86 protein-coding genes and 2 tRNA genes (2 of these 88 cut by a window edge) are annotated in these 115343 nt (G+C 34.2%); 57 read left to right on the forward strand and 31 right to left on the reverse strand.

Annotation, left to right across the window (positions count from 1 at the left end):
- From rpoC to M9897_13485, 13 genes are all read left to right on the forward strand, one after another.
- A protein-coding gene (rpoC, locus tag M9897_13425; protein ID MCO5269883.1) for a DNA-directed RNA polymerase subunit beta' crosses the window boundary here: on the forward strand, nucleotides 1-3653 show its 3' portion. The gene continues 619 nt to the left of window position 1, outside the view; only the last 3653 of its 4272 coding nucleotides appear in the window; the start codon falls outside the window, past its left edge; its stop codon occupies nucleotides 3651-3653.
- A gap of 83 nt (nucleotides 3654-3736) precedes the next feature.
- On the forward strand, nucleotides 3737-4051 hold the full coding sequence (locus tag M9897_13430; GenBank protein ID MCO5269884.1) for a DUF3467 domain-containing protein: 315 nt from the start codon (nucleotides 3737-3739) through the stop codon (nucleotides 4049-4051).
- Nucleotides 4052-4081: 30 nt separating this feature from the next.
- Nucleotides 4082-5485: a dihydrolipoyl dehydrogenase gene (gene lpdA, locus M9897_13435; protein ID MCO5269885.1), complete on the forward strand. Its 1404-nt coding sequence runs from the start codon at nucleotides 4082-4084 to the stop codon at nucleotides 5483-5485.
- Nucleotides 5486-5691: 206 nt separating this feature from the next.
- The gene (locus tag M9897_13440) at nucleotides 5692-9126 is read left to right on the forward strand and encodes a hypothetical protein (GenBank protein MCO5269886.1); all 3435 of its coding nucleotides are present in this window, start codon (nucleotides 5692-5694) and stop codon (nucleotides 9124-9126) included.
- A 238-nt stretch (nucleotides 9127-9364) separates the two neighbouring features.
- A complete protein-coding gene (locus M9897_13445) occupies nucleotides 9365-15787 on the forward strand; it encodes a gliding motility-associated C-terminal domain-containing protein (protein ID MCO5269887.1) in 6423 nt (2140 codons plus the stop codon).
- A 35-nt stretch (nucleotides 15788-15822) separates the two neighbouring features.
- A complete protein-coding gene (locus M9897_13450) occupies nucleotides 15823-23637 on the forward strand; it encodes an FG-GAP-like repeat-containing protein (protein MCO5269888.1) in 7815 nt (2604 codons plus the stop codon).
- A 38-nt stretch (nucleotides 23638-23675) separates the two neighbouring features.
- A complete protein-coding gene (locus M9897_13455; protein MCO5269889.1) occupies nucleotides 23676-25883 on the forward strand; it encodes a gliding motility-associated C-terminal domain-containing protein in 2208 nt (735 codons plus the stop codon).
- Nucleotides 25876-27276 carry a PorP/SprF family type IX secretion system membrane protein gene (locus M9897_13460; GenBank protein ID MCO5269890.1) on the forward strand — a complete coding sequence of 467 codons (1401 nt, stop codon included), beginning with the start codon at nucleotides 25876-25878 and terminating at the stop codon, nucleotides 27274-27276. The genes M9897_13455 and M9897_13460 overlap by 8 nt, the downstream gene beginning before the upstream one ends.
- A gap of 31 nt (nucleotides 27277-27307) precedes the next feature.
- A complete protein-coding gene (locus M9897_13465; GenBank protein ID MCO5269891.1) occupies nucleotides 27308-29548 on the forward strand; it encodes a T9SS type A sorting domain-containing protein in 2241 nt (746 codons plus the stop codon).
- A 242-nt stretch (nucleotides 29549-29790) separates the two neighbouring features.
- Nucleotides 29791-30378, forward strand: coding sequence for a plastocyanin/azurin family copper-binding protein (locus tag M9897_13470; protein ID MCO5269892.1), 588 nt, complete (start codon nucleotides 29791-29793; stop codon nucleotides 30376-30378).
- Between the two features lie 15 nt (nucleotides 30379-30393).
- Nucleotides 30394-31860 carry a cbb3-type cytochrome c oxidase subunit I gene (locus M9897_13475; GenBank protein ID MCO5269893.1) on the forward strand — a complete coding sequence of 489 codons (1467 nt, stop codon included), beginning with the start codon at nucleotides 30394-30396 and terminating at the stop codon, nucleotides 31858-31860.
- Nucleotides 31861-31890: 30 nt separating this feature from the next.
- Nucleotides 31891-32529 (forward strand): SCO family protein, encoded by a 639-nt coding sequence (locus tag M9897_13480; protein ID MCO5269894.1) that lies wholly within the window; start codon nucleotides 31891-31893, stop codon nucleotides 32527-32529.
- A gap of 8 nt (nucleotides 32530-32537) precedes the next feature.
- Nucleotides 32538-33098: a hypothetical protein gene (locus M9897_13485; GenBank protein MCO5269895.1), complete on the forward strand. Its 561-nt coding sequence runs from the start codon at nucleotides 32538-32540 to the stop codon at nucleotides 33096-33098.
- A gap of 16 nt (nucleotides 33099-33114) precedes the next feature.
- Here the strand turns inward: M9897_13485 and paaZ are convergent, their stop codons facing one another.
- Entirely contained in the window at nucleotides 33115-35178 is a 2064-nt protein-coding gene (paaZ, locus tag M9897_13490) for a phenylacetic acid degradation bifunctional protein PaaZ (GenBank protein ID MCO5269896.1), read from the reverse strand.
- Between the two features lie 310 nt (nucleotides 35179-35488).
- On the opposite strand from paaZ, the gene M9897_13495 reads away from it, so the two are divergent.
- From M9897_13495 to M9897_13585, 19 genes are all read left to right on the forward strand, one after another.
- Complete coding sequence (locus tag M9897_13495) at nucleotides 35489-36508, forward strand: glycoside hydrolase family 16 protein (protein ID MCO5269897.1); 1020 nt, start codon at nucleotides 35489-35491, stop codon at nucleotides 36506-36508.
- 10 nt (nucleotides 36509-36518) lie between these two features.
- Nucleotides 36519-36908: a hypothetical protein gene (locus M9897_13500; GenBank protein MCO5269898.1), complete on the forward strand. Its 390-nt coding sequence runs from the start codon at nucleotides 36519-36521 to the stop codon at nucleotides 36906-36908.
- A gap of 207 nt (nucleotides 36909-37115) precedes the next feature.
- Nucleotides 37116-37874: a tail fiber domain-containing protein gene (locus tag M9897_13505; protein ID MCO5269899.1), complete on the forward strand. Its 759-nt coding sequence runs from the start codon at nucleotides 37116-37118 to the stop codon at nucleotides 37872-37874.
- Nucleotides 37875-38015: 141 nt separating this feature from the next.
- Nucleotides 38016-39146 carry a hypothetical protein gene (locus M9897_13510; protein MCO5269900.1) on the forward strand — a complete coding sequence of 377 codons (1131 nt, stop codon included), beginning with the start codon at nucleotides 38016-38018 and terminating at the stop codon, nucleotides 39144-39146.
- Between the two features lie 10 nt (nucleotides 39147-39156).
- A complete protein-coding gene (locus tag M9897_13515; protein ID MCO5269901.1) occupies nucleotides 39157-42237 on the forward strand; it encodes a T9SS type A sorting domain-containing protein in 3081 nt (1026 codons plus the stop codon).
- Entirely contained in the window at nucleotides 42207-42911 is a 705-nt protein-coding gene (locus M9897_13520) for a hypothetical protein (protein MCO5269902.1), read from the forward strand. Before M9897_13515 ends, M9897_13520 begins: the two co-directional genes overlap by 31 nt.
- On the forward strand, nucleotides 42886-43626 hold the full coding sequence (locus M9897_13525; GenBank protein MCO5269903.1) for an Ig-like domain-containing protein: 741 nt from the start codon (nucleotides 42886-42888) through the stop codon (nucleotides 43624-43626). Before M9897_13520 ends, M9897_13525 begins: the two co-directional genes overlap by 26 nt.
- A gap of 217 nt (nucleotides 43627-43843) precedes the next feature.
- Nucleotides 43844-43917: transfer RNA gene (locus M9897_13530), tRNA-Asn, on the forward strand.
- Between the two features lie 407 nt (nucleotides 43918-44324).
- Nucleotides 44325-45401 (forward strand): glycoside hydrolase family 16 protein, encoded by a 1077-nt coding sequence (locus tag M9897_13535; GenBank protein MCO5269904.1) that lies wholly within the window; start codon nucleotides 44325-44327, stop codon nucleotides 45399-45401.
- A gap of 11 nt (nucleotides 45402-45412) precedes the next feature.
- Nucleotides 45413-45820, forward strand: a complete 408-nt coding sequence (locus tag M9897_13540) for a hypothetical protein (GenBank protein MCO5269905.1) — start codon at nucleotides 45413-45415, stop codon at nucleotides 45818-45820.
- 209 nt (nucleotides 45821-46029) lie between these two features.
- Complete coding sequence (locus M9897_13545; protein ID MCO5269906.1) at nucleotides 46030-46332, forward strand: tail fiber domain-containing protein; 303 nt, start codon at nucleotides 46030-46032, stop codon at nucleotides 46330-46332.
- 32 nt (nucleotides 46333-46364) lie between these two features.
- Nucleotides 46365-46787 carry a T9SS type A sorting domain-containing protein gene (locus tag M9897_13550; GenBank protein ID MCO5269907.1) on the forward strand — a complete coding sequence of 141 codons (423 nt, stop codon included), beginning with the start codon at nucleotides 46365-46367 and terminating at the stop codon, nucleotides 46785-46787.
- Nucleotides 46788-47020: 233 nt separating this feature from the next.
- Nucleotides 47021-47182: a T9SS type A sorting domain-containing protein gene (locus tag M9897_13555; protein MCO5269908.1), complete on the forward strand. Its 162-nt coding sequence runs from the start codon at nucleotides 47021-47023 to the stop codon at nucleotides 47180-47182.
- Nucleotides 47152-47601, forward strand: coding sequence for an Ig-like domain-containing protein (locus tag M9897_13560; protein MCO5269909.1), 450 nt, complete (start codon nucleotides 47152-47154; stop codon nucleotides 47599-47601). Before M9897_13555 ends, M9897_13560 begins: the two co-directional genes overlap by 31 nt.
- A 41-nt stretch (nucleotides 47602-47642) precedes the next feature.
- Nucleotides 47643-47855 (forward strand): hypothetical protein, encoded by a 213-nt coding sequence (locus tag M9897_13565; GenBank protein ID MCO5269910.1) that lies wholly within the window; start codon nucleotides 47643-47645, stop codon nucleotides 47853-47855.
- Between the two features lie 217 nt (nucleotides 47856-48072).
- Nucleotides 48073-48146 (forward strand) — tRNA-Asn (locus M9897_13570).
- Nucleotides 48147-48263: 117 nt separating this feature from the next.
- Nucleotides 48264-48971: a transposase gene (locus M9897_13575; protein MCO5269911.1), complete on the forward strand. Its 708-nt coding sequence runs from the start codon at nucleotides 48264-48266 to the stop codon at nucleotides 48969-48971.
- Nucleotides 48968-49480: a transposase gene (locus tag M9897_13580; protein MCO5269912.1), complete on the forward strand. Its 513-nt coding sequence runs from the start codon at nucleotides 48968-48970 to the stop codon at nucleotides 49478-49480. Before M9897_13575 ends, M9897_13580 begins: the two co-directional genes overlap by 4 nt.
- The gene (locus M9897_13585; protein ID MCO5269913.1) at nucleotides 49408-49914 is read left to right on the forward strand and encodes a transposase; all 507 of its coding nucleotides are present in this window, start codon (nucleotides 49408-49410) and stop codon (nucleotides 49912-49914) included. Before M9897_13580 ends, M9897_13585 begins: the two co-directional genes overlap by 73 nt.
- Nucleotides 49915-49994: 80 nt before the next feature.
- Here the strand turns inward: M9897_13585 and M9897_13590 are convergent, their stop codons facing one another.
- The 3 genes from M9897_13590 to M9897_13600 all read right to left on the reverse strand — a co-directional run bounded on the left by M9897_13590 (nucleotide 49995) and on the right by M9897_13600 (nucleotide 51765).
- On the reverse strand, nucleotides 49995-50243 hold the full coding sequence (locus tag M9897_13590; GenBank protein ID MCO5269914.1) for a NifU family protein: 249 nt from the start codon (nucleotides 50241-50243) through the stop codon (nucleotides 49995-49997).
- A 4-nt stretch (nucleotides 50244-50247) separates the two neighbouring features.
- Nucleotides 50248-51312 (reverse strand): Mrp/NBP35 family ATP-binding protein, encoded by a 1065-nt coding sequence (locus M9897_13595; GenBank protein MCO5269915.1) that lies wholly within the window; start codon nucleotides 51310-51312, stop codon nucleotides 50248-50250.
- Between the two features lie 108 nt (nucleotides 51313-51420).
- Nucleotides 51421-51765: a hypothetical protein gene (locus M9897_13600; protein MCO5269916.1), complete on the reverse strand. Its 345-nt coding sequence runs from the start codon at nucleotides 51763-51765 to the stop codon at nucleotides 51421-51423.
- 77 nt (nucleotides 51766-51842) lie between these two features.
- On the opposite strand from M9897_13600, the gene M9897_13605 reads away from it, so the two are divergent.
- The gene (locus tag M9897_13605; protein MCO5269917.1) at nucleotides 51843-52586 is read left to right on the forward strand and encodes a DUF2249 domain-containing protein; all 744 of its coding nucleotides are present in this window, start codon (nucleotides 51843-51845) and stop codon (nucleotides 52584-52586) included.
- 58 nt (nucleotides 52587-52644) lie between these two features.
- Here M9897_13605 and M9897_13610 read toward each other — a convergent pair whose 3' ends face one another.
- The 7 genes from M9897_13610 to M9897_13640 all read right to left on the reverse strand — a co-directional run bounded on the left by M9897_13610 (nucleotide 52645) and on the right by M9897_13640 (nucleotide 61968).
- Complete coding sequence (locus M9897_13610) at nucleotides 52645-54795, reverse strand: S46 family peptidase (protein MCO5269918.1); 2151 nt, start codon at nucleotides 54793-54795, stop codon at nucleotides 52645-52647.
- A gap of 119 nt (nucleotides 54796-54914) precedes the next feature.
- On the reverse strand, nucleotides 54915-56513 hold the full coding sequence (locus M9897_13615) for an MFS transporter (protein MCO5269919.1): 1599 nt from the start codon (nucleotides 56511-56513) through the stop codon (nucleotides 54915-54917).
- 30 nt (nucleotides 56514-56543) lie between these two features.
- Nucleotides 56544-58019, reverse strand: coding sequence for an MFS transporter (locus tag M9897_13620; GenBank protein ID MCO5269920.1), 1476 nt, complete (start codon nucleotides 58017-58019; stop codon nucleotides 56544-56546).
- A 186-nt stretch (nucleotides 58020-58205) separates the two neighbouring features.
- On the reverse strand, nucleotides 58206-58766 hold the full coding sequence (locus tag M9897_13625; GenBank protein MCO5269921.1) for a hypothetical protein: 561 nt from the start codon (nucleotides 58764-58766) through the stop codon (nucleotides 58206-58208).
- Nucleotides 58767-58772: 6 nt separating this feature from the next.
- On the reverse strand, nucleotides 58773-59831 hold the full coding sequence (locus tag M9897_13630; GenBank protein ID MCO5269922.1) for a tellurite resistance/C4-dicarboxylate transporter family protein: 1059 nt from the start codon (nucleotides 59829-59831) through the stop codon (nucleotides 58773-58775).
- 69 nt (nucleotides 59832-59900) lie between these two features.
- The gene (locus tag M9897_13635; GenBank protein ID MCO5269923.1) at nucleotides 59901-61268 is read right to left on the reverse strand and encodes a HAMP domain-containing histidine kinase; all 1368 of its coding nucleotides are present in this window, start codon (nucleotides 61266-61268) and stop codon (nucleotides 59901-59903) included.
- Nucleotide 61269: 1 nt separating this feature from the next.
- Nucleotides 61270-61968, reverse strand: a complete 699-nt coding sequence (locus M9897_13640; GenBank protein ID MCO5269924.1) for a response regulator transcription factor — start codon at nucleotides 61966-61968, stop codon at nucleotides 61270-61272.
- Between the two features lie 169 nt (nucleotides 61969-62137).
- Here M9897_13640 and M9897_13645 point away from each other — a divergent pair, with 169 nt between their 5' ends.
- From M9897_13645 to narI, 5 genes are read left to right on the forward strand one after another with little or no spacing between them, the layout of a single operon-like run.
- Nucleotides 62138-62752, forward strand: a complete 615-nt coding sequence (locus M9897_13645; GenBank protein ID MCO5269925.1) for a cytochrome c — start codon at nucleotides 62138-62140, stop codon at nucleotides 62750-62752.
- A gap of 24 nt (nucleotides 62753-62776) precedes the next feature.
- Nucleotides 62777-66421 (forward strand): nitrate reductase subunit alpha, encoded by a 3645-nt coding sequence (locus tag M9897_13650; protein MCO5269926.1) that lies wholly within the window; start codon nucleotides 62777-62779, stop codon nucleotides 66419-66421.
- A 35-nt stretch (nucleotides 66422-66456) separates the two neighbouring features.
- The gene (gene narH / locus M9897_13655; GenBank protein ID MCO5269927.1) at nucleotides 66457-67950 is read left to right on the forward strand and encodes a nitrate reductase subunit beta; all 1494 of its coding nucleotides are present in this window, start codon (nucleotides 66457-66459) and stop codon (nucleotides 67948-67950) included.
- A gap of 10 nt (nucleotides 67951-67960) precedes the next feature.
- Complete coding sequence (locus tag M9897_13660) at nucleotides 67961-68650, forward strand: hypothetical protein (protein ID MCO5269928.1); 690 nt, start codon at nucleotides 67961-67963, stop codon at nucleotides 68648-68650.
- A 4-nt stretch (nucleotides 68651-68654) separates the two neighbouring features.
- Entirely contained in the window at nucleotides 68655-70055 is a 1401-nt protein-coding gene (gene narI, locus M9897_13665; protein MCO5269929.1) for a respiratory nitrate reductase subunit gamma, read from the forward strand.
- Between the two features lie 327 nt (nucleotides 70056-70382).
- On the opposite strand, the gene M9897_13670 is transcribed toward narI, so the two are convergent.
- Nucleotides 70383-71876 carry a T9SS type A sorting domain-containing protein gene (locus M9897_13670; protein ID MCO5269930.1) on the reverse strand — a complete coding sequence of 498 codons (1494 nt, stop codon included), beginning with the start codon at nucleotides 71874-71876 and terminating at the stop codon, nucleotides 70383-70385.
- Nucleotides 71877-71878: 2 nt separating this feature from the next.
- Nucleotides 71879-73804 (reverse strand): S8 family serine peptidase, encoded by a 1926-nt coding sequence (locus tag M9897_13675; protein ID MCO5269931.1) that lies wholly within the window; start codon nucleotides 73802-73804, stop codon nucleotides 71879-71881.
- A gap of 726 nt (nucleotides 73805-74530) precedes the next feature.
- Here M9897_13675 and M9897_13680 point away from each other — a divergent pair.
- The 3 genes from M9897_13680 (at nucleotide 74531) to M9897_13690 (ending at nucleotide 76984) form a co-directional block, all read left to right on the forward strand.
- Nucleotides 74531-75241, forward strand: coding sequence for a Plug domain-containing protein (locus M9897_13680; GenBank protein MCO5269932.1), 711 nt, complete (start codon nucleotides 74531-74533; stop codon nucleotides 75239-75241).
- A 72-nt stretch (nucleotides 75242-75313) separates the two neighbouring features.
- The gene (locus M9897_13685) at nucleotides 75314-76489 is read left to right on the forward strand and encodes a putative sulfate/molybdate transporter (protein MCO5269933.1); all 1176 of its coding nucleotides are present in this window, start codon (nucleotides 75314-75316) and stop codon (nucleotides 76487-76489) included.
- A 54-nt stretch (nucleotides 76490-76543) separates the two neighbouring features.
- On the forward strand, nucleotides 76544-76984 hold the full coding sequence (locus M9897_13690) for a hypothetical protein (GenBank protein ID MCO5269934.1): 441 nt from the start codon (nucleotides 76544-76546) through the stop codon (nucleotides 76982-76984).
- Nucleotides 76985-76994: 10 nt separating this feature from the next.
- On the opposite strand, the gene M9897_13695 is transcribed toward M9897_13690, so the two are convergent.
- The 8 genes from M9897_13695 to M9897_13730 all read right to left on the reverse strand — a co-directional run bounded on the left by M9897_13695 (nucleotide 76995) and on the right by M9897_13730 (nucleotide 82397).
- Nucleotides 76995-77375, reverse strand: coding sequence for a hypothetical protein (locus tag M9897_13695; protein MCO5269935.1), 381 nt, complete (start codon nucleotides 77373-77375; stop codon nucleotides 76995-76997).
- A 2-nt stretch (nucleotides 77376-77377) separates the two neighbouring features.
- Nucleotides 77378-78292: a bifunctional molybdenum cofactor biosynthesis protein MoaC/MoaB gene (moaCB, locus tag M9897_13700; GenBank protein MCO5269936.1), complete on the reverse strand. Its 915-nt coding sequence runs from the start codon at nucleotides 78290-78292 to the stop codon at nucleotides 77378-77380.
- Between the two features lie 148 nt (nucleotides 78293-78440).
- Nucleotides 78441-78881, reverse strand: a complete 441-nt coding sequence (locus M9897_13705) for a molybdenum cofactor biosynthesis protein MoaE (protein ID MCO5269937.1) — start codon at nucleotides 78879-78881, stop codon at nucleotides 78441-78443.
- Complete coding sequence (locus M9897_13710; protein MCO5269938.1) at nucleotides 78866-79957, reverse strand: HesA/MoeB/ThiF family protein; 1092 nt, start codon at nucleotides 79955-79957, stop codon at nucleotides 78866-78868. The genes M9897_13705 and M9897_13710 overlap by 16 nt, the downstream gene beginning before the upstream one ends.
- A 3-nt stretch (nucleotides 79958-79960) precedes the next feature.
- Nucleotides 79961-80167: a hypothetical protein gene (locus M9897_13715; GenBank protein MCO5269939.1), complete on the reverse strand. Its 207-nt coding sequence runs from the start codon at nucleotides 80165-80167 to the stop codon at nucleotides 79961-79963.
- Nucleotides 80168-80177: 10 nt separating this feature from the next.
- Nucleotides 80178-80771, reverse strand: coding sequence for a molybdenum cofactor guanylyltransferase (locus M9897_13720; protein MCO5269940.1), 594 nt, complete (start codon nucleotides 80769-80771; stop codon nucleotides 80178-80180).
- Entirely contained in the window at nucleotides 80768-81112 is a 345-nt protein-coding gene (locus M9897_13725; GenBank protein MCO5269941.1) for a LysR family transcriptional regulator, read from the reverse strand. The genes M9897_13720 and M9897_13725 overlap by 4 nt, the downstream gene beginning before the upstream one ends.
- A 106-nt stretch (nucleotides 81113-81218) precedes the next feature.
- Nucleotides 81219-82397, reverse strand: coding sequence for a molybdopterin molybdotransferase MoeA (locus M9897_13730; GenBank protein ID MCO5269942.1), 1179 nt, complete (start codon nucleotides 82395-82397; stop codon nucleotides 81219-81221).
- Nucleotides 82398-82523: 126 nt separating this feature from the next.
- Between M9897_13730 and M9897_13735 the strand changes: the two genes are divergently transcribed.
- Entirely contained in the window at nucleotides 82524-83228 is a 705-nt protein-coding gene (locus M9897_13735; GenBank protein ID MCO5269943.1) for a Crp/Fnr family transcriptional regulator, read from the forward strand.
- Nucleotides 83229-83240: 12 nt separating this feature from the next.
- On the opposite strand, the gene M9897_13740 is transcribed toward M9897_13735, so the two are convergent.
- The 3 genes from M9897_13740 to M9897_13750 all read right to left on the reverse strand — a co-directional run bounded on the left by M9897_13740 (nucleotide 83241) and on the right by M9897_13750 (nucleotide 85695).
- Entirely contained in the window at nucleotides 83241-83888 is a 648-nt protein-coding gene (locus M9897_13740) for a Crp/Fnr family transcriptional regulator (GenBank protein ID MCO5269944.1), read from the reverse strand.
- A gap of 78 nt (nucleotides 83889-83966) precedes the next feature.
- On the reverse strand, nucleotides 83967-84965 hold the full coding sequence (gene moaA / locus M9897_13745; protein MCO5269945.1) for a GTP 3',8-cyclase MoaA: 999 nt from the start codon (nucleotides 84963-84965) through the stop codon (nucleotides 83967-83969).
- A complete protein-coding gene (locus M9897_13750) occupies nucleotides 84958-85695 on the reverse strand; it encodes a hemerythrin domain-containing protein (protein MCO5269946.1) in 738 nt (245 codons plus the stop codon). Before M9897_13750 ends, moaA begins: the two co-directional genes overlap by 8 nt.
- Before the next feature lie 354 nt (nucleotides 85696-86049).
- On the opposite strand from M9897_13750, the gene M9897_13755 reads away from it, so the two are divergent.
- The 4 genes from M9897_13755 (at nucleotide 86050) to accD (ending at nucleotide 91320) form a co-directional block, all read left to right on the forward strand.
- On the forward strand, nucleotides 86050-86670 hold the full coding sequence (locus tag M9897_13755) for a T9SS type A sorting domain-containing protein (GenBank protein MCO5269947.1): 621 nt from the start codon (nucleotides 86050-86052) through the stop codon (nucleotides 86668-86670).
- A 142-nt stretch (nucleotides 86671-86812) separates the two neighbouring features.
- Nucleotides 86813-89266 (forward strand): TonB-dependent receptor, encoded by a 2454-nt coding sequence (locus tag M9897_13760; protein ID MCO5269948.1) that lies wholly within the window; start codon nucleotides 86813-86815, stop codon nucleotides 89264-89266.
- Between the two features lie 101 nt (nucleotides 89267-89367).
- Nucleotides 89368-90438, forward strand: a complete 1071-nt coding sequence (gene fbaA / locus M9897_13765; GenBank protein MCO5269949.1) for a class II fructose-bisphosphate aldolase — start codon at nucleotides 89368-89370, stop codon at nucleotides 90436-90438.
- Nucleotides 90439-90474: 36 nt separating this feature from the next.
- On the forward strand, nucleotides 90475-91320 hold the full coding sequence (accD, locus tag M9897_13770) for an acetyl-CoA carboxylase, carboxyltransferase subunit beta (GenBank protein ID MCO5269950.1): 846 nt from the start codon (nucleotides 90475-90477) through the stop codon (nucleotides 91318-91320).
- A 66-nt stretch (nucleotides 91321-91386) separates the two neighbouring features.
- On the opposite strand, the gene M9897_13775 is transcribed toward accD, so the two are convergent.
- Genes M9897_13775 through gatC form a run of 4 tightly spaced genes read right to left on the reverse strand, consistent with a single transcriptional unit; the run spans nucleotide 91387 to nucleotide 94414 of the window.
- A complete protein-coding gene (locus M9897_13775; protein ID MCO5269951.1) occupies nucleotides 91387-91899 on the reverse strand; it encodes a DinB family protein in 513 nt (170 codons plus the stop codon).
- 33 nt (nucleotides 91900-91932) lie between these two features.
- On the reverse strand, nucleotides 91933-93810 hold the full coding sequence (locus M9897_13780; protein MCO5269952.1) for a sulfatase-like hydrolase/transferase: 1878 nt from the start codon (nucleotides 93808-93810) through the stop codon (nucleotides 91933-91935).
- Nucleotides 93811-93829: 19 nt separating this feature from the next.
- Entirely contained in the window at nucleotides 93830-94114 is a 285-nt protein-coding gene (locus M9897_13785; GenBank protein MCO5269953.1) for a hypothetical protein, read from the reverse strand.
- 3 nt (nucleotides 94115-94117) lie between these two features.
- Nucleotides 94118-94414: an Asp-tRNA(Asn)/Glu-tRNA(Gln) amidotransferase subunit GatC gene (gene gatC, locus M9897_13790; GenBank protein ID MCO5269954.1), complete on the reverse strand. Its 297-nt coding sequence runs from the start codon at nucleotides 94412-94414 to the stop codon at nucleotides 94118-94120.
- A 131-nt stretch (nucleotides 94415-94545) separates the two neighbouring features.
- On the opposite strand from gatC, the gene trpS reads away from it, so the two are divergent.
- Nucleotides 94546-95517, forward strand: coding sequence for a tryptophan--tRNA ligase (gene trpS / locus M9897_13795; GenBank protein ID MCO5269955.1), 972 nt, complete (start codon nucleotides 94546-94548; stop codon nucleotides 95515-95517).
- Nucleotides 95518-95690: 173 nt separating this feature from the next.
- On the opposite strand, the gene M9897_13800 is transcribed toward trpS, so the two are convergent.
- On the reverse strand, nucleotides 95691-97679 hold the full coding sequence (locus M9897_13800) for a tetratricopeptide repeat protein (GenBank protein MCO5269956.1): 1989 nt from the start codon (nucleotides 97677-97679) through the stop codon (nucleotides 95691-95693).
- 99 nt (nucleotides 97680-97778) lie between these two features.
- On the opposite strand from M9897_13800, the gene M9897_13805 reads away from it, so the two are divergent.
- Complete coding sequence (locus M9897_13805; protein MCO5269957.1) at nucleotides 97779-100166, forward strand: T9SS type A sorting domain-containing protein; 2388 nt, start codon at nucleotides 97779-97781, stop codon at nucleotides 100164-100166.
- Between the two features lie 77 nt (nucleotides 100167-100243).
- Nucleotides 100244-106228, forward strand: a complete 5985-nt coding sequence (locus tag M9897_13810; protein ID MCO5269958.1) for an MG2 domain-containing protein — start codon at nucleotides 100244-100246, stop codon at nucleotides 106226-106228.
- Between the two features lie 3 nt (nucleotides 106229-106231).
- Here the strand turns inward: M9897_13810 and M9897_13815 are convergent, their stop codons facing one another.
- Nucleotides 106232-107122, reverse strand: a complete 891-nt coding sequence (locus M9897_13815; protein ID MCO5269959.1) for an alpha/beta hydrolase-fold protein — start codon at nucleotides 107120-107122, stop codon at nucleotides 106232-106234.
- Between the two features lie 106 nt (nucleotides 107123-107228).
- Between M9897_13815 and M9897_13820 the strand changes: the two genes are divergently transcribed.
- The 6 genes from M9897_13820 to M9897_13845 all read left to right on the forward strand — a co-directional run bounded on the left by M9897_13820 (nucleotide 107229) and on the right by M9897_13845 (nucleotide 111268).
- A complete protein-coding gene (locus M9897_13820) occupies nucleotides 107229-107858 on the forward strand; it encodes a Crp/Fnr family transcriptional regulator (protein MCO5269960.1) in 630 nt (209 codons plus the stop codon).
- A 71-nt stretch (nucleotides 107859-107929) separates the two neighbouring features.
- Nucleotides 107930-108724, forward strand: a complete 795-nt coding sequence (locus tag M9897_13825; protein ID MCO5269961.1) for a sulfite exporter TauE/SafE family protein — start codon at nucleotides 107930-107932, stop codon at nucleotides 108722-108724.
- A gap of 84 nt (nucleotides 108725-108808) precedes the next feature.
- Nucleotides 108809-110227: an MBL fold metallo-hydrolase gene (locus M9897_13830; protein MCO5269962.1), complete on the forward strand. Its 1419-nt coding sequence runs from the start codon at nucleotides 108809-108811 to the stop codon at nucleotides 110225-110227.
- A gap of 3 nt (nucleotides 110228-110230) precedes the next feature.
- Entirely contained in the window at nucleotides 110231-110569 is a 339-nt protein-coding gene (locus M9897_13835; protein ID MCO5269963.1) for a rhodanese-like domain-containing protein, read from the forward strand.
- Nucleotides 110570-110592: 23 nt separating this feature from the next.
- Nucleotides 110593-110886 (forward strand): thioredoxin, encoded by a 294-nt coding sequence (trxA, locus tag M9897_13840; GenBank protein ID MCO5269964.1) that lies wholly within the window; start codon nucleotides 110593-110595, stop codon nucleotides 110884-110886.
- A gap of 1 nt (nucleotide 110887) precedes the next feature.
- Nucleotides 110888-111268: a rhodanese-like domain-containing protein gene (locus tag M9897_13845; protein ID MCO5269965.1), complete on the forward strand. Its 381-nt coding sequence runs from the start codon at nucleotides 110888-110890 to the stop codon at nucleotides 111266-111268.
- Between the two features lie 48 nt (nucleotides 111269-111316).
- On the opposite strand, the gene M9897_13850 is transcribed toward M9897_13845, so the two are convergent.
- On the reverse strand, nucleotides 111317-113176 hold the full coding sequence (locus M9897_13850; protein MCO5269966.1) for a T9SS type A sorting domain-containing protein: 1860 nt from the start codon (nucleotides 113174-113176) through the stop codon (nucleotides 111317-111319).
- Between the two features lie 137 nt (nucleotides 113177-113313).
- On the opposite strand from M9897_13850, the gene M9897_13855 reads away from it, so the two are divergent.
- Both M9897_13855 and M9897_13860 read left to right on the forward strand, forming a co-directional pair.
- On the forward strand, nucleotides 113314-114210 hold the full coding sequence (locus M9897_13855) for a T9SS type A sorting domain-containing protein (GenBank protein MCO5269967.1): 897 nt from the start codon (nucleotides 113314-113316) through the stop codon (nucleotides 114208-114210).
- Nucleotides 114207-115343: the start of a hypothetical protein gene (locus M9897_13860; GenBank protein ID MCO5269968.1), read on the forward strand. It continues 1683 nt past the right edge of the window; only the first 1137 of its 2820 coding nucleotides appear in the window; the start codon lies at nucleotides 114207-114209; the stop codon falls past the right edge of the window. The genes M9897_13855 and M9897_13860 overlap by 4 nt, the downstream gene beginning before the upstream one ends.

The following is a 115343-nucleotide window of genomic DNA, read 5'->3' on the forward strand; positions in this document are numbered from 1 at the left end:
ACCTGAATGAACTTTCTTACGATTTAAGACATAAAGCTAATAATGAGACTTCTGTTCAGCGTAAGAATGAAGCATTAAAGCGTCTTCAAGTGGTTGAAGCTATGCGTGATTCTCAAGAGAAAATTGAGAATAAACCTGAATGGATGGTAGTAAAAGTGGTGCCAGTTATTCCACCAGATTTACGCCCGCTTGTTCCATTAGATGGAGGACGTTTTGCGACTTCAGATTTGAACGATTTATACAGACGAGTAATTATTAGAAATAATCGTTTGAAACGATTGATTGAGATTAAAGCTCCTGAAGTAATCTTACGAAATGAAAAACGTATGCTTCAAGAGGCGGTTGATTCACTATTTGATAACTCTAGAAAATCAAGCGCTGTTAAAACAGATTCTAATAGACCTTTAAAATCCCTTTCTGATTCATTAAAAGGAAAACAAGGTCGTTTCCGTCAAAACTTACTTGGTAAACGTGTTGACTATTCAGCTCGTTCTGTAATTGTTGTGGGTCCAGATTTGAAAATGCATGAATGTGGTCTTCCTAAAGATATGGCAGCAGAGCTTTACAAACCATTTATCATTCGTAAGTTGATTGAGAGAGGAATTGTGAAGACTGTTAAGTCAGCTAAGAAAATTGTAGATAGAAAAGAAGCAGTAGTTTGGGATATCTTGGAAAATGTGATTAAATCACACCCTGTATTACTAAACCGTGCTCCAACTCTTCACCGACTAGGTATTCAGGCATTTCAGCCTAAATTAATTGAAGGAAAAGCAATTCGATTACATCCACTTGTGTGTACGGCTTTTAACGCTGACTTTGATGGTGACCAGATGGCAGTTCACTTACCATTAGGTAATGCTGCTATTTTAGAAGCGCAATTGCTCATGTTGGCATCTCATAATATCTTAAATCCTGCTAACGGTGCTCCAATTACAGTGCCTTCTCAGGATATGATTTTGGGATTATACTACATGACTAAAGGAAGAAAATCTACTGAAGATCATCCAATGAGAGGTGAAGGTATGACTTTCTATTCTCCTGAGGAAGTGGAAATCGCTTTAAATGAGAGACAAATTGATATTCATTCACACATCAAAGTAAGAGAAAATCTTCCAACTCCTACAGGTGGTTTTGAAGATAAAATCATTGAAACTACTGTGGGTAGAGTGCTCTTCAATGAAATGGTTCCGAAGAAAGCAAGATTCATTAATGAAGTTATAACTAAGAAATCCTTGAGAGGTATTATTGGTCATATCTTGAAAGTTTGCGGAACTTCTCAAACAGTTCAATTCCTAGATGATATTAAATCAAAAGGATATGAAATGGCATTCAAAGGCGGTTTGTCATTTAACTTAGATGATATTATCATCCCTAAAGAGAAAGATACATTAGTAGCAAAAGCAAATGAGAGCGTTGCAGAAGTAATGGAGAACTATAACATGGGTCTTATTACAAACAATGAGCGCTACAATCAAATTATTGATATTTGGACACGTACAAATACACGTCTTACAAATACTTTGATGGAACAATTGAAGAATGATGATCAAGGATTCAACTCTATCTATATGATGTTTGACTCTGGAGCGAGAGGTTCTAAAGAGCAGATTCGTCAGCTTTCAGGAATGAGAGGTTTGATGGCTAAGCCTCAAAAATCTGGTGCAACTTCACATGAAATTATTGAAAATCCAATTCTTTCAAACTTTAAGGAAGGTCTTTCAATTTTAGAGTATTTCATTTCAACTCACGGTGCTCGTAAAGGTCTTGCCGATACAGCCTTAAAAACTGCGGATGCTGGTTACTTAACTAGAAGATTAGTTGATGTTGCGCAAGACGTAGTTATTAATGAATATGATTGTGGTACACTAAGAGGTGTTATGGCGACTCCAATTAAGAAAAATGATGAGATTGTAGAGCCGTTACATGAAAGAATCGTAGGTAGAACAAGTGTTCACGATATCTATGACGATAATGAAAATATTCTTGTTGAATCAGGTGAGATGATAACTGAAGATATCGCTCAAGCAATTGAAGATGCTGGTATTGATGAAGTTGAAATTCGCTCTGTGTTAACGTGTGAATTGAGAAGAGGGGTTTGTGCAAAATGTTATGGTAGAAACTTAGCTACAAATCGTCCAGCCCAAATAGGGGATGCTGTCGGTGTAGTTGCTGCTCAGTCTATTGGTGAACCTGGTACTCAGTTGACATTGAGAACATTCCACGTCGGAGGTACTGCTTCCAATATTGCAGACGAAAGTGAGTTAAAAGCAAAAGCTTCTGGTCTAATCGAAATTGAAGAATTGAGATCAATTGTGAGAGTTGATAAAGATGGTACAAAACGAGAAATCGTTGTAGGCCGTTCTGGAGAACTTAAGATTTTAGATAAGAAAACTGGATTAGCTGCTATGACAGTTAATATTCCTTATGGTTCCGAAATCTTTGTTAAAAATGGAGACTCAATTGAGAAAGGAGCTATAATTTGTTCTTGGGACCCTTATAATGCAGTAATAATTTCTGAAACAGATGGTATTGTTGAATTTGATAGCATCCAGGATGGTATAACATATCGTGAAGAAGTGGATGAGCAGACTGGATTTACAGAGAAGGTTATTATTGAGAGCAGAAATAAGAAAATGAACCCTGCTATCTTAATCAAAAATAAGAAGGGAGAAATTATAAAATCATATTCTGTTCCTGTTAATGCCCATATTTCTGTTAAAGAAGGAGAGCAAATTTCACAAGGTCAAAGTATTGTTAAGATACCTAGAATTGGAGGTAAAGGAGGGGATATCACTGGAGGTCTTCCTCGTATTACCGAGCTTTTCGAAGCGAGAAATCCTTCAAACCCAGCTGTAGTTTCTGAGATTGATGGTATCGCAATGTATGGCAAAATCAAAAGAGGTAACAGAGAGGTTATCATTGAAGCAAAAACAGGTGAGGAGAAGAAATATTTAGTACCTCTTTCTAAACATATTTTGGTTCAAGAAAATGATTTTGTTCGTGCAGGGCAGCCATTATCTGATGGAGCAATAACACCAAGCGATATTCTAGATATTCAAGGTTCTACGGCAGTTCAAGAATATTTAGTGAATGAAGTGCAGGAAGTGTATAGATTACAAGGTGTAAAGATTAATGATAAGCACTTTGAAGTAATCGTTCACCAAATGATGTTGAAAGTTGAAATTGAAGAAGCTGGAGATACAAGATTCCTAGAAAAGCAAGTAGTTCACCGAGCTGATTTCTTAGAAGAAAATGACAGAATATATGGTATGAAATATATCGAAGAGGTTGGTGATTCTAAAAATCTAAAGCAAGGGCAAATTGTTTCTGCAAGGAAATTACGTGATGAGAATACAATGCTGAAGAGAGAGGATGCTAAATTAGTGATAGCACGTGATGCTGTTCCAGCAACCTCTAGACCTTTACTTCAGGGTATTACGAGAGCTTCGCTTCAAACTCAATCATTTATCTCAGCAGCTTCTTTCCAAGAAACTACTAAAGTATTGAATGAGGCAGCTATTTCCGGAAAAACTGATTATTTATTAGGATTGAAAGAAAACGTAATTGTAGGACATAAGATTCCTGCAGGAACTGGTGTTAGAGAATTTCAGAAGATAAATGTGAACTCTGATGCTTCTTACGATGAATATTAAGAAAAGTGAAATAATGTCATTATAAATATGATTTATAGGCTATCAATGATATATTGATAGCCTTTTTTTATTACCTTTATTTTATGGAAAATAATAACAATAACGAACACAAAATTAATATTGAATTACCAGAACAAATTGCAGAAGGGGTATATTCAAATTTAGCAGTCATCACTCATTCGCCAAGTGAATTTGTATGCGATTTTATTCAAATTATGCCTGGGGCACCTAAGGCTAAAGTGCGCTCTAGAGTTATTATGACTCCAGAGAATGCTAAGAGATTCTTGAATGCATTGATGGATAATATTCAGAAATATGAGGAGAATTTAGGGAGAATAAATGTAGGGAAAGACGAATTACCTCCTATTAATTTTGGTTTTCCACCAACAGAAGCTTAATTATTTGATTACAATTTTAATATTTTTATTATGAGTAAATACGACGTAGCAATTATCGGATCAGGCCCTGGAGGATATGTGGCAGCAATCAGATGCGCACAATTAGGAATGAAAACTGCTATTATTGAGAAATATGACACCTTGGGTGGAACTTGCTTAAATGTGGGTTGCATTCCTTCTAAAGCTTTATTGGATTCAAGTGAACATTTTTATGCAGCTTCAACTGACTTTGAAGAGCATGGAATTAAATTGAAAGATTTAAAATCTGACTTTAAACAAATGGTCGCCCGAAAAAATAATGTGGTAGAACAGACATGTGGGGGAATAAAATTCTTAATGGATAAGAATAAAGTTGATGTATTACATGGTTTAGGTTCATTTGTTGATAAGAATACTGTGAAAGTAACTGACAAAAAAGGAAAGTCAATTGAAATCACAAGCGATAAATTTATTATAGCAACTGGTTCAAAACCTAATTTCTTCAAAGGAATGGAACCAGATAAAAAACGTATTATAACATCTACCGAAGCACTTTCTTTAAGCGAAGTACCTAAAAAAATGATTGTTATTGGAGGTGGGGTAATTGGTCTGGAATTAGGCTCCGTTTATGCTCGATTAGGAACTGCTGTTGAGGTTGTTGAGTTTGCGGATTCTATTATCCCTACTATGGATGAAACAATGGGGAAAGAATTGACCAAAGTGCTTAAGAAGTTGGGCATGAAATTCTACATGCAACATCGCGTACAAAAAGTTGAAAATAAAGGCAAAAATGTTAAAGTAATAGCCTTGGATAAGAATGAGAAGGAAGTTGTTTTGGATGCTGATTACTGCCTAGTAGCTGTCGGTAGAAAGCCATATACTGACGGATTAGGTTTGGAAAATATTGGATTAAAACCAAATGAAAGAGGCCAGATTGATGTAAATGAAAATCTTCAAACTGCCATACCAAATATTTATGCCATTGGAGATGTAATTAAAGGTGCTATGCTTGCTCATAAGGCAGAAGAAGAAGCAGTGTTTGTTGCAGAGAAGATGGCTGGTCAGATTCCTCATATTAATTATGATTTGATTCCAGGTGTTGTTTATACTTGGCCAGAAGTTGCTTCTGTTGGAAAAACTGAGCAGGAACTAAAGAAAGCTGGCGTAAATTATAAGGTGGGTTCCTTCCCAATGAAAGCCTTAGGTAGAGCAAGAGCTAGTATGGATATTATGGGATTAGTAAAGATTATTACAAATAAAGAAACAGACGAAATCTTAGGTGTTCACATGATTGGAGCAAGAGCAGCAGATTTAATTATGGAAGGAGTAGTAGCTATGGAATTTAGAGCATCTGCTGAGGATCTTGCTAGAATTTGCCATCCTCACCCAACCTATGCTGAAGCAATACATGAAGCTGCCCTAGATGCAACTGGTGATAGAGCTCTGCATATATAATTTAAGTGATAACTCTTCATTCTTCATAGTTTCTTAAAATATGAATTGAATAAAGATTTTTTGCTGGATTTGAGTATTGGGAATTATCAAAACAAAATAATTATAAGTGATGAAAATTCTGTTAGTAATAACAGAATTTTTTATTTTGTATAATTTCTTATTTGAGTTATAATATCAAAAAGGAATATTCTACGTTATAATATTGCATGAGTACACCATTAAGAATACTAATACTCCTTCTATCTTTTATGATGATTAGTCTTTCATCTATGAGTCAATCTAATCTAAGATGGAAGAAAGTATATGTACAAAATGACACAATTCAATTAGATTCTTTAACTATTTTTCAAAATAGTTTACGTGTATTCTGTGGAGAATCTCTTCTAACTCAAAACGATTATTATTTTAATGGAAATACACGAAGTTTTTACCTTAAATATCCATGTGGAGATACACTCCAATTTAGATATCGGGTATTCGATATAGATTTTCAGAAGCCTGTCCAACGCATAGATACGACCATTATATATAAGAATGATGGAAATATAACAGATTTCTATTATCGCGATGAAGATGATCGTTTTGACTTTTTTGGAGAAGATGAAATTAAAAAATCTGGAAGTATTTCAAGAGGAATTAGTTTTGGAAATGCACAAGATCTATCAGTTAATTCATCTTTGAATCTTCAACTCTCAGGGAAGATTGCTGATAATGTAAATATATTGGCCACGGTTACGGATAATAATTTGCCTATACAGCCAGATGGGAATACGAGCCAACTTCAAGAGTTTGACCAGGTGTTTATTCAATTATATGGAGAAGAATACAAAGTGATAGTTGGGGATTATTGGTTAAAGAAGCCAAAAGGATATTTTCTGAATTATAACAAGAGAGCTCAAGGGATATTTGGGCAATATGTTATGGGGAAAGAGAGTGAGAAGTGGATGATTCAAGGAGGAGGCGCTCTTTCAAAAGGAAAATTTTCTCGGAATACAATTCAAGGAGTTGAAGGTAACCAAGGACCTTATAAATTAAGAGGGAAAGAGAATGAACCATATATAATTGTTCTATCTGGTACTGAAAATGTTTACTTAGATGGAAAGCTTATGCAGCGAGGACAGGAGTTTGATTATGTAATTGACTATAATACAGCTGAGCTTACATTTACCCCCAGACATATTATAACCAAAGATATCCGTATAGTTGTTGAGTTTCAGTATTCAGATCAAAATTATGCAAGATCTGTTTTTGTTGCAAATACAGAATACCAAGGTGAAAAACTAGATTTTTGGCTTAATATATTTTCAGAACAAGATGCTAAAAATCAGTCATTACAACAGAAACTAAGTTCAAAAGAAAAATTATTTTTAAGTAAATTAGGAGATAGCATACAATATGCTTTGTCAAATTCTATTGATAGTATTGGTTTTATGGATAATCAAGTGACCTATAAAATGGTTGATTCTTTAGGTATTGACTCTATTTTGGTATATTCTGTAAATCCAGATTCAGCTTATTATAGAGCATCTTTTATGAATGTGGGTACAGGAAAAGGGAACTATGTTTTTGATCGATATACAGCAGTTGGGAAGGTATATAAGTGGGTTGCACCTATAGGAGGGCAACCTCAAGGTGATTTTGAACCTTCTCGATTGATAATAACACCTAAACGAAATACAATGATTTCTTCTGGAATCGAATACCGATTTAATGATAAATGGAAGGCTAGAACTGAAATAAGTACATCTTATCGTGATCAAAATACATTTTCTAAAATTCACAAAGATGATAATCGAGGATATTCAAATAAGACATATATTGAAGGAATTCATAAACTTGGTAAAGATTCCTTAACCACTTGGAAATTTAAGACTGTTGTCGACTTTGAATATACTTCCAAATATTTCCAAGAAGTTGAACGATATAGAAGTATTGAATTTGACAGAGACTGGAATGTGAGAGGGAAAAATTATACTGGGGATCAGTATGTGTCTTTACTATCCTTTCAATTTTTGAATATTAAATATGGAAGTATTGAACTACAAGCACAAAATTTAGCTTTTGGTAAAGATTATTTAGGAAATAAAGGAAGATTGTTGGGTGAATGGAATCAAAAAGGATTACATGCCAGTGTGGATGCGAGTTATCTAGATAGTAAGTCAGATCTTCAAAATAGTTATGTCAGACATAAATCAGATATAAATCAAACAATTGGGCCAATTAAGATAGGATTTGAAGATGATCATGAAAGAAATGTATTTAAAGAAAATACCTTATTGCGTTTAGATTCTTACCAATGGTACGATTGGAAAGTGTATTTTGGTAGTTCAGATTCACTTATTAATCAATTTCAGCTATTTTATAGTGAAAGATACGATTGGAGAAGTGATTCAACTAGGCTAGAAGAAGCAGCTATTGCCCGAACAATTGGGGCAAATTTTGATTGGTTATCCAGTCAAAACTCCATTTTGAAAACAATGGTCAGCTATCGTAAACTTGATATTAAAACTCCTACTTTGATCAATCAACAACCTGAAAACACCTTTTTAGGAAGAGTTGATTATAGTTTAAATCTCTGGAAAAAAGCACTCAATTTTACATTGTTTTATGAGATAGGATCAGGTTTAGAATTAAGGAAGGAATTTTTATATATAGAAGTAGCTGCTGGACAAGGAGTTTATACATGGATTGATTATAATAATGATGGAATTAAAGATCTGAATGAATTTGAAATCGCACAATACCCTGACCAGGCAAAATATGTGAGAGTTTTTACACCAAGTGATGAATATGTAAGAACTTATTCAAATGAATTAAACCAATCTTTGTTTTGGAGGCCAGAAAGAATCTGGAGTAATAAACAAGGAATCCTGAGATTTTTAGCTAGAATTTCAGATCAAGTAAGATTTAGAGTGTATAAAAAGGTGTCGGATGCAAATTGGGAAATGTATAATCCAATTAGTAGAAGCATTGCAGATACAAGTTTACTTAGTTTAAATTCTTCTATAAAAAATACATTTTTCTTTAATAGAACAAGCCCTATTGCAGGAGGTGATTATACATATTCTCAAACGAATTCAAAATATATGATAGCAAGTGGCTTTGATGGTAAATCCCAAGAGTACCATTCAGTTTCTTTGAGATGGAATCTGGTTAAAGTCCTTACAATTAAAACAAGTGGTGAATTAGGTGAAAAAAGAGCAATAGTAGATTATACTGTAGGGAGAAATTATTCTATAAACTATCATAACATAAAACCAGAAATCATTTATCAACCGAATACTATTTTTAGAATTTCTCTGGAAGGGCGATATGAAGAAAAGAGAAATCAAGCAAGCTTTGGAGGGGAAAGAGCATTTTTAAGTGATATTGGAGTTTCCATTAAATGGAACCAACTGGATAAAGGAAGTTTGAATGGAGAGTTTAAATTTATTAATATTGTTTATAATGGCTCCCAAAATAATTCTGTTTCATACGAATTATTAGAATCTTTAAAATCAGGAAAAAACTTCACTTGGGGTATAGGTTATCAAAGAAATATTGTTAAAAATCTACAGGTCAATATTCAATATAATGGTAGAAAATCAGAAAATAATCGTGTCATACATACTGGAGGTGTTGAAGTTAGGGCCTTTTTCTAATTTTAAATAGAAGTTTTTAGAATGCTAAATATTTTTTTATTTGTAACAAAACAAAGATAAATACGTAAGACTAAAATTTATTTTGTATAATTGTCAGAATAAATTTTTAGAATTTAATCTAACTGCTGTTTAGTATGCAAATATTTTTGAAATATTTTAAAATAGGCAACTATTATATGATAGTTATCGTTTTAATTTTACTAACTAAGATTATATCATTAACAAACACTATTTCGTTATGCGCGATTTTTTAAAAAATATTATTCTAATTATTATAGTAATAATTGGAATGTTTAGTTTTAGCAATACAGCTAATGCCTCACACGTGGCTGGAGGATATATTCAATTCGATTGTACTGGTACGCCTGGTGTTTATAAAATCAGATTGGTATTGTATCGAGACTGTTCTGGTATTTCTATGTCAACGAGTAATCAGACTATTAAACTAACAAATACATGTGGAATAGCTAACCCCAAAACGGTTACTGTGTCATATAAATCTATGCAGGAAGTATCTCAGGTGTGTGCAACCGATCAAAATAAAACTACTTGTAAGGGAGGAACAATTCCAGGATTCCAAGAATATATCTTTGAAGGAACAGTTAACTTAGGGAATTGTAATTCATGGACAGCTAGTTATGCGCTATGCTGCCGAAATAATGTAAATAATGTTTCAGGTGCAAGTAGTACTGATTTCTATGTAAAAACTCAAATCTTTACGGGTACTGATAATTGCAACGATAGTCCAGCGGTTACCGCACAGCCAGAACCTTATGTTTGTAAGGGACAGCCTGTATCGTATAATTTAGGGGCTTATGAACCAGATGGTGATGTTATTGTGTATTCATTAGTTAGCGCTCTGAATAGCAATGGTAATCCATTAAATTACACAGGAGGTAATAGCGGACCAAGCCCTGTCCCTGGGGTAAATATCGACCCTAATACGGGAACAGTTACCTGGTTGCCAACTACAAATGGAACCTATATCTTTGTTATCCAAATGACAGAGTATGATAGTAATGGTAATGTTGTTACGGTTACAAATTATGAATACCAAACAACGGTTATTACTTGTAGTAACCAACTACCGGTAACTCCCGCTCAATCTGGGGGTATAAGTAACATTACAGGAAGTATTGTGCAAAATGGACCAAACAGTTTAACTTTATGTAAAGGATTTCAGGGTTGTTTCTCTATGGTCTTTAGTGACCCTGATGCAGCCAATATTCTAACAGTTACTTCTAATTTAGCATTAGTATTACCAGGAGCCACTATCACTCAAACTGGAAATAACCCAGTTACTATCACTGTGTGTTGGCAACCCACAACTGCCCTAGGTGTAGTAGGATTAAATTTCCTAGTAGAGGATAATGCCTGCCCGTTAACTGGACAAAATAACTATGCAGCGACTATTAATGTGGTGGATCCTGGTGTCCCAAGTGTTGTTGCTACTCCAGAATTATGCGGTGGAACAAATCAAGGTCAAGCAACTATAACTATGTCAGGCGGAGCTCCTCCATTTACATATAGTATTTCAGGACCTGTTAACCAGAATAATAGTACGGGAGTATTTACAAATCTACCTCCGGGTACATATTCATATACGGTAAATACCTCACAAGGATGCCCTCTTATTGGTAACTTTACGTTAGCTCCTGGCCCAAATTTACCTGTATCAACTACCAAAATAGATGTAAATTGTAACGGGCAAAATAACGGTTCAGCTACCGTAACCCCTGGAGGAGGTACTGCACCATATATTTATGTGTGGAGCCAAGGTGGAACTCCGATTGGTCAAAATACACAAACTGCTTCTAATTTAACAGCTGGTACATACGATGTTTCTGTAACAGACAATAATGGATGTGCTAATACCGCTACTGTGACTATTGCTCAACCAAACGTTTTAACAGGGACATTAAACCCAACACCTACCTTGTGTAATGGGGCTTCTAATGGACAAATATCTGTGACAGGCGTAACAGGTGGAACTGCACCATATACTTATAGTATTGACGGAGGAGCATATCAAGCAGGAACTACATTTACAGGTCTGGCAGCAGGAAATCATCAAGTAACTATTAAAGATAATAAAGGTTGTACTTTAGTTTTAACTATTAATATTACTCAACCTCCCGTTTTAACGTTGACACTGAATAGTACACAACCAGCAACTTGCGGAAACAACTCTGGTTCTGCTTCTGTGACCGCTGCTGGTGGTACAGCTGCATATACATATTCTATTGGCGGAACAAGTAATGGTACTGGAAACTTCACCAATCTAGCACCAGGATCGCATACTATTAATGTTACGGATGCCAATGGTTGTACTGCTTCCGTTGTTGCTAATATTACAACTATAGTTGCCCCTACTGTTTCTATTGATAATTTAAAGCAGGTTAGTTGTTTTGGTGGTAATGATGGTAAAGCTGTAATTGCAGTGAGTGGTGCAGCTGCTCCTGTTTCATATTCATTGAATGGAGGGGCAGGACAAGCTTCTAATACTTTTAATAATTTATCAGCTGGAAGTTACACTGTAACTATCACAGATGCAAATGGATGTACTGCAACAACTACTTTCACAATTACACAACCACCAGTTCTTAATTTTACATCTTCTATTACCCCTTCAACATGTAGTGGAGATTGTAATGGCCAAATCGTTGTAACTGCTATGGGTGGTACATCTCCTTATACATATTCAAGTAACAACGGTATGTCTTTTGGACCTTCAGGTACATTAACAGGTCTATGTGCAGGAAATATTAATGTGGTTGTTAAAGATGCGATGGGATGTTTGGTGAACTCTCTAGAAGTTATGACACAGCCTTCTTCTTTGACAGCTACCTACGTAAATACAGATCCTATTTGTCACAACGGATCTGATGGTATGATTCAGGTAAATGCAGCAGGTGGTACTCCTGCTTACACTTATAGTGTAGATGGTGGCGCATTCCAATCTGGAAGCACACTTACTGGATTAGCATCAGGTAATCATAATGTGATTATTAAGGACGCAAATGGTTGTCAGATTAATGCAACACAAACACTTGGTAACCCTCCAGGTATTTTAATTGATACATTATATATGACTCCTTCTAACTGTGGTTTTAATGATGGTCAGATTGCATTTACTGCAGCAGGTTCTAATCCTCCATTTACATATACATGGAATGGATCTACAAATGCTACAGGAGTGTTTACCAATCAATTGGCTGGTGCACACTTAGCTTACGTAACAGATGCTTTAGGCTGTAAAGATTCTATCTTCTTCGGTATTAATGACATACAAATGGGAGGTCAACTTATTAGTTTGACTAACCTTACTTGTTTTGAAGATTATTCTGGTGATGTTTCAGTTATTAATACGAAGGGTTCTGCTCCTATTACTTTTGAATTAGATAATAGCGGAACAACTCAAACAAATGGTAATTTTGCTGGGTTAGATGCTGGTTCACATATTATAACGATTTATGATAATGGATTCTGTATCTTTACAATTCCATTTACATTAACTCAACCTGACCCTGTTGAATTTGCTGGAACTACCGTAGATGTATCTTGTAATGGTGGTTCTACTGGTCAGATTAATGTAACTAACCCTACTGGAGGTGATGGGAATTATCAATATAGTATAGATGGATTTGTTTATCAGGCTGGCACAAATTTTAGCGGTCTTTCTCAAGGAGATTATACAATCTATGCAGAGGACGGTAATGGTTGCCCAGGATCTACAGATTTCCATATTGATGAAGCACCACTTATTACATTTGTTACAAACTTATTTGATTTAATGTGTTATGGAGATAATACGGGTGCAATTGAAATAGTTGCAACAGGCGGTACTGGAACCTATACATATAGTAACGATAATGGTTCTACTTTCCAATCTTCATATGCTTTCCCAGGTTTAGCTGCAGGTACTTATAATTTAGTTGTTAAGGATGCTGTTAATTGTCAAGTTTCTGGAACGGCAACTATCAATCAACCAACGCCTTTGACTGCTACGTATGCGCCTCTAGCAAATACTTGCTTTAATGCATGTGATGGTCAATTAACAATTACTGCAAATGGTGGAACTTCGCCATATCAATATAGTATAGACAATGGTGTTACAATGACCACCAATAGCAATATAACTGGAATTTGTGAAGGTACATATACTGTTTTAGTTAGCGATAATCATAATTGTCAAATTACAGCCTCTCAAACTATTACACAACCAACACAGGTAACCTTTACATCGGTAGAGACTCCTTCAACATGTAGTGACCCTAATGGAGTTATTACCATTACAGCATCTGGCGGTACACCAGGTTATACTTATAGTAATGATAATGGAGGGACATTTGTGGTAGGTAATGTATTTAATGGTTTGGCTCAAGGTACATATAACCTTGCCGTTAAAGATGCTAATGGTTGTCCGGCTACTGGTACCCAAATTGTGACAGATATGCCTTCTCCTTCTATAACTATGCTTCAGGGAACAGATCCTCTATGTAATGGTGATGCTAATGGTATTATTAATGTGACTGCAACTGGTGGAACAGGAACTCTTACATATTCTGTTGATGGAGGAGCATTTCAAGCAAGTAGTACATTAAATGGTTTATCAGCTGGTTCACATATTGTTACAATTCAAGATGCTAATGGATGTACAGATACAGATAATATTACTTTAGTAGATCCTCCAGTACTAACATTTACTACAGTGCCTACGGCATTGACTTGCTTCCAAAACTCTACAGGTAAGATTGTGGTTACTCCAAATGGAGGTACACCAACATATACATATTCTTTTGACAATGGAACAACTTTTGGAGCTTCCCCAGTAAATAACTTTATTGCAGCAGGAACTTATAATATTGTAGTAAAAGATTTTAATAATTGTACAGCGACTGGTACTGAAACGGTTACAGAACCAACACAATTAGTATTCAATAATATTACTTCAACAGATGCTTTATGCTTTGGTTCTTGTGATGGAACAATAACTTTATCTGTAGGTGGAGGTACAGCGCCATACACTTATCAATGGCCTACCGGAATTAGTAGCCCAACTAGTGATCAAGCAAATGGTTTGTGTGCAGGTGATTATTCTTTTATAGTGAATGATGCAAATAACTGTTTGATTAATGATCTTGTAACGATTAATCAACCAGATTCTGTACAAATCACTAGTATTGATAAAACAAATGTGACTTGTTTTGGATTCTGTGATGGAACTATACAGATTAACTCTCCAACTGGAGTTCAATTCTCTATTGATAATGGAGCAAACTTCCAAGCAGGAAATAGTTTTACAAATCTTTGTGCCAATGATTACAATATTGTTGTTAAAGATGCAAATGGATGTTTGGTAAATGGCTTTAAAAATATTTGGCAAGCAGAACAAATTACTTTAGCAATATCTAATGACACAACTGTTTGTTATGGATTTAATGCGAAAGTCGTTGCATCTGCAACAGGAGGTATTCAACCATATGATTTTCAGTGGAGCGTTCCAAACCCTACAGGTTGGGATACATTGGAAGTTGTAGCAACAAGTACACAAACTTATACGGTAGATGTGTTTGATTTTAATGGATGTACACCTGCACAAGAAAGTATGACTTTAACAGTAATTCCATTAGTAGATATTGTGGTATTGCAAGATACAACTATATGTCCTGGAGGTACAGCAACCTTAACAGCACAAGGAATAAATGGATTACCTGGTTATTCTTATATGTGGAGTAATGGAGAAACTACTCCAACCATTAATGTGAAGCCAAGTTCAACAACTACATATACCGCGACAGTCACTGACCAATGTGGAGATGATGCTTCGGCTGATGCTGTTGTGGATATTCATAGTTTACCTACTGTTCAATTTGAAGCTGATTCACTAATTGGTTGTACTCCGTTAACTGTTAATTTCACAAATTTGACAGATCCAAATCAGATGAATGGAAATTGTGTATGGAAAATTAATGGAGAAACTATTACAGGTTGTGGACCTATCCAATATACCTTTACAGATATCCATTGTTATGATGTAACGCTTCAAGTAGAGTCTAATTTCGGATGTAAAACGGATACTATTTATACAAATTATATTTGTGTAGAAGGATATCCAATTGCAGATTTTGATTTTAATCCGTCTAGTCCATCTATATTAAATAACACTATCAATTTTATGAATATGTCTATTGGAGGTCAATCATATAATTGGACATTTGATGGTAATGGTTCTTCAAGTGAAGTAAATCCTAGTGTTACCTATGATAATTTAAAGGCTGCCACAACTGTTATGGCATGCTTGGAAGTGACTTCACAATATGGATGTAAGGATGATATTTGTAAGAAGATAGATATTAAGGAAGAGTTTAACATCTACGTACCAAATACATTTACACCTGATCATGATGACTATAATGAGGTGTTTAAACCTGTATTCCCACCTAATATGGAAATGAGAGAATATCACATGATGATTTTCAATAGATGGGGAGAAATTTTATTTGAATCATATAACCCAGATGCTGGATGGAGAGGAACATATGGAATTGATTCAGATAGAATTGTAAAAGATGGAACCTATATTTGGAAGATTGAATTCTTCCAAGGTGACAGAAAAGAAAAAGAAGAGATGGTTGGACACGTTAATGTGATTAAATAAAGACTTAACATAGAATTATAACAAATAACCTTACTATGAATTCTAGAATATTTAGTGGAATTGTGCTGATCTTAGGATTAGCACAATTTCCTTTTTCTCAAACTACATGTTTTAGTACAGATAATAGTTTCATTTTCGATGGTGCTAATAATGCTAAATCTATTGCAAAAGGAGATTTTAATAATGATGGTCTTCTGGATATTATTATGGGGAAAAACCTTGGTGCAGCCGCAGATCCAAATCTAAAATATGCTATCTATATTGAAAATAATGGAAATAGGTCATTCAATGCACCGGTAGAGATTATGAGTGGTTCTAGGGTTCAAGATGTTGCTGCTGCTGATATTAATAATGATGGGAACCTTGATATACTTGTAGTTAATTTTAACATGAATAGATTAGCTATTATTTACGGAAATGGTGATGGTACGTTCCAAACGCCTATTGGATATACAACTAGTTTTGGCCCCAATTCAATTGCTGTTGGTGATTTTAATAATGATGGCTTACCTGATGTTGCGGTTGCTGGTAATGGAAATAATATAGATTTCTTTTTCAATAACATAAGTTTGCCAGGTACATTAACTTCCATAGCTCCTTTTGTTCTGCCTGGAGGAGTAAATCCTTCCGACATTATTGCGATGGATTTGGATTTGGATGGGAATATGGATGTGGCTACCTCAAATAGTGGAGGTGCTAGCGTTTCAGTAATCTTTGGAGATGGTGTTGGCGGATTTTCACTTGGAGGAACTTATGCTGCAGATCTTGGGACTTCAGGGATATCATCAGGTTTTTTTAATAATGACATATATCCAGATATTGCGGTAACAAATGAAAATGCAAATACGATAACTGTGTTTATTAATGATGGAACTGGTAGTTTATCTACAGGTATTTCATACTCGGCAGGGGCTAAGCCTTTATCTATAGATATTTTAGACTTCAATAATGATGGTAAGATTGATTTGGCAGCCATAAATGCAGATGATAATACCATATCTTTATATGAAGGTAATAGCGATGGTACTTTTCAGAATCAAAAGATAATATATGCTAAGAATTATCCAACAGATATAGTAACAGGAGATTTTGATACAGATGGGAATGATGATATAATTCATTCATGTCTTATTGGAGCAGTAATGCCTGCTTATTTCGGTGATGGCTCGGGAGATTTCGATTTAGGAAATATGGTTAATACAGGTAATAGTCCTAAAGATATTTCTGTGAATGATTTTGATGGTGATGGAAAGGAGGATTATGTTGTAGTAAATTATGATGATAATACGGCATCAATCTATTTAAATGATGGTGCGGGAAATTATACTTTCTCTCAAAGTTTAACTACAGGGAGTCACCCTATATCCGTTGCATCAGGCAATATTTTTGGATCTGGTAAAAATGATATAGTCGTTGCAAATTATAGTGATGGAACTGCCACTTTGTTTCAAAACTTGGGTGGTGGAAGTTTTGCTTCTTCAACTTTGAGTGTCAATGCCAATCCATTAAAAGTTCGTATTGGAAATTTTAATGGAGATACAGATTTAGACTTATTTGTGCTTAATGAAGCAAGTCAAATAACTGTTCTGCCGGGAATTGGTTCTGGTAGTTTCGGAGCGCAAATTATAAAAACTTCTTCATTGCTACAACCGAAAGATATTACCATAGGAGATATAAATGGGGATGGATATGATGATTTCGCTGTTCCTTTTTATGGTTCTAATAAGGTGAGTATATACAAGAGTAATGGTGTTAATGATTTTGTAAATGTTGATAAAAATACTGCAGCTAAACCTATAGCAGCTACTTTTGTGAATTTAAATAGTGATGGAAAACCTGAATTAGTTGTGGTTAATAATACAGCAAATTCTATTTCTTTATTTGCGAATAATGGTGCTGGAGTATTTGCTAATGCAACAAATATTCCAGCGACTGAAACGGAGCCATTAAGTGTAATTGCTGGTGATTTTAATGGGGATGGATTTAATGATATAGCAGTGACATTTCATGTATCTACCGGTTCAACAGGTAGTTTACGTATTTTTAAAGGTAATGGAACTAATTCAGGTGCAGGTGCGCTTACTTATGATGCCACTTACTTAGTAGGAATGAATCCCGTGAGTTCTTTCACAAAAGATATTAATGGTGATGGAGGTTTAGATATATTGGTAGTAAATGAATTGCATAATTATGTTTCGGTAATGCTAAGTATTGGAGGTATTGCAACTATAACCCCTAGTGGATCCACAACTATTTGTTCGAACGAAACATTGACTCTTACATCTTCACCAGCACAACAATATTTATGGTCAAATGGAGCTACAACACAATCAATTAATGTAACTACTTCAGGCTCTTACTTTGTAACAACTTCCGCTATTGGAGGTGGATGTTCATCTACTTCCAATGATATAAATGTAACTGTTTTGCCAGCTCCTACGATAAATTATTCAGGTAATACTGAGATCTGCGAAAATGCTTCTACAACCATAACAGTATCGGGTGCGAATACTTATCAATGGTCTGATGGATTAGGAGTAGGTAATTCAAAAACATTAAATCCAAGTGCTGATAAAACATATACAGTTATTGGTGAAGGAACGAATGGATGTAAGGATACATTAGAGATTGAGATTGTTGTAACCCCACTTCCCGACGCAACTTTTAATACGTTAAACAGTGAGTATTGTGAGATGGGAAGCCCAGTAAACCTTGTGCCAAATCAAGCAGGGGGAACTTTCTCGGGACCTGGTGTTTCAGGTTCCACTTTTGAACCTAATCAAGCAGGTGTAGGAATACATACAATTTCATATTCTATTTCTGATAATGGATGTGTGAATTCTTCATCTCAGATTGTCGAAGTTAGTCAAGGTGGTGCAGATGCTTCTTTTACAATCTTAAATTCTAATTATTGTCAAGATGCTTCTGATATAACTCTTGTCCCTATCATTTCAGGAGGTTCATTCTCTGGACCTGGTGTTTCAGGTAACATATTTAGTCCAGGCTCAGCAAATATTGGTCTAAACACAATTACTTATACAGTTACAGATGACGGTTGTGTTGGAATATCTAATCAGACAGTGATAATCGATGAAAAATTAAGTGCAGACTTTTCAGGTTTACAAGCAACCTATTGCTTAAATGACAGCCCCGTAACACTTATCCCAGATAATGTTGGAGGAAATTTTACTGGAAATGGAATATCAGGAGATCAATTTACTCCAAACTCTGGTGGTGTTGGAACATATAATATTACATATACGCTTACGAATGGTTCTTGTACAAGTTCTATATCTAAACCTGTACAAGTAGAATCTTTACCAAATGCTAATTTCTCAGGACTAGCATCTTCTTATTGTGTTACTGCAGGAACAGTTACTCTAACTCCAAGTGTTGGGGGAGGATCTTTCTCTGGACCTGGTGTTTCAAGCAACACATTCTCCCCAAGTGTTGCTGGAGTTGGAACACATTCAGTTACTTATCAAATTATAGGAGGGAACGGTTGTACGAATTCGGTAACTAAATCAGTGGAAATTAATGGAAGTCCAGATGCCAGTTTTACAGGATTAGGACTCTCTTATTGCTTAAATGAGAATGCAGTTACCTTAACTCCGAGCGTTGGCGGTGGAATTTTCTCGGGAAGTGGAATGAATGGGAATATTTTTGATCCAGCCTCTGCTGGGCAAGGTAATCATACAATTTCTTATTTTGTTAATACGGGCGGATGTAGCAGTTTTTCTTCACAAACTGTTGATGTTCACCCTCTTCCAAACCCTAGTTTTACTGGGTTAAACCCTACATATTGTGTGAACGACCCTTCTGTTATCTTATCTCCAATTCAAAACGGCGGAAGCTTTACAGGGCCAGGCGTTAGTGGTAATACATTTAAACCAATTAATGCAGGAGTCGGTGTACACACTATAAAGTACAAGATTACTAATGTTTTCGGTTGTATTGATTCTTCTCTTGTGATAGTGGAAGTATTACCTTTGCCAGATGCTAATTTTACAGGATTAGCAACTCTTTATTGCCTAAATTCTGATCCCGTTACACTAACTCCAGATCAAAGTGGTGGAACTTTCTCAGGACCAGGTATAATCAATGGAAATACGTTTGACCCTTCTATAGCAGGAACGGGAAACCATACTATAGAATATGAGATTATAAATGGAGGTTGTCAGAGTCAATTTTCACAACTAGTGGAGGTTATAAACTCACCAGATGCTACTTTCTCTGGGTTAGCTCTTGAATATTGTAAGAACAATCCGGTGATTACGTTATCTCCTCTTCAGGGAGGGGGAACCTTCTCAGGAGATGGAATTGATGGAAGCACATTTGATCCAAATATAGCAGGGATAGGCCCTCATACGATTACATATACCATTAATGCAGGAAATGGTTGCTCTGATGTAACATCTCAAACTGTTACTATCAATCCAATTCCTGATGCATCATTTACGGGATTACAAGGAATTATTTGTGTTAATTCTTCCCCATCAACTATGGTTCCAACTTTCCCTGGAGGAACTTTCTCAGGACCTGGAATTTCGGGGAATTCATTTGATCCGTCTATTGCAGGAAACGGAAGTCATACTATTTCATATACAGTGATAGATATCAATGGTTGTAGTAATTCTTCTTCTCAGATTACAATAGTACAAGCCTTGCCAGACGCATCATTTAGTGGATTAGATCCTGAATATTGTGTAGATGCATCTTCAGTTACTCTTATTCCTGCAATCAATGGAGGAAGTTTTTCAGGAGATGGTGTATTTGGGTCTACGTTTTCACCGGGAACAGCTGGTGTAGGTCCTCATAGTGTTACCTATACAGTAACAGATGGTTTTGGATGCGTCAATAATTCTTCAGAAAATGTTATAATAAACGGATTGCCAGATGCTTCATTTACCGGGCTTGCTAGTGATTATTGTGTGAATACTGCTGCAGTTACTTTAGTTCCAGTTATAGGTGGGGGTAATTTTTCTGGTGATGGAATCAATATAAATTCATTTGATCCGTCTATTGCAGGAGAAGGAATACACAACATCACTTATACGGTAATAGATGGAAATAATTGTTCAAACACTTCAAGTCAAAGTGTTACTATCAATGGATTACCAGATGCAACTTTCTCTGGATTGCCTGCTACTATGTGTATCAATGCTCCTGATGTAACTTTAGTACCTACAGTTTCTGGGGGGATTTTTAGTGGAAATGGAGTGTTAAGCTCTACTTTTAGCCCTACAAATGCTGGGTTAGGAATACATAGCGTACAATATAGTTTAACAGATGCAAATGGTTGTTCAAATGATTATTCTCAATCTGTAGAAGTGATTGCCTTACCAGATGCTACTTTCTCTGGATTAAACACAGCATATTGTTCCAATGATGCTGCTGTTAATTTGTTACCAACACAGGGAGGTGGTATTTTTTCTGGAGATGGAATTATAGGGAATTCATTTGATCCTTATATGGCCGGTACTGGTACGCATATTATAACATATACTATTAATGGAGGAAATGGATGTATTGATGTTACTACTCAAACTGTTCAAGTGAATGGATTGCCAGATGCTTCATTTGTAGGACTTGCTAGCATGTATTGTATTGATGCCAGTGCTGTGACTATGATTCCTACACAAGTAGGAGGTGCATTTTCTGGTAATGGTGTTTCAGGGAATCTATTCAATCCTGCTAGCGCAGGTATTGGACAGCATTCGATTGTCTATTCTATCATAGATGGGAATGGATGTTCGTCCACAAGCTCTTTTTTAGTAACAGTAGATAATACGTATCCTGACGCAAACTTTACAGGACTTGATGCTACTTATTGCGTAAATGGAACATACTCTAATCTGACTCCCAATGAAAACGGAGGAACCTTTATAGGAAGTGGTATGACAGGAAATATTTTTGACCCACAAGTTTCTGGAGAAGGTACTTTCACCATTACTTATACTATAACAGGAGGGAACACCTGCTCTTCTACATCTTCTCAGACAATTGAAGTGTATGGAATTCCAGATGCTAACTTTAGTGGTCTAAATCCAGCATATTGTTTAAATGCTTCATCTACTACTTTATCTCCTATTACGGGTGGAGGAACATTTAGTGGAGATGGAGTTATAAGTCAAACTTTTGATCCTTCAATGGCTGGTCAAGGTACGCATCAGATAAGTTATACAATTACTGATGCTAATCTTTGTACAAACTCGACAACTCAAACAGTAGTTGTAAATTCATTACCAGATGCGACATTTAGTGGATTTTATCCTATTTATTGTCTATATGGTACGCCTGCAACTTTTATACCTACAATTGCTGGCGGAACATTTAGTGGAGATGGAATGTCAGGAGATATATTCACACCAAACAATGCTGGATTAGGAATCCATTTAATCACTTATACTGTTACAAGCGTTGATGGATGTACTGATTCTCACTCTGAATCAATTGAGGTTACAACTTCTCCCAATCCAAATTTCAGTGGTCTAGGAACAGAATATTGTGCAAGTGCACCTGCTGTTACCTTAACACCAATACAAGGCGGAGGTGTGTTTTCTGGAAATGGAATAGTTGGTAATACATTTGATCCATCTATTGCGGGACCTGGAACACATATAATTACATATGATATTTCTGATGGAAGTGGATGTGATGCTACAGCTACAGAAACAGTTATTGTAGATCCGCTTCCGGATTCAGGTTTTACTACACTACCCGCACAATATTGCCTTGACGCTCCTGCTATTGATCTTATTCCAAATCAAATGGGTGGAGCTTTCTCGGGACCAGGTATTTTTGGTGGTAAATTTTATCCATCCATTGTTGGAGTAGGAACATACACTATTAGCTATTCAATAATTGATGGAAATAGTTGTGCGGGATCTTCTTCACAAACGATTCAAATAGTTCCTAACCCAGATGCTACTTTCTCAGGATTATCAGCAACTTATTGTGAGTTGGATGATGAAGTGATAATGACCCCATTGGAAAATGGAGGTATATTTACTGGTAATGGAGTAAATGGAAATATCTTTGATCCACAATTGGCTGGACCTGGAAATCATATGATTGTATATACAATAGATAATGGGGTAGGGTGCTCAAATACATATTCTGTAGTAGTTAAAGTGTATGCTATGCCGGATGCTCATTTTATTGGCTTAGCTGATGTGTATTGTTCTGGAGATGCGCCTTCAACTTTAGTGCCTGTTACCTATGGAGGGGTATATACATCCTCTTCAAGCGGCGTTTCAGGAAATAGTTTTTATCCATCTATAGCAGGCATAGGTGTAAATGTTGTTACATATACTGTTACAACAATAAACGGGTGTGTAAACTCATTTAGTGACACAACTGTAGTTAAAACTTCTCCTAGCACTGTGATTACTGTAAATGGTTCTAACTTAATAGCTAATGAAAATGGCACTGGCGTTACCTACCAATGGTGGGATTGCCAAAATCAGACAATTGTTACTGGAGCTACAGATCGTGTTTTTCATGTATTAGCTACCGGAAGTTATGCAGTAATTGTCGATAATGGAGCGTGTGCTGACACTTCTATTTGTGTGAATGTGAACGTTACGGGATTAGATGAGGAAATTGTTAATAGTAATAATATTATTGTTTATCCAAATCCAAATAATGGTAAATTCACTATTAAGGCCGATTTTGAGGGAAGTATTTCTATTTATAATTCTCTTGGTAAGATAATTTATCAAGGTGATCATGCTACAGGCGAACAATTGATTAATTTAAATGAAGAAATAGAATCAGGTATGTATATTTTACGTTTTCAAGATACATCGTATAATTTTGTTTATAAAAACTTGATAATTAGAAATTAATCTCGTATATTATTGATTAAATTCGCACAAACTTCTCTATGGTTCGATATGTCATTTATATATTATTATTACTTATAGCAGTAAATTCACATGCTACTGATGCTAAACTTTCTACACAATTTAGTCCAAGTTCAGGATGTAATTTGACGGTTACGCAAAATATTGGAGTAGTTATTCTTAATGTTGATGTATCTCCTAAAATTTATCCTCCTGCAATTACAGTGAAATACCAGATTAACGGAGGAGCAATAGTTTCTGAAGGTGTAAATACACCCATAGACCAAGGTACTACCTTTAATTTTACATTTGCACAGAAAGCTAATTTATCTGCATGTGATACAGATTTTAATATCGTTGTTTGGCTTGAATTTGTTGGAGATACAGATCATTCGAATGATACACTTAAATGGACGGTTAGAAATGATTGTACTGTGATTCCTGGACAAGCTTTAAGTGATCAAACTGTTTGCGAGGGAATTAATAATGGCACAGTAAATTTAACAGGTAATTCTCACGGAACTGTAACTAGTTGGATTTATTCTACAAATAATGGTGCTACATGGAGTAGCCTTTCTAATACTAGTAACCCATATAATTTTTCTGGTTTAACAACTACAACTTTATATGCTGTAGCCATAAATGGAGGTTATTGCCCGAATGACACATCCACTTATACAACAATAACTGTTGATCCGACACCCATTGGAGGAACATTGAATGGGCCAACTAATTTGTGTATTAGTTCTTCTTCGGGGACTATAACATTAAATGGTAGTTCAGGAGCTATCTCTAATTGGGAATCAAGTACGGATAATGGAAGTACATGGTCAAATATTGCGAATACCACAACCAATGAAAGCTTTACGTCTCTTTCTCAGACCACTTGGTATAGAGTCCAAATAGATGGAGGTGCTTGTCCAAATGTATATTCAAATGTCTTGCAAATACAGGTGGATCCACTTACAGTCATAGGTACTTTAACTCCTGATACTTCTGTGTGTGCTAATGAATCTGTTAACTTGAAGTTAAGTTCTACTATAGGAGATATTACCCAATGGGAATCTTCTTCAGATGGTATTACTTGGACTCCGATTGCAAGTACAAATAATCCATATAATACAGGAACATTATCTTCTTCAATATATTATAGAGTAGTAGCTCAAAGTGGTATTTGCCCATCTCAAACATCTAATCAGATATTTGTTAATGTGACTACAGGAGTTACTCCAGGGAATATAGCGGGAGCAGATTCTTTGTGTGAATCTAATGCTAATGGAATCTTGACAGTTTCTGGAAATTCTGAAAATGTGCTAAATTGGGAAAGTTCAGTGGATAATGGTACAACTTGGACTACTATTACCAATCCAACAACAACGGAAAACTATACTGGATTAACTCAGACTACTTGGTATAGGGCATTAATTGATGGTAATGGTTGCTTAAATGTATATACAGATACAGCTATAATAGCTGTCACTTCTATGTCTCAGGCTGGCACTTTAACTCCAGATACTTCGGTTTGTGTTGGAGACGCATTTAATTTAAAGGTCAATGGAAGCATTGGCGACACATATACTTGGCAGGTTTCTCCTGATGGAATTACATGGGTTGATATCAGTAATCTTGTGGCGCCTTCAATAGTCATATCTCCTGTTACATCTCCAAATTATTATCGTTTGATAGTTAAAAATGGGATTTGTGGAACAGATGTTTCAAATATCGTATTGGTAGATACTTTAGGTTTACCTAGTGTAAATGCTGGTCCTGATGTTACAATTATCAAAGGAGACACTACCCAATTAAACGGGAGTGGTGGTTTATTTGGAATATGGACTCCAGGAGGAACATTAAGCGATTCACTTATCTATATGCCAAATGCATTCCCTGTGAATACTACAACATATATTCTTGGAGTGATTGGAGCTAACGGCTGTTTTAATTTTGATGAGGTAAAGGTTATCGTGAGATCAATGACTTTTGATGTGAAGAATGTTATCACTTTAAATGATGACTCTTATAATGATACCTGGATTATTGAAGGTATAGAAGACTTTCCAAATACAACTGTTGAGGTGTATAATATATATGGACAACAGGTATTTAAGGAGGATAACTATAAGAACGACTGGAAAGGTACCTATAAAGGAAAATCGTTGCCGAATGGTACATACTTGTATATAGCGAAACCTAGTGGAAAAGATGATGGTGCAGTAAAAGGGACCTTAACAATAATGGGACATGAATAATATGTATAAAATAGCAATATTATTTGTTTGTATCTTTTCATGGAGTGTAAAGGCACAGCAGGTTCCATTCTATAATCAATTCTTGATTAATCCAGTAGTATATAACCCTGCTTCTGCTGGAATGAGTGGAGATGTGAATGCATACGTCACTCGTGGACAACGTTATGTTGGATTTGGTTCTGGAGCTGTAAACAATACTTTATCATTGGAGGGACCTTTCTTTATCAAAAATTCAGGATTTGGATTATTTGTAGAACAGCAATCTTTTGGGGTAATGAATCAACTAAGCGCTAAATTGACTTATTCATATACTGTTCAGTTGGGAGAGGATCATAAACTAGGGTTTGGAGTTTCTGGAGGGTACTTAGACAATAGATTGAATCTTAGTAGTGTGAATGTAATGCATACGGATGATCCTTTCTTATTTGGTATGCGAGATTTTAAAGCAACCTATGATTTTAATTTAGGTGTTTTATATAGATGGAAAGGTCTGAAAGTAGGATTCTCTGTGCCACAATTAATAGGGAATAAAGTGAAATTTACTAAGAAGGAAAATGCTCGTGGTTATTATACGTTAGCTCGACATTTTATGGGATCTGTAGGATATGATTTTCAATTTGAATCTGTACCAAAGATTAAATTAACCCCTTATGCTTTAGTGAGATATGTGCCTAGGGCTCCTTTTCAATATGATATTGGGGCTCAATTTGAATATGAAAATATTGGCTGGTTCTCCGCAACTTATAAATCTGATTATTCTGTTCAATTTAATATTGGATTCCATATTCCTAAGAATATCCATGTTGGCTATAGTTATGAATTGGTAATAGGTTCCTTAAAAAATAATTTTAAAGGAGTGAATCATGAATTTTTGATAGGCTACACTTTTAAAACTAAAAAGGATAAATTAGAATATCAAGAAGTTCAAGAGAGAATCAAGGAGGTGACTGTAGAAAAAGTAGTTCCTGATCCTAAGGTTGTAAAAGAGAACGAAGACTTGAGGAAAGAGAATGAAGAAAAAGATAAGGAAATCCAACGTTTAAAAGATGAATTAGCAAAGAAATATCAAGACACTAAGCCAGACGAAGGTATCAAGGTTGAAAGAAGTGGATTTGAAGGTAATAAGTTTTACCATTTCATGGAAGAAGATAAATCTGACTCACCAAAAGGTTATTATGTGGTTATTGGAGCTTTCTCTGAAGAGATACATGTACAAAATAATATTAAGAATTATAAGTCTTCTTTCCCTCAAATACGTAGAATCTATAATACAAAAAATAATCTAAGCTATGTAATAATTTTCTATTCGACTAATAAAGAGGCAGCTCAAAAGGAATTACAGCGTTATAAAACAGAAACAGGCAGAGAAGTGAGGATTGTAGATTATCAATAATTAAGGTATGTATGACAATCTAATAAAAAAGATGATATTCAAGATAAACCTACTCTTTATCTTGTTCTCGCCAACTATTTATAGTCAGTTTAATTTTGTGTATAATGATTCTATCATTGTTATGAAGGATAATGATACAATTTCTCTCCCTTGGGTAGGAGGAATGAATCATCCTCAGTTTTCAACTGTTGATTTGGATTATGATGGGATAGATGAATTAGTCGCTTTTGAGCCTGGGAATCACTTTATCCAAGTTTTTAAAAGAAAGAAAGTAAATGGAGAAGTGCACTATACACATCTCTTTAATGGAGAAAATTATTTTCCTCCTGATATTCGATATAGGCTCCAAATGTATGATTATGATAATGATGGAAAGAAAGATATCTTTACATACGCTCCAGGAGGAATTAAAGTTTATAGAAATATTGGAAATGCTATTGATGGAGTAAGTTGGAAATTAGTTGCTCCCATTCTTCAGTCCGAAAGAGATGGAGTAGGAGAAGATTTATATGTTACATACAATCATATACCGGCATTATATGATGTAGATAATGATGGGGATATGGATATTTTAGCATATAGTTCTGCTTTGAAAATTGTTGAATGGCATAAGAATATGTCTATGGAAACATACGGCATACCGGATTCTCTTCTCTTTAAGATGGAGCAGCCATGCTGGGGATTGTTTGCTGAGATGAGTTCTGGAAATTCAATTGAATTAAATTCAGTTATTGGACCTTGTGGCGACCCAGGTATTAAGCCTTTTTCTGGTGTTACCGATAAACATATCGGTGGAGGTTCCTTAACTGCAATAGATATCGATAATTCTGGTTTAGTAGATTTGTTGATTGGGGATATGGATTATAATAATCTAACCCTTGTTGTAAATGGTGGAATTAACCCAAACGATAATGCCGTTATGATAAGTGTGGATGATGATTTTCCAAGCTATGATCTACCTGTTAATGTTTCTAACTTTGTTACAGCCTATTATGAAGATATAGATATGGATGGAGTGAAAGACCTTATTGCATCTACTACTTACCCTGGATATTCAGATAATACGAAAGGTGTATGGTTGTATTATAATAAGGGTCAGAATAGCCTGCCCATTTTTGAGTTTAATAAAGAAGATTTTCTACAAGGAGATATGATAGATAATGGTACTGGGTCTATTCCTATTTTGGTAGATGTAAATAATGATGGACTCACAGATTTACTTGTAGCCAATAATTATAATTTCCGTGAGGGAATGGCTAATACTTCTCAAATTAATTATTATAAAAATGTTGGATCAATCAATGCTCCTGTCTTTAACCTTGTAAATGATAATTGGAATAATTTCAGAAATAGTGGATACCCAGGTAGGGTAGCCCCTGCTTTTGGAGATTTGGATGGAGATGGAGATTTGGATATGATTATAGGAATTCGTAACGGAAAAATGTTTTATTATGAGAATTCTGGGGGAACTGGGGCAATGAATTTTAATATAGCTCAAATACCATTGAAGGATAATGATGGAAATGATATCAAAGCACATGATAACGCCACTCCAGAACTTTTTGATTTAGATGGGGATGGATTATTGGATTTAATTATAGGTCAGGGAGAAGGTGGATTGTTATATTATAAAAATATTGGTTCTAGCACTATGTATTCATTTGAGCTTATAAATTCTAATTTGGGTCAAGTAGAATTAGCCCCGAATGAATTTGTAAAAGCAATGGGGGTTCCTCGTTTTGTTAAAGAGCAAGGAGTAATTTATCTATTTGCAGGTAATGAAACAGGAACACTTAATTTGTATGATCATATTGAAGGGAATCTCGCCCCAGGAAATGCATTTAATTTAGTTTCATCTCATTATGTAGGAATTGATACAAAAGGTTCTTCAGCTCCAGCCATTGGTAAAATGAGAATAGATAATACGTATGATTTATTTATGGGAACCCAATTAGGTGGGGTGTGGAGCTATCGCCCAGGAGACACTACATTCTTGAGTTTGGATAAAGAGGAATTTGATGAGCAATTGACGCTAAAGATATATCCAAACCCAAATGATGGGGAATTTGTTATGTCACTTTCTGTAGAAGATGGGCAAGTTTTCGAATATCGAATTATTGATTATCTAGGGCAAGAAATCTTGAGAGGAAAGTCGAATCAATCAACTATAGAGGTTTCTACAAAAGACAAAATGATGAAAGGCATTTACTTTGTGGAAGTTTTCTTGCAAAATCAGTCTTCCCGATTAGTTAGAAAATTAATTATCAATTAATTATATCTGTAATGTTTATTGTGCAGTCTGGATGGCTAGAAGCTGTTCTAAGGATAGTCTAGTTTATTTAGTTTAATAAAACATGATTTATATCTGAAAAAAACTGATTTATGTCATGTTTCGCTATCAATTAAAGGATAATTTTATCCTGTTTTACTTTATCATAATATATTTGTTGCGCTACGTCTAGAAATGAGAGAGACGATGTTAAAAGAAATAATACTATTTTAAAATTAAGAATTATGAGTTATTCAATTACTTTGCTGTCTTTACAAGGAACTGCAGCAACTATCTCCTTGATTGGGGCTATAATTGTAATATTATCAGTGTTTTTCGTTATGAAATCCACAGGTAACCCTGATCCTGAAGAAGAAAAACATGTGGCTAAACACCAAGTTTATAAGTTAAGAGATAAATACTTTGTTGGTTTGGCTACAATCATTGTTATAATGCTTGGAGTTACTCTCCAGTATATGCCTTATAATGTGAAAGAAAAATCAGAGAAAGATGTTACTGTTGTAGCTTTTCAGTGGGGATGGAAACTTAGTTTTGATGCTCTTCAGGGTAATCCAAAAGAATTTAAAGGGAAAAATAAGATTGCAGTAACTCATGGAGAAACTGTTAGATTCTTTGTTACTTCACAAGATGTGACTCATAACTTTGGAATTTATAATGAAGCTGGTGATATAGTTGCACAAACTCAAGCAATGCCTCATTATACAAATGAGTTAGTATATCAGTTTGATAAGCCAGGTGAGTATAAATTTATTTGTTTAGAATATTGTGGTCAACCACACGCTAATATGACAGGTAAAATAATTGTTGAATAATTAAAATAAGAGATTATGTTTCAGATAGATAACACAGAAAAAAAGCAACATAGAAAACTATTAACTATTTGGATAGTTATTCTATTGGTTTTATTCCCAGCGCTTATTACCCTAGGATTATTAATGCGTTTAAATCAAGGAGAGGCAATTGAATTGATGCCTAATACTTTCTATTCCATCATGACCTTACACGGTTTAGGTATGGCAGGATTATTATTTAGTTTTGCATGGGCGGCACTATGTTATTTAGTTGGTACGCGTTATGCAAAATTGAATATTAAGTTCCTGTACTTTATTTTAGTGATGATAGTTGTAGGAGTTGTTCTCCTAGCTTATGCAACTTTAATTGGTGGCTTTGCTGCTGGTTGGTATGCATTATATCCTCTACCTTTTGTTGGAACAAGTTGGCCTGCATGGTCAACAGGTATGACTATTGTAGCTTTAATTATTCTTGGAGTTGCATGGTTGTTAGGAGCATTCCATATTGTTTTTGCACTAGCAAAAGAATACGGTGGATTCTTTAAATTAATGGCTTTCAGATATTATAAAAAAGGAGAACCTGAGGAAAAATTACCTCCAATTGCATTAATTAGTGTTGTAGCTTTAATACCAGGTATCTTATCTTATATCGCTGGTGCTGCTATGTTAATTATGTATTTAATGCAACATTTAAATGCAGGATTAAACTTTGATCCATTATTAATGAAAAACTTGATGTTCTTCTTTGGACATATGTTAGTTAACATTACCTTGTATTGCGGTTTAGGTTGGGTATATACTTTAATGCCTGAATTTACTGGAAGAGAATGGTCTCTAAATAAAATCACAGTAATGGCTTGGCATGCAACTTTCTTCTTTATAATTTTTGCATACTTCCACCATTTATATATGGACTTCGGACAGCCAGTATTTATACAAGTATTTGGTCAGCTAGCATCTTACTTAAGTGCTATTCCTGCTTCTGCGGTATCTATTTTTGGATTTATTAGCCAGTTATACCGTTCTAAGGTAAAATGGACTTTTGTTCCTACTGCATTTTTCTTCGGAGCAGCAGGTTGGGCTATAGGTGGATTGTCTGCTGTTGTTGACTCTACAATTGCTTTAAACAAAGTTCTACACAACACATTATGGGTTCCTGCTCACTTCCATACTTATATGTTAATGGGGGTAGTATTATTTATCCTAGGTTTTGTGTTCTATTTCATTTATGAAAAGAATGGAAAAGTAGCAGATACTAAACTTGGATTTGGATTCTGGACATTTGTTGTTGGAGCTTGTGGTTTCTTATTGATGTTCTATATGGGAGGTATGCACAGTGTGCCAAGACGATATGCAGAGTATTCTCATACTATGCCTACAACGCATGAGCATGGAATGAATTACGCTTTTACAGCTGCCATATTTGTTATATTAGTATTGATAGGATTACTTACAATATTTGGCTCTATCGTAAAAGGTTTATTGAAAAAATCTGAAGCGTAATTAATAAATTGATATAGATGTAAATCCTTTATGAAAAAGATCCTTCTACCCATTATAGTGCTTACTTCATGTATTGCATTTATGTGGAAATGGACAAGTGGATTTAAGGCATTTACAGTATTTTCATACACTTTAAAAGAAGCCGGGAAACTTCCAAGAGAGTTTCCCGACTTCTCTTTTATAAACCAGGATAGTGTAGAGTTTAATCTAAAAAATCAACAACACTTTACCTTGGTGAATTTTGTTTACCTAAATTGTCCTAACGTATGTCATAAGATCAATAATCAGCTTGAAGAACTCTATCATTCTGAACTTTCTTCATTGATTCCAAATCAACTTGAATTTGTTACGGTTAGTTTTGATTTAGACAATGATAATTTACGACGAATCAGTACATATCGCAATTATTTTGGAGATGATTTATCTGGTTGGAATTTTGCTCTTCCCATTAATAATGAGCAACAAAATTTTAATGATTTTCTTCAAAAGATGGGTGTTTGGGCTGAACCAGTTCCAGGAAAGAAAATCATAAATCACTCAACTTACATATTTTTAGTTTCTCCAGATCATAAAATTGTAACAACTATTGATCCTATTATAACTAGTAATGAAGAAATTGCTAATATTGTACGTTCATGGGTAAATGGAGGAAAAATAGCATCTTTATAATCATCTTTTTGATAGCCTTATATTTCTTGACCTTTCCATTCAATAGTTGGTTTGGAGAAATAATGATGCGTCATCAGATTATACAATTACCACTATCTCTTATACTGGGACTAGTCTTTGGATTTTGGTTTAGAACATTAAAATCCCCTAATCCATCAGTATCTATTTCTTTTTTAATTGTATCAACGCTTACCATGATATTCTGGATGATGCCTCGTTCTATTGATATGGCGGTGGTTTTTCCTTATTTTAATTACCTCATGGTGTTTTCACTAGTACTTGTTGGTAGCCTTATAGTTTTTGCATTCCGCAATGTTTTTATTGAAGTTAAAATCGCCTTCCTTGGTATGTCAACAGCAATGTATTTTGCATCAGGTGTTACCCTAAAGGCATTGGATGTTTTACTTTGTAGCTCATTTGATATAGATCAACAACATACAACAGGTGGCTATCTATTGCTTATAGGAGTACTACTCTTTATTTTTACAATTGTAATGCTACTTCGCTTCTTGGAACAATCAGGAAAATCTAAATTCACACAGAAGGAAGAAAACCTTACTAAAGATTAAAAATACTTCTTCTAGTTTATTGTTCTTTCGTCTTTACCATCGTTAGAATAGTTGCTATTCCAACTAATGGCTCATCTGTATCATCTAGCATTTCCACCATCCATTTTACGATACCACGTTTAATCTTGGTTCTTGGATCGTCTTCTTTTGGAGTAACATCAGTCGAGTTCTTTTCTTTACAAGTAAATCGAATATGTATTTTAGATCCTGCATAAACAGGCTTTGTAAATCTTAATTCATCAATACCGTAATTTAAAAGTACAGGGTTAATTTCATAACTATCTACGAATAAACCAGCAGCAACACTCATGATAAAATAACCATGAGCTACTTGCTCCTCAAACATTGTCCCTTCGAAGTTTGTGGTCCTTTTATGTGCATAGAAATTATCTCCACTTAACGCTGCAAATTTATCAATGTCCTCTGCGGTAATTTCTCGACTTTCTGTTATCAATTGATCACCTACTTGAATTTCCTCGAAGTATTTCTTAAATGGATGTTCTTGAATTAAATTGCCTTCAGCACCTTGTTGATATACTTGTGTGATTTCTGTAATTGTATTTGGATGGCCTTGTATCGAAGTTCTTTGTAAATAATGCATTACACCACGCATTCCACCCATTTCTTCACCTCCTCCAGCACGACCGGGTCCACCATGTGTTAATAATGGCATAGGAGAACCATGACCCGTACTTTCTTTAGCACATTTCTCATTCAGAATTAAAATTCTACCATTGATATGAGCAGCATTCACTGTATATTCTCTAGCAATCTTATTATCTGCTGTAACGATAGATGAAACCAAAGATCCTTTTCCTAAAGCGGTAATAGCTACTGCTTCTTCAATGGTGTCATATCCCATAATCGTAGATACTGGACCAAAAGCTTCAATATTGTGAACATCCAGATTCTCAAAAGGACTGTCATTGGAGAATAAAACAGGGGAGAAGAAAGCACCTTTTTCCTTATCAGCACCGACAACTTCAAAGTTTGTGTCATGATAGATAATTTCTTGACTCTTAGCCAATAAATCAACGCTAGCTTGAACTCTTTCAACCTGAAGTTTTGTAGCTAAAGCTCCCATTCTAACTCCTTCAACACTCGGGTCACCAATGATTGTTTTTTTCAATCGGTCGATGATGGCATTTTGAACCTCTTCTTTGATCGCATTTGGTACGAGTATTCTTCGTATAGCAGTACATTTTTGACCTGCTTTCACGGTCATTTCTTTGGCTACTTCTTTTACAAATAAATCGAATTCTGGCGTACCAGGAACAGCATCTTTACCTAATACCGAAGCATTCAATGAATCAGCCTCTAAGTTGAATGGAACAGATTCTTCAATGATATGAGGTAAACCTTTTAATTTTTTTCCTGTTGCAGCAGAACCAGTGAAGGTTACAACATCTTGATTAGTAACATGATCAATAATCCCTCTACCCAAACCACATACTAGCTGTAAACTTCCTTCTGGTAAAATTTTAGAATCAATAATATCTCTAACCATCAATTCTGTTAAATAGCACGTGTATTCAGAAGGCTTTACAATTGCAGGAACGCCTGCCATGAAGTTAACCGCAATTTTCTCTAACATTCCCCATATTGGAAAGTTGAATGCATTGATGTGAATTGCAACACCGTGTTTAGGAACCATGATATGATGTCCGATAAACGTTCCATTCTTTGAGAGTGGAGCTGCATGACCATCAACATAATATGGTAAATCAGGAAACTGTCTTCTTAAAGAAGCATTTGCAAAGAGGTTTCCAATTCCTCCTTCAATATCTATCCACGAATCAATTTTCGTAGCTCCAGTAGCTGCACTTAATTGATAATATTTCTCTTTATGCTTAATAAGATACATGGCTAAGTTCTTTAGCATATTACCTCTTTCCTGAAAAGTCATATTTCTCAAAACATTCCCGCCTTTTTCACGACCATAGATAAGTACTTTCTCAAAGTCGAGCCCTTTAGAAGAGGTTTCAGCAAATTGCTCACCTGTAATAGCATTAAAAAGGGGAGTTTCTACGCCTTCACCATTTACCCATTCACCACAAATGTAATTCTGTATTTTCTGCATAGTTTTTTTAAATTTTTCGAAGGCTAAAGATAGTGTTCTTTTTGGAAAAAGGGACTCCATCTATCAATGAATTTTATAAATGGATGATATTAAACGAACTCTTTATTTGTTAAAACTCAACTTTTTAACAATTTATATTTGGTAATCCAAAAAAATACTTATAATTTTCATTTACTAAAAAACGTTGCAACGACTCTTTTGGTCGATTTTAGGTTATTTATCGAGAAAAATACTACTATTATATGTTGGTTTGCAAACATAAGAGGAAGAATGCTACAATTATGGTTTGTAATCTAAAGTAATAAAAAGAATGAAAAAAACAATCTTAATAGTTCCTCTACTCTCTTTCCTTTGGATATTTGGGCAGACTCCCGCAAATGACCCTCACTGGGAACTTGTTTGGGAAGACAACTTCAATACCCTAAATACAAATGTTTGGTTAGTTCAAAACAACTTTGACCACTATGGAGGAGAACCTCAAGTATATACAAATAGACTCCACAATGTTTTTGTTAGTAATGGTTCACTTGTTTTAAGAGTAAGAAAAGAAACATACAGCTGTCCGACTGGAAGTCTTAATCAATGGGAATGCGCTAGACAATTTAAAACTGGTCGACCATACAGATATACTTCTGGTTGGGTAGAAACTAAACAAGCATATAATACACAATATGGGTATATAGAGTCAAGAATAAAATTACCTTACGGTTACGGTTTTTGGCCTGCATTTTGGACATTTGTCGGAGATGGAGTGTCTGGTAGTAATGCAGCAGAAATTGATATATTTGAAATGTTAGGACACAGTCCTTCAAATGAGATAACAACAAATATTCATTTGAATTATCCTGATGGAAATATATACTTTCAAAAGCAAACTCCTACTAATTATGACTATAATAATACATGGCACACCTATGGAATCGAGTGGTCACCAAGCAAAATAATTTGGTATGTTGATGGTTCACCTATAAGACTTTTCCCTAATCATGGAATTATAGACCCGGTTAGGATTATTCTGAATTTGGCAATTGAACCTGATTATTTGCCAAATTCATCAACACCATTTCCATCAGATATGCTAGTTGATTATGTTAAAGTTTATGACTTAAAAAAGGATTGCAGTAATGACTTAAATGTTTGCAATTATAATTTTGGTACATATGATAACAAAGTAAAGAAAAGCATTACTATTGGTAATGGCAGTTGTACAAACTCATTGAATGTTGGGCAAAATATTTTTTTAAGAGCTTCGGAAGGAGTATTGATTAATGGTGATTTTACCGTGCCAATTGGTTCAGAACTTTATATAGATGTTAACCCTTGTTATTAAAACAATTATTATGAAAAAGACAATTATTTTAACATTACTAATAGGTTTAATGGTTTTCACTGTAAGCTGCACAAAAGAAAAACCACCTACAGGACATTATTATGGAACGTTCAATTATGAGGTACCACAAGGCATAATAAAAACTGCCGAAATAGAAATAACGGAATCTTCTAAAGATAAAATTATTATTAATGATTCAGAATTAAATAAAGATAGTAAAAAAATTGAAGGAAATATTGCAAACCTTTCTTTCTCGCAATTTGGTATCTATATTAAGGGGGAGTGGACTCATAAATTATTTAGTAAAAATTATCTGATAAAAGGAACTTTTACAGAAACCTATTATCAAGGAGGTAATCAATATCAGAATTCAGGAACATTCGAAATTAAATCAAATTAAAAAACAAGAAAAATCATGAAAACAAAATCAATAATATTATCTGCAATTTTTGCAGTTTTTACATTGTCAGTATTTGCACAATTAAAAGTTGACCAATATGGTCGTATAGGAATGGGAACAAACTGACCGAATCCTGAATTTAAGTGTCATATTGCCGGAAATTTACTTTTAACAAGCTATCCTTCTAACCCTTTTTTTGAATTACGAATGAAAGTAAATAACGGTATGCCAGGCGTTGATATTGGTAGCAATCATGATAAAATAGCGTTTTGGGCAGAATGGGTTGAATATAACGAACTTTATGTAGCAAAATATTACAAAATGTCAGATATTCGTGTCAAGTTAAATATTAAAGACATTACTTGGGGCTTACAAAAATTGATGCAAATTCGACCTGTTCACTATTCCATCATAAATAACATGTTTGATAGTTCTGGAGCAAAAATTGAAGGCTCTCAAAATCAATATGGTTTTATTTCTCAAGAGATAGAAAAAGACTTTCCAGAGGTAAAAATCACAGATGATTTTCATGGATATAAATTGATGGACTATGACCAAATAATTCCAATTACCGTAGCAGCTATTCAAGAGCAACAAAAGACAATCGATTCATTAAAAATTGAAATAGTGAATCTGAAGGAACAAATAAATTCAAAAAATTCATTTAGGTTGGGAAATAATGATTCAACAACTTTATCTTCACGAAATGTACTGAAGCAAAATTCACCTAACCCATTTAATGAGCATACGGAAATCAAATTTTCAATCGATGAACACAATTTTAGAAACGCATCAATTTTGATTTTTGATTTGAATGGCTTGTTGATTAAACAATATGACATTCAAAAAGGTGGAGATGGTTCAATTCAAATTAATGGTAATGAATTAAAAGCAGGAATGTACATTTATACCTTATTAGTTAATCAACGTGAGGTTGATTCAAAGAAAATGATACTTCTCAACTAGAAAAATACTACTATTATATATGAGATAGTTTGAATATGAATATCTATTATGCATTAAGAGATAAGTACACATCTTAAAACTAAGTTAGTTATTGACTGGAGGTTTATTTATTATACAAACTATCTGAAACACACATATACTATGAAAAATTCATTTTTAACTTTATCAAAAAGAGGGCTAAGTTTATGTTTCTATGCACCTCAAAAAACTCTTTTATTATTAATATTTACTGCTTCCACAAGTCTATTGCTGGCTCAATCACCCGAAACAGAATGGTCAACTAGTGGAAATATTGCTGATACCAATTCATTTATTGGAACACAAAATGCCGCATGTTTACGCCTTAATTCTAACAATCAAGAAAGAATGAGAATTTCGGCAGATGGAAATATTGGTATTGGTACAAAAGAACCAGTTGAACGATTAGATGTAGAAGGGAATATTTCCCTTACTGGAGATTTAATCTTTAAAGGAGAAGCGTATCATACAGATTCTACAAAGCAGGTTCTGATGCTCAATGAATATGGTAAAACAGAAGCAAAAGGATTGGGTAACTTTTTGAGTGATATATATGCTATTGACTGCTATATGACTACGGAAGAAAACCCCACACGGGCAGTAGTGGGATTAACATTACCTTCTTGGGCAAATAGAATTGCAGATGATAGACAGATACTTTATACAGGTCTAACTTGTCCTACTTCTGTGGGTATTGGTACAAATCTTCCAATGACCCTATTAGATGTAAGGGGAAATGGTAGATTTACAGGTGGACTTAGAATTGGAAATAATTATGAAGGATATAACGCTGCTTTCTATATTGAAAATAAATCCACTGCAGGTCATACATATTTTGATTACCTAATGCTTGTTAAAAACGCTAGTGGACAACGGGTCTTACAACTTGAAGAAAATGGACTATTACGTACTAGAGAAGTAAAAGTGGATGTTGAGGCTTGGCCAGATTATGTATTTCATGACCATTATAATCTTATGCCTTTAAATGAAGTGAAAGACTTTATAAACCAACATGGACATTTACCCAATGTTCCCTCTGCAAAGGAGATAGAAGAAAATGGGGTTAATTTAGGAGAATCAGCTAAAATTTCCTTGGAAAAAATTGAAGAATTAACACTGTATCTTTTTGAATTAAATGAAAGATTGAATGAACAAGAGAAATCTCTAATTGAAAAAGAAACAGTAATCGAACAGCAACAAGAAATAATTCAATTACAAAAGGAATTAATCCAAAAGTTAGAAAATAGAAACTAAACAATAAGGTATGAAAAATAGATTTTTTGGATTACTTCTATTGTTTATAATCCCTACCATTGCGTGGGGACAAGAAAAAGAAGAAAGGCAGGATGCCTTTGAGTCCATACAAGATATGAACCGCTATATCTTTCAGAATTCTGACTTAAATAGGTTAACAAAAGGGTATTTTTTGGATTATAATTCAAATCTTTCTCCAAGCTTAAAAGATAGTCTTTTTGAAATTTATAATATTGAACGACGAATGGATGCTGATAAATTATTGGCATTCCTTAATCTAATTGAGAAGTCTGATATAAACTTTAATTTTTCTATGGATAGTATCCTTTTTCCAATCCTAGATAATTATTTTGCGAATCATCTTTCAAATTTAGTGAGGATTCCTCTATTTATTATTGATATGGAATTAGACTATCTAAATGAAGATACATACTTCCAATTTACTAGATGGAATAGTATAAGCCCTTTGCCTAGAATTCAGGAAAATCAATTGAAAAAATATCACTTCTCATTTTCTGGACTCTTTGTAAATGATATGGTTAGTAATAATAGCAGTTTATATTGGGATGATAGAACGTTTATAAGCAATACTGGGAAACAGATAGAAGAAGTGATTGTTACTATAGATGGAAAGCAATACAGTATCCCAAAAGAATATGATTTCTCTCTTAATGAATTTTATGATGAAAAAAGTTCATTAAACTATATGGATATAGAGATATTATTTTCTGACGGAAGCTATAGTAAAAACTATAGTGAGTTTAACATTGTTGGAAGTGATAAATTATTACAAGAAAACGAAGTGTTTGATAAGGATGGAGGCTCAAGTTGGTCATGGGAATCTCTTGGAGGATTGAATATTAGTCATAGAATTTATGGGGATGACACTTATACACATATTACCCTTCGAAAACCAGATATCTTATTTAGTGTTTTGTGGGGATGCGATAACGGTGTAAGTGGTAAACGTAAATTGGATAAACCTTTTATATTAGTATCAGGGTGGGGTCCACATACAGATAATTTTTTAATTAATAATGCTCAGGGATGGCCCTCTACAATGGAAGACTTCTATTATAGTGTTAATAAGAAGGGATTTGTTGATTCATTAGTGGGATCTGGATATGATGTTATATTAGCTAAGTTTTATCCTCCAAATACAAGTATAATTAAAAATTCAGAACAGCTAGAAGAATTAATAAATATTGTTAATGAAGAAAAATTTAAAAATGATTCTTACCAAGAAAATGTAATTGCTGGCTATAGTGCGGGTGCTATGTGCGTCCGTCTCACGCTTGAGAGAATGGAGTATAAAAACATGTTAAATGCTCATAATCCACACCATCATTGTAAATTATTTGTGTCTTTTGATGGAGAACATGGAGGGGCAAATATTCCATTAGGATTACAGCATAGCGTAAAATATTTAAAAGAAACATATGCTACCTTACCTTATAATCTAAATTTAAAACTTTATACACTTAATTATATATTAGAGGCACCACTATCTAGGGAATTAATGAAATACTATCATGGTAGTACAGGTGGCGCTAACAATCCTGGACAAGGGCCAAGCATAGAAAGGCATAATTATTTGCAATACTATAATTGGTATAATCACCCTAAGAACACACAAAACCCTAGGTATCCTGCTTTTACTCGAAACATCTCCATTTCAAATGGCACAAGCCATAGAGCATCAAATAGCGATATTAGTACATACTACCCGTATTCTAACACGTATGGCGATAGGATTTTTCAAAATGCTTGGAAACCTTCTCTTCTTGCAAAAGAAGAATTAGCGGTTTATTTATTGGGAAGACAAGACGGATTAGTTTTCAAAGATATATATAAAACTGTTTTTGGTGATTGGCAAGTACGTTATGAAAAAGTCACCAAAAATGCCGTTAGTTGGGATAATGCTCCAGGAGGTACAACTTTTTTAGCTAACCCAGATGGATGTAGTGACCAGAATATTACCTATCAGGTTCTCGATAGATTACGAGTTCACGCAAACGTTATTCCATACTCCGTATTCGGAGTTTTAGTTTCAGACTTTATTGATCTAAAAGCGATGTATTCATTTACTCCCACACTTTTAACACATGATATTAGAAATTTTGATTCTACTCAAACAGCCTATAAGCCTTATTATGACATGCGGGAGGAAGGGCTGATGTATCAGAATATTGAAGATGCTATCGACCAAATAAACAAATCGTCTTTTTTTGGTTATCCACATTTGGCACATCCGCTGGATCATTACAGTAATTACACGCCTTTCGATGCCGTATTTGCATGGGATGCAGAAAACTCAGTGCACATTCAGAGTGGTCATGCAAATTGGAACGAAGGCGGAAAATCAAGTTGCTACCCAACAGCGACTGATGTGTTAGCTTTTGAAGACCCTAGGCATCCTCGATGGGAAGAAACCGGTCATATCTCTATTAATCTTCAGGCAAAGATGCGAAGTTTTATCCTAGGAGAAGCGGATACCTATAATGCCTATATTCAAAACAGACATTATGGCTGGAATGCAAACGACGAATTTCAATATAGAGCAGATATTGTTTCTAAACATAACATTTATGCAGGTGATAGTGTTACGCAGCGTACGAATTTTAAACCGGTGTTAATAGAAGATAATGCTATTATTCGATTTGTGGCTTGCAAGAGTATAGAAATAAAACCAGGATTCCATGCTAAGCAAGGTTCGTCTTTCCATGCTATGATTGATACAGAAAACTGTCTCTATTGTGGATATAATGGTTTAAATCCTCAAACAACGAATGGACATAATAGAACTCAGTTGGAAAATGAACGATCTAATAATGAGCAAAACGAATCGTTGGATTTGATTTCTAAAGTAAAACTTTATCCAAATCCAGGTCAAAAAAGAACAATACTTGAAATTATAGATGATAATACTTCCAATTTTTCCTATATTGTTTATGACTTAGCAGGAATAGAGGTTAAAAAAGAAGATGTCTTTGAAAGTAAAAAAACCATTTTAACCCTTGAAAAAGGAGTTTATATTATAAAAGTTAAAATTAACGACTCATGGCACACACAAAAACTTATTATGTACTGATCCTCCTTGCTTTGCTGTTTTTAAGCAGTTGCCGAAGATCCAGAGAATATACAACGGTAGAATTTATTGTTGTTAATCCTGTAAACGGAGAACCTTTTGTTGGGATGCCAGTAAAACTTATGGAAGAATCTGGAAAATCTTTTGGTAGTAGCGGAAAAGAAATATTCGAAGCTGTAACAGATGCTAATGGAAGGGCATTGGTTACTTTTCGGGCTAAAAAGGGAAGTGATACTTGGTACTACCCTTATATCAAAGATGAAATACTTGGCGTTTCAGGATTTGATTTTGCTTATTTAAAAAGACCGTATATGTCTTCATATTTTATTAAAAAAGATCAGTATAATGAAGCTAGATATGAAATAACTTATTTCGCATATTTAAGAGACGAAATTAAAAATGTGAACTGCCAAGGAGCAACAGATTCCTTATTTTTACATAGAAAATATCTAGAATTGCAATATGGCTCAAAGGTTTATGATGGTAAAGTAGTTCATCCTGGCTGTTATGAATACTATACAACAAGTATTGATGGTGCTCCTACAGGCTATAGAGTGGTCTTTATGGGGACACATATCTATAATTATGAAGTACATCGTGGTGGTGTAGTTTCCTTTGGTTCTGACACCGTTAAGTTAGGAAAAGGTGAATATGGGACAATTAAAGCATATTATTAACCGACTCATGGCACACACAAAAACTTATTATGTACTAGTTCTTTTTCTCACATTCTTTTTTGTTGGGTGCAAGAAGATCTCTAAAGAATATACAACGGTAGAATTTATTGTTGTTAATCCTGCAAACGGAGAACCTTTTGTTGGGATGCCAGTAAAACTTATGGAAGAATCTGGAAAATCTTTTGGAAGTAGCGGAAAAGAAATATTCGAAGCTGTAACCGATGCTAATGGAAGGGCATCGGTTACTTTTCGGGCTAAAAAGGGAAGCGATACTTGGTACTACCCCTATATCAAAGATGAAATACTTGGCGTTTCAGGATTTGATTTTGCTTATTTAAAAAGACCGTATATGTCTTCATATTTTATCAAAAAAGATCAGTATAATGAAGCTAGATATGAAATAACCTATTATGCGTATTTAAAGCAAATTACTAAAAATGTAAACTGTGAGGGGTCTAATGATACCTTAATTTATCATTGTTGGTCTGATAAAAAAGTTTATGGTCCCAGGTATTATAATTATACGAAGACACCTACTGGATGTTATGAATATACAACAGGATCTCATCCCGATTGGCCTCCAGGATATGCTCTTGTTCACATGGGTTGGCATTGGGTAGAATGGGAAGCACATCGTACGAGCGGTATTACGTATGGGAGAGATTCTGTGTTTATAGATAAAAATGGGTTGGGAACATTGGAGGTATTATATTAAATGACTCATGGTACACACAAAAACTTATTATGTACTGATCCTCCTTGCTTTGCTGTTTTTAAGCAGTTGTTAATTCATTGACTTTATTGGAGTTATAAGTTTTGATTGAAATTCTTAAAATATTTTATAATGGTTTCACTTTTAAATTAAATTAATTATATATATTTGCCCTCGCAATTTGATATTGCACTTTATAAACGAATAAAGTAATAAACATTCCTCCTTAGCTCAGTTGGTTAGAGCATCTGACTGTTAATCAGAGGGTCGTAGGTTCAAGTCCTACAGGAGGAGCAAAAATATGCTCACCTGTAATAGCATTAAAAAGGGGAGTTTCTACGCCTTCACCATTTACCCATTCACCACAAATGTAATTCTGTATTTTCTGCATAGTTTTTTTAAATTTTCAGAAGGCTAAAGATAGTGTTCTTTTTGGAAAAAGGGACTCCATCTATCAATGAATTTTATAAATGGATGATATTAAACGAACTCTTTATTTGTTAAAACTCAACTTTTTAACAATTTATATTTGGTAATCCAAAAAAATACTTATAATTTTCATTTACTAAAAAACGTTGCAACGACTCTTTTGGTCGATTTTAGGTTATTTATCGAGAAAAATACTACTATTATATGTTGGTTTGCAAACATAAGAGGAAGAATGCTACAATTATGGTTTGTAATCTAAAGTAATAAAAAGAATGAAAAAAACAATCTTAATAGTTCCTCTACTCTCTTTCCTTTGGATATTTGGGCAGACTCCCGCAAATGACCCTCACTGGGAACTTGTTTGGGAAGACAACTTCAATACCCTAAATACAAATGTTTGGTTAGTTCAAAACAACTTTGACCACTATGGAGGAGAACCTCAAGTATATACAGATAGACTCCACAATGTTTTTGTTAGTAATGGTTCACTTGTTTTAAGAGTAAGAAAAGAAACATACAGCTGTCCGACTGGAAGTCTCAATCAATGGGAATGTGCAAGACAATATTACACCGGACAGCCATACGTTTACACTTCTGGTTGGGTAGAAACTAAACAAGCATATAATACACAATATGGGTATATAGAGTCAAGAATAAAATTACCTTACGGTTACGGTTTTTGGCCTGCATTTTGGACATTTGTCGGAGATGGAGTGTCTGGTAGTAATGCAGCAGAAATTGATATATTTGAAATGTTAGGAAGTAATCCGCCTAACATTGTTGGGACAAATGTTCATAAATTTTACTGTCCCGCACAAACGGTAACTTGTGCAACTCTGTATCAACAATTGTGTCCAAATGATAATCCTAATATTTTATGCCACGGTGAAGATTTAATTCCTGTTAACTTTAACTACACTTCATGGCATATTTACGGAATTGAATGGACGCCAAGTAAAATCATCTGGTATATTGATGGTTATCCTGTTAGAATATTTCCTAACCCTGGTATAGTAGATCCAGTTAGGATAATATTAAATTTTGCTCTTGAACCTTGGGCACCGCCTAACAACACAACGCCCTTTCCATCAGATATGCTTATTGATTATGTTAAAGTCTATGATATCAAGAAAGATTGCAGTAACAACTTAAATGTTTGTAATTATAATTTTGGTGCGTATGACAACAAAGTAAAGAAAAGCATTACCATTGGTGATGGTAGTTGTATAAATTCTTTGAGTGTTGGTCAAAATATTTTTTTGAGGGCTTCGGAAGGTGTTTTAATCAATGGCGATTTTACTGTGCCAGATGGTGCACAGTTATACATTGATGTCAATACATGTCATTAAAACTTTGCGATATGAAAAAAGCATTATTTTATTCAACAGTACTTTTGATACTAATTTTTATTAGTGGTTGTAAAAAAGAAAAGGTATGTGGTAACTTACCAGAAGGACTTTATGAAGGTTGGTTTACTGACGATGGTACCAGTTCGATATACATTCCTTTGTATGTATCTAAGGTAGATGAAAATACATTGGTAATCAATAGCACAGGGGATTCTTCATTCGGACCTTTTGTTAAAAGAGATGGATGTTCCATTGGTGGAGTAATTGAGGGTAAGAGTTGTTTAGGGGAAATTCAACGAAAAAAGGGGAATTACATCATTAAGGGTACATACTCATATCTTGCTAACAATGGGGGGCAAGGAAATTCCAATCCTCAATATTATGAAGTTCAAGGAACTTTTGAAATTAAATCAAATTAAATAAAACAAGATAAAGCATGAAAATGAAATCAATCATATTATCTACAATCTTTGCAGTTTTTACTATATCAGTATTTGCACAATTAAAAGTTGACCAATATGGTCGTATAGGAATGGGAACAAACTGACCGAATCCTGAATTTAAGTGTCATATTGCCGGAAATTTACTTTTAACAAGCTATCCTTCTAACCCTTTTTTTGAATTACGAATGAAAGTAAATAACGGTATGCCAGGCGTTGATATTGGTAGCAATCATGATAAAATAGCGTTTTGGGCAGAATGGGTTGAATATAACGAACTTTATGTAGCAAAATATTACAAAATGTCAGATATTCGTGTCAAGTTAAATATTAAAGACATTACTTGGGGCTTACAAAAATTGATGCAAATTCGACCTGTTCACTATTCCATCATAAATAACATGTTTGATAGTTCTGGAGCAAAAATTGAAGGCTCTCAAAATCAATATGGTTTTATTTCTCAAGAGATAGAAAAAGACTTTCAGAGGTAAAAATCACAGATGATTTTCATGGATATAAATTGATGGACTATGACCAAATAATTCCAATTACCGTAGCAGCTATTCAAGAGCAACAAAAGACAATCGATTCATTAAAAATTGAAATAGTGAATCTGAAGGAACAAATAAATTCAAAAAATTCATTTAGGTTGGGAAATAATGATTCAACAACTTTATCTTCACGAAATGTACTGAAGCAAAATTCACCTAACCCATTTAATGAGCATACGGAAATCAAATTTTCAATCGATGAACACAATTTTAGAAACGCATCAATTTTGATTTTTGATTTGAATGGCTTGTTGATTAAACAATATGACATTCAAAAAGGTGGAGATGGTTCAATTCAAATTAATGGTAATGAATTAAAAGCAGGAATGTACATTTATACCTTATTAGTTAATCAACGTGAGGTTGATTCAAAGAAAATGATACTTCTCAACTAGAAAAATACTACTATTATATATGAGATAGTTTGAATATGAATATCTATTATGCATTAAGAGATAAGTACACATCTTAAAACTAAGTTAGTTATTGACTGGAGGTTTATTTATTATACAAACTATCTGAAACACACATATACTATGAAAAATTCATTTTTAACTTCTTCTCTCAAATACGCATAAAGATATATCCAAATCCAGCCAAAGAGTTAGCCTATATAGAAATAGAAGATATGACCCAACCTTTTGATTATCAAATATTCGATATCATGGGACACACGGTTTTAGCAGGGAATGGAACCCAAAAAGTTGAAGTACGTTTAAGACAAGGAATATATATTATAAAAGTTAAAATTAATGACTCATGGCACACACAAAAACTTATTATGTACTGATCCTCCTTGCTTTGCTGTTTTTAAGCAGTTGCCGAAGATCCAGAGAATATACAACGGTAGAATTTATTGTTGTTAATCCTGCAAACGGAGAACCTTTTGTTGGGATGCCAGTAAAACTTATGGAAGAATCTGGAAAATCTTTTGGAAGTAGCGGAAAAGAAATATTCGAAGCTGTAACCGATGCTAATGGAAGGGCATCGGTTACTTTTCGGGCTAAAAAGGGAAGCGATACTTGGTACTACCCCTATATCAAAGATGAAATACTTGGCGTTTCAGGATTTGATTTTGCTTATTTAAAAAGACCGTATATGTCTTCATATTTTATCAAAAAAGATCAGTATAATGAAGCTAGATATGAAATAACCTATTATGCGTATTTAAAGCAAATTACTAAAAATGTAAACTGTGAGGGGGTCTAATGATACCTTAATTTATCATTGTTGGTCTGATAAAAAAGTTTATGGTCCTTATTATAATTATACGAAGACACCTACTGGATGTTATGAATATACAACAGGATCTCATCCCGATTGGCCTACCAGGATATGCTCTTGTTCACATGGGTTGGCATTGGGTAGAATGGGAAGCACATCGTACGAGCGGTATTACGTATGGGAGAGATTCTGTGTTTATAGATAAAAATGGGTTGGGAACATTGGAGGTATTATATTAAATGACTCATGGTACACACAAAAACTTATTATGTACTGATCCTCCTTGCTTTGCTGTTTTTAAGCAGTTGTTAATTCATTGACTTTATTGGAGTTATAAGTTTTGATTGAAATTCTTAAAATATTTTATAATGGTTTCACTTTTAAATTAAATTAATTATATATATTTGCCCTCGCAATTTGATATTGCACTTTATAAACGAATAAAGTAATAAACATTCCTCCTTAGCTCAGTTGGTTAGAGCATCTGACTGTTAATCAGAGGGTCGTAGGTTCAAGTCCTACAGGAGGAGCAAAAATAAAAGGGGCTGTCTCAAAAGTATTTTGAGGCAGCTTTTTTTTGTCAAAACATTTGGTAATTTGAGAATAAATTTGTATCTTAGCACCTGATAATCAAAGACATAACTCATATGAAACCAATTTTCAAAGCGTATAGTCAAGGGCAGGCAACTCTGTTTCCTGTAAGTCTGGATAGCAAAATTTCGCAGGATTCTCCTGTTCGACTTGTCAATCAGATAGTCGATAATCTGGATATTAGTAAGGTTATTGATACTTATAAGGGTGGCGGGACAAGTTCCTATCCGCCTCGGGTAATGCTCAAAATAGTAATTTTTGCCTATTTGAGCAATATCTATTCTTGCCGCAAAATAGAGGACGCTGTAAAAGACAGAATCACTTTTATGTGGCTTGCGGCGGACTTGGAACCCGACCACAACACCGTCAACCGTTTTCGTTCAAAACATTTGAAAGACACTATCAATGAGATATTTACACAGACTGTTACGATGCTGGTGGAAATGGGTTATTTGAGCTTGGATATAGCTTACATTGACGGCACAAAACTGGAATCGCGTGCCAATCGCTATACTTTTGTCTGGCGCAAAACGGTGGAAAGAAACAAGGCAAAACTCGAAGCAAAAATCCATCAAGTGCTGAAATATATCGAAGAAGGTATTATGCAGGATAACCGTCCAGATGATGAGCCGCCCACTCCCATCAAGCGAGGAACTAAAAAAACGCATAGCAGAGATCAATCGCGTGAAAACCGTAGCAAAAGCAGAACAGAAAGAGATAAAAACACTGGAAAACAAGTATTTGCTAAAATTGGAGGAATATGAAAAACACCTTGGGAACACTCGGCAATCGCAATTCTTACAGCAAAACCGACCCCGATGCTACTTTTATGCGCCTGAAAGACGACCACATGCAGAACGGGCAGCTCAAACCCGCTTACAATCTGCAAATTGGTACTGAAAATCAATTTATCAGCCACTTCGATTTTTTCTCCAATCCGACCGATTTTTTAACATTCAAACCCTTTGTAACTGGTTTCAGAGAGCGTTTCAGTGCAAATTTTGATACAGTATTGAACAAGGCAGTTGCCGATTCAGGTTACGGAAGCGAAGAAAATTATGATTTTATGGAACTCAATGACATCGATCCGTTTGTCAAGTTTCCCTATTTTCATAAAGAACAGAAAAAAGCGTTCAAAAACAACGCGTTTATTGCCCAAAATTTATTTTACAACTCTCAAAAGATTATTTTGTGTGTCCAATGGGAGCAACACATGGAAAAAACAGGAGAAGGAAGTCGCAAATCGGACAGTGGTTTTTTATCTCGAAAGTAAGTTATTATGAGGCAAAAAACTGTAAAGGTTGTCCTCTTAAATGCTTGTGCTACAAAGCAAAAGCTAATCGCCGAATTGAAATTAATCATAACTTGAATCGCCACAAAGAACGGGTCCGGCAACTTTTGACCTCCGAAGAGGGGCTTTATCACAGAAGTAAGCGTCCAATAGAACCTGAGTCGGTGTTTGGACAAGGGAAATCCAACAAACAGTACTACCGCTTTCGACATTTTGGTAAAGATTTGATAACGATGGATTTTGCTATCTTCGCTATTGCCTTCAACATTGGAAAAATGTATAAGAAAGGGAAAATTACGCCCAAAAACAGTCAAAAATCAGCTGATTTGTTAAAAATCAATCTCGTTGTTCTAATTTTTACCCAAAATCATAAAATCAACCATGCTGGAACAACTAATCCAAAGCTGGCTGCTTGAAAATAATAAAAAAGAGGCTGCCTTTTTGAGACAGCCCCTTTTTTAATTTAACGAATTATTTGTGCTTAGTATCGTATCGTTTAATCTACAGCCTCTACTCGTACAATTTCAGGTACTACTTTTTTGACAGCTTCTTCTAATCCTGCTTTCATTGTCATAGAACTCATAGAACAAGTACTGCAATTTCCTAATAATTTCACTTTTACGACATAGTCAGAGGTCACTTCAACAAGTTCCATATCACCTCCATCTTGTTCTAGATATGGACGTAATTGATCCAATGCTTCCTGAACTGTTTTCTCAATTTCTTTAAGATCTTTCTTTCCCATATTTTTAGTCTAAAATTTTTACCATATTATCCACAAGTTCTTCAAAAGCTTTTGATACAATTGTGTTTTCTTGCATTACAGCAGGTCTTCCTATATCACCAGCCTCTCTCACGCTCTGAACAAGAGGAATTTGACCTAATAAACGTTGTCCCATTCCTTCTGCTAAATTCTTAACACCATCTCTACCAAAGATATAGTATTTATTATCTGGTAATTCAGCAGGCGTAAACCAAGACATATTTTCAACAAGGCCAATAATTGGAACATTAATATTATCCATCATAAACATTTTCACTCCTCTACGTGCATCGGCAAGAGCTACTTCTTGTGGGGTAGAAACTATGATGGCGCCATCTAGAGGTATAGTTTGAACTAATGATAAGTGAATATCTCCAGTTCCCGGAGGAAGATCCACCAAAAGATAATCCAATTCCCCCCAATGTGTTTCGGAAAACATTTGTGTGAGTGCTTTGGAAGCCATTGGACCTCTCCAAACAACTGCATCATCCTTTTCTGTGAAAAACCCAATAGACATAATTGGAATTCCATATGAATTAACTGGTATCATTTTTTGTTGACCATCAATCTCGGTTGCTGTTGGACGTTCACCAACACAATCAAACATCGTAGGCATGGAAGGTCCATAAATATCAGCATCTACAATACCAACTGTATATCCTTTTTTAGCGAGACCACCTGCTAGATTAGCTACTACAGTAGATTTACCAACACCTCCTTTTCCAGAAGCAATTGCTATAACGTGCTTAACCCCAGGTAATAATTGATTCTGTGTATGTGTTTTCTCTTGCCGTTCTTCGGTAGGGAGTCCAACTACATTTGCTTGAACTTCTATATCATTTCCTAAAAAACGCTTGAGTGTGAAGCTAATTGCCTCTTGCATCCTTTTACGTGAATGAAAAGCAGGATTTACTACCTTTACAGTCATTGTAATTTTATTTCCATCAATTTTTAATTCTTCAACTAAACCTTGTGAAACAATATCTTTTTTTAAATCGGGTTCAATAACGTTGCCTAGTGCTTCTAAAACTTTTCCTCTGTCTAATTCCATCTTCTTTGACTCTTTTTTTTGCTTTCTATTGAAACGCAAATATAAGTTATTAAGTGATTGTGAGATAATAATTCTACAGCTTAATTTAGTCTAAATAAAGTCAAATAGTTATTTTCTTTTCTTTGAAAAGATAATCAGTTCATGGTCGCTATTTATTGAGATATTATAGTCTGTACAGTAGTTCAGAAATATTATTTCCATAGTGTCCGTATTGCCAATTTGATAAGAGAAATTAATATTTCCTTTTGGATAATTTTCTTTTTTAGTGATAGCATCTTTGCTTAAATAGGGAATAGTATGAGATTGTCCACTAGCATCTTTGATTTCAATGGAAGCCTTTCCTTTTCCATTATTAGAGATTTGTATAGTTGGGTCACCTTCCTTGCATTTATTGCAACTTAGCATTAAAAAGAAGACAAAACCATAGATTAATAGTGAAATAATTTTATTCATAAACAAAAAATAGCAACTTTGACAAAATTAGTAAATTAACACGTTAGTTATAAGTATCAATTCAAAAGTAAAGAAAAATGGGATATAAAATAAACGAAGAACACGATGTGAGAGACTTAGTTCCTAGAGAACGCCATATTAAATTAATTGAAATATTCCGGAATACACCGATAAATGAAGGATTTACTTTTATTAACGACCATGATCCCCTTCCTTTGTTTTATGAATTTCGATCCATTTTTGGAGATGTTGTTGACTGGGAATATATTACGAAAGGGGGAAGGGACTGGAAAGTTCAAGTGGCACGAACAAATGCTTCGGCTGAATTAGAAAACAAAGAAGTTTCTACTACCATCGATCTAAGAAAAGTAGAAGAGGGAGATTGGAAGCATGTTGTATTTCATCGTTATGGTATGATGAATGATGGAGAAGTTATGGAATTATTAGCTGCAGAAGACCCTAAAGAGATTCATGGTATTTTTGTTCAAAAATTTGAAGGAAAGCATATTTGGATATATAAGTCTACTCAAGAAGGAGAATACATTATTCATATAGGGAAGAAAGGTGTTGTTGAAGTGGATGAAGAATATTCTGTGGTAAATGAATTTGATGTGCGACCTTTTCCTCCTTATCAAAGACATGAAATGTTTTATGATGCATTTGCCGCTCTAAAGCCAGGAGAAGCTTTTGTATTTACAAACGACCATGATCCAAGTCCCTTGTATTATCAGATGAAAGCTGAAAGTAAAGAAGAGTTTAAATGGGAGTATCTTGAGAAAGGCCCTGAGGCTTGGCGCGTGCGAGTGATTAAGACGAAATAGTAATTAATACAAAAGGCTGTCAATTGACAGCCTTTTGTGTTCAATAACATACGCTTGATTATTTTATAATATCCAATTCTTCAATGATGTTAGTTGCACCTGCAAATTTATCAATGATGAATAATACGTATCGAATATCTACAGAGATAGTTCTTTGTAAAACTGGATCAAAGATAACGTCTCCAGCCATAGCTTCAATATTACCATCAAAAGCAATTCCAATTAATTCTCCGTTACCATTGATGACAGGAGAGCCTGAATTTCCACCTGTGATATCATGATCTGTTAACATATTTACCCACATTTGACCGTTTTCGTCTGCATACTGACCAAAATCTTTGGCATTATATAAATCGATTAATTTTTGTGGCACTTCAAATTCATCATCGCCGGGTTTGTTTTTAGCAATTACTCCCTTCAATGTTGTGTAATAATTAAACTCGGCATCATTTACTTTTCCTTCTCGTAGTGGAAGTGGTCGTACGGTCCCATAAGTTAAACGTAAGGTGCTGTTAGCATCTGGATACTCTATTGGACTTAATTTGGACTCTCTTAATCCTTTTACTAATAATCGAAATGATTTGTTAAAATTATCTTTTAATGCCGCCTGATTATCATCTTGAGCTCTATATCTAGTCAATAAACTGATAGAAAGTTGTAGTAACTCATCATCTTTTACTTGAGCAATTGAAGGATTGTCTAAAAAAGTCATTAATTGATCTTTATGTGTAAAAATACTTTTAGCAAATGCCTCTTTTATATAATCCGCAAAATTTCCTTTATTCTTATCACCTAATGTTTTTACATACGGTGCCAATCCTCCTTTCTTTGCTTTTTGATAGTATAAACCTAATTGAGCTGCTAGCACATCTTCTTCTAATGGTAAATATGTAGTTTCAAATGTTTCATTGATCAGATTCTCAATTTCAGGACGAAGATCTTTGCGTTTTGCTTCATCAACAGAGGCGAATTGCATCAAAGAGGATCCTAAACGATAAGGTAATACAGCAAAATTTGCAGAGCGCAATAAACTAATTAAGTAATTTTGCTGTTTAGCTTGTTCATTAGTCTTTTTATAATATATATTGATGTTTTTTGTAACTCCTTTATATTCATCATGGCCTTTTGCCCATTTGTCAAAGGCTTTTTCTGTAGCGCGTTTTAAATCAACAGTTTTATGTTCTTTCAGGGCTTCAATCATACCTTGGCGATTTTTCCAGTAATTGTCAATTTGAGCATATGTAGAAGCGTAATCTAATTTCACTTTCTGGTCTTCCTTCATGTATTTTTCATAAACATCCATTGCTTTTCGAGAGCCTTCTACCCATGCTGGATATGCATATTTTACGTTTTGGTCAACTCCACTTGCTGGCATCCAACGATTCGTTCTTCCAGGATACCCTAAAATCATAGAGAAATCTCCTTCTTTATATCCTTTAATGTTAACAGGTAGATGGTATTTAGGTTGCATAGGAATATTGTCTGCAGCATATTCAGCGGGATTACCATCTTTATCTGTATATACTCTGAAAATAGAAAAGTCCCCTGTATGGCGTGGCCATTCCCAGTTATCTGTACTTCCTCCAAATTTGCCAATTGAATTGGGAGGGGTTCCCACTAATCGTACATCGTTGAAATCTTGATAAACAAAATAATAATATTCATTTCCTTCAAAGAATGAACGAACTGAAACTGTATATTTTCCTCCTTCGTTATTTTCTTGTTCAATTTTAGCAATTTCTCTGTTAATAGCAGCTTCTCTTTCTTTTTCCGTCATGTTGTCATCTACCTGACCTAAAATACGTTTAGTCACGTCATCCATTCTCACAAAGAAGCGAACTGATAGTTCTTTAGGTTTTAATTCTTGAGAATAATTCTCAGCCCAAAAACCATTTGTTAAATAATCATGTTCAGGAGAAGATAATTCAGCGATTGCTCCGTATCCACAATGGTGATTCGTTAATACTAACCCATTCTTAGAGATAATCTCAGCTGTACAACCTCCGGCAAACTGAACAATAGCATCTTTTAAACTACTGTTATTAATACTATATATTTCTTCCGCTGTTAATTTTAATCCTTTCTTTTGCATGTCATCGATATTCTTACCGATAAACATTAAGAACCACATGCCTTCGTCTGCAAATGCTTTTGAAATTGGAGCAAGTGATAAAAGAATACTTGCAAATAATATAACTACTTTTTTCATCTTTTCTACTAAATTATTTTGAGGCCTCAAAGTTAGAATTTTTTTTGATGGAATGGTTATATATAGATAAATAAGGTAGTTTCAGTGACTACCTTATTATTTCGGTTGATTAAATGTATTTAACTTGGCCTAACGCATCCTTTTTTATGGTAAAAATTCCAATTTACAAAAGTTGCAATAACTGAGAAGATGATTAATCCTATGAAGAAAGCGTTTGAATTGCCAGAAACATTCATGGATAACAAGATTAACATGGAAAAAATGAATGGGCCAAACGCAGCAACTCCTGCTGTCCAACCAATTACTCCGGCTGCCTGACGAGGATTGTGCTGAAAGATAATAGGGAATTGTCTAAAAGTAGAAGCATTTCCAATTCCTGTAAAAAAGAATAAACTTAACATGATTCCAACAAACATGGGGAATTGGTCTAGACTATTAGGTGTTAATAACCCCATAGAGACTAGAAGAATCGTCCCGACTGTAAGCCCTATTCCTGAAATGGTTGTGAGAACCCCTCCTCCAAATCTATCAGCCGCAAATCCAAATAGCACTCTACTTGCTGAGCCAATCAAAGGACCGTAAAAAGCAAACATTAAGGGGTCTGGAGCATCGGGGAATCCTCCATATACTGATTTAATTAGCATGGGAAATGCAGCAGAAAGTCCGGCGAAACCACCGAAAGTCATTAGATAAACTAAAGTGCAATACCAAGTGTGTTTATCACCAAAGATATCTAATTGTTCTTTAAAGGATGCTTTCATAGGGATGCTTCGTAAGGATATCCAACTTACAATTCCAATGATAATCAAGAATGGGATAAACCAGAAGGCTGAGTTTTGAAGGTAGATAGTACTGTTTTTAACACCGTTTTTTTCTGTTTGAAAGGAAGTTAATATAGCTTCAGCTTTCTTTGGGTGAATATATGTAAAGGATTTGGCTTGTAAACTAACTGGTAATCCTGCAAAAAAATCAATTGGTTCTGAAGGAATGTTCTCATGGAAAGTCATTTTAGCTTTCTCCTGATCAAATTTGTTCATTAACAGGATTTGCGTTTCTTTATCTAATAACATAAAAGATTGAGTCACTTGTTCTTCTCCTAGTTGGATAAACATTTCCTCCACTTCTTTTGCATCTATGTTTGTAAATTGAGAAGAAGTGCCCACAACTCCAACGCCTATTAGAATGGGTGTAATAAATTGAACAAGACTTACTCCGAAATTTCCAATCCCAGCCTGAAGTCCGAGAGCTGTTCCTTTTAATCTTCTAGGAAAGAATAGATTGGTACTTGGCATATAAGAAGAAAAATCACCCCCTCCAATTCCTGTTAAAAATGCTAAAATCATAAATATCCAAAAGGGTGTTGAAGTATCCATAACAGCAAACCCAATACCTACACATGGAAGGATTTTAAGGAAAGTTGTAAAGGATACAATATGTCTGGTGCCATAAATAGGTAAAAGAAAGGTATTTATTATTCTAAATATACCACCAGATAATCCAGGCATGGCGGCTAGCCAAAAAAGTTGGTCACTTGTAAATTTGAAACCTATTCCATTTAATTTTACAACTAGAACACTCATGATGAACCAAGTGGCAAACGAAAAAGTTAGTGCACCCGTCGTAATCCATAGTGTTTTCCATGCAATGTTTTCACCTCCTTGATTTTCCCAAAAATCTTGGTTTTCCGCATCAAAATTTGTTAACCATGTTTTAGACATATATTTCGATTTTTAATATTTACATTTTTATTATTCTACCTTTTCAGTTACACCTGGGGCATGAATATTTAGAAGTTTGATAACTATTCGTTTGAGCCAGAAAAAACAAAGGATAGAAATCACAAGCATGAGTATCCAACAGCTTGTCCAGAACCCTGTCCATTCCAATAGATATCCAAAAAGGATGGGGCATACGAATCCTCCCAACCCTCCAATAACTCCCACCATTCCGCCAACTGTTCCTATATCTTCAGGGAAATAATCTGGAATAAATTTGTAAACCCCAGCTTTCCCTATGCCCCAAGCAATTCCTATGGCAAAAGCTAGAATGGCAAATATCCACATGTTCGCACTGAAGTGAATATGAGTGGTTCCTTGTGCAAGTACTTGCTTTTTTACCACCTTATCTCCCTCGTGAACAAGAGGAGTTTGCCAGCTATTTTTTATAGGGAGAATTGATTTTTTGTCATCAATTAGTTTCTCAACTTTTGGTTGTAAACTAAAATCTGTTTCATCTACTGTTATTTTAGAATCGGAAACATAAGTTACCACACCATTCTTAGTTGATGAGATGCCTTTTCCTGGTGTGAAAACATCCATTTTAGGAAAGATTAAAAAAATACTGATTCCTATAGAAAATTTAAATACCCATTCCATAACTTTCCGCGCACCGTATTTGTCACTCATCCAACCGCCCAAAGCGCGAATTAAGCCTGAGGGCATACTAAAAAGAGATGCAAACAGTCCGGCTACAACAAGTGAAACTCCATATACATTTGTGAAATAAGGAACAAGCCATTGAGAGAAAGCAACGAAGCATCCGAATACTAGAAAGTAGTATAGTCCAAAGCGCCAAACCCGGATGTTACCTAATGGTTTTACCATTTGTTTGATGGTTCGCTGCCCTTCAGGTTTTTTATTTTTAGTAAAAATGAGAAATAGGATAGCCATTACTACTAATGCTGCTGCGTATAGTTGAGGTAATACACGCCATTGCTCCATATCTTGCCCATTATTGGTTAGTTTTATTAAAAGAGTAGGAGCTAATAAGGTTGTAATTGCGGCTCCTGCGTTTCCGACTCCTACAATCCCCAAAGCACGTCCTTGCCATTCCTTTGGATACCAAACAGATGTAAAGGCAATGCCAGCTGCAAAACCTGATCCAGCCAAACCATATCCAAATCCTAATAGAGCAAAACTCCAGAAACTGTTTGCAAAACTTAGAAAATAAAGAGGGATGGTGCAAAATAGTAGAAGACCTCCAAAAACCCATCTACCTCCAATCTTATCGGTTAAAATACCAAGTGGAAGCCTAAATATCGAACCAGTTAATATGGGAATACCAAATAACCAACCTATTTCTATAGGACCCCAATCAAATACACCATTATCGACTAAGAATGTTACTAAAACACTATTGAAAACCCATACAGCAAAACAAATTGTAAAGGCAAGTGTGTTAAAGAAAAGTATCTTATGTGAGGTAAATGAAACTTTGGCTTCCATGTTTTTGCTTATTATTTGAAGCAAAAGTAGATGGAAGCAAATCATCAAAGAATGATTTGAATCAATGAATTATATGTGCTATTCGTGTGTATCTGTTATGTATAATTACTTTTCTCTTTTATTTATAAGGGTTGTATGATTATTACATTTTATCAGGCAAATAGATATATGATAAAAATCATATTGTTACATCTTTGAAAGAGGTATTAATGGATGTAAGAATAAAACGGATAATTTAATTTCTGATCCCTCTTTAATCTTACCTTCTACTCTATGAGCAAAATTGGTGAGTTCACGCTTTTTCATACTCAGTAGTGAGAATTTAGTGAGCATTACTACTGCGATAGCACAAAAGATAAATACTCCAGAAAAGATAAATCCTTGTGTTTGATATTGGGTTCCTCCTAAAACTAAATAACTTAATAATAGGATGATTAAACCTATTGGTAAAAGCGTTGTTAGATACATCCTTTTGGAAAATGTATAGTTACTGTGAATATCCATCTTTACAGCAATTTCTGTTCCTTTGTTGCTCTCTGTAATCTTACCTTGAATGTCGGGGATAGGTGACATAGGGCTATATTTCACATTTTTTATGGTAAATATATCTTCAGATATTTTCCCATAATAAGCAGCGTTTGGGGAGGCGTGTAGCTGTTCAAAATCAGTTATGGTAACACTGTTTAATTTCTCTTCTATTTCTTTTTTTGAAAGAGATGTACTGATGATAATTTCTTTTGTGTTCATGGTATTTTATTTTAATGAATATCTTTTATTTTTTAAAAACAAACTTTCTATAACTCTATGTGTTAAACCTCCAACTGTTACAACCCATGCGAATAATGCCAAGTAAACAAAGTAGAAAGGAATAGTATGTAAAAAATTAATCTCTATCACTTTAGCTAATTGGAAAGTGCAAACAGTGTACATTCCAAGAGGGAATACCATTCCCCAGTATTGAGGGTGGTAATTAATTGGGATAAAATGATAGAAATGTCTCCAAAATCCTAAAATGATAATGATAGGAATCCACCAGGTTCCTGTTGCCCAGAATAACAAGGTAATCCCTTTTATAAAGGGCAATAATGAAATTAAGATCTCCCATTCTGGAGCGTGAATGGTTAATAATGATCCTGCTAAAGTTATAATAGCAACGGCGCCCATATTAATCCAATAAGGTGGAGCAAACTCTTCTGCTTGTATTTCAAAGAAAATAAGACGGTAAAAAATAAGCGTGATTATAATTAAATATAATACACAACCCACTAAAAATACCGATAGCGAAAAGAACAAAGTGACCTCTCGTTCAAAAGGCAAAAACTCTGCTAATTGTGTTGCTAATACAGAAACAGATTGAGTTGCTACCACCATTAATAACCAAATTCCATTGAGACCTTTATCTAAGGTGGGTTTTCCTCTTTTTACTGTAATTATTATGAAAAAAGAGTACAAGAGAATAGCCCATAGTGCTGTGCCAACATAAAAGAATAACATAGCTATCTGATGATTTTCTTCGATAATTAGGAATTGACTCCCTAATATGTTTGTTGCGGCTACAATTGTTAAGAATCCTCCTCCTCTTGCATGGTCGGAGAAGTCATTCTTGAAATATTGAAAATAAAAAAAGATTCTATTTAATAGTAATACCCATAAGAGAAAATAGAATAAAATATTGAGATAAAATAGGGGCTTTGCAATAGGAAATACACCAGTAAAAAAGGTGGCAATAGATACAATCCCAGTAGCCATGACTAGAGCAAAGTAACTAGGAAATAAATTTGCAACAATATTTTTGATGTTTTTGATTGACATATTTCTGTTTCTAAAGACAAATTTCAGATGTCAACCTTAAAATGAGATTAAAATGGAATTAAAAAGTAATTAAATTTTGACAATAGGTATGCACAATGAAATTGTTGTTCCTTTTCCCTCTGTGGATTCAATGTGGACTTTTCCCTTGTGTAATTCAATGATACGATGAACTAAAGATAAACCAATGCCATGTCCATGAATGCCTATTGCATTTTCTCCACGATATAATGGTTCAAAGGCATGTTCTTGATAAGATTTAGGCATGCCAATGCCAGAGTCTTTAAAGCAAATAACGATATCATTTCCTTGAACTGAAATAAAAATATTTACTGTTTTGTTGGAAGAGAATTTGCAGGCATTATCCATAATATTGATAAAGGCTCGTTCTAATAACTTATTCTCTCCGACACAAATCAGTTGACTGTCATCTTTTATTGTTGCATCAAAGGTAATATTTACTTTGTTTTCAGGGTTTCGCCTTAAAAAATCATCCCGTACGATCCAGATGAGTTCGTCTATTCGTATTTCTTCAAAATGATAATGTACCAAATCATCAGTGCTTGCTAATTCTAGTAGGTTATTTGTTAGGGTATGTAAATTTTTTACATCTTGCGATATCGTGTGTAGGGTTGTTTTGTATTCTTCCTCGGTTCTATCTTTCATCAAGGTAACATCTATTTGCCCGTTTATAGCTGTGAGTGGGTTCCGTAATTCGTGAGAAGCATTAGCAACAAATCGTTTTTGAGAGTTAAAGGCTGCTTCTAGTCGATCGAGCATTTTATTAAAAGTAGAGGCTAATTTTCCTATCTCATCATCTGTTGGGTTGTTTCCTAGTCGTTGATGTATGTTTTTATGATTAATCTGATTTACTTGATGAATAAAATTGGAAATTGGTTTTAAAAGAAATCCAACATAAAGCCAGCCACTAAGAAAAATGATAATAATTAAAATAAGACCTCGTATGAATAGCATTCTTTTTAAGTTTCTAATATAATCTACTCCATGTATATCGATGCCAGAACTAAAAATATAATACGAATCGTTCAGGTAGGTATAATAAAAACCCACTGTTTCAGTTTGATTTGCAGAAATCAAAAAAGGTTTGTCTGGGTAAATAGAGTTAATAACTTTAGAATCTGGAGCCTTAAAGGAGCTGTCTTGATACAGTAGGGTTTGGTTTTTAAGAAAAATAACAAAACGTTCGTTGGCTATAGAGGGACTTGGATTGTATTGTATCTTTTGTGTTTTTGGATTTAAAGAATCTTTATCTGAAACCAATACGAATTTTAATTTAGCAATTCCACGATCTTGTAATCTAGAATAGAAATCTTCTTTTCGATAATTTTCAGATAGGAAATAGATAGAAATGGAAAAGAAAAATAAAATTATTCCAACAATAACTCCAAACAATATCGTAAAACGAATTCTGATTTTCATATTAGTCCTCTTTTATAGAATAGCCTAATCCAACATGTGTATGTATGAGTTTGTTTGGGTAGTCATTATCTATTTTTTTGCGAAGAAAATTCACATATACTTCAATAACATTCGTTCCTGAATCGAACGTGATATCCCACACTTTCTCAGCTATTTCTGCCTTACTAATGACTCTGTTTTTGTTTTGTAAGAGTAACTCTAAAAGTGTATATTCTTTGGCAGTGAGTTTTACTTCATTACCCGCTCTTTTTACAATCTTAGAAAAGGTATTTAATTCCAGATCTCCAATAGACAAAATGTGATTTGAATCGGTGGGCTGCTCTGTGCTATTGTTGGTTCGTCTCAAGAGGGATTTGACACGAGCTAGTAATTCAGGGAAATCAAAAGGTTTAATTAAATAATCATCAGCTCCAGCTTCAAAACCTTCCAATTTGTCATCTAGCGAGCCTAATGCGGTTAGCATTATGATTTTTGATTCGGGATGTTTGTCTCTGATAATTTTGCAAAGTTTTAATCCATTTAAATGCGGGATGATGACATCTAACACGAAAATATCATACCCATTAGAAAGTGCTAATTTCTCACCAAATTCACCATCATAGGCAACGTCAACTTCAAATCCATTTTCTTCAAATCCTTGCTTGAGAAATTGTACTACCCGAGTTTCATCTTCTACTATAAGGATTTTGGATTTATTCATTTTGGATTCATTCACAAACCAAATATAGCATTTTTAATACAATCAAAAACATGATGTAAATCTTTGAATTAAATCCACTAAAACAATTTCTATTACTTGGAATATTGCTAGATACAGTAAAGTAACTATTTATTTAGAATCATTCTAATTTTAATAAAAATCAAAAAGCATGATTCACATCATAGAAATAGGAGTTGAATGTCCTAATATTTGTATCGTAAAATTAGTGAATATGAAACGAATTAAAATAATCAGATTATTGGCATTGTTGAGCGTAGGATTTTTATTACAAACTCAGTCAGTTGCCTTATCAAATGAGGGACAAATGACTCCAGAAGAAATAGCTGGTAAAAAATATTTTGAAGGAGCAACCCGATTTGAAAATAGGGGGCCTTCATGTATTACTTGTCATTCTGTAGCCAATAATAAGGTGATAAAGGGAGGTTTATTAGCAAAAGATTTAACAGATGTTTATTCCCGTATGGGAGAAGGTATTTCAGCTTGGTTGATGGCACCTCCATTTCCTGCTATGGATGTGTCTTATCGTAATCATGCTTTAACAGATAAAGAAAGAACAGATTTACAGGCTTTCTTGAAATATGTTAATGATAATCAGGAAGGACAAAGCCTTGATAAGGGTTATAGTACTATGCTGCTTGCAGGAGGAAGTGGCGTAGTTGGCGTCTTTGTGTTAATCAGTCTGATTTGGTTTAATAGAAAGAAGAAAATGGTTAAGAGAGACATCTTTGATCGCCAATTACAAGCGTGGGATGCAAAACATTAATATAAAGAATTTAAATAAATAGTTATGAGTTGGATTGAAGATATAATTTCCCCAGAAACCAGAAAATGGGAAGAGTTTTACAGAAACAGATGGCAATACGATAAAATTGTTCGAAGTACTCACGGTGTAAACTGTACCGGTGGTTGCTCTTGGGCTATTCACGTTAAAGACGGTATTGTTGTATGGGAAATGCAGCAATTAGATTATCCACAGTTTAATAAAGAAGTGCCTCCTTATGAACCTCGTGGGTGTCAAAGAGGGATTTCTTATTCTTGGTATTTGTATAGCCCAATTCGTGTGAAATATCCAATTATCAGAGGAGCTTTGCTTGATTTATTTAATGAAGAAAAGAAAAAATGTGGAGGAGATCCTGTTCAAGCATGGGCGAATATCCAAGCAGATAAATATAAGAGAATACGCTACCAAAGAGCTAGAGGTAAAGGTGGATTTAGAAGAGTGAGATGGGATGATGTAGTGGAATTAATAGCTGCTTCTAATATCTACACAATCCAAAAGTATGGCTCTGATAGAATCATTGGTTTTGCTCCGATTCCTGCAAAAAGTATGTTAAGTTATGCTTCAGGAGCAAGATATTTACAATTAATGGGAGCCGTAAACTTAAGTTTTTATGATTGGTATTGCGACCTTCCAAATGCTTTCCCTGAGGTTTGGGGAGAGCAAACTGACGTATGTGAAAGTGCTGACTGGTACAAATCTAAGTTTATTGTTTCCATGGGGGCAAACCTTGGTATGACACGTACGCCAGATATTCACTTCTTCTCTGAAGCTCGTCATAACGGAACAAAAACGGTAGTTATGTCGCCTGACTTTAGTATGGTGGCTAAGCATGCTGACCAATGGATACCTGTTCACGCGGGTTCTGATGGCGCCTTTTGGACAGCTGTAACGCATGTTATCTTAACTGAATTTCACGTTCAAAGACAAGTTCCATATTTCATGGATTATGTTAAACGCTTTACGGATATGCCTTTCTTAGTTAGAATTGAAAAAGATGGTGAAAAGTTTGTCCCTGGGCGTTTAATGCGTGTAGATGAAACTCCAAACTATAAAGATGTTGAGAATGGAGAGTGGAAATTCTTAAATTTTGATTCAAAAACAGGAAACCTAGTTTCTCCTATGGGAACTATGGGTTACCGTTGGCAAGATAAAAAGGGTCAATGGAATTTGCTATTCAAAGACGGAGAAACTGGTGTTGAATATGATCCTGAATTAACTTTCTTGGATAAGAAAGATGATGTAGTTCAAATTTCTTACCATGATTTTGGTTTAGCAAAAGACTTTAAACGTGGTGTTCCTGTAAGATTCGTTAAAGACAAGCAAGGAAATGATGTTCCAGTTGCTACTATTTACGATTTGTTAATGGGGCACTATGGAGTAAACAGAGGTTTAGAAGGAGATTATCCAAAATCGTATGATGAAACAGATCAGGCTTATACTCCAGCTTGGCAAGAAATCTTTACTGGTATCGATCGGAAAGAGGTTATTCAGTTGGCTAGAGAGTGGGGAGTAACTGCTGAAAAAACAGAAGGTGCATGTATGGTTATTGTAGGAGCTGGTATAAACCACTGGTTTCACGAAAATTTAATGTATCGTTCTGCAATTATGACTCAGTTGCTAACTGGATGTAACGGTAAGAATGGTGGAGGGATGAATCACTATGTTGGTCAAGAGAAATTAGCTCCCATGGATTCATGGTCAACTATAATGAGTTCTAAAGACTGGGATACTTCACCACGTTTACAGCAAGGGCCAATTTGGCACTACATTAATTCTTGCCAATGGAGATATGACGGAAATCAACGAATCTATAATACTTCACCAGATAATAAATTGACCAATATGCACTCTGCGGATTGGGCAGTAATGTCGGTGCGAAATGGTTGGATGCCTTACTATCCACAGTATAGTAAGAGTAATTTCGAGATTGTAAAAGATGCTCAAAAAGCAGGCGCTACAACTGAAGATGAGATGAGAAACTATATTGTTTCTCAGATTAAATCGGGAGAATTGAAACATGCTATCGTTGAACCAGATAAAGAAATAAATTTCCCGCGTGTGTGGTTTATTTGGAAAGGAAATGCAATTGGCACCTCTGCAAAAGGGCATGAATATTTCCTTGATCACTATTTAGGAACTCACACCAACAAGATAGCAGATGAAGTAGCTGGAGATATCGTTAAAGATATTCACTATATGGGTGATGAAGGTCCAAAAGGAAAAATGGATTTAGTAATTGATATTAACTTTAGAATGGATACATCAGCTTTGTATTCAGATATTGTATTGCCTACTGCTTCATGGTATGAGAAGGCAGATATTAATTCAACAGACCTACACTCATTTATACATCCATTGTCTGAAGCTATCCCACCGGTTTGGGAATCTAAATCAGACTGGCAAATCTTTGAAACACTAGCAAAGAAAGTTCAAGAGATGGCTAAAACTTATCTCCCTGAACCTATGCTAGATGTTGTGAACCAACCGTTGACTCATGACTCCAAAGACGAAATAACCCAACCAAGATTGTTAGATTGGTCAAAGAGTGAATGTGAGCCAATTCCTGGAAAAACAATGCATAAGATTGTATTTAAGGAAAGGGATTACACTAAAATTTATGACAAATTTATTACACTTGGAGAAGGTGTTGCTAAAAATGGTTTGGGAGCGCATGGGAATCACTATATGTGTGAAGATGTGTATCAAGAAATGCTAGATCATAAACAGCATGTCATAAAATTAAGTGATGGTAAAGAATATCCTTCTCTTAAAGAAGATGTAGAAGCTATTAATGCTATTTTAAAGCTTTCAACCCTTACTAATGGTAAATTAACGGTTAGAGCATATGGAAATATGTCTGTAAAAACTGGTTTACCTGATGTAGCACATTTAGGAGATGGTTTTGAACAAGTAAGTTTTGAATATAGAGATTTACAGTCACAGCCTGTTAGATACAATTCATCACCAGTTTGGTCAGGTTTGATGAACAACGGAAGAACGTATGCAGCTTATACCTATAACGTTGATATGTTCGTCCCTTGGAGAACACTCACAGGAAGACAACATGCTTATCTTGATCATGATGCGTATATAGCATTCGGAGAACATTTCCCAACTTACAAGCCTTCACCAACGCCAGAAGCATATGGAGACTTACGTGTAACAGTCAATGATGGTCAGGCTAAAATGCTAAACTGTTTGACGCCTCACGGTAAATGGCATATTCACTCAACGTATGGAGATACTTTAAGAATGTTAACACTCTCTAGAGGGAATGAGCCATGCTGGATTAGTGAAGCAGATGCAGCTGAATTAGGAATTAATGATAACGACCATGTGGAAGTGTATAACGACCACGGTACGTATGTAACTCGAGCCTGTGTGAGTGCTCGTATTCCTAAGGGTGTATGTATTGTATATCATGCCGTTGAGCGTACTTATAATATTGCCAAATCTCAAGAGAGAAGAGGTAAGAAAGGAGAACCAAGACGTGGTGGTATGAACAACTCATTTACACGAGTGCATTTGAAGCCAAACTTAATGTGTGGTGGTTATGGGCAGTTTTCTTACCATTTCAATTATTGGGGACCTGTTGGATCTAACCGTGATACACATGTTTTAGTTAGAAAAATGAAGAAAGTAGAATATTAAGAAAATTAAGTAGAATCAATTAAAATTCATATATCATGAATGTAAGAGCACAAATGACCATGGTCTTCCACCTCGATAAATGTATCGGATGCCATACCTGTTCTGTTGCGTGTAAAAACGTATGGACAGATAGAAGAGGAGCTGAATATATGTGGTGGAACAACGTTGAAACCAAGCCCGGGACAGGATACCCTACAAAATGGGAAGATCAAGAAATATATAAAGGTGGTTGGGAAAAGAATGGAGATACTGTTTCTTTGAAAGGAGCAGGAAAATTGAAAGGATTAAAAAATATTTTCCATAATCCACATTTACCTACATTGGAAGATTATTACCATCCCTGGGCATACAAATACTCTGATTTGTTTACTGCACCAGAGGGAGATGATCAACCGATTGGTAGAGCAGTATCTTTAGTAACGGGTGAGCCAATTGATATTAAATCTGGACCAAACTGGGATGATGATTTGAGTGGTACGCCTGATTATGCTAGGAAAGATGTGAATTTTAAAGACTTGGATGAGGTAGATCAGGAGGCTATGTTCCAATTGGAGCAAATGACTATGATGTACTTGCCAAGAATCTGTAACCACTGTTTGAATCCTGCGTGTGTAGCATCTTGTCCTTCTGGTGCTATTTACAAAAGAGGGGAAGATGGTATCGTTTTGATTAATCAAGAACGTTGTAGAGCCTGGAGAATGTGTGTAACTGCTTGCCCTTATAAGAAAAGTTATTATAACTGGCATACAGGAAAATCTGAAAAATGTATTTTATGTTATCCTCGTTTGGAAACAGGACAAGCACCAGCATGTATGCACTCTTGTGTAGGTCGTATTAGATATTTAGGTGTTATGCTATACGATGCAGATCAAATTGAAAAAGTTGCTGCCTCTCCAGATGATAAATTAGTGGATAATCATATCGCTATGTACTTAGATCCAAACGATCCAGAAGTGATTGCAGCAGCAAGAGCAAATGGTGTTCATGATTCTACGATTGAAGCTGCTCAAAAATCTCCAATTTATAAATTTGTTGTTGAGTGGGGAATAGCACTTCCATTACATCCTGAATTTAGAACTTTACCAAATTTATTCTACGTACCGCCAATGCTTCCAGCAATGGCACAAGTAGATGAAAGTGGTTTGTATAGAACTAAAACAAACGAGTTGTTTCCAAGTATTGACCAAACAAGAATGCCATTGAAGTATTTAGCTTCTTTATTCTCTAATGGAGATACTAATAAAATTGCTGAAATCTATCAAAAGATGTTGAGTGTAAAAATTCACAGAAGAAATGCAACTGTAGGAGATTTATCTCCAGAACAAGTTCAAAATCTTTCTCAAAATACAATGATAGATGCTGATATGGCAAATGCAATTTATAGATTAACCTCATTAGCAACATTTGAAGAACGTTTTGTGATTCCTCCTGGACACAGAGAAGAATCTATCGAAATGCTTGAAGCTACCGCTGATGCTAAAGGAGAAACAGGATTCGGATTTAAAATTAGACCTGCAAGAGGTGTGTAATTGATGAGTTATGAGAAATAGAAGTCACTATATTTTATTAGCAAATCTTTTTAGATATCCAGATAAGGAGTATAAAAAGAATATTGAAGTCTGTAAACAAATGTTGGCAAAAGAATATCCGTTGACATTTTTAAAAGCAATGCCTTTTTTTGAATATATTGAAAAAACAGATATTGATAATATTGAAGAGATCTTTAGCATGACTTTTCATATTCAAGCAATTTGCTTTTTGGACTTGGGATATGTCTTGTTTGCCGAGGATTACAAAAGAGGTGACTTTCTAGTAAAAGTGAAAAACGAACAATTAAAAGTCAATAATGACTGTGGTGATGAATTGGCAGATAATCTTCCCAATATTTTAACCTTAATGGCTAAAATGGAAGATATGGACTTCTTAGATGAATTTGCTATTCGTATCGTCAAACCAGCTTTAGAAAAAATGTTGAGCGAATTTGATTTGGCACGAATGGCCTTGAAAAATCAGGTGCGTTTGAAAAAGCAACGCGTTCTTTTAGAGACAGATGAAAAAAATAGAAACATCTATCAATACGCACTTCAAACAATATATGATATCGTAATGGAAGACTTTAAACATGTGAAATATAATGACCCTATTATCCAACCAACTCTTGGGAATTTTATGAAAAATTGTAATACGGGTTGCGGACCAACATCTGCTCCTCAACCGATTAAAAATTAAGATTATGAAACGAAATCAGAAAATAAGCTTTAGTATGATAAAAAGTTTAAATAGTTTAAAAATAGCATTCTTGTTCTTGCTATTATTGATTCCATGCTTTAAATTGAATGCTCAAGCAGGAAAGGATAATTTTGATAAGTTATGTGCAACCTGCCATACAATAACAAGTAAAAATTTAGTTGGTCCAGGTTTGGCTGGAGTGGCTGATAAACAAAGTGAGGAATGGTTAATAAAATGGATACAGAATTCTCAAGAATTTATTGCATCTGGTGATGAGGATGCGATTAAGATATCAAAGGAATATAATGATGTTCCTATGCCTGCTTTCCCTCAGTTGAGTGAGCAAGAGATTAAAGATATCATTACATATATTGCTGAGAATGGTGTTGCGGATGCAGGAGCTTCTTCTGCCTCAGCAGGTGGTTCTGCAGGAACTAGTGGAGAAGACGGTGGAGAGTCTCTTTTTGGAGAATATGGATTCTGGTTTTTCTTAACCATTGCTGTAATGGGGTATATACTATTTAGAATTCGTAGAAAAACGAAATTAGCACTTAACCACATGGGGTATAATGAAGAAAACCCACATAAAGTGCCAAATTATTTATTCTTATTTGTGGTATATGTTGGTATTGCAGGCTTGTTATCTTGGTTTATTGTTCGCTTGTTAGAACAAGATTACGGAATGATTAATCAGTTGTCCTTTATTGCTTTACCTTATCTGTCCTTTGGTGTATTTTTGATTGGATCCATATACAGATATAAGAATATGGGCTTTAAAGTTTCTTCACTTTCTACTGAATTTTTAGAAGGGAATAAACTATTTTGGGGATCTCAGGCTTTCCACTGGAGTATTTTGATTTTATTTTTTGGTCACCTAATTGCCTTCCTATTCCCTGCTTCTATATTAGCATGGAATGGTAGCCCGGTTAGATTATTGATCCTTGAATTTAGTGCATTTGCCTTTGGCTTGACTGCCTTATTTGGTGTTGTACTTCTCATAAAAAGAAGACTTTCGACAAAAACGTTAAAGGTTGTTGCTAACAAAATGGATATGGTGGTTTATACTGTTTTATTAACTCAAATTATATCAGGACTTGGTGTTGCTTTCTTTGTTAGATGGGGTTCTTCTTGGTTCTCTTCTGTGCTTTCCCCTTATTTGGCATCAGTCTTTTCATTCAATCCTGATATTGCAGCAGTTTCTGAAATGCCATGGTTAATACAACTTCATATCATATCTGCCTTTGTAATTATCGGAATAATACCTTTTACACGTTTTGTTCACTTTCTTGTTGCTCCAATTGATTACTTATGGAGAAGATACCAGTTGGTAATATGGAACTGGAATCCAAAAAGAATACGTACCTCATATAGATGGAATTTTGGTAAAAAACCAAGAAACCATTAATGTTACGTAGTTTTGTCTCAAAAGAAAGACTGTCTATTACGTTAGGCAGTCTTTCTTGTTTTTTGGGAGTTAGATTTTGTGTTGGATACTTTCCTCTTAAGCCCAATCTATTAAGTATTTGTTTTGTCAGCCCTCGATACAATTTTTCGTAAAAAAATTGTATCGAGGGCTGACACCATAATCTGTATCTTATTCTAAATGCGTAACGAATTTTAAAAGTGAAATTTTAACAAAATTATCAATTCATAATTTTGAGAAACGTTAAACCAAGGCGTTTGATAGTTATAGAATGATATCGGCTAGTGTTTATTTGATGTTATAGGTTGTTTAATTTTTAATAATCTTTTTCGACTTGAAATACTCATTATCTACGTAAAATATGCAATGATAAACTCCTGAATTCCATGTTGAAGAGTTTATTTTGAGTACCTCTTTGTCTATATACTCATTTCTCGAAACGAGTTTTCCCATCATATCATACACTTCCAATCTTATTACTGAATGCTCAGGAATTGTGGGAATTTGCACAATAAAATTATCCGAACTTGGGTTAGGGAAAATAGTAATGTCATCAAAACTAGGAGACCTACAGCTTTCATAGTTCCACTCTGTATTACCTTCACAATCTGTTTTTACAAGTATGCTATAATATCGATTATTACTAACTTCATAAAGTAAATCCCTTCCGCCTATCAATACCCCTCCATCAGAAGTAAGAAGTGAATGAATATATAATTCAGTAATGTCTTTTTCTCCGTAGTGATTTTCCCATAAAAATTCTTTTTCAGGATTAAGTTTAGCTGCATATAACTGCGAATAATAAGGAGGAGATACTTCCTGTCTTCCTATTATGTAAATATTATTATCATTATCTGAAAAAATATCACTTGGACCGATGCCTTCTGCCTTTTCGGGATATTTTTTATAAAAAATTTCATTTCCATTTTCATCAAATTCAACAACTACAATATTTTGTGTGTATGTACTGTCTGTGATATTATCAATTACAAAATGAGCGATTACATTTTTCTTTTTAAAAGGTGTAGCGTCAGCAAACCATAATAATGAATCTGATCCTGTTGATGATGACTGATAATTCCTCATATTCTTTCTCCAAATCTCATTTCCATTCAAATCTGTTCTTATAATAAAATGATTAGTTTGCCATAAAGGAACATCCAAACTATTCATCTTTAGTAAAAATCCATCATCCATAGGTTCAATTTTAGTCATTCGGTCAGAGAAGTGAGAAGTATTTAAGTCAGCACTGTATATTTTCTTCCATAAAACATTTGCTTGAAAGTCTAATTGAATTAGTTCTGCAACTGTACTCATACTAGTTGAATCAAATCCTGAAGTTGCTATTAATAATCCCTCAGAATTTAGTTTTATATCTCCGATTAGATTGTCATTTGCCAATACCTTATCATTTCCAAACATGTAATCTCCAATTATATCCCCATTATTAGAATCGACCTTTAATATTAGGTTGTGTTGGTTTCCTTCAATTCGCCTAAGACCTCCAACATAGAAATACCCATCATGATAAACTACAGCTCTATAGTTTTCATACTTATCAGGCTCAGGAGCATTCACAATTTTATCCCAAATTACATTTCCTTGTTTATCGATCTTCATTAAGAAGCCATTAGATTCACCTCCTTGCACAGCGTTTTGACCTACAATTAAAAATCCATTTTTAGACTCTGCTACTGAAAAAGATTGATTACTGTAAGGTTGAATATGTTTATAGTAAAATGCACCTTGGGCAATAATTTGCCCAAAGCACATTAAATAGACTATGATTATAAATAAACGCATGTTTATTTCATCAGTTTTGTTGAAAGTATGGTTCTTTCTGAATTATAAATTTTAAGAATATATATTCCTCTATGATATGAAGATAAATCGATTGGGATTTCAAAATTTCCAGGTGCTGCATTTCCATTTAATAATAATCTACCAGACATATCATATAATTCATAAGGTTGAATCTTTCCACTTTCGGGGATAAAAACTAAATATTGATACTCCCCCATGTTCATAACCGTAAGTTCAATTGATTTTTCTTCTTCTGCAATATTCGATGTTTGATTAATAGAGTTAATGCAACTTACCCTTCCATAAAACATTTCATTATTGTAACCGGGTGCATTTCCAAACATATTATAGTCATAAGTATCGGAATTTACTTTTTCAGCACCATCTCTGATTAAATCTCTTACATCACTCCAAGTAAGTGAAGGATTCTTTTCTAAAATCATTGCTGCTATAGAAGCAACAATGGGAGAAGAAAATGAAGAACCTAGAGTAACAGTATGACTCCCTTGCCCTAATAGACTTAAAATGGTGGTCATTAATAATTCTCCTGGTGCCACAACATCATAGTTATATTCAGGAGGACCATACGTTGAGCCTTGCCCTGAGGTTACTGACCAACCACCACCAGGAGCATTGGAAGAACAACGATAATCATTAGGATTCGACCAGCCAACCCCAATTACATTTGGCATATTGGCGGGAAAATGACTCCCTTCTACATCATCATTACCAACGGCTGCAACACAAACTATACCTAACGCAATATTAGGATTATTTGGATCGGGTCTTCCAGTTGCAATGGCATTGTTAATTTGAATATCTATTGATCCAAAAGCAGCGTTAGTTTTAAAGCTCATATTGATAATATCCACCCCTTCAAAAACAGCAGCTTGTATAGATTTAACTATTTGAGTATTCATAGTGGGTATATCGGTAAACTCATTAATATATGGAATAACTTCAGTGTTGTATGCGGCTCCTACAGCCCATCTTTGACCTAGAGTGGTATTGTTAGGAGTTGCTGCAACAATACCCGTTACTTGCATTGCATGCCCATTATATTGAAGTTGGAAGTCTGATGTTTCATATTGCTCTGACATTGCATTAAATGCTTTAGGAATATTGGAACCTTCAAAATCATTGTGAGAAAACTCAATACCACCAAAATCAATGATACCCATTTTAATTCCTTTGCCAGTATATCCCGCTCCCCAACATTCACAAAGGTCTGCATCCGCATCATTTTTTCCTGATGGTCCATTCCAGATTACATCTCCAGTGTTTCTAATGTGCCATGTCCCTCGAATATTACCTGGAGTTAGAGCCATTTCTGTTGTTGGCTGGCAGATAAGTGGCTCTACTGAAAATGCATTAGGTTCAGCTAACTTTACCAAATCTATTTCATTTTCATTAATTTTAGCAGATATATTAATCGTTGCCATAGAGTCGATCTCTGTGGATTCTTTCAACTGGAAAATATAAGACCAACTAACTTCTTCTGGAAGTCCTTCAATGGGTTCATACACAAGTTTTAAGTTGTATTTGTTGGCAAGATTATTAACCTTAATGCTGGATAAATTTGGGTCTTTAAACGTAACTAGGATCAAATCATCAGTTGGGTAATATTTGTTTTCTGAGTAATGGGCATCCTTAGTTTTGCTAATACTCCAAGCATAAGATTTAAAGTTCTCTAGAGATTTTAAAGAATTTATAAATTCTTCACGCTGTTCTTTTGTAGATGTATTGGAAAAATAAACAAAATTAAAAATTGAAAAAGAATTTGAGTAAGTTGATGTAGAATCTATGTAACCTGGTAAATCATAGTTGTAAATAGAATTATCGGTGAAGTTGAAACTAAACACATCTTTTTGAACATAGTACCAATCTTTCTGATGTTCCTTATTATATAGATAAACACTATCTGGCATGTTAATTTGACCTATCGTTGTGTTACAACAAAGCATTGTAGTTTAACAAATGTAAATTACTTTTTTCATTTTACTTAATTTTTAATTAATAATTTGCTTTATCATTAAAACGTTAGTCTTAAGAAGGCTATTCTCAATTTTTCTTTATATCAAATGATCAGAACTTTAAATTTTTACTTAACCTATGTTGCTATTCTTTATCACTTTTATATAAAATTGTAATCACTCGTAACCAGTGTATTAAATCAGTGTTTTTCTCGATAAATAATCTAAAATCAACCAAAAAAGTCGTTGCAACGCTTTTTTAGTAAATGAAAATTATAAGTATTTTTTTATTTTGCCAAATAAAAATTGTTAAAAAATCCGTTGTGCAATTATAAAAACTGATAAAACCATTCATTTCTACTGTATATGGATTGTGTTTTTTTGTAAGAAATATGAATTATTAAAAAATAGACCCCGAGTAACCAAGGCTCTTGGGGTGACAACTGTGGAGGAAGATTATCGGTCGACAAAGCCGACCGCCTTATCCTCCTTTGTTTTGTCAGTCCTCGATACAATTTTCTGTATCTTATTCTAAATGCGTAACGAATTATTATTTTCTTTTAATTAATGAATTAAAAAAGTTTGAAAAAAATAGTTTTAAATTAATTTGTATGATTCAAATCATGGTTATGTGGTTTTGATTATAGTTTCTTTGCGCTATATCTTGTAAAACATAACGTAATGAAAATACAAATTTTAAAATTTAAAATAGGGCTATCCTTACTACTTTCTTCTTTTCTTTTAAACGCTCAAGAAAGTGATACTTCACTCACAAAGATAATGAATCTTGGAGAAGTCGAGATTGTTACCTTTAAAAAATTTGATGACCCAAATAAGCTAGATTCAAAAGAAATTCAAGCTTTCAATAAAGTGAATGTAGCTGATGCCTTGAATATGGTTTCGGGTGTGCATATTACACGGTCAGGAGCTAGAAATGATTCTTTAGTATCTCTACGTGGTTTTGGGTCTCGTCAAATTCCAATTTATATAGATGGAATTCCTGTATATATTCCGTATGATGGACTTGTTGATTTAGCAAGATTTACCACAGCTGACATTGAAAGAATAGATGTGTCTAAAGGGTTTTCCTCTATTATTTATGGACCTAATTCTTTGGGTGGAGCTATTAATTTGGTTAGCTCGAAACCGAGAGAGAAATTTGAATTCAATGGCTCTTTGGGTATGATTAATAACAATGGATATAAAGCAACTTTCTCATGGGCAGAAATTTACAATAACGAAGTGGGGAATGGTGTGTATGTTCTATTTGAAGAGAATGGGTTGTCGATTAAAGAAAAGGGCGACATGATTCTAATCTCAAAAAGTGATATAAAAACAGGACCTCGTCATGTTTTTTGGTTGAGTAGTATTGAAGTGAATAAAGTAGAATAAATGTATGACGTAAATCATATTATTGAAAAATAAATATGACTTATTTTACGCTATAGTTAAGAAGTTATAACGATGAATTTAAACTGGATAAAAGAAAAAGTACGTTTCGATCGAAATGAGTTTTCAGGAGCTTTTGGGGATATTGGAACTGATTTGCCATTGATTTTGGCAATGATATTGAGTTCCCAAATAAATGGAGCCAGTGTTTTTATTGTCTATGGCTTGATGCAATTGTTTACTGGATTTACCTACGGTATTCCGATGGCGGTTCAGCCTTTAAAAGCCGTCGCAACGATTGTAATTGCTGGAAGCATTGGAGGAGATGTTATTTTTGTTGGAGGATTTATGATAGGAGTTATTATGCTCGTTCTAACAATCAGTGGGGCTATTAAATGGTTGGGCAAAATAATTCCAATTTCAGTAATTCGAGGAGTGCAACTCGGATTGGGAATTACCTTAGCGAATATCGCTCTCAAAAAATATGTTTTACCAGATTCAGAATTTATACAGTATGCTTTGGTTTTTGTGGCATTAGTCGCAGGACTAATTTTTATAGGAAACAGGAAATATCCGCCAGCCTTTTTTATTTTAGGAATTGGGGTGATTTATTCTTTTGTGATGCATTTTGACTTGACTTTTTCTTTATTTAAAGAAGTATCTATACAATTACCTGATTTCCAAATTCCAAATTTTGAATTAGCAGCCAACGCGATTATTCTACTTGCGCTACCTCAAATACCCCTGTCACTTGGGAACTCAATCTTTGCAAGTCACCAATTAATAAAAGACTTATTTCCTGAAAAGCAAGTAGGTATTAATAAGATTACCTATACGTATTCTTTTATGAATATTTTTTCCCCACTATTAGGAGGTATTCCAGTTTGTCATGGTTCAGGTGGTTTGATGGGGCATTACAATTTTGGAGGAAGAACAGGTGGTTCAGTCGTGATATATGGTCTATTCTTTATCATCCTAGGAATTTTCTTTGCGACAGGAATACAAAATTTCTTTTACTTGATTCCATTACAGATTTTAGGGGTTATTCTCTTTTTTGAATCAATTTCTTTGATATCGATTGTCTTTAAAGATAAATATTCTAAAAATGAAATATTTGTAGTCGTTTTTGTTGGTTTGGCTGCGTTTACACTCCCTTATGGTTTCTTAATTTCAATGATATTAGGAACGCTTATTTACTATTATTTTAAGAAGAAGAAATCAGAGTCAAAAGAAGATGTGAAGTGTGTATGATATAAAACATGTTTTAAATAAAATAAAAAATAGAATTTTGTAAAAAGATAGCGTATGAAAGATGTAGAAAAGAGTGAATTAGTTGAGCAGGCATTTGAATTTTGGTTTAATGGACAAGAACATATCCGTTCTCCTTTTCCAAGTTATATTCACAATGAATTGAAGCAACGTGCAATTATTCGTTTTAATCAATGGTTAGATGGTCTGAAAGATGATTTGAAGGATGAGATTAACGATGAAATTGTAGCTGAAAAATTTGAAGAGATTCTATTTGAAGAGGCTCACAAGTTGGTTCTGACAGAAGATGAAAAAAATACCATTCTCTATCCTTTTTTACCTCGAGTTGGAGATCATCTGAATGATTATGAAGGGAAAAAAAGCGAAATTATTGATCGACATATATTAGCTGAAAAAGATGTTACCTATCTAAAAGTGAAATGTAAACGCATTGAGGATGATAATATCTGGGAAACATCTTTTGAGTTGCCAGTATAGTCTTTACAAATTAGTGTGATTTCACCAATTGGTCATTCTCATATTCATTTATTTGAAGAATGTTTCCTTTGGAATCATAGGAGATTTGTTCCCCATTTAGTAAGTTGTTCTTGTAAGTACTTTTAAGTATCACATGTTCCATGGTATCGTAAACAAACCAATCACCTTCTCTTTTGCCTCTGTGAAAAGATCCACTCAACTGTTTTTTTCCGTTTTTATGATACCAAGTCCATTGACCTTCACTCAGGTTATTTTCGGTTACTCCTGTGCGTATAGGTTTTCCGTTATCATATTCTAATACTTGTTTTTCTCGAGTAGAAAAATGATATATGGCAATGGCTATAATGATAAGAGCCGTGATAACCTTATGGGTGCTGTTGTAACTATACATATTTAATCGTGGCGACTTCCTCTAAAAACTTTAAAGATATGTAAAACAGCTGGAAAAATCGCATCCATAGATTCAGAAGCTCCTTTGGTGGAACCTGGTAAAGCAATGACGAGTGAATTATCTTTTACGCCTGCGATACTCCTAGAAAGCATAGATAAGGGTGTTCTTTCTTGCCCATAATGTCGTATAGCCTCTTCAATTCCCGGGATTCTCCTGTCGAGAAGTGGAAGTAGTGCTTCCGGTGTTACGTCTCGTGGGGAAAGCCCTGTACCGCCTGTATAAATAATTAGATTAGTTGATAAATCACAGTATTTTTTTAGTTTTTCTTGAATATCACTTGCCTCATCTGGAATAACTATATAATCTGATATTTGAACTCCATTTGCCATAAGTTTCTTTTGAATTACTTTTCCTGCTTTATCTTCTTTTAAACCTTTAGAGATGGTGTCAGAACATACGATTACAGCAGCATTTAGACCTAATTCAGTATATTTATCTCTCCAATCTGATTTTCCTCCGGCTTTGGAAAGTAGTTTGATGGTTGATATTTCGATGTTCTTATCAATCGGCTTGAGCATGTCGTACATAGTTAGGGCTATGACACTTGCGCCATGCATTGCTTCGACTTCTACACCTGTTTTATATATGGTTCTAACTTCTATAGAAATGTATATCTCTAATCCCTTGATGTCATATAAGACCGCTGTATATTCAATTGGTAAGGGATGACAATCTGGGATAGAATCACTGGTTTTTTTTACTGCAAACAACCCTGCGGTTTTTGCCATTTCAAAAACATCTCCTTTAGGAACAGTTTTGTTAACTATGGCGTCTATAGTTTCTTGCTTGGATACTCTTACAATTGCTTGTGCTATAGCTGTACGCAGCGAATTGCTTTTATGTGTGATATCTACCATGTCCTCTAAATTTTATTTAATCTATTCCTTTTTAATTGTCAGTCATCGTTTCTAAATTATCATTCCAAAATCGAGTGTTTTTCATTCCTTTTCGTCATTGTCAAATCGAGTGTTTTCTGAAAGAAAATGTATCGAGATTTGACTATGATTAAGTATTTACTTTCCATTGATGTGTTTGATCCTCAAAGATTTCCCTTCCAAATACAGGAGCTCTTTCTTTTATCTCCTCTACCACATATTCTAGCGCTTTTTGTGCCATTCTTCGGTGTTTAGATGAAACAAAAACAAATAAGCAGATTTCACCTGCTTTTACAATTCCTAAACTGTGATAGATGTGCATACACACTAAATCAAAACGGTCAAAAGCAGCCTCCCTAATTTCGTGAAATACTTTGTTTCCCATTTCTTCAAATGCAGTGTAGTCAATGGATTGAACGATTTTCCCATCAATGTCATCTGCTCTTACCTGACCCAAAAATAGTTGATGTGCCCCAATATTTGTCTTATTTTGGTGTTTTGCGATAGCCTCACCAATAAAGCTTGCCTCGATAGCTCCTGATTTAAAACAGTTTTTTAATGTCTTTTCCATAGTTCCAAAAATTCGTTAGTTATCCCATTTTGTAGATTAAATAATTGCTCTCTATTTAATTTCTTTTCTAGTATAGAAATAGCTCTCTCACTGCGAATACCTGACTTACATACGCAAACAATGTTCTTATTGGAAGGAATTTGATCTAATTTATCCTCTAATTCAAGAAGTGGGATTTCAACAACTTTTTCGAGTGATAATTTAGGCTGTTCATCGTGGTTTCGTACATCTAGAAATATAAAATCTTTTATGTTTTCTAATTCATTCCAGCTGATTTGCTGACAGGAAAAGTTACTACATGCTATTGATTCACTGCGTAATCCTGATTTTTCCAATAGCTCCTTATAAGGAATATTTTTTCGTTGAATAGTAATGCGTTGGGACTGATTGTTTAAAATGTTTATAAGTAATATTTGACCATTTAGTAAGCTGCCTATACCCGTAATCATTTTTATGGTTTCCATGGCTTGGTATATCCCGATAATGCCAGGAAGGATGCCTAATACACCATCTTCATTGCAATTTAGTATATTTTTATTTTCTTCTTTTTCAGGAAAAAGACAACGATATGTTGGACCATTCTGATAATTAAAGACACTTACCTGACCTTCATAGCGGTAAATTGCGCCATACACAAAAGGCTTATCAAGAAGAATGCAAGCATCATTTATTAAATAACGAGCTGTAAAATTATCCGTACAATCTACTATGACATCATAATCTGTAATGATATCTAAAATATTATCATGAGATAAAAAGCTAGGGTATGCTTTGATTGTGCAGTGAGGATTTATAAGTTGTAGTTTTTCTTTAGCTACTTCTACTTTTTTCTTTCCAACCGAATGGATATCGTAGAGCGTTTGTCTATGTAAATTATGCAGTTCTATACTATCTCCATCTGCAATACCGATATGTCCTATCCCCGCCCCAACTAAATATTGTAAAGCAGAACTTGCCAATCCACCTGCACCCACAACAAGGACTCTTGATGATTTAAGTTTCACTTGAGATTCTGCACCAAATTGATGGAGTGCTAATTGTCGTTTATAATATGTCTTTTCTTCTTTTGTAAACATAGTTTATCCACCTGAGAAAGGAGGTAATAAAGAGATTGAACTAAAGTTTCTTGAATCAAATCTTTCCACAATTTCAGTATCAATAGCTACCTGGAATGGGAGATGTGCCAATTGACTGTAAAGTGATACAAATAAAGTTCTTGCATCAGTTTGTTCACTTATTTCCAATTCGAGTGTTTCGGAGTCTTTCCCAATAGCTTCTGCTATCATTCCATAATAATTAACAAGGCACATTTTCTTCATAATATTGTAGGCTTTTTTTGTCGTTAATATTAGCGAATACTAATTCTATGTCGTCTATTCCATAATTGTCTTCTGAAAAATTTAAAATAGATGTTTGTGGATAATTAATGAGATTCTGTGCTTTTAATTCATTCTTATCTAAAAGTGATTTAATAAAATGGATAGCACTTTTTTTATAACACCCGATAAGAGGATAATAAATTCCATCTAATTTTGGGAATGTGATCTCATGATTCTTATTTGTTTGAATTAAAACATCTATAAGTTCAGGTGTTATAAATGGGGAGTCACAGGGAATAATAATATTCTCTTCGTTATTTGACATCTTTAGCGCAGAATAAATCCCTCCTAATGGTCCTTTTTCAGGAATCACATCAACACAAATAGGGTATGGGTAATGGGAAAATTTAAAAGGAGAATTTGTGTTTATAATAATATCACAAATACCATACTGCAAGAAAGTTTCGATAATAAAATCAATAAAGTATTTATTAGAAAGTTGTACAAAACATTTATCTTCTCCCATTCTGGAGCTTTTTCCGCCTGCTAATATGATTCCAGTAACGTTCATTTTACATATGCTAACTTAGACAGTTCATTGTCTAAGAAATTTTTGTTAGACTCAATTATAGAATCGTAAATATGAACGAGATGTTTACCTGTTTTACTTAAACAAGAACCACCACCATTTACGCCCCCCGCTTCTCCAATTACCAAGGGTTTTGTAAAATTGGAATTCATAGAATTTACTAATCCCCATGCTTTTTTATAGGACATTTTCATTTCTTTAGCAGCTTTGGAAATAGATCCAAATTTTTCAATATTTCTTAATAAATCAATTCTTCCTTGACCTAGGAATGATTCATTATTTGATTTGATCCATATTTTACATTCTATCTGAAAATTCGACATACGTTATATTCTCTAATATACTACACAAATTTCGTTTTATCCAATTTAAATAAATATGATATAAATCATAATGCCGAATGAATTTTGATTCAGTTAATAGTTTTAATTATTGAAGAGAAATGATCTCTACTTTTTCGCCTTTTTCAATTTTTTCTACTCCTTCTGGAAGTATAATTAAACAGTCGGCATGAACGAATGAAGAAAGCATGGCTGAGCTTTGGTCTTTCAAAATACTTACTTCAGTTTTACTTTTCTTACCTTTTAAGAAATAGGTTAAATTCTTTGATTTTACATAATTGTCATCTATAACTCTATGAGAATGGGATAGTTTAAGCTTGTCATCACCTAAATATTTGCCGAGTGCCTCCAAAACATAAATATAAAATGAAGTTAAAACAGCTGCTGGATTCCCAGGAAGTGCAAAAATAATTTTATTATCTTTCATTCCAAAGTAGAGTGGTTTGCCGGGTTTTTGTTTTACTTTATAAAATAATTCTTGAACTCCACACTCAACGAGAACATCATGAACGAAATCGTAATCCCCTACAGAAATCCCCCCTGTGAAAATGATAAAGTCATATTTCTCAATAGCCTCTTTAGCAATGGTATTTGTGCTTTCTGGGTCGTCTTTCACTATTTTTACATCAGCTTTAAATCCCTGACTTTGAAGAGCGGCTTTAAGTGTGTAAGTATTTGACTCGTAAATTTTTCCAGGAGTTAATTTTTCTCCTTGCGGTAGGAGTTCGCTTCCTGTGGCAATAATTATAATCGTAGGTTTTTTATAAACGGATACTGTGGAAATTCCTAGCATAGCTAAGTATCCAATTGAGCCGGGTGTTAGTTTAGTGCCTTTAGATAAAATAAGCTCCCCTGTCTTAGTTTGCTCTCCAATAGGTCGTATATTCTCTTCTGCTTTTACTACTTTATTTATAGCAATTGTTTTAACATCAACAAGTTCTACATCTTCCTGTTTGATTACAGCTATTGTGTTGGAGGGTAACATTGCACCCGTAAATATTCGCACTGCATCTCGTTCTCCTATTTGAATATCTTCTGCATTATCACCAGCAGCAACTTCTCCTGCTATTGAGTAAATTAAAGATTCTGAAATATGAGAAATTGCATAGCCATCCATAGCTGATTGTGCAAAAGGAGGGAAATAGATAGGTGAATATATGTCTTTACTCAAGATGTGATTTAAAGCATATTCTATATCTATATGAATTTCTTTTCCTTTTGAGACATTTTTATCAATAATATCTATGGCTTGAATGTGAGATGTCATATTTTTTATTGTAAAAATAGAAATGTTTAACATGTATTAATATGACATAAATCATATAAATATATGTTTGATTTTTTGTTTTTTATACTACATTTACCATGAATTTGTGACTAAAAAATAAATCTTATGAAAAAGTTGCCACCACAAATGAAATGTAGTGAATGTACTCATTCTAATGGATTGTTTTGTTGCCTTTCGGATACTGAAAAAGACGTGCTAAGTGAAGGTAAAGGATTTGGTTATTATAAAAAAGGTCAAGTTATTTTTAATGAAGGTAACTTTGCACATGGGGTCTTTTGTGTTTCTAAGGGTAAGATTAAATTATCTAAATTAGGAAAGGAAGGGAAAGAGCAAATCACCCGATTGGCTAATGCAGGAGAAATTATTGGATATCGTGCCTTTTTAAATGGAGAAGTTTATAAAGCAACTGCAACAGCACTTGAAGATTCCTATATCTGCATGATTTCAAAAGATAAATTTATGAATACTTTAGGAACAAATGGTGACTTATCTTTAAAGCTTTTACGTCTTATTTCGAAAGATTTAAAGACAGCTGAAGAGCATATTGTGGATATTGCACAAAATACTGTAAAAGAAAGAGTAGCAAGGTCTTTAATGGAAATGATTGAAACTTTTGGTTTTACCAACGATAAGAAAACGATTGATGTAACAATGACGCGATCTGAAATTGCAGATATGTCAGGTACAACAACCGAGTCTGCCATTCGCTCTTTACTTCAATTGAAAAAGGAAAAAGTGATTGATTTAATTGGAAAAAATATTAAGATTTTAAATCTAATGCAATTGGAAAAAATGGCTAATGTAGTGTGATTTGCTTAAAACTTATTGTTGGGCGTATTCATTCAATCTTTTCAGATCTATGATATGAATGTTCTTTGCGTCTAGTTGAATAATTCCTTCATTCTTAAATTCAGTTAAAGCCCTTACTACAGTTTCATAACGAGTTCCAACTAAACTAGCCATATCTTTTCGTGATAAAGTCAGACTAATTTTCGTCTTGTCTGTTTTATCAAACCCAAAGGCCTCTAAATTTTTTAGAACACCTGCTGCAACTTGACTCTTCATAGGGAGAGTGGTAGCTAAATTTTCGGATACTCGTAATTCTTCTGCAAAAAACATGACCATATAATAAGCAAATTCAGGATTGCTTTTTACTAAAGTTTCAAAAATATTCATAGGGATTAAAAGTACGCTACAATCAGTGAGGCAGTGTGCTGTAATCGTGTATTCCCAGTTTCCTCCAAAACCTCTATGACCAATGAAATCATCTTTGGTTGCCAATCGGATGATGCGTTGACCCCCAGCTCCTGATTGTCGGGTTACTTTCACTTTCCCTTCTAGAATGAGGTAAATACCTTTCGTCTCTTCGCCTGATTGGAAGATGATTTCTTTACGTTTCAAATCAATGATTTTGCTATGAAAATTCACAAAATCTAACCATTCCTTTGTGCAATATTTGTCTAAGATCATATTGTCTTGATTTTATCAAGCGCAATATACTAACAAAGATAGATTATAGACAAGAGAATGTTTATGATTAATATCATGCTAACCTCCGATTGTGGTCATGGTGCGATTTAGATACGAAGGTTTTACTGTGTTATCCGAATTAAAGAAGCCTCCTCTTTCTTTAGCCTTGTGTAGGATATTTTGAGTTATAATAGGCAGGATATCTTGCTGGTTTCGTAGGGCATTCAGCAAATCACTCTCTGAAGCAGAAAATAGACAGTTCTTTATTTTTCCATCGGCAGTTAGACGTATTCTGTTACAAGAATCACAAAAAGGGTTAGTCACAGAACTAATAATGCCAAATGAGCCAATTGCTCCTTTTATTTGGTAATTTTTGCACGTATCATTCTTGCTGTCTTCTAAGCGAAGTATATTATCTTCTCCGAAATGTGTGTTAACTTTTTCTAAAATTTCTTTTAAAGAGACCTGCTTGCTTTTATCCCAATTGTTACCATCAAAAGGCATGAATTCGATAAAACGTAATCGTACTCTTTTATCGGCAACCCAATTGATAAAGTCTATAATTTCATCATCATTTGTCCCTTTAATAAGTACTACATTAATTTTCACATCAAAAAAAGAATCAGCTATGATTGAATCAATATTTTCCTTAATTCGTGTAAAATAATTTCTCCTAGAAATGGCATTAAATCTATCTTCTTGTAGAGAGTCTAGACTTACGTTAATTTTTCGAAGCCCTGTTTGTTTAAATAAATCGATATAGCGATCTATTAAGATTCCGTTGGTAGTAATGGCTAACTCAACAGGTAGTTTTCCTAATTCATATAAAATTTCCTCTATATTTTTCTTAATTAAGGGCTCTCCCCCAGTTAGTCGAATTTTTGTAATACCTAAATCAACAAAGGTTTGAGTGATATGTAATAATTCTTCAGTTGTCATAAATTCTTTCTTATCTCTCAACTGTATGCCTTCTTCAGGCATACAGTAGAAACAACGTAAATTACATCGTTCTGTGAGAGAAATACGAAGGTAATTATGTCTTCGTCCAAATTTATCTACCAAAAATTTTTCAGGCATTTTCATTAATTATTCTAAAATCTTCTTCTGTTAAAAGTTGTTGAGATAGAGGAAAGAGTGTTTCATCTTCTCTGAAGATGTGCAAACGTAATAATTCTACTAATTCACGTGCTGTATTATAAGCTAAATCCCATGTCAGAAATCGTGATTCAGGATCTCGTAATCTATGAGCAAGCCCAAATAAATTAAATGACAAAGAGCCTAATTGAATAAATTTAATATGGTCATCCTCCATAACGTCTATTGCTGTTCTTTCTTCAGAACCATTTCCATGTTCTCCAGATTCTATTAATCTTTTATGTAAAATCCTAAAATAATAATGTTCTTCCTTTTCATTATGGGGAAGAATATGGTTATCGAAGTAAGTGTAGAATTTATTGAAAGCATCAGCCACTTCACTATTGAAAGCATAATGGGTTTCTTTGAAACGAATTAAAGCTTCATCAAATAACTTTAATTCTTCTTTCACCTCTTTGTGTTCATCTACTAAATTCTGTATAAAATGATTCGCATGTTCATAATCTAATCCAATAGCTGTAGATTTATCGTATGCTTCAGGTGGATCCATGGGAGACATTTCACTTTCTCCTTCCTTTTGGGCGTTTACCATGATAGGATCATCATCTCTTAATTCCTTGTTGATTTTTTTCATATCCTCTCCAAATGCACCAGTTTTTGGTTGTCTTTTTGGAAATACGCGCTCTCCTGTTTCTGGGTCTATGATTTTCATTGTATATGCCGTTATATTTTTTGGTAAATATCGCAGGATAGTGATGTTAAAACAATGATTTAAATCATACAATCAAAGTCTTTTCTTTGCTGTATAATCCTTCGAGGAGGAATAGTGTCGATATTTAATGCTAATATCTGTATATTATTCTGATAAATAGTTGATTACTTTATCATCCCACATGATCAAAATAAGTCATTTGCCTTATTGCAAAAAGATACAATTTTGATTTAAAATTGTATCATATTTTAAATCTATATCTATAAAAAAAATAAATACAACTATTGCTGCTTTAGCTATTTCCCTCTTTGGCTTAAACAGTGTTGTAGCACAAAATTACTTCGAACTACCACAATGGAAACTAAGGACGATATTCACCCCATGACTGTTATCGTAAAATCTACAGACGGTGGTAAGAATTTCACTCAACTTTCTATTCCATTTGATGATATGGTTCATAATAAGAAGCAGGTGGTTTATCATCCTTATACTAATAAGTTTTATTGTATAGATATCTTTGGAGGAATATTTGAATCTTCTGATGATTGTATGACATGGACTTGTATTTCAGATGTTACACTAGGAGCTTCTGTATTTGGAAGTATTGCCGTAGGAAAAGATTATCTATTCGCAGCATCTCTTCCACCATCTATTGACGAGAATAAGAATTATACGCAACATTTATATCGTTATGAAATTACAGGAGGAAGTACCCCATCTAGCATAGAAAAAGAAGGAACACTATTTAATGTATCCATCTATCCTAATCCTGCATCACAATTTGTAAATATTGAAAATATCCCACTGAATTCATCATTAAAAATAGTTGATATTACAGGAAGCGTAGTTTATCAATTAAGTCATACAAATGAAGCAGTGCAAGTTTCTACTACAAAATTCGAAAGCGGAGTTTATTTTATCCAGATTGAAAATGATGGAGCAAGAGCTACGCGTAAATTGATTGTGAGTAAGTAAATTATTTTCTCTTATAGGAAAGGCTAACGATTTCGTTAGCCTCTCTTTTTTATTTAAAATACCATTTTAGAGGTATTGTCCTACCGATATTGCATATCTATTTTTGCAAAAATTATTTGTATTTAATCTAAATAAAGTTAGAATGCGTATTTTTTTCTTTTTTTCAACATTTCTTATTGGATGTTTGTCTTTTGCTCAAACTGGAACTGTTACAGGTAAAATAACGAATAAACAGAATGCACCAATTACTCATGTAAAGGTATCCCTAAAAAACACAGATTATACTTCTACTACAAACGAAGATGGAGAGTATCAATTAGAAGGAGTTTCTTATGGGAAATATATGCTAATTTTTAATCATGAGTCATTTGCACCTGACTCTGTACAAATTAATATTGAAACGCATCATAAGAAGGTAGACCATATTTTAACTATTCCTATTATAACTTATGGAGAGTTGGAAGTTATAGGAAATCAAAATAAACGTCAAAACGATATAGAAGCGATTACCAGAATTCCTATAAATCCAGCGGATCAAATTCAAAATACTTATGTGCTTGATGAGATGTTATTCACAATGCAAGATGCACAACAGGTGTCAGATGCCACACGTAATATCTCTGGTATTTCAGTTTTTGCAACTCATGGTGGTGTTAGACAGTCCATGTCTATTCGAGGTTTTAGAGGGGTACCACTCTTAAAAAATGGGATACTCATTTCTAAAGATACGGGAGGTCGTGGATTTGCCTCTGATTTTGAAGGGATAGAATCAGTACAGGTCATAAAAGGAGCAAATTCTCTAAACATGGGGGCTGCTACTAGTTACGGAAATGCAGGTGGTATGATTAATCTTGTAACTAAAAATCCACGTTTTGTCAACCAAGGGAAAGTATCCATGAGATATGCCTCTTTTAACTCCTATCGTCCAACTTTTGATATTGAAGGTTTAATTGGGAAAAATAATAAAGCTGCTTTTCGAATAGATGGAGCTTATGAAAACGCTAGGAATTATCAAAACATAAAAGGAGTAGGGAAGGAGAGTTTTTATATCAACCCTTCTTTAGCTTTTAGACCTGATAATAAAACAAATATTATCTTAGAAATGGATTATTATAATATATCTCAGACCTTTGATCCTGGTACTGTGAATCTCGACCCTCAAAATGAACGAAATGAACTGTACGAGCTACCACAAGATCAATTTTTAGGCTTTATAGGCAATAATATTACGCAAAAACTATTGACCTCTTCACTTCGTGTGAAACGTAATTTGCTGCCTAAACTATATATTCGTGGAACAGCTATTTACTCAAATTATGATTCTCGAGGAACATCTTCTGCTTTATCAGCAATAGATTCAATTAATCATGTAAAGGTAAATGAATTTCAAAATACGATTTATAAACGTTCAATTGAAAGATCTAAAGAACATTCTGATAAAAATTTTGTAGCTCAGATTGATTTAGTAGGAGACCATATTCAAACGGGAATTGTAACACACACATTTCAAGCTGGTTTTGATTTTAGAACTTATAATGTAGAAGAGCGAAAGTTTAACTCCATGGTGATTGATACTATAGATGTGTTGGAGAGAGTAACTAATGATTTGCCTAAAAATTTGAAAGATTTTTCATTACTAAGCACAACGCTTACTACTACCGTCAGTACGGGTATTTCCGCACAAGAGATTATTGATATTGCTGATAGAGTTACTATAATGGGTGGTGTAAGATTAGGTACAAGTAGAAGTTCAACACCAACGGCAGCAACTACCTTAACGGGCTTTTATTTGAATCCCTATGCTGGCTTAAAAGTGAGATTATGGAAAGAGATTAGCCTCTTCGGAAATTATACAAATACGTCAGATCCTCAAAATGCTCAGTTCTTAGATGAAAATAATAAACCTCTTGGGGCAGAAACTTTTCAGCAGTTTGAAACAGGAATTAAAACTTCATGGTTTAACAAACGCCTCCGAGCTAGTGCTGTTTATTATAGAACTATTAATAATGGGATGAATATGCAGGCTGCCATTCGTAATGAAAATACCGGTGTTATTGAGCTACAGAATTATTATTTTAAAGGTGGATTAGCTGTTTACCAAGGAATAGAGGTGGATGTCATCGGACAGATTGGAGAAAACTGGTATTTAGCAGTAGGTTTTGCAAAGATGGAAGGTGTATATAAAGAATCTACTAAGTTTACAAATGGATCTTCTGTTAAGAATATACCAGATTATACGGCTAATGCGTATGTGAATTATTCATTCAATTCAAAATCTGTATTAAAAGGTTTGTCCATGGGGGTAGGTTTCTATTATATAGGGAAAATGGCACATAATGATTGGACGAACGCTCAAACTGAGTATCATGGTATTGTACCAGGTCTAGAACCTTGGGATCAGAAAGCGTATTACACTCTAAATGCTAACTTAGGTTATGATTTTGTTTATTCAAATAACCCAATATTGAGAGGGTTTAATATACGTTTAAATGTGAATAATATTACAAATAGCATTGGCTATCAATCATATCGACTGGTTACAGTAAACAGGATAACACCATTGAATTATTCTGTAAGTCTATCTTACCGATTCTAAATGGAATCTATAAATTATGTTAGATTGAAGGAAATCTTCATTCAGATTTCATCCCTATAAAACTTATTTGTAACTTTGCATTCCCAAAATCTAAAAAGAATATGACTCATTCAATTAAACCGGGTGTTGCTTTAGGAAAAGATGTTCAAGCAATATTCAAATATGCAAAGGAAAATAAATTTGCATTACCTGCTGTAAACGTTGTGAATTCTTGCACTATTAATGCAGCTATGGAAACTGCAGCTAAGGTAAATGGTCCTATCATTATTCAATTCTCCAATGGAGGTGGAGTTTTTAATGCTGGGAAATTTTTAGATAATGCTAATGAGAAGGCTGCTATTGCTGGAACAATTGCTGGGGCTCGTCATGTACATCTATTAGCTGAAATGTATGGAGCAACAGTAATTCTTCATACAGATCACTGTGCTAAAAAATTATTGCCTTGGTTAGACGGTTTATTAGATGCAAGTGAAGAAGAATTTAAACGAACTGGAAAACCTCTTTTTAGTTCACATATGCTTGATTTATCTGAAGAACCTCTTAAAGAGAATATTGAAATAAGCAAACGATATCTTGAAAGAATGAGTAAAATGGGAATGACTCTTGAAATTGAATTAGGTATTACTGGTGGAGAAGAAGATGGAGTTGATAATACGAACGTTGATAATAAATTATTATATACGCAACCAGAAGAAGTTGCTTATGCTTATGAGGAACTATTAAAAGTAAGCGACCAGTTTACGATTGCTGCTGCTTTTGGTAATGTTCACGGGGTATATAAACCTGGGAATGTAGTTCTTTCTCCTAAAATCTTGAAAAATTCACAAGACTATATTCAGAATAAATATAATACTGGTTCCAACCCAGTTGACTTTGTTTTTCATGGAGGATCGGGTTCTACATTAGCTGAAATTCGTGAGGCAATTGATTATGGTGTTATAAAAATGAACTTGGATACAGATCTTCAATATGCATTTAATGAAGGCGTCCGTGACTATATGACTAAATATAAAGACTATTTAGGGTCTCAGATTGGTAACCCAGAGGGAGAAGAAAAGCCTAATAAAAAATATTATGATCCGCGCAAGTGGTTGAGAGATGGAGAGCTCACTTTTGTAAAGAGATTAACTCAGTCTTTTGAAGATTTAAATAATGTGAATACATTGAAATAGAAATATTTCTCTAATATAAAACTGAATAAAATGGCTATCGATTGGTTTAAAAGAAAAAATGAGGGAATTCAAACTTCCACAAAAGATAAGAAAGAAACTCCAGAAGGACTTTGGTATAAATGCCCGAAATGTCAGACAGTGATTCCTTCTGATGATCATGCAGCTCATCTCTATACATGTGAACGTTGTAGTTATCATGAGAAAATTGGTTCTGAGGAATATTTCCAAATTTTATTTGATGATGGGAAATATAAAGAATTAGATAAGAATCTAACTTCAGGTGATCCTTTAAATTTTTCAGATACGAAGAAATATGTTGACCGAATCAAAGATACTCAAGCAAAAACAGGATTGAAAGATGCAATCCGCACTGCACACGGAACTATCGATGGGCAAGAGTTTGTAATTGCTGCCATGGATTTCAAATTTATTGGAGGTTCTTTAGGCTCTGTGGTAGGTGAGAAGATTGCTCGTGCTATTGATAAAGCAATTAAATTAAAGGCACCTTTTATGATTATTTCTAAGTCAGGAGGCGCTAGAATGATGGAAGCTGGACTTTCATTAATGCAAATGGCAAAGGTGAGTGCTAAGCTAAATCAATTATCAGAAGCAAAACTACCATATATTTCATTTTTGACTGATCCAACAACGGGAGGTGTAACTGCTTCTTTTGCTATGCTTGGAGATATTAATATTGCAGAGCCGGATGCGTTAATTGCTTTTGCAGGGCCACGTGTTGTGAAAGAAACCATTGGACATGATTTACCTATGGGATTCCAACGTTCTGAATTCGTACTAGAACATGGCTTCCTTGATTATATCGTAGAAAGACAAAATTTGAGAGAGGAATTATCTAAATCCGTTCGTTTATTTATGAACTAAAAAATTAAAATCTCCACTTAAGTGGAGATTTTTTTTGTCATAAGCTTAATAAAATGCCTCACTATCTTATTTCAAGTAATGTTCCTTTAGGAAAATCTCATGATGCCTTACATGTCCTACTAAAAAGGCAAACAATGCGCGTGAACTTATAGGCTTATTTGAAGCGATTCCCATTTGTTTTAAATCTTCATCCCGTAAAGATTTAAAAAGAGCGATGGCTCCTTTTCTTACCAAAATAAATTCTTCAATAAGGTCATCCATTGTACGATCGTTGAAATTAGTAGCAAGCACATAAGCGTCTTCATCAAAGCCAGGGATAGGAGATTTGTCGTTGCGTGCAATACGGAAAGCACAGTTTAACTTGACACGTTCGGTGTCAGTATTGTGTCCAATAATTTCTTTCACTGTCCACTTTCCAGGTGCGTAGCTGAATAATTCTTTGTCTTTTGGGATGTTTCTAACAAATTGAACATAGTTTTCTAATTGCGATTCTAATTCTTCTTGTAAATCGCTATCTACTAATTCCAAATAGTGTTTGAAATATTCGGGATACTCATTGGATGGAATATTGATTTTCATATGGAATGATTTTGTTCTAAAGTTAACTATTTATTATAAGTCTAGGTATTGTTTATAGAGTAATTGCATGAGCGCATCACATCTTTTGCGTTCCTCACTCAAAGCTTCTTCTGATTCAAAAGTATTGGTTAAATATTTCTGATAATCAAGATGGAAGGTAAATTTACCCCGAGGAGATACCCAACCAAACCCTCTAGTAGTGGCATGCAAAGCATAAGGAGGTGTTTCTGCACTTAAAAGATTTTTGCTCCAAGGATAATCATCTGTTTGAATATTTAGTTGTTGTAGCAGCGTTTGAGCGATATCCGATTGTGAACCTATCTTGTCAATAACTAAGCCTTTAACTTCATCTTTCAAAGCAGGTCCATAAAAAAGGAGAGGGATATGGTAGAATTCAGAACTATTTGGGTTGGTCTCATACGGAGAGGCATGCCCATGATCAGCTACAATAACGAATAACGTATTTTGATACCACGGTTCTTTACTGGCATTCTTTATAAAATCAGATATACATTCATCGGCATATAAAACAGAATTCATAAAGTCTGCCTCTTTCCCTTTCCATTTTGCTTTTCGTGGAGCAGGGCAGTCATAGGGAGAATGAGTACTTCCCGTAAAAGCACATTCTAAAAATGGTTCCTTTTGTTGATTGATTTCGTGTAAGAATAACTTGAATAAATCTTCATCATAATAATTGAGTTTTCCCTTTCTATATCCTGTAGGGAAATCAGATTCGTCGTGAATGCGTTCAAACCCATGGTCATTAAAATAGCTGCCAATATTTCCATATTTTAAATCTCCACTAAAGTAAAATCCCGCCGTATATCCCAATGGTTTTAATGTTTGATTTAGGGCAGTGAGTTTACGATGTTTAGCCGGTTGCATGGTGATAAAGATTTCTGGTAATGCAGGATAACCTGAGAAAATACTAGAATTTCCTACTTCAGATGTAGTCGATGTAGAATAAATATTTGTAAATAAGATTCCCTCTTTTGAAAGACTATCAAATTCGGGAGAAGCTCCGGGTTCTCCTGTAATTCGGTTACTGACCTTAGCTGTCCAACTTTCGAGAATTAGAAAAATAATATTTGGCTTTTTCGTATTTAAAATTTCTATCTCTGAGGTCTTGTCATAGGTATAAAAATCATGAAGTATTTGTTCGATTTCACTTTCCTTATAATTACTTAAAAACTCACCAATATTTGAACGACGATAAAGTATAAAGCTCTTCCCAAAGAAATAAGGAGAATTTACCGAGACATCATTGAGAACATAATTCTTGGAATAATAGGCTGCATCAATATTAATGGGTATCTGTTGCCAACCACCTCGCGCAAATAGAAAATAAAATCCAAGTAATAGAGGTAAAATAGGTATGAGAATGACAGTCTTTAGCTTCCAAGATATCTTTGGCTGCTCGGGGATTTGTTTAAATAGCCAATTAAGTATTTTAATTCCAAAAATAATTTCTAAAATACTATAGACAACAAACCAAATAGTCATACTATAATCAGCTGTTCTAAATACTTCATCAGGATTGATGAGGTGCACAAATACCCGGGCGCTTAGTTTTGAATTCCACTCTGCATACGCATTTATTTCTCCGGAATGAATAAATACAACAAGTAATAATTCAATGATTATGAAGAGCTTAAATAAGTAAATTAATATTCTTTTAGGAAATAGCGAGTAAACCGTAATTAGAATAAGTGGAATAGCACTGAGTAAACTTCCAGTAGTAATATCCAAGCGAATAGATTGGAAAAATACTTGAATCCATTCCCAAAAGCTAGTACCTGAGAGTCTATCTAGATTATGAATAGAAAAAAGAATACGTTGAAAGTCAAAAACTAATATCCAAAAAAGAAGAAGGAAGGCAAAATTGCGTAGTATTCTCAACCAGATATTCATGTCCAAAAAGAGATTTCTCTTATTTTTCTTCTGTTTCAATTTCTAAAGAAGCACATTCTTTAGCTTTTTCTTGCAATTCAATAGCATCCATTTCTTGAAAAGTTTTGCAAACAGAATCCCTTTTCTCAATTAAAAGATGCAAACTATCAGCTCCTTCTTGTGTAGCTTCTCGTGAAAAGAAAGATTCAGATAACTGATTCACAGCCTGTCCCGCTTCGACACAATCACAAATTGTAGATTTTCCATTATTGGAATTACAGGCTAATAAGGTGAAAACGAGGGATAGTAAAATAATGCTTCTCATAGATTAACTATTTTTGTCAAGAACCTTAGGAATTCGGATGTAATCTGAATCCTTTTTAGGAGCATTCAGCAAGATTTCTTCATGAGAAATAGATGTTTTAGGCTCATCGTCTCTCAGAATGTTAATTTCATTAGATAGGTAAATCAAAGGCTCTATATCGTCTGTGTTTACTTTTTCTAATTTTCCCATAAAATCAAGAATTCGTTGCATATTTTCTTTGATTTCTTCTCTTTCCTCTCCTGAAAATGAAAGTTTTGCCAACTGAGATATATGATCGATTAATTCATCATTAAATTCCATGTCCTCTGTATTTGAAACAAAAATAGTGATTCTTTTTGAGTGATTAAGATAAAAATGATTTTAATTATGCAAGTCTTTGGTTGAGTGTCTGACAAAACATTATTTTTGTAACACACATCATAAAAGAAACTATGAGTAGAGTTTTAACAGGAATTCAAAGTACAGGTGTTCCGCATTTAGGAAATTTATTAGGAGCCATCATTCCCGCTATTGATATGGCAAATAAAGGAGAGAATGAATCTTTCCTGTTTATTGCTGATTTACATTCATTGACTGCTATTAAAGACGGTGTATTATTGCGTGAAAACACGTATGCAGTAGCTTCTGCTTGGCTGGCTTTTGGTTTGAACCCTGATAAAACGGTTTTTTATAGACAAAGTGATGTGCCCGAGGTAACAGAGTTAGCCTGGTATTTAATGTGTTATTTTCAATATAATCGATTGATGCTAGCTCATTCTTTTAAGGATAAAGCAGATAGAATGCAAGATGTGAATGCTGGACTTTTTACCTATCCGATGTTAATGGCTGCTGATATTTTAATGTATGATGCTGAAAAAGTTCCTGTAGGGAAGGATCAATTGCAACATCTTGAGATGACACGGGATGTAGCTCAAAAAATTAACTCACATATAGGTAAAGACTTATTTGTTCTTCCAGAAGCCGTTATTCAACAAGAAGTGCAGATTATTCCTGGGACAGATGGTGAAAAGATGAGTAAATCACGGAATAATTTTATAGACATCTTCTTACCTGAAAAAGAATTGAGAAAACAAGTAATGAAGATTGAGACGGATAGCACTCCCATGGAAGATCCAAAAGATCCAGAGAAATGTAATGTGTTTACTATTTATAAATTGATTGCAAATACAACTCAAATTGAAGAATTAGCTCAAAAATATAGAGCCGGAAATTTTGGGTATGGACATGCAAAACAAGCTCTGTTTGAGCTGATAATGGAGAAATATAAAGTCCAAAGAGAACGTTTTAATTACTTCATTACACATAAAGAAGAAGTGGATGATATTTTAGGAAAAGGAGCTGAAAAAGCTAAGCAAATAGCCTATCAAACTTTATTTAGAGTTAGACGAGAACTGGGATATTGAATTTTGAGATTCAGTATAGTTAACCTCTCATCATTTTTACTCCCGAGGATTTCAGTTGCTCGGGGTCTATTTGTAAATTATTTTTCATTTTTTTAAAACTTTACAAATAAATACATGAATAATTATTTAGATTTATTAGCCTTTTATACATGCAAAACGGGTTAAAATTAATTTTATAGCCGTATTCCTATCAAGCATACATCATCTGTTTGTTCATACATGTTTTTCCATTTCTCAAATTTTTTGGAAAGTATCTCTTTTTGAACTTCCATTTCATGATGCTGTATATCAAGTAGATATTCACGTAACTGTTCTGATGATAATTCTTTCCCTTCATCACCACCTTTTTGACCAGTGTATCCATTTGTAAAAGTGTAAATACTATCACCTTCCTTTAATTGAATGGTATGTGTCTCAAATGGCAAGGAGTTGGAATGTTTTCCAATAACTTGTTTTGCGGGTGCATATTCTTCTATTTGGGGAATCCCCTTCTGAATAATCCAAAGAGGAATATTTGCCCCAGACCAAGTTAATTGATTGTTTTGGAGTAAACAAAGTGAAATATTGATTCCTTCATTTATTAAACTTTCATCTTTCTTAAACTCTTGAAGAAGTAGTTCGTTCATTTTGTTTAAGATTTCTCCGGGATCAGTTAAATTATATTCTCGAATACTTCTATTTAATGCATGATTGCATACAACGCTAACCATAGCTCCTGGCACACCGTGTTCTGTACAATCTACGATAGCAAATAAGAGTTTATCCTCTTTCTCTTGAAACCAATAAAAATCGCCTGCTACAATATCTTTTGGTTTAAATAAAACAAATGAATAGGGGAAGATTTTTTTGATAAGATGGAGAGGAGGGAGCATAGCAGATTGTATTCTTTTAGCATAGGTTATACTGTCCGTAATTTCGTGATTTTTCTCTTCGACTAATTGTTTCTGAATCTCTACTTCTTTCTTCTGTTGACTAATTATTTCGTTATCTTTCATCTTATTTCGATAACTTCGTAATACAATTATTGTTAGTAAAAGCAGAAGTACAAATCCAATAATAAAACTATTACGTTGCAACACTTGTTTCTCTGATTTTTCAGCATTTAAAGCATCTTTTTTTTCTTGTTCAGCCTTCTGTAGAGCCTCTTTCTTATCGAACTCATATTGCATCTCCTTTTCTATACTTGCTTTCTGATTTTCATCATTTAAAACACTGTCAGTGTACAATATATATTGTTGAAAAGCATTATATGCTTCTTTATGTTTGTTCAGATGCACATAAGTATCTGATAAATTATCATATACGCTACTAATTAATAATTTATCTCCAAGATCTTTAGCAATTACCAAAGCCTGTAGAGTAACGTCTTCTGCCTTGTTGTAAAGCTTTTGTTTGTTGTATAGTTTACCTAGGTTGGTTAAATTAATGGCTAGTCCTCTATTATTTCCTGTCTGACGATTAATATCTAAAGCTTTACTGTAATATTCTTCTGATTTTTCGAAATCACCTAATAAGTCATAAATAATAGCAATGTTTCCAATGTTAGTTCCAATCCCAGATATATTATTAATCTCCTCGTTGATATTTAAAGAAAGAGAATAATACTCAAGAGCTTTTAGATAATCTTTCTTATCTCTATAATAGATTCCAATATTACTAAGATTTGCGGCTTGTCCAGACTTATTTCCTGTCTCTTCATATATTTCAAGAGCTTTCAAGTGATATTCTAAAGTACCCTTCTTATTTCCAAGTTGTCTTTGTACTAAAGCAATATTTCCCATATTAGCAGCCTGACCTTCTTTATCTCCTATTTCTTCATTAACCTTTAAGGCTTTATAATAAAAGTCAAGTGATTTATTAAAATCACTTTTTAAGAAATATGCTTTTCCTATACCATTTAAATTTTTTGCTTCTTTTGATTTAATGTTATGTTTATTGGAATAAAACAGACTCTTTGTATAATAAACAAGAGCAGTATCCGGATTATTTATTAAACTCTGTTCGGCAAGTTGATGGTATATATTAATTAGGTTTGTATCAGCTTCAATTCCAGATTTGTTTTCCCATTTCTTTAATTCATTTTTCCAAGAGCTAACATCTCCTTGAGCATTTAACCCAAGTGCAATTAGAATAAAGAAGAAAAGTAAATGAAGACGTTTCATAAGCCTAAAATAATGAAATTTAATCAAATCTAATCAAATCTAATTGCCTTAATAGGGTTTCTTTTATTTTTTTTGTATTATTACCTAAAAGAAATCTTTGTGAGAAAAATAGTTATATTAATTGCTCTGATAAACGTGATAGTTTATCCATTATTAGCTCAAACAACTAGTGAGATCTATAACAAACGAAGCGACACAATTGACGTTTTAAATTATGCTATCAAACTGGATTTTTTGCAAATGTCGCAGCAAAAACTGTTTGGAGAATGTAGTATTACCTTCAAAGCCAAAATGAATAATGTGAATAGTATTACATTCGATTTGCAAGGACTAACTGTAGATGCCATAGAAATGGATGGCGATCCTCTAACTTTTTCGCATGTTGCTTCTATTTTGAAAGCTAATTTCGTGAATCCCTTGAATATAGGAGATGAAAAAGTCATTGCGATTCAATATCATGGAATCCCGGAAACGGATCCATCTGGTTTTGGCGGCTTTTATTTCCAAGGTGATTATGCTTATAATGAAGGAGTCGGATTTGCAGATGTGCCGCATAATTATGGACGTGTATGGCATCCATGTTTTGATAATTTTGTAGAAAGAGCTACGTATGATTTTGAAATTATTTCACCTACAGGATATACAGCCTATTGCAATGGGTTTATTGTGAAAGATAGTGTAGGTCCTGCAAATGAAAATATCCGCTTTTGGAAAATGGAAGAAGAAATTCCTTCTTATTTAGCATGCGTGGGAGTTGCACCATATACTCATGTAAATCAAAGTTATATGAGCGTGCTAGACAGCCATATCATTCCTATTATGTTAACAGCCAAACCACAGGATACCACAAAGTTAAAGAATTCATTCATTCATCTTCCCAATGCCTTAGCGACCTATGAAACTCGTTTTGGTCCTTATCTGTGGAATAAAGTAGGCTATACCGCAGTTCCTTTTAATGCTGGTGCGATGGAGCATGCTACAAATATTATGTATCCTTTATTTGCCATTGATGGAAACTTAACTTACGAAACGATGATGGCACATGAATTATCTCATCATTGGTGGGGAGATTTGGTTACGTGTAGAACGGCAGAAGATATGTGGATAAATGAAGGAACTGCCTCTTATAGTGAAGCTCTCTTTTTAGAAGATTTATATGGATATGATAAGTATATTTCCAATATAAAAAGTACTCATTTAGATGTGATTCAAAAGGCGCATTATAACGATGGAGGATTTTATCCTTTATCAGGTGTTCCTGAAAATGTAACCTACGGTTCTCACTCCTACAGCAAAGGAGCTACCATGTTTCATAATATGCGTACATATCTAGGGGACGCTGCCTTCTTTAACGGTTTAAAATCGGTGTTAAATGCATATCAATACAAAGATATTGATGCGCTAGAATTTAGAGATGCATTAACAGCTGCTACTGGAGTAGATATGCATGCCTTTTTTGACGATTATATTTTGAATCCCGGTTTTAATGGATTTGAAGTTGATTCATTTATAGTTACTCCTCAAGGAGGCCAATTTAAGGTAGATGTTTCTATTCAGCAAAAACTATTTCAAGCTCCACACATGTTTACCGATGTTCCGGTTGAAATCACGTTTATGGATGCTAATTGGAATCAGCAAACATTTACAAAAGTATGTTCTGGAGAATATACAAATTTTACCCAACTACTGCCTTTTCATCCTGTAATGGTTTACCTGAATGGAGATGATAAATTAGTAAATGCTGTAACTGGCGAAGAATTAATTGTAAAATCAAATGTGACCAAAAATTTGAATTATGCTTATTTTACGTTGAAAGTTGAAAATGAATCAGATTCATCATTTGTGCGCATAGAGCATTATAGATTAGCTCCCGATACAATCCGAAAAGGATATATCCGTGATGCTCTACTTATTTCGCCAAATCGCTATTGGAAAATAGACGGTATTTTTTCTAATAGTTTTAAAGCATCTGGACAGTTTATCTTTTCCGGAAAAGATGCTGCTGGAGGAAACTTGGATAATGAATTGTTACAACTACCTAATGGACAAATGCATAATGAAGATAGTTTGGTTGTACTCTGGAGAGCTAATCAATCAGAAGAGTGGAGTGTCTATGATTATTTTACAGTCGTTTCACAAGGAAGTAAAACAGATGGAAGTGGACGTATCAATCTAACAGAAATTCATAAAGGTGAATATACCTTAGCTATCGCTCGTAAACCCTTATGGTTAGAAAAGGAAAAGCCGCAAGGGAAAGTGAAAATTTATCCAAATCCAGCCAAAAAGAAAATCCGAATTGAATTATCAGAACAAACTAAACAGAATCGTATAAAAATATATGATGCCAAAGGAGCATTAGTATTAGAAGAGACAATGAATGAGGCGCAAAATGTTATTTCTATTGAAAAATTGAGAGCTGGAGTGTATTCAGTATCTGTTTTTGTTAATGAAGAACACATAGGGAGCCAAAAGTTAATTATAGAGTAACTATTTTTCTGATTCTCAATAAAATCTGAAGTTCTATGGCATAATCTTTGTTATTTTTAACATATTAAAATATCGATATGAAACTCAAACTCTTCTTCCTTTTTATGGGAATTGCTTTTTTGGGATGGACCCAGAAAAAAGTAGATGTATTTGCTAAAGTAGATAGTCTTATTAAAATTCAACAACCAAATGCAGCCCAAGAAGAATTATGGCAGATTTTAACAATATCTCAGAAGAATAAGGATGCTGTTACTGTTTCAAAAGCATATACTTACTTTGGGAAAATAGTTTATCCCCTAGATGCTGAAGAAAAAGCAGAGCTTTTTATGCAGTTACTCAAAACGAGTGATCAACTGTTTGAACCGGCTAAATCTATTACTCAGGTAGTAATGCTTCGAGAATTAATTGGTTTTTATAGTTGGTTTGGATATAATGGAGAACAAGTAAGAATGTATGATTCACTCAATTTAGGGGATTTACAAGTGCGCCATGATTTTGTACTGGAACGTCTTAAGAATCTTGAAAAACGTACAATTAATTTTACTACGGTTGATATACATCCATACATAGACATTTTTGGTATTGATAAAGACAATAACTATACTTATAGAACCCTGTCGGATTATCTTAATTACCAATTAGTTGAAATTTATCAAACTTCTTTACTAAAAGATCAAGGTGTATTAAAAAATGCTTCGAAAGATGAAGATGCTTGGTATGCTAATTCAGATGTTTTCTTAACACAAAGTTTTGAAAGAAATTTAACGGGTAACATTCTCAAGCTTTATCAACAAATTGAGAAAAATAATAGATATCATCCTGAATTTTTGAGTACTGCTGTTTACCATCGCCTACATTATGTCATGAATACTTTTATGAATTCCATGAATGATGAACGGGCGGAAAAGATCTGGCAGGAGGAATTTACTTATTTTGAGAAGAGTGAAGCACGTTCTAAATTTTTGTTTGAAGTTGCTAAAATCAAATATAATCTTGGTAAACAGTATCATTTTAAAACAAATCCGAAAAATGAGGTCTTGATAAAAGAAGCGTTTGACTTGTTAACCCAAGAAATAAACCTGTATCCGAATAATGATTTTAAATATGAAATTGAAACATCCCTTGAAGTAATTAAAAACAAAGAAATTTCCATTCAGATTCCAGATATAACAACTCCTGAAAAAGCTATTCCTCTTTTTATCTCGCACCGTAATTATTCGACACAATATATCCGTATCTATCGGATGGATAACTTTAATCCTTTGGACGAAAAATCATTGAAAGATTATTTTAAAGGGAACCACATGACGTTGGTTTCAAGTCAGAAAATAGATTTGTTAAATAAAGGCTTATTCCAAACCAGATCTACAGAGTTATTATTAAATAAAATCTCAACTGTTGGGATGTATTACGTTATTCTATCCGAAGATGAAACGGATTTAAAACAATTATCTAAAGATGATCGGGCTTGGAGAGACTATCAAATGATGTCCTCCAAGTTAAACGTAACCAATATTAGTGCAACAGTTTCCAAGAATGATGGTGTAATCTCAACTTTGGTTGTTGATCAAAAGACAGGAAAACCTGTAAAAGGTGCAACTGTAGAGATTTATGAATATGTGTATCGATGGAATGAACGGTATAAATTGGTAACGAAAGGAACTACAGATGCAAAAGGATTATACTGTCATCAAGGTGGAAATAATAGTTCTTTTTTTGTTATTGTAAAATCGGTTAATTCGCAACTTGGTACTTCTATGTATGCGTATAACTACAATACAGTTAAAACAGCAAATACAAAACTTTTAACGGATAGAACCATCTACAGACCTGGACAAACGATTTATTTTAAAGGAATAACTTACAGTGGAAAAGACAATGATTTTCAGGTTGAGAAAGGACTCTCCATTAAGTTGACAGTCAAAGACGCATCCTACCAGGAAATTTATACAAATACCTATCTAACAAATGAATTTGGAAGTTTTGATGGCAGTTTTCAATTACCTAAAACAACCTCATTAGGGAATTTCCAGATTACAGCCACATATTCTTATGATAATCGTTCTAATTCTGCATATACAAGTGTTCGAGTAGAAGAATATAAAAGACCAACTTTTGAATTGAAATTAAATCAACCGGAACAAACCGCACGATTGAATGATACTATTAGTTTCAAAGGAAATACCAAAGCTTTTGCAGGTTATCCAATTTCAGGAGCAAAAGTTACGTATTCAATTTATCGAAATTGGAGTAATTACTGGAGGTATTTCTATCCATCTTATAGAGGAGGAGATTTGTTACAAGAGGATACACTTTATACAGATGGGAATGGAGAATTTGAGATTTCGTTCTTTTCGGCTACAGATCCCAATGCGCTTAGATATGCCTATTACTATTATGAAATTCGTGTAAAGGTTACTGATATAACTGGAGAAACACATGAAGAAACGCTTACCATGACTTTAAATGAAATAGGGTTGGCATTAGATATGAATGTGCCTTCCAGATGGCTAAATACAGAAGAAGGAAAGGTAAGTCTTAACGTGGTGAATCTGGCAGGTAAAACCCAAAGTGAATACAAGGGAACACTAGAAGTCTATAAAAAGATTGAACCTGCAAAATTTATGAATCGTATCTGGAGCAATGCAGAAGATTGTCGCATCTCAGAAAAAGAATTTGGAGAACTATACCCCTATAACAGATGGGATGATTATGCCGATAATTCTGGAGAATTACAACTTGTGAAAACCCTAAATTTTAAATCAGGAGATACTTTAGAGTTGAAAACGCTTTTAGCAGAAATGGAGGGTGAATTCGTCTTTAAAGCAAAGGTTAAGACGAAAGAAGAGTATGAATTAACTGCAGAAGCAACGACTTATGCTATTTATGTAGATAGTAAAAAGATGCCATATAAAAATTCTTTGTCACTTTTTACTACTGCTTCAACAGTGAAGGTCGGGAACTCAGTAACATTTATGGTGGGATCTTCTTTTAAGGGAGCAGAGGCATTAGTGACTCTTCACCGAAAAGGGAAGATACTTAGTCAGGAGTGGGTTAAATTAGATGAGCGTTATAAAACTACTTATAAAGTAACAGAAGAAGATAGAGGAGGAATTAATTTGGATGTCATCTTGTTTTATAACGGTGTGTTTTATTTTGTAGATGAAGGTGTTTATGTGCCGTATGATAATAAAGAATTAACGATTCAAACAAAAGTTTTTAGAGATAAACTGCAACCCGGTTCAAAAGAACAATGGACTTTTACAGTAAAAGATAAAGATGGAAATGCTGTGGATGCCGAATTAGCCGCGGCTATGTATGATGCGTCTTTGGACCAACTCTATTCATCTAATAATTGGGGATTATGGCCTTATTACTCGTATAGTATAGCAAAGAATTGGAGTAGTCAGTTGAGCGTTTCATATCCTTATAAAAATTTGTATGGAATGAACTGGGGAGGCTATTCTGGAATTTTATCTCCAGACTATTGGAAAAGGAATTATGATATACAAGCATACCGTGTGTTAAACGGATACAACTATTATGGTGATTATACTAAAAGAAACGGAGGGATTACAACTGTAGTACGTGAGGATATGGCTGCTATACCCCTAATGGCAAAATTAGAGTCTATTACTGAGGAAAATGAGTACAAAAATCTAGAAGACCAAGATAAATCACAAGACACTCTTGAAATTCCACAAGAACAATCAACTGGGTCGGAGCAAAAAACTCAACTGAGAACCAATTTTAATGAAACAGCTTTCTTTTATCCGACTATTTATAAGGATGCTTCTAATGATTATGTGTTGAACTTTACACTTCCAGAATCTTTAACAAAATGGAAATTGCTTTTGCTATCTCACACAAAAACAATGCAGACAGGTAGTTTTCAAAAAGAGATTGTCGCACAAAAGGACCTGATGATTACTGCCAATGCTACACGCTTTTTACGAAGAGGTGATAAAATTGACTTTGCATCCAAAGTGGTAAATTTAACCGATCAAGAACAAGTGGTAACAGTAACTTTATCCTTACGAAATCCAATTACAGAAAAAGAATTAAATTGGTTTACAGATGATGATTTTAAAAGAATTCTAACTGTTCCTGCTAACTCTTCTAAAGATGTAAAATGGTCTTTATCGATAGGAGAAGACGATTTAATGGAATATACGTTGACTGCTTCCAATGAAAACTTCAGTGACGGAGAACGCAATCTCATTCCTATATTGAGTAATCGAGTTTTGGTGACAGAAACAGAACACGCCATTATTCGAGACAAGGGAAAAACCCAAGTTCAATTCGATGCTTTTGTTAACCAAAACTCTAGCACATTAGATAACAAATCATTTACCATCAATTATACGGATAATCTTGCTTGGAATGCTATTTTGGCTTTACCTTCCTTAAATAAGCGCGAAGATCAAAGTGTTATTTCTTTAATGAATAGCTATTATGCAAATGCTATTTCACGATATATCATAGAACAAAATCCAAAGATTCAAACCATCTTTAATCAATGGAAAAATAAAACCCCTGATGTATTCTGGAGTGAATTAGAAAAGAATGAAGAAGTAAAGAACATCTTATTGAAGGAAACTCCTTGGGTACTTGATGCTCAAGACGAAACTGAACAACGTAGAAGAATCGGTGTGTTATTTGAGTTAAACCAAGTGATAGACAATCAACGAAACTTACTTGCAGAATTGCGAAAAATGCAAAATCCTGACGGCGGTTTCTCTTGGTTTAAAGAGGGGAGATCGAGTGAATATATTACTCAAATTATTGTGTTGAGAATTGCAGAACTCAAATTAATTGGCGTTTCAACTACGGAAGTAGATGCTATTGCAACAAGAGCTCAGAGATATGTGGAGAATAAACAAATCGAAGCCTACAATAAATGGAAATCATTAAAGAAGGATAAAGACGCTGAGTATGGTTTAAATATTTATGATGTGAATTGGTTGTATATCCGTAGCTTAATGGGACTGAAGATGACCTCTCGTGTTGAAGAGTTAATTACTTACTACCAAAGTAAGTTAAAGAAAGATTGGACTAAATTTAGTATCTATACACAAGCTACAGCTGGAATCTACTTTAAACGAGAGGGATTTGATAAAGAAGCAAACTTGATTTTATCATCTTTAACAGATAGAGCGAAAAAGAAATCTAATATAGGAATGTATTGGGTAGAAAATTCTGGATATTACTGGTTTGATAATAAGATTTCCATCCAAGCTGCAATTATTCAGTTCATGAAAGAAGTAAATGCTTCCGAAGAAATTATAGATGATGCCCGATTTTGGTTGATATTGAACAAAGAAACTAATGCGTGGCAGACAGGTGCAGAAACTGCGGATGCTATAGCTGCCATTTTACTAACCAATAAAGATTATTTAAAGACAGCACCCGCACCAAAGATCACTGTGGGTCATCAGGAATTAGTATATCAAGATAAGACAGGTGATAATCAAATTCAAGTTGAATATACAGAAGGATTAGGGCAGGTGAAGCATGCTTGGACGGGTGGAGATGTAACCAAAGATTTAGGGAATGTGACTATTGAGAAACAAAGTGAAGGTCCGGCAGCATTGAGTTTATTCTGGCAATACACCGAAGATTTAAGCAAGGTGAAATCAAGTCAAAATAGCGCTATGTATATTACTAAAACTTACAAACGAATAGTGCCAGGAGACAAAAAAGAGGAAGGTGTTGAAGCTACTCAATTTAGCATTGGAGACAAAATACAAATTGAGTTAGTGGTCACTGTAGATAGAGATTTGGAATATGTTTACATCAAAGATTTACGTCCTGCAGGATTTGAACCAGCAGAAACTACGAGTGGATATCATTGGGATTATCGCGTGGTATATTACCAGAGTCCGAAAGATGCCTCTATGGATTTCTTTGTGGAGCGTATGGAAAAAGGCACCTATAAATTCACCTATACAGTGTATGCAACCCACAGTGGGGAATTTAATAGTGGTTTAGCTTCTGTACAATGCTTGTATGCGCCTGCTTTTGCTGGAAATAGTGGAACGAAAGAGATAGTAATTAAATAATTACTATTCCTCTTCCAATCTATATTTTCTCATAAATAACCAGATTCGCTTGCTATCGTCAGATAACCAAGTGTGAACTGATTCATTCTTTTTGAAAAACTCAACATTTGTTTTTCCATTAGAATAAACATAATGATCCACAGAAACAAGTGTGTCTAGTTTTCGATCAAAATCATTATAAACTTCATGTTTTATAGGCTTCTCTTTGCATTTATTTTGTTTTACCCAAAAAGCCACAGTTTCTTCTGCTCCTTTTCCTATTCTTGGATTTGTATAAGAAATAGTTGGGTCATTGGTGCCGTGAAAATGAGCAATGGGAATATCACGAATTATTGTACGATCACCAATTAATCCTCCGATTGTTCCACTGACAGAAGCAAAAGCAGCAAAACGAGAATTCCTTTCTATAGCCATTCTTTGAGTCATGAATCCACCCATGGAAAATCCACATAAATAGATTCGTTTCTTATCGACAGAATAGGTTCCTTCAACTTTATCTAACATAGCTTCAATAAAGCCCTTATCATCAATATCTCCATTCATTGAAAATCCTTGACCTAAAAATCCAATACCTGCCCCGGAATTCCACGCCCGCATTCCAGTTTTTTCAAATGCTTCTGCTACGGGAACTAACAAAATAAAATTAGCAGTATCTGCAATAGGTATAAATTGATTGGGCTCGTATAGATCAGCAACACCTTCTACTCCCATATAACCTACACCATGTAGATATACAACCACGGGAACCGCTTTCTCAGGGGAATATATTTTTGGAACATAAATATAATAGAATCTATTTTTACCATCGAAGAAGATAGCCTCTGCTCGAAGTTGTGCTTGAAGGGTTGTAAAACTTCCTAAAACGGATAGAAGTACTAGCAAAAATGTTTTCATAATTATTCTAATTGTGTTTTAAAGGTACAGTGTATTCATGAACGCAAAAATCGAGCCTATAGTATATTGTTTATACTCACAATCAAAAATAGTTTATCTTTGCTTTATGGAAGATTTACGACAACTCTCACCTTTCAATTCTTCTCCATTATTGATGGAAAAGATGAAAGAATTTGGAATTACAAAGAATTTTAAATCAGGAGATATCTTACTGGATGAAAATTCTTATATCCGCTCTATTCCTATTGTAACCAAAGGAGTGGTGAAAGTTGTTCGAACAGAAGAAGATGGTCGGGAAATATTGTTGTATTACATTCGACCAGGCGAAAGTTGTATTATGTCTTTTTTGGGAGGTTTACACAATGAATCGAGTAAAGTGCGAGCAGAGGTTGAGGAAGAAGCAGAGGTATTATTAGTTCCTATAGAAAAACTTCCATATTTCATGAAGGAATATCCCCAATGGTTGGATTACATTTTCCGCTTATATCATAAACGATTTGAAGAATTATTGGAGGTTGTTAATGCGATAGCATTTAAGAAAATGGATGAGCGTTTATTAGAATCATTAGAGAAAAAAGCTGAAGTATTACGTTCCAAAACGATTCAAATTACCCATGAACAGTTGGCTAATGAACTAGGTACAGCCCGCGTCGTAGTTTCTCGCTTACTTAAGAGGTTAGAAGAGGAAGGGCAAGTTGAATTAGGGAGAAATAAGATTGTTCTTTTGAGTAAATAGATTCTCCTTTGTAACAAAAGTCGCTGAGCAGAAATTATCCTATTATTAATTTTGGAGCCTAGATTAAATACATGATTATAATAGGCTTATTTGCTGCAGTAATAATTGGAATTTCTTTGGGACTAATAGGAGGGGGAGGAAGCATACTCACTGTTCCCGTTTTAGTATATATCTTTCACGTTGAGACCGTTTTAGCAACTGGATATTCCTTATTTATTGTAGGTGTGACTAGTTTGGTTGGCTCCATGTCCTATTTTAGGAGTAAATTAATCAATTTGAAGACGGCTATAATATTTGGGGTTCCCTCCTTTATTTCAGTGTATCTAACTAGAGCTTTTGTAATACCAAGTGTCCCAGATGAGATTATGCAATGGGGAGATTTTCTTCTTACTAAAGATAGATTCTTATTGATTCTGTTTTCTGTATTAATGATTGGAGCCTCTTATAGTATGATAAAAAAACCGAAACTAATTTCAAAAGAAGAAGATTCTCATCAAGTATTTAACTATCCACTTATATTGTTAGAGGGTGTTGTCGTTGGATTTTTAACAGGTTTGGTCGGTGCAGGAGGAGGCTTCCTGATTATCCCAGCTTTGGTAGTTTTTAGTAAATTACCAATGAAAGAAGCAGTAGGAACCTCTCTCTTGATTATTGCTACTAAATCCTTGGTTGGTTTTACTGGAGAAATTGGTAGATATGCTATCGATTGGTATTTCTTGATAGGGATTTCGGTGGTAGCGGTTATAGGAATCTTTCTAGGTACGCTACTTTCTAAAAAGATGAATGGTGAACAATTAAAACCAGCTTTTGGATGGTTTACCTTAGTGATGGGTATTTATATTATTGTAAAGGAGCTGTTTTTATAATTTATTTTAGCTCTGTAACAAAAGTAGCTGTGTAGCTTAAATATCCTCTTGATATTTGCATCATAAATTTAAAAAAATTGATATATGTTTTTTCAGCACGTTTACAATAAGAGTTTAGCTCAAGGCAGTTATGTAGTAGGATGCCAAGCAACTGGTGAGGCAATTGTTATTGACGCACAGAGAGATGTCGATGTTTATTTGGAGATTGCTAAACAAAATAATTTGCGCATTACACATATTGCTGAGACACATATTCATGCAGATTATTTGTGTGGTTCTAGGGAATTGGCAGCATTAACCGGTGCTAAGATGTATTTATCAGATGAAGGAGGTTCCGATTGGCAATATGAATTTGATCATATTGGCGTAAAAGATGGAGATATTATAAAGGTGGGAAACTTGAGTTTGAAAGTAATGCATACCCCAGGACATACTCCAGAGAGTATTAGTTTTCTATTAACAGATCATCCAGCTACCGATGAACCAGTGATGGTATTTACAGGTGACTTTGTTTTTGTAGGAGATATAGGACGACCCGATTTATTGGAAGAAGCTGCTGGGTTAATTGGTACGAAAGAAGTAGGCGCAAAACAAATGTATAAGTCTATTCAACGATTTGCTGAATTACCGGGTCATATTCAGATTTGGCCAGCTCATGGTGCCGGATCAGCATGCGGAAAAGCATTAGGTGCTGTAGCAAATTCTACAGTAGGATATGAGAAAATAAGAAACTGGGCTTTTAAATTTGAAAATGCAGAAGGAGAATTTATTGATTATCTGCTCGCAGATCAACCTGAACCGCCAACGTATTTTGCTATGATGAAGCGTCTAAACAAGGTGGATAGACCTCTTTTAGTAAGTGTTCCTAAACATAAGAAATTGAATAATGAAGAGTTCCTGAAAGCGTATAATGATGGAATAAAAGTGATTGATACCCGTAATAAGATGGATTTTGCAAAAGAATTTATTCCAGGAAGTATTAATATTCAAGGAAACAATGCTTTGTCTACATGGGCAGGATGGATTCTTAACTATGAAGAGAAATTCATATTAGTAGCAGATGAAAATCAAATGGAAGATTTAACTAGAAAGTTAATGCGAATTGGGTTGGATAATATAATGGGATACATCACTGACATACACTTCCCTGGTTTACAGTTAGAAACAGCAGAATTGTTAAGTAGGGAAGAATTGAAAGTTAAAATCGGTCAGGATAATGTTCAGCTAGTTGATGTTCGTGGTTTAACTGAATATAAATCTGGATATATCGAAGGAGCAGAACATAATTTTGTAGGGAAAATACTGAATAATATAGGGAAAATAAATAAAGATAAAGAAGTTATCGTGTATTGCCATTCAGGTGATAGAACCTCTGTAGCATTTTCATTATTGAAAAAGGCTGGAATTTCAAATGTAAAGAGTTACATGGGAGGGATGAAAGAATGGGTTGATAACAAGGAAGAAGTAGTTGTGCCAAAAAAGGAGATGGCAATGACAATATAAAATATGAATAATCAAAATTTAAATGTGATGAATACAAAACCAACCAAAGAAAATATCAGTCCCTTAGCAAGATTAATTTTAGAAGGTGCTTATCTAGTGGACGTAAGAACTCCTGAAGAGTTTATGTTTGGAAGTGTACCCGGTGCAGTTAATATTCCTTTGTTTACAGTGCCATTACGAGTGGAGGACTTTAGAGATAAGGATAATATCATTGTGTTTTGCCAAAGCGGTGCGAGAAGTAGCCAAGCAAAAATGTTTTTAGAACAGAGTGGTATTTCATGTGTTACCAATGGAGGTGGTTGGTATGAAGTGGATGAGGCTTTCCATGAAGTGAATGAATAATTTATAAATTAAAAATTAGAGATATGACATTTAATGAAATAATTAATCAAGACAAACCGGTGTTAGTTGATTTCTTTGCAGAATGGTGTGGTCCATGTAAGATGATGGCACCTATCTTAGAAGACTTAAAAGAACGTGTAGGTGACAAAGCGAACATCGTTAAAGTAGATGTAGATAAAAATCCTCAAGCAGCTGCTGTTTATCAAGTAAGAGGTGTCCCAACTCTGATTGTCTTTAAAAAAGGAGAGGTTAAATGGCGTCAATCAGGTGTACAATCAGCACAATCATTAGAACAAATTATCAATGAACATATATAGTATGAAAAAGTTAATAGTAGTAATAGCAGTAGGTCTTTTCTTGCTAACTTCTTGTGGTGCACAGGAAACAGCACATCATAAGATACTCAATGCAGTAGAATTTGAACAAGCTATCGAGCAATCAGAAGTCATATTGGTAGATGTTAGAGCTCCTGGAGAATTTGCACAAGGACATATCAATGGCGCAATTAATATTGATTTTAATGGGAGGGATTTTGAAAAACAAATTCAAGAATTAGATAAGAAGAAGGATGTATATATCTATTGCAGAAGTGGAGCAAGAAGTGGAAGGGCAGGACAAGTTATGGAATCTCTCGGGTTTGAGAAAGTCTATGATTTAGGAGGAGGTATTTTAGGGTGGAAAGGTGATGTAGTAAAATAAAGTCAGAAAAATGCAGGGCATTTGCTAGTTTTTAGCCCTGTATTTTTTTTATTTTTTAATGACCTTCATCCGCTCTCCAAAACTTGAAGTAATGATATACACTCCTGCACTAAATGGTGATAAATCTATTTTGTTTTTACCTGAAGATAAAGAAGTGGATAATTTCAATTCGCCTAAGATCGAATAAATTGAGATAGATGTTTCTCTAGGAGATTCGATAATTATATAATCCTCAGTTGGATTCGGATATAAAATAAGTGTTTCCACTTTATTTGATTCTTGTATCTGAAGAGTTTCATCCTCCCAACAAGCATACATGTTTTCAGCTATTGCCTTTAACTTTGGTGCTGGAATTATAGTGGTATCTTGAAACATAGTTTCCCATATTCCCCAGCTTCCATATTGTGCACTTCGATTTGAAATGAGAGAGAAATTCATACATTGTAATGGCTCATTGCCATCTTGAAGAGTGCGCATAAAATCAAACCATTCATTATAAAGATTATACATAGAAGTGTCTCGTTGGATATCTAACAATGCTTGTGCGTAACTCGGCATAGTACCAAATGGAGAAGGGGTTAAATGCTGCCCACCTTCATAAAAAATAAAAGGAAGATTTAGAACATCTGTAAGTTGAGTCTTGATATCACTCATTCTATCTTTTTCTTGACTCCAATAATTTCTTACAGCCAAAGAGATATCTGATACAGTAGCACTTGCACCTAAGAGATCCAAAGTGTTATGACCAGTTTGTCCAAATCCAAAGTAATAAGTACCTGCAACCGCATCAAAACTGCCAGGAGTCATATTGAAAGCTGTTCGTTGTGCAACATCTAACCAACCTGTTTGAACACCCACAGCACGCGTTAATCTGCTAACGTCCGCACCCCAAATAGAAGTCCAAATATCCATACAATTTTGAATATAAGGAACAGTACCTTCAGGCCAAGTTACATTCTGATTAATACATCCATATTGGTTTAACCATTGAGCTTGACCAAACATCCAATTCCATATTTCGTTTGAATATTCAACAGTTAAATGTCTGCTAGAATTTAATTGTGAATGAAAGAAATTTGCCATCTGTGTGATGTAATCATTACTTGCATTATGAGGCACACATACCCATCCATCTACATCGTATTTATTCATTAAGTCAATAAACATTTCATACGGAATTCCTTTATGAGTAGTCCATGTATAATAATCAAATTTTGCCCTATCTTCCCAATCAAATTGAGAATCATTTTGGAAATCCCAATCATAAGAATCAGGTTGTCCCCAATTATTAGTATGCCCCCAATCCATAAATCGTACTGACTTAAACATGATAACCTTTTCAAGCCAATGAGGATTGTAAGGTTGCGTTTCGTATGTGGATAGGTAGTCATTTTTTACTATTCGGATGTTCTGTATGGGGTCATTTATATCAGAAATAGAGATTTTCATTTCAACTACCTGATTTGAGCTAAAAGAAAAATCAAAGGTGTATGAATTAGCAGTAGGATGCTGAATATTTGAAACATTCCAAAAGTCAAGCTGCCCAGTTCCATCAAATAATACAGTGTAAGAACCATCTTCCCAACCACCAGTATCTCCCCAAACAGTTGCTGCTATTTGTGGGTAAGTGATTCCCGAAATTATTTGTGGACAATGTGTAGGGTAGCCATTACTTAAATAAGTAAGTAAATCTGGGTTTCCTGAATTCCACGGGGAACTAGGGTTTCCAACATCTTTTGTGTACCAAACACGGGCTGAACGCATAAGATTCACAAAGGGTTGTTCTGTTCCGTAATCACTAAGTCCCCCGAGGTTAGTACCAAATTGTAATTTACAAGAATCTGCTATTTGAGCGGATGCAAATGTAATAGTAATGCATGATAATGTAAGTAATAGTATTTTTTTCATAGCTTTTGTGTTTTAACTATATGATAAAATCATATTTATTTAAAGATATTAAATAATTGGCTAAAACCCCAAAATATATGTTTTTAATTGAATATATTATCGTAAATTAGTAACAGATAACCTTAAAAATGACTATTATGAAACACGTATATCTTTTATTGTTTATGCTGATAGGGGCAAATGGTTTCTCCCAAATCCCTGAATTTGAATTCCAGCTGTATTTTGAAGATGCGGAAGGGAATAAGGATACTATCACTTTAGGTTATGATAGTCTAGCAACGGATGGAATTGATACAATTTTCGGAGAGATTAACACAATAGAAGAACCATGGAGTTCCGATGACTTTCAAGTGATGATAACTGATGGTTATTTTGCTTCTATAAATGGTAACGCAACATATAGAACTAAAAAGCAAATTATAGAAAAACACTGTGGCGAAAGTTGGGCTCTCTGGAGTACTATTTTTATAGATTTCAAAAATGCCGTCTTTCCCGTTAAAATTAATTTTGATTATGATGCATTTATGCAAAATGAATGTGTAAGAGGTAGTATTATAGAAACCACAGAGCCAGATATGCTATGGGATATTCTTGGTGGGTATTATAGTAATGTTAAGGATTTTTCTTCTGGTGAAATATTTATTGACAAGGCTGAACCCCCAGGGGATTATTATTTTTTACCAACTTCAGATTATGATTTTACTTACTGTCATTATCAGGATGACGATGGACAAACCATACATACCTTATGGTTTCTATTTTATGACCAATACTTATATCCTACCATGGATATTGATAAAATTTTTTTAAATGAGAATTCTTATCTTGTATACCCAATACCTTTTGATGAATCATTTTATATTGAGGAGATGGAAGGTCTCAATAATCTTAAGATACATGATGTATTGGGTAATGATATTTATTATCAACAAACAGGAAATAGTATAACTCCATCAACTACCGCAAGAGGTATTTACTTTGTTTCATTTACTGCAAATGGAAAATTTTATACAGTTAAAACAATTAAAAGATGAAAACACATTATATATCTATCTTTTTTCTTTTTTGGGTATTTACATTTAATTCAGTGAATTTGTATTCTCAAGGTAATTGGGAGTGTCTTTCTGGAGATAGTTCTTTTATAGAAGAAAAATCATACCAATATTGTAATGATGATGATTATCTGTCTAATTACCTATTAGATAAGAGAGGGGCAAACAAGTATGATCAGTCCCCTATATATACTGTAAATGTCAAAGTACATGTAATACAGCATAGTATTAATGATCCTAGAAATTACACAACTAGTAGTACGCAGGATATTATAGATGGCATTGAGAATATTTCATATAGATTTAAAGAATTAGATTCGCCAACAATTCCTGTAATTCCAGCTGAAGATGAGGAAACAGATAGTAGAATACGTATAAAAGTAGAATCAGTCGATTACATCCAGCATGAAAGATACTATGCAGGTACTTTTGACAGTTTATATATTAAAAATATTACGATTGCAAATATTATTAACGCCTCCACTATTGAAGTTAATGGAAATTGGAAAAATACATTAAGTGGTACAGGAACTACATCTGTAACAAGACTTAAAATAGAGTCATCAAATAACAATAATGGTATATATAAATTTTCAAAATCCACAATCACTTATGACGCTAATACACAAACGACTAGGATTCAACTAGATGGAAACTATTTGGCAGATGTTAACGATTTATCTGGTGTAATTAATTTGATATACAGACAATCACAGTATTTTAAATATTATTTTGCCCATCCAGAACATTCTACAGATTACTCAGCTGTCCACGTATATTTGCTACGTAATATTAGTCAATATTACACAAGCGGATTTGGCGTTGCTTATGTAGGTTCGAATGTATTATCTATAATGGTGCCTGGTGAAAATGAAATTCATACATCTGGACCTCTAGAAGATGGAATTGGTTTACTTGCACATGAAATAGGGCATACTCTGGGGCTACACCATACATTTCGCACGCCACTACAATTTCCACCAGATTTTTATACACCAGATGATTATGACGGAACATGTAATAGTTCAACGATTTCAAATAATATTATGGGGTACAATGATTGTAGAAACTATTTATCCCCTTTACAAATAGCCTATATTAGAAAATCAATAAAT

It is taken from the genome of Brumimicrobium sp. (assembly GCA_023957385.1).
Classification (GTDB): domain Bacteria; phylum Bacteroidota; class Bacteroidia; order Flavobacteriales_D; family Crocinitomicaceae; genus Brumimicrobium.

Coding starts and splice junctions, on each gene's coding strand:
- M9897_13445 (MCO5269887.1), top strand. CDS start 9,365: ATGCGCGATTTTTTAAAAAATATTATTCTAATTATTATAGTAATAATT.
- M9897_13690 (MCO5269934.1), top strand. CDS start 76,544: ATGAAAGATGTAGAAAAGAGTGAATTAGTTGAGCAGGCATTTGAATTT.
- M9897_13505 (MCO5269899.1), top strand. CDS start 37,116: ATGAAAGTAAATAACGGTATGCCAGGCGTTGATATTGGTAGCAATCAT.
- M9897_13605 (MCO5269917.1), top strand. CDS start 51,843: ATGGGATATAAAATAAACGAAGAACACGATGTGAGAGACTTAGTTCCT.
- M9897_13845 (MCO5269965.1), top strand. CDS start 110,888: ATGAAAAAGTTAATAGTAGTAATAGCAGTAGGTCTTTTCTTGCTAACT.
- M9897_13555 (MCO5269908.1), top strand. CDS start 47,021: ATGACCCAACCTTTTGATTATCAAATATTCGATATCATGGGACACACG.
- M9897_13755 (MCO5269947.1), top strand. CDS start 86,050: ATGGAAACTAAGGACGATATTCACCCCATGACTGTTATCGTAAAATCT.
- M9897_13685 (MCO5269933.1), top strand. CDS start 75,314: ATGAATTTAAACTGGATAAAAGAAAAAGTACGTTTCGATCGAAATGAG.
- fbaA (MCO5269949.1), top strand. CDS start 89,368: ATGACTCATTCAATTAAACCGGGTGTTGCTTTAGGAAAAGATGTTCAA.
- M9897_13740 (MCO5269944.1), bottom strand. CDS start 83,888: ATGATCTTAGACAAATATTGCACAAAGGAATGGTTAGATTTTGTGAAT.
- M9897_13730 (MCO5269942.1), bottom strand. CDS start 82,397: ATGACATCTCACATTCAAGCCATAGATATTATTGATAAAAATGTCTCA.
- M9897_13565 (MCO5269910.1), top strand. CDS start 47,643: ATGGTCCTTATTATAATTATACGAAGACACCTACTGGATGTTATGAAT.
- M9897_13595 (MCO5269915.1), bottom strand. CDS start 51,312: ATGGAATTAGACAGAGGAAAAGTTTTAGAAGCACTAGGCAACGTTATT.
- M9897_13725 (MCO5269941.1), bottom strand. CDS start 81,112: ATGTCGAATTTTCAGATAGAATGTAAAATATGGATCAAATCAAATAAT.
- M9897_13835 (MCO5269963.1), top strand. CDS start 110,231: ATGAATAATCAAAATTTAAATGTGATGAATACAAAACCAACCAAAGAA.
- M9897_13495 (MCO5269897.1), top strand. CDS start 35,489: ATGAAAAAAACAATCTTAATAGTTCCTCTACTCTCTTTCCTTTGGATA.
- M9897_13625 (MCO5269921.1), bottom strand. CDS start 58,766: ATGAACACAAAAGAAATTATCATCAGTACATCTCTTTCAAAAAAAGAA.
- M9897_13550 (MCO5269907.1), top strand. CDS start 46,365: ATGGACTATGACCAAATAATTCCAATTACCGTAGCAGCTATTCAAGAG.
- M9897_13720 (MCO5269940.1), bottom strand. CDS start 80,771: ATGAACGTTACTGGAATCATATTAGCAGGCGGAAAAAGCTCCAGAATG.
- paaZ (MCO5269896.1), bottom strand. CDS start 35,178: ATGCAGAAAATACAGAATTACATTTGTGGTGAATGGGTAAATGGTGAA.
- M9897_13515 (MCO5269901.1), top strand. CDS start 39,157: ATGAAAAATAGATTTTTTGGATTACTTCTATTGTTTATAATCCCTACC.
- M9897_13480 (MCO5269894.1), top strand. CDS start 31,891: ATGAAAAAGATCCTTCTACCCATTATAGTGCTTACTTCATGTATTGCA.
- M9897_13630 (MCO5269922.1), bottom strand. CDS start 59,831: ATGTCAATCAAAAACATCAAAAATATTGTTGCAAATTTATTTCCTAGT.
- M9897_13735 (MCO5269943.1), top strand. CDS start 82,524: ATGAAAAAGTTGCCACCACAAATGAAATGTAGTGAATGTACTCATTCT.
- M9897_13660 (MCO5269928.1), top strand. CDS start 67,961: ATGAGAAATAGAAGTCACTATATTTTATTAGCAAATCTTTTTAGATAT.
- M9897_13695 (MCO5269935.1), bottom strand. CDS start 77,375: ATGTATAGTTACAACAGCACCCATAAGGTTATCACGGCTCTTATCATT.
- M9897_13620 (MCO5269920.1), bottom strand. CDS start 58,019: ATGGAAGCCAAAGTTTCATTTACCTCACATAAGATACTTTTCTTTAAC.
- M9897_13585 (MCO5269913.1), top strand. CDS start 49,408: ATGGGAGCAACACATGGAAAAAACAGGAGAAGGAAGTCGCAAATCGGA.
- M9897_13830 (MCO5269962.1), top strand. CDS start 108,809: ATGTTTTTTCAGCACGTTTACAATAAGAGTTTAGCTCAAGGCAGTTAT.
- M9897_13535 (MCO5269904.1), top strand. CDS start 44,325: ATGAAAAAAACAATCTTAATAGTTCCTCTACTCTCTTTCCTTTGGATA.
- M9897_13455 (MCO5269889.1), top strand. CDS start 23,676: ATGGTTCGATATGTCATTTATATATTATTATTACTTATAGCAGTAAAT.
- M9897_13705 (MCO5269937.1), bottom strand. CDS start 78,881: ATGGAAAAGACATTAAAAAACTGTTTTAAATCAGGAGCTATCGAGGCA.
- M9897_13510 (MCO5269900.1), top strand. CDS start 38,016: ATGAAAAATTCATTTTTAACTTTATCAAAAAGAGGGCTAAGTTTATGT.
- M9897_13640 (MCO5269924.1), bottom strand. CDS start 61,968: ATGAATAAATCCAAAATCCTTATAGTAGAAGATGAAACTCGGGTAGTA.
- M9897_13810 (MCO5269958.1), top strand. CDS start 100,244: ATGAAACTCAAACTCTTCTTCCTTTTTATGGGAATTGCTTTTTTGGGA.
- M9897_13815 (MCO5269959.1), bottom strand. CDS start 107,122: ATGAAAACATTTTTGCTAGTACTTCTATCCGTTTTAGGAAGTTTTACA.
- M9897_13850 (MCO5269966.1), bottom strand. CDS start 113,176: ATGAAAAAAATACTATTACTTACATTATCATGCATTACTATTACATTT.
- M9897_13465 (MCO5269891.1), top strand. CDS start 27,308: ATGATATTCAAGATAAACCTACTCTTTATCTTGTTCTCGCCAACTATT.
- M9897_13645 (MCO5269925.1), top strand. CDS start 62,138: ATGATTCACATCATAGAAATAGGAGTTGAATGTCCTAATATTTGTATC.
- M9897_13680 (MCO5269932.1), top strand. CDS start 74,531: ATGAAAATACAAATTTTAAAATTTAAAATAGGGCTATCCTTACTACTT.
- M9897_13820 (MCO5269960.1), top strand. CDS start 107,229: ATGGAAGATTTACGACAACTCTCACCTTTCAATTCTTCTCCATTATTG.
- M9897_13750 (MCO5269946.1), bottom strand. CDS start 85,695: ATGAAAATCATAGACCCAGAAACAGGAGAGCGCGTATTTCCAAAAAGA.
- moaA (MCO5269945.1), bottom strand. CDS start 84,965: ATGCCTGAAAAATTTTTGGTAGATAAATTTGGACGAAGACATAATTAC.
- M9897_13670 (MCO5269930.1), bottom strand. CDS start 71,876: ATGCGTTTATTTATAATCATAGTCTATTTAATGTGCTTTGGGCAAATT.
- narH (MCO5269927.1), top strand. CDS start 66,457: ATGAATGTAAGAGCACAAATGACCATGGTCTTCCACCTCGATAAATGT.
- M9897_13575 (MCO5269911.1), top strand. CDS start 48,264: ATGAAACCAATTTTCAAAGCGTATAGTCAAGGGCAGGCAACTCTGTTT.
- M9897_13610 (MCO5269918.1), bottom strand. CDS start 54,795: ATGAAAAAAGTAGTTATATTATTTGCAAGTATTCTTTTATCACTTGCT.
- narI (MCO5269929.1), top strand. CDS start 68,655: ATGAAACGAAATCAGAAAATAAGCTTTAGTATGATAAAAAGTTTAAAT.
- M9897_13475 (MCO5269893.1), top strand. CDS start 30,394: ATGTTTCAGATAGATAACACAGAAAAAAAGCAACATAGAAAACTATTA.
- M9897_13675 (MCO5269931.1), bottom strand. CDS start 73,804: ATGCCAGATAGTGTTTATCTATATAATAAGGAACATCAGAAAGATTGG.
- M9897_13785 (MCO5269953.1), bottom strand. CDS start 94,114: ATGAGAAGCATTATTTTACTATCCCTCGTTTTCACCTTATTAGCCTGT.
- M9897_13600 (MCO5269916.1), bottom strand. CDS start 51,765: ATGAATAAAATTATTTCACTATTAATCTATGGTTTTGTCTTCTTTTTA.
- M9897_13775 (MCO5269951.1), bottom strand. CDS start 91,899: ATGAAAATCAATATTCCATCCAATGAGTATCCCGAATATTTCAAACAC.
- M9897_13440 (MCO5269886.1), top strand. CDS start 5,692: ATGAGTACACCATTAAGAATACTAATACTCCTTCTATCTTTTATGATG.
- M9897_13560 (MCO5269909.1), top strand. CDS start 47,152: ATGGCACACACAAAAACTTATTATGTACTGATCCTCCTTGCTTTGCTG.
- M9897_13460 (MCO5269890.1), top strand. CDS start 25,876: ATGAATAATATGTATAAAATAGCAATATTATTTGTTTGTATCTTTTCA.
- lpdA (MCO5269885.1), top strand. CDS start 4,082: ATGAGTAAATACGACGTAGCAATTATCGGATCAGGCCCTGGAGGATAT.
- M9897_13540 (MCO5269905.1), top strand. CDS start 45,413: ATGAAAAAAGCATTATTTTATTCAACAGTACTTTTGATACTAATTTTT.
- moaCB (MCO5269936.1), bottom strand. CDS start 78,292: ATGGTAGATATCACACATAAAAGCAATTCGCTGCGTACAGCTATAGCA.
- M9897_13430 (MCO5269884.1), top strand. CDS start 3,737: ATGGAAAATAATAACAATAACGAACACAAAATTAATATTGAATTACCA.
- M9897_13590 (MCO5269914.1), bottom strand. CDS start 50,243: ATGGGAAAGAAAGATCTTAAAGAAATTGAGAAAACAGTTCAGGAAGCA.
- M9897_13855 (MCO5269967.1), top strand. CDS start 113,314: ATGAAACACGTATATCTTTTATTGTTTATGCTGATAGGGGCAAATGGT.
- M9897_13500 (MCO5269898.1), top strand. CDS start 36,519: ATGAAAAAGACAATTATTTTAACATTACTAATAGGTTTAATGGTTTTC.
- M9897_13520 (MCO5269902.1), top strand. CDS start 42,207: ATGGCACACACAAAAACTTATTATGTACTGATCCTCCTTGCTTTGCTG.
- M9897_13615 (MCO5269919.1), bottom strand. CDS start 56,513: ATGTCTAAAACATGGTTAACAAATTTTGATGCGGAAAACCAAGATTTT.
- M9897_13525 (MCO5269903.1), top strand. CDS start 42,886: ATGGGACAATTAAAGCATATTATTAACCGACTCATGGCACACACAAAA.
- M9897_13715 (MCO5269939.1), bottom strand. CDS start 80,167: ATGATAGCAGAAGCTATTGGGAAAGACTCCGAAACACTCGAATTGGAA.
- trpS (MCO5269955.1), top strand. CDS start 94,546: ATGAGTAGAGTTTTAACAGGAATTCAAAGTACAGGTGTTCCGCATTTA.
- M9897_13760 (MCO5269948.1), top strand. CDS start 86,813: ATGCGTATTTTTTTCTTTTTTTCAACATTTCTTATTGGATGTTTGTCT.
- M9897_13450 (MCO5269888.1), top strand. CDS start 15,823: ATGAATTCTAGAATATTTAGTGGAATTGTGCTGATCTTAGGATTAGCA.
- trxA (MCO5269964.1), top strand. CDS start 110,593: ATGACATTTAATGAAATAATTAATCAAGACAAACCGGTGTTAGTTGAT.
- M9897_13545 (MCO5269906.1), top strand. CDS start 46,030: ATGAAAGTAAATAACGGTATGCCAGGCGTTGATATTGGTAGCAATCAT.
- M9897_13710 (MCO5269938.1), bottom strand. CDS start 79,957: ATGTTTACAAAAGAAGAAAAGACATATTATAAACGACAATTAGCACTC.
- M9897_13650 (MCO5269926.1), top strand. CDS start 62,777: ATGAGTTGGATTGAAGATATAATTTCCCCAGAAACCAGAAAATGGGAA.
- M9897_13470 (MCO5269892.1), top strand. CDS start 29,791: ATGAGTTATTCAATTACTTTGCTGTCTTTACAAGGAACTGCAGCAACT.
- M9897_13635 (MCO5269923.1), bottom strand. CDS start 61,268: ATGAAAATCAGAATTCGTTTTACGATATTGTTTGGAGTTATTGTTGGA.
- gatC (MCO5269954.1), bottom strand. CDS start 94,414: ATGGAATTTAATGATGAATTAATCGATCATATATCTCAGTTGGCAAAA.
- M9897_13800 (MCO5269956.1), bottom strand. CDS start 97,679: ATGAAACGTCTTCATTTACTTTTCTTCTTTATTCTAATTGCACTTGGG.
- M9897_13580 (MCO5269912.1), top strand. CDS start 48,968: ATGAAAAACACCTTGGGAACACTCGGCAATCGCAATTCTTACAGCAAA.
- M9897_13780 (MCO5269952.1), bottom strand. CDS start 93,810: ATGAATATCTGGTTGAGAATACTACGCAATTTTGCCTTCCTTCTTCTT.
- M9897_13825 (MCO5269961.1), top strand. CDS start 107,930: ATGATTATAATAGGCTTATTTGCTGCAGTAATAATTGGAATTTCTTTG.